Consider the following 95,690-nt stretch of genomic DNA (forward strand, 5'->3'; position numbering starts at 1 on the left):
AATTCGAGCCTGGTGAGCTGCTCGACATCGCGCAGCGCCAGCAGATCACGCACACACTCTGCGTTCCGTCTCTGGTGAGCGCGCTGCTGGAGCGGGAGCAGCCGCAGAACCTGCGATCGCTGAGCACCCTGATCGTTGCCGGTGAGGCCAGCCCCACCGAGCTGCTGGCCACCGTGCAGCGCGACCTGCCCGGCTGCACGGTCTACAACGAGTACGGCCCCACCGAAAACTGTGTCTGGAGCACGGTGTGGACCGGCGATCCGCCAGCGGACCGAACGCAGCTACCCATCGGCCGGCCGATTCCCGGCACAGGCGCCTATGTGCTCAGCTCGCATCTGAACCGGGTGCCGATTGGCGTGGCGGCCGAGCTTCACCTGGCCGGCGCGGGGGTGGCGCGCGGCTACCTCGGTGACCCGCGGCGTACCGCTGAGAAGTTTGTGCCGGACCCGTTCGCGGCCGCAGCGGGCCAGCGCATGTACCGCAGCGGCGACTTGGCCCGGCACGATAGCTTCGGCGAGCTGGAATTCCTGGGGCGCATGGACAACCAGGTCAAGATCCGTGGGTTCCGTGTGGAGCTGGGCGAAATCGAGGGCACCCTGGATACACACGCCGACGTTCACCGGTGTGTGGTCGTGGCCCGCGACCTTGGTGCCGACGAGAAGGGTCTCGTGGCATACGTGGTGCCCAGGGCCGGGGCAAGCGTGAATGGGCAGGCGCTGCAGCAGTACCTGCGGGAGCGGGTGCCCAAGTACATGGTGCCTTCGGCTGTCTGCGTGCTCGACGAGCTGCCGCTGACCCGCACCGGCAAAATCGATCACAGCGCCCTGCCAGACACCAAGATCGAAACGGACATGGCCCCGCCGGAGACCGAGACCGAACAGGTCGTCGCCGCGATTTGGTGCCAGGCTTTGGGCCGCGAGCTGATCGGCGTGCATGACGCCTTCTTCGACCTGGGCGGCGAGTCGCTGCGCGCGATGCAGGTGGTGACCAAAGCCAACAAGGTGTTCGGGCTCAACCTGTCGGTTCGGGCGCTGTTCGACACGCCAACGGTGGCCGAGTTCGCCCAACTGGTCGACGACGCGCGAACAGCGTCCACTATGGACCCCCCGGGTTGACGCCTATGGCCCTCGATCGGTTTCCGACCCTGGTGGAGCTGGTGCGGTGGCGCGCGCAGGCGCATCCCGACCGCATGGCCTACCGGTTCCTGCCCGATGGAGAACGCGAAACTGCAAGGTTCACCTACGCCGAGATCGACCGGCGGGCCCGAGCCATAGCGGCACGACTGCAAGGTGAAAGCGCGCCGGGCGACCGGGTGTTGATCACCTATCCGGCCGAGGCCGCAAACCATTACATGGAAGCGTTTCTCGGCTGCCTCTACGCCGGAGTTATCGCCGTTCCGTGCGACGCTCCGCGTTCGGCAGCAAGCGTGCAGCGTCTGGCATCGGTGCGCCGCGATGCCCAACCCGTGTTCGCCCTCGGCGAGGACATCGATGTCGCCGAGATCCCGGATGCGCTGGCGGAACAGTGGCGCGAGCCGCCGTTGCGGCCGGACTCGTTGGCGCTGCTGCAGTACACGTCGGGCTCGACACGTCAGCCGCGCGGCGTGATGGTCAGCCACGGCAACATCATGGCCAACGAACACGCCATCTCGGTGGCCTGCAGGAACGACGAGAATTCCAACTTCGTCGGCTGGCTTCCGCTGTTCCACGACATGGGCATGATCGCCAACGCGCTGCAGCCGTTGTATCTGGGCTCGACTTCGATTCTCATGCCCCCCGGCGCCTTCTTAGCCAGGCCGGCGCGCTGGCTTGAGGCGACCACCCGCTATCGCGGCGTCACCGGGGGAGGACCCAACTTCGCCTTCGATCTGTGTGTAGCCCGCGTGAGTCAGGCCGAAAGGGAGCACCTCGATCTGTCGTCGTGGAAGGCGGCCTTCAACGGCGCCGAGGTCGTGCGCGAAGCCACGATCCGCCGATTCACCAAGCAGTTCGCCTCGTGCGGTTTCGCGCCAGAGACGTTCTTCGCATGCTATGGGCTGGCCGAGGCGACGTTGATCGTCTCGGGTGCGCCACGCGGAGCGGTCCCTCGGATCGTGGCGGCCGATGCGGCGGCGTTGCGGCTCAATAAGATCGAGCCTGCTGGCGCGGCGGGTCAGGCATTGGTCAGCAGCGGCGTGCCGGTACCTGACACTGTGGTCACGATCCGGGATCCGTCGACGGGCGCGGTCCTGCCGCAAGCGGAGGTGGGCGAAATCTTCGTCCACGGCCCAGGTGTGGCCGGTGGCTATTGGGGTGACGCTGAGGCGACCGCGCACACGTTCCCGGGCGAGCGCACCCTGCGCACCGGTGACCTCGGCGCGCTGGTCGACGGCGAGCTGTTCGTGGTGGGGCGGTGCAAGGACCTCATTGTGGTTCGCGGGCAGAACCACCACCCGGCCGATCTCGAGTGGACGGTGGAACGCTGCCACCGTGCCCTACGCCCCTCCTGCGGGGCTGTGGTCACGCACGACGACGGGCAGGTCGAACGGATCGTCGTCATCCATGAGGCGGCGGGCGACGCGGACATCGACGAGGTTGCCGAGGCAGTCCGGCGTGCGGTCGCCCAATGGCACGGACTGCATGTCGACACTGTCGTACTCACCGCGAAGGGCTCGGTCCTCAAAACCACCAGTGGCAAAATAAGGCGCTCTGCGTGCCGGGACGCCTGGCTGGCAGGCGACCTGCCGATCATCGGGTTAAGCGACCACTCACGCCCGATCACAGCCGAAGAGATCCTGGAGATGGTCGCCCACCGGATCGGCGCCGACGGTGTCCTGGACTCGCTTACCGCTGTCGAGCTCCAGCACCTACTGCAAACCAAATACGGGATTCATCTTCCGCCGCTGGCATTGCTGGGAGACGCGTCCTTCGTCGAACGGGCCATTGCGGAAAGCCGGCCCATTACCGCATCGGCCGAGGATGGAAATACCGGCCCCATCGGTGCGACGGCTGCGGCGCTGTGGTTCGAAAGCGAGCTGGCACCGCACCGATCCGCGTATGCGCTCAAGCGGACGTTGCGTATTCACGGCCCCGTGGACGAAGCCGCGCTAGCCCAAGCGATCGCCACCGTTGTCGAGCGGCACCCGGCGCTGCGCACCTCATTCGGATGGCACGACGGCCAGCTGCGGCAGACGGTTTCCGGCGTCGAGGATCCCCTTGTCGAGATCACCCTGGCCGACCGGGAACTGGTCATCGAGGCGCACCATGCTGTCGCCGATCTGTGGTCGTTCGGGGTTCTCATCCGCGAGATCGCGGCGCTCTACCGAGGCGCGCCGCTGCCGCCGGTGTCGAGCACGCCGATCGCGCATGCGCACAAGGAGGCCGCGCTGCTGGCCTCACCCGAAGGCGAACGTCTGGGTGACTACTGGCGAGCCCGGCTGGCCGGCGCACCTGTGCTGCTCGACGTGCCCACCGACCGACCTCGCCCCACCTCGCGTAGCTTCCGCGGCCTGTCGCACCCGCTGGAGGTGAGCGCGCAGACCACCGCACGGCTGCGAGAGATCGCCCGGCAGCACCGCTGCACGATGTTCACGGTAGTCCTTGCCGCATACCAGGTGTGGCTGTCCCGCCTGTGCGGGCAACGAGAACTCGTCGTCGGCGTGCTCACCAGCGGGCGCGACGACGCGACCCTAGCCGACGCGATCGGGTGTTTCGTGAACACCGTTCCGGTCCGCGGCCGGGTCCACGGAACCTTTACCGAGCTGCTTGAGCGCACACGACCAGAGGTGCTGGGGGATCTAGCTCACTCGGCGATGCCTCTGTCCGAGATCGTGCGCAGACTCGGGCCGGCTCGGGAGCCGGGGCGGGCGGCCTTGGTACAGGCGATGCTGGTGTTTCAACAGGAACGTGACGAAGGGCTGCGCGCATTGGCCTTGGGCCGCGGCGGGCGCTTGCGCCTGGAGGGGCTTGACGCGGAGGTGCTTGCGGCCCACCAGGACTGGACACACCTCGACCTCACGCTCAACCTCGCCGAAATCGGCGATCAGCTGGTCGGCACCATCGAATGCGATGCGGCGCTGTTCGAGCCGGAAACCGCAGCGGCATTCGCCTCGCGCTTCGCATACCTGCTTGAACAGCTGTCGAGCCGGCCCGGCCTGCCGGTCAATGCGCATCCGATCCTCACTCCGGCCGAACGAAACGCGGCGATTGAAGCCGCACAGGGGAAGCGGCTCGACCGGTCAGCGGCCGGGCTGCACGAGCTGGCCGATGCCGTCTGCGTGTCGCAGCCGATGGACGACGGAACCAGTGCGCACTTGTCCGGACGCATGTTGCGGCGATGGGTAAATGCCGTGGCCGCCGAACTGAATGGCGAACCACGTGTCGGAATCGTGCTCGATCGATGCCTGGGTCTGCCCGTGGCGATGCTGGCCGCCCTCGAAAGCGGCGCGGCATACGTGCCCGCGGACCCCCACGATCCTCGCATCACTGCGATCCTGGCCGGCGCGGATGTGGTCATCACCGACGCGGCGCATCGGTGGCTGGTGCCCGAGGGCAAACGCGTCATCGACGTCGACGCCCACCGGCAGGGCCTGACAGCCGGGGGCAAGCCGCCGGTCCACCCGGAGCAGCCCGCGTATGTGATCCATACTTCGGGTTCGACCGGCGCGCCCAAGGGCGTGGTCGTGCCGCACCGCGGGATCGTCAACCGCCTGTTGTGGATGCAGCAGACCATGCCCATCGGTCCGACCGATCGCGTGCTGCACAAGACGCCGGCAACATTCGACGTGTCTGTGTGGGAGATCTTCTGGCCTCTCAGGCAGGGTGCCACCCTCGTCATCGGCCCGCCCGGCCTGCACCGCGATCCTCACCGGTTGGCCGAGTTGATGCGCCGCGAGCAGGTGACGGTCGCGCACATGGTGCCCTCGGTGATAGCCCCGATGGACGTCCCCTCGTTGCGGCACCTGGTGTTCAGCGGCGAAACCCTGCCCCCGCATACCGCCGCACAGACGCAAGCGGCGCTCGGCAGCAACACCACGATATGGAACCTCTACGGGCCCACAGAGGCGTCCGTGGATGTGACCGCGTGGCAGTACGACGGAACCGGCGAGGTGCCGATAGGCACACCGATCGCCAACGTCGACGTGCACGTGCTCGGGCCGGGACTTGAGCCGCAACCCGACGGGGTCAAAGGTGAGATCTACATCGGAGGAATTGGGCTTGCGCACGGCTATCTGAACCAGCCCGGTCGCACAGCTGAGGTGTTCGTCCCGGACCCGCTCAGCCCGGCGCCCGGCGCCCGCCTCTACCGCACCGGCGACATCGGCCTACGCAGGCCCGACAGTGCCATCGTGTATGTCGGACGCACGGACCACCAGATCAAGCTGGCAGGCAACCGCATCGAGCTTGGCGAGGTGGAGGAAGCGCTGCGGGCCGCGCCAGGCGTGAAAGCGGCCGCGGTCGCGCTGCATGGCATGCATCTGGTGGGCTACGTCGTCGGAGACGCCGAGATCGGCGCGGTCCGCGAACATCTGCGCGGCGTCCTGCCCCCGGCGCATATTCCCTCGCATCTCCACCAGTTGGAGCGATTGCCGACCACGCCCAATGGCAAGCTTGATCGTCGGAGCCTGCCCGCACCGGAGCCTGGTGGCGGTCCGGTCTGGACACCCGCCCGCACGCCCGCCGAGCTGCACCTCGCCGCATGCTGGGCGAAGGTGCTTGGCCGAAGCGATGTCGGCATCGACGACGACTTCTTCACCGCCGGTGGAGACTCGATCCTGGCCCTGCGCGCCGTCGCCGCCATGCGCGAGGCGGGCACGCAAGTCAGCATCGGCCAGCTGATGGCAGGCGCCACCATACGCACCCTCGGCGCGCTTAGCCCGATGGCGATCACGCAGTCCCTGACCTTGCCCGCATTTGCGTTGTGTCCACCGGAAGTGCGTGCGTCGCTGCCCGACGACGTGGTCGACGCCTATCCCGCTTCGATGGCGCAGCGCGCCGTGCTCTTTCATCAGATGGAGGGCGAGCGCCACGAGACCTACGTGACCACTGTCCAGGTGCGAGCTCGGTTCGACGAGCGCACCCTGCGCACGGCCATCGCCCGCCTCATCGAACGGCATGCGTACCTTCGCTCCACTTTGGACCTGATGTCCTATCGTGAACCGTTGCAGCTCGTCCGCGCCACGATGGAGGTCGGTCTCACGATCGGCGAGATCGTCGTGGCTGCCGAACGGAAAGCGCCGTTCGATGTTAGCTCCGGTCCGCTGATCCGGTTCCGGGCGAATCCGGGCGACAACGGTGAGTTTCAACTGGCCGTGATCAGTTTCGCGCTCGATGGGTGGTGTACGGCAACCGTGCTCACCGAACTGCTGAGCGACTACGGCGCCATGCTTTCCGGACGCGGGGCCACGCTGCTCGTGCCGCCGTGCGGCTACGCCGACTTCGTCGCGCTGGAGCGTGAGGCCATGGAATCAAGGCCCACACAGGACTTCTGGATGCGGGAGCTGGCTAATGTCCAGCCGGGCAGGCTACCGCGCACGGCACGGCACGACGACGGTCCCGAGGCCCGCCTCACCCGGCGAATCACCGTGCCGGTCGCGGCCGAGACCGTCGACGCGCTGCGGCGCATTGGCGTCCCGCTGAAAACCTCACTGCTGGCGGCTCATCTGCGGGTGGTCCGGCTGCTGACCGGTAGGCGGGAGGTCGTCACCGGGCTGGAGACCAACGGGCGACCCGAGATCGCCGGCGGTGACACCGTCGTCGGAGTGTTCAACAACATCATTCCTTTGCGGGTACCCGTCGAAGGCACCTGGGCGCAGCTGATCCGCGCGGTGGATGCGGCGCAGATCCGGGTGACCCCCCATCGCCGCTACCCTCTGGTCCTGCAGGACAGCAGCCTGTTCGACACGATGTTCGTCTACACCCACTTCCATCTCTATCGCGATCTGTCGCATGTAGACGGAATCGAACTCGTGGGTGGGGACGCACCGGACCGCACCTACGTGCCACTGACCGCCCACTTCAACACCGACGCCGCCACGGGAGCATTGAGCCTGCTGCTCGACTACGACCCTATGGACGTTGATGACGAGCAAGCACGGCTGTGGGCCTTTTGCTACGAGCGCGCCACGCAAAGCCTGGCCAATGGTCTGGATCGATCGTGCCTGCGCGATCCGTTGCTGCCCGCCAGCGAACTGCGACGGGTCGTCAATGCCGCCACAGGAACCAAGGCACCGGCCGCCGGTGCGGTGCACGCACTCATCGGCGCCCAAGCGCGCCGGACCCCCGAGGCGATCGCCGTGGCGACACCAGGGCTCCAGCTGACCTATCGCGAGCTCATGCGGCGCTCCGCGCTGCTGGCCACGGCATTGCGCGCCAATGGGGTCGGTACGGACGTCCTTGTCGCGTTGCCCGGCCGCCGTGAGGCGGGCTTCGTGATCGGACTGCTTGCTGTGCTGCGAGCCGGTGGGGCATACCTGCCGATCGATCCGGGCACCCCTGCCAAACGGGTGTCCGCGATGCTGGGCGAGGCCGGGGTACGCGTTCTCATCGGCTCGGGCGACGACGCCGACTTGGCCCCGCGCGGTTGCGTTGTGGTTAGGCCGGACGCCATAGGCGAAGGCGGTCTGCCGAGCACAACCGACTCAGCCGCACTGGCCTACGCGTTGCCGACATCGGGTTCGACCGGTGTGCCGAAGGTGGTCGGTGTCCCGCATAGCGCTGTGTCCACCTATCTGCGATGGTGCGCGGCCGAATACTCGCCAGGTATCGGGCGGACCCCGGTGCACTCGCCAGTGGCGTTCGACTTGACCGTGACCAGCCTGCTCGCCCCGCTGATCGCGGGCGGAACGGTCGACCTGATTCCGGACGAGGCCTTGGGGGAGGCGCTCACCGCCGGAGCGGCCGGGCCGTTGAAGATGACGCCGGGCCACTTCGCCGCTGTCGGTACCCAAATGAAAATCATGCAACGGCGTCCAGCGAGCTCCTGCATCGTCCTGGGCGGGGAAGCTCTGCGGCGTCAGCAACTGACGCCGTGGGCCGGGCTGCTGCCAGAAGCGCGGATCGTCAACGAATACGGGCCGACCGAGGCGACCGTCGGGTGCAGCGTGCACGATGTGGCACTCGACGCGGTCGAGGACCCGGTCCCCATCGGGCGGCCGATTATGGGTGCGTCGATATATGTGCTCGACGACGGCTTGCCCGTGCCGGACGGTGTCGTGGCCGAGCTGGCCATCGGCGGGGCTGGTCTGGCCAGAGGATATCTGGGCCGGCCGGGCGAGACCGCCGCCCGATTCGTGCCGGACCCGTTCGGCGTGGGCGCACGCATGTTCCGCTCGGGCGACCAGGGCTATCGCGACCGCGACGGCGTGTTGCACTACGCCGGGCGGGCCGATCGGCAGATCAAGGTACGAGGCTACCGGATCGAGCCGGGCGAGGTCGAACACGTGCTGTGCCAGCATCCCGCGGTGCGCCAGGCGGCGGTGGTGCTCAGCCGCACCAGCCGATTGGCCGGATACTGGGTCGGCGACGCCGACGCCGGCGACCTCAGCGACTGGCTGCGGGATCGGTTGCCGCCCTACATGATTCCGGATTTCCTTTTGCGGGTACCGATGCTGCCGTTGACCGCACGCGGCAAGGTCGACTATGCGGCGCTGCCGGATCCTCACGGCGGCCGCAGGGAAACACTCGTCGCACTCGCCGCCCGCATCCCCGACGAGACCGCACGCCAGCTGATCCGGGAGCGGCCATGACCGAGCTTTTCGAGCTCATCAGGGTGGCGCGCGGCGCGCCCGGCCGAAGGACGGTGGCGCTATGACCGATGAGGCGATGGCTCAGCTGACGCCGGCACAGCGCGAGCTCGTGCGGCTGTGGATGGAGTCGGCTATTGAGGATGAACCGACTTCGGCGGTCTACGCCGCACCAAGCACCGAACAGGAGTGGCTGCTCGCCGACATCTGGCAGGAAGTCCTTCAGCACGCCCCGATCGGCATCGACGACGACTACTTCCGGCTTGGCGGCGACTCCATTACGGCGATCGTGGTCATCGCCAAAGCACAGGCGGCGGGAATCGACCTGACCACGCAGGACCTGTTGGGCTTGCGCACGATACGGAAGATCGCCGAAGCGGTGACTGCTTTCGCGGCTCCAGCCGCTTCCACGATCGATGGACAGCTCACGCCGATGCAGAAGGGCATGCTGTTCGACATCCTCAGCGAGCCGGACCAGGCGTCGTACGTGGTCCAGGTCGGCGCACAGCTGGACGGAGACGTGGATCCCGCCGGCCTGATCGCGGCGTGGACCGAGGTCGTCCGCAGACACCCAGCGCTGCGGATGTCGATCCAACACGATGAGTCCGGGCCGCGAGCCGTGCTACACCCGGCCGTGACCGTGCCGGTGGAAACACACGACCTGCGTGCGCTTCCGGTCGGCGAGCAGGAGCGCTGGGTCGAGGCCTACCTGGCCCGCGATCGCGACGTTGCCTTCGATCTCCGCACACCGCCACTGTTGCGCTTGGGTCTGCTCATGCTCGGCGCGCGAAGGTGCCGGCTGGTGCTGACCCACCATCACTTGCTGCTCGACGGATGGTCGCAGCAGATCGTGCTGCGCGAGTTCATCTCGCTCTACGACGGCGCCACGCTGCCTCCCGCCGCGCCCACACGCATCACGCATCCCGAAGGCGATGCCGGCTTCTGGCGGGAGCATTTGGCTGGATTCACGCCCGCCAAGACGGTCCCTGGTCGCCAAGGCCCGCCCGCCTACACGACAACCGTGGAGACACTGCCAGATGTCCTTGCCCAAGGACTGGCTGCCCTTGCCCGGCGAGCCGGCGTTACCGTACCCACACTCGTGTATGGCGGATGGGCGCTGCTCATCGCAGAACTGACCGGTCGACGTGATATCGCCTTCGGTGTAACGGTTTCCGGCCGCAGCTCCGAAGCTGATGCCGTCGGCATGTTCATCAACACGCTGCCGCTGCGGATTCAGGTCGATCGGCAGGAGCTGGTCCTGCCCTGGCTGAGCCACGTCCTCGGGCTGCAGACGGATCTGCTGAGCGTGCAACACAGTTCGCTGCCGGATATCGCGAGATGCTTGGCTGAGCCCGCGCCGGCCAGGGATCTGTTCGACACGATCGTCGTGGTGGAGAACTTCCCGCAGCCGATCCGCGAGGGTCATCAATCTCGGCGGCTGCGGATCAGTGACGTCACCACCTACATCGTGGAGGGCTATCCGCTGGTCCTGGAGGTGAACACGGCGTCACCGATGCGGCTGGCGCTCCGAGTCGACACCGCGGCTTACTCCGAGGTGCTCGCCCGATACCTGGGCTATCTGCGCCGACTGTGCGCCGGAGTGGGCCAGGACACCACGGTCGGGGAGCTTGTCGACGCATTGGCCCGACGCGTGACCTCGGTGCCGCGTCAGCGAGTGGAGTCGCCATGAGCTGGCTGGCCGACTTCGGAGCGGGGTGCCGCGACTTCGGGCGGCTCCTGCGCGGACACTCGAAGCGCTACCGGACCGCGCGCCTTCAGGACATCGCGACTGCCGCTGTACGCCACCGGTCGCCGGCCCGCGCCTGGGTCGTACCCACGATCAACTTCACCATCCGCACGCGGCAGGCAATGACCCGCACACTGTGGCTGGAACCGCGCCAGATAGCTTCACGGTTCCGCCACCGGCCCACCGTAGACGTGCGACGTTGCGACATCTCGGTGCTGTGCCCGACGCGGGAACGGGTGAGCGGGCTGGCCCGGCTGATCGGAAGCATGCGGCGCACAGCGCATGACACCACGCGGATTCAGGTGCTGTGCTATGTGGACAGTGACGATCGTCTGCTCGAAAAGTACCGGGCATATGCGAGCCGCAATCCCTACGTCAAGCTCATCGTCGGCGACCCGGTTGGCGTTCCGGCCACCTGGAACGCACTTGCCAGAGAGGCCAAGGGCGATGTGCTGCTGATGGCCAACGACGACCAATTCTACGTCGACCACGGGTGGGACTTGGCGATCGATCGGACAGTCGCTGAGTACGACGAGCGCTATCCCGACGGCGTGTATTGCCTCTACTTCGACGGCGGTCAGTATTCGCAAGGCGGGGCGGACTTTCCCATCGTCAGCAGGGCCTGGTACGAGGCCCTGGGCTACTACTCGACCGAGCTGTTTCAGCAATGGCAGGCCGAGCGCTGGATCTTCGATATCGCCGAGCGGATCGAGCGCCTGCACCCGATCCCGGGGGTGTTCGTCGACCACCTCCACTACCAGGACTACAAGGCGCCGTTTGACGCCACGTATCAGCGACACCGGCTCACCCGGGAGAAGTCGCTGGCCGATCAGGCGCTGTTTCACCGGATGGCGCCCAAGCGTGAACAGGAAGCCGAACGGCTGCGCCGGTTCATCGCCGAATCTGTGCCGCAGCCGGCTGTCGCCGAGGAGAAGGACGTGCCCGGATATCTGATCCAGAGCCTGCGCCGGCACTACGCGAACCTCATCGACGCATGGCATTACGGCGCCCGCACCGACGACGCGCACGCCTGCGCCGAACTCGCCGTGGCCCAAGGGGTCTGGGACCTTCCCATGCAGCGGGCGAGGGAGCACGTACCCGGGCTGGAAGCCAGTGCTCTTCACGACCCGAAGAGCTTGTGGTTCATCGCGTATCTGGAGGAAAACTATCCGCAGATCCGTGCAGAGATCGAGCGGGTGCTCGACACCTCGATCGACCCGGTCCGGCCCACCACCGATGACGACGGGCTCATTCGCCACGGGCAGTGGAAGCAGGCTCACCTGTTCCGCGATGGACAGTGGCAGGAGCAGGTCTGCGCGCATTTCCCGGTCACCCGTGCCCTGCTTGAGCAGATCCCCGAGGTGACCACGTTCAGCCCCGGTGTCATCACGGTCTCGCGGGTGGAGCCTGGGACGCACATCATGCCGCACTGTGGTCCGACCAATGCCCTGGTACGGGTGCACCTTCCGATCAAGATCCCACCCGGTGTGTGGATCAAGGTGGGCGGGCAGCGGCTGGTGTGGGAGGAGGGGCGATGCCTGATCTTCGACGACTCCTTTGAACACGAGGTGGGCCACGACGGCACTGAGGATCGGGTGGTGCTGATCCTGGACACGCTGCACCCCGACCTCGCCGGCGACCACGAACAGCGGCTGCTGCAGCGTCGCCTCAACACCGAAGAGCAGATTGTGGCGTTCATGCGCGATGGCGACTTCGGCCGGGCGGAGGTACGCGACGGTGAGGTCGTGATCCGTCCGGGTTCGGGCATGTGCGACCGGCTGGTGCGTGACATGAACGACGCCGATATCGTTGGTGCCCGGCTAAGCGGCGATGACGTGACCTGGCAACGAGCCGGTGAGGCGCGATGACCGAGCAGCTGGAATCAGGCGGCCACCGTTACCTCGAACAGGTGGCGCGCGGCATTCTCTGCGACCTCATCGACACCTGGCACGCGGCCGGAGAGCCGGAAAGGGCGGCCGAGTGCGCGAAACTGGCGGTGGCACAAGGAGTCTGGCAGCACGCCGCGCAACGTCCCCGTGACCTGATCGCGGGCCTGTCCGCCAAGCCGTTGCACGATCCTGTCGGGTTCTGGTTTACCGCCTTGATCGAGGAGCGGTTCCCAGAGATCCGGGCCGAGATTCTCGCCGCCGTGGGCAGCGTGGAGGCCTGCCTGTTCGGTGAGGGGCGCTGGCGTGAGGATGAATGCGCTGGTTTGCTCGTGACCAGGGCGGTGCTTGCGCAGATTCCGGAGATCACCACATTCAACCCCGGCACTATTGCGATCTCCCGGTTCAGGCCGGGTACCCGTGTCGTGCCGCAATGCGGTGCGACCAACGCGATTTTGCGTGTATATCTGCCTATCAGCGGCATCGAGGGCGCGTGGATGCGGGTCGCGCAGGAAGTCGTCCGGTGGGAGGAAGGCCGCTGTGTCGTGCTCGACGACTCGTTCGAACGCGAGGTCAAACATGAGGGTACCGAAGACTTCGTGGCGTTGGTCTTGGAGTTGGTACATCCCGACCTGGATCCCGCGCATCGCGCGCGGCTGCTGAACCACCGCCTGACCCCCGAGGAACGCATCGCAGCGCTCATGCGCGAACGCGGCCTCGAGGCGGTATCCTATCACGACGGTGAGGTCACTTTGCACCCGGGCGAAGAGATGCGTCAGCTGGTATTCCAGTACATGCGGGCGGCCGGAGTGAGTGGCGTGGAAGTCGACGGCGACCGAGTGCGGTGGTGGCAAGCCACCACGGAATCGGCTTAGCGATGTGCGGCATCGTCGCGATTGTGTCAGCGGCCGGAGGCCAGGCGGAGGTCGATGTCGCCCCTGCAGTGCGGTGTCTGGCCCACCGCGGACCGGACGGTGCCGGTAGCTGGGTCAGCGCATGCGGTCGTGCCGCGCTCGGGCACACCCGGCTGGCTGTGGTCGACCTTGCCGGTGGCCACCAGCCGATGCACACCTTCGACGGGGCCTACCACCTGGTGGCCAACGGCGAGTTTTACGGATACGAGGCCATCCGGGCCGAGCTGCTGCGGCGGGGCCGCCGATTGCAGTCCGCGGCTGACAGCGAGATCGCTCTTCATCTTTACGCCGAGCAAGGTCATGAGGCGCTACATCGGTTGCGCGGCGAGTTCGCCTTCGTCATCTGGGATCAGCGGCGGGGCGAGCTGTTCGCCGCTCGCGACCGGTTCGGCATCAAGCCGCTCTACTACGCCCGTCACAATGGCCGGATCATCTTTGCTTCCGAGGTCAAGGCGCTGCTTGCGCTCGGCGTGCCGGCGCGATGGGATTCCGAGTCGTTGGCGGCACACCTGTTGGTCTGTCACGCCGCCGACCGGACATTGTTTGAAGGCATTTTCCAGGTACCGCCCGGATGCTGGCTTCGCACCGACGGCACCAGCGTGCGAGTGGAACCCTACTGGGATCTGGATTTCCCGACCGCGGCACAGCTTTCCGACGCCGGTGATCGCCGAGCGCACCTGGCCCGAGTCAGGGACGCGGTCGTCGACAGTGTCGAGGTACGGCTGCGTGCCGATGTGCCGGTCGCGGCGCACCTCAGCGGCGGCCTGGACTCGGGCACGATCGTCGGGGTCGCCGCGGCCCGATCACATCCGGCCACGTTCACTGTGCGCTTCGACGAGGAGCCGTTCGACGAGGGTGCGGTCGCCCAACTCGTGGCCAAGCACGCCGGGGTGGCGAACACTGAGATCGCGTTCCAGCGCGCAGAATTCGCCAGGCATATCCGGCACACCATCGACTGCGGACAGATGCTGCAGGAGAACTCGCACGGCATTGCCCGGCTTTTGCAGAGCCGGGCCATCCGCGAAAGCGGCTACAAGGTGGTGTTGGCCGGCGAAGGCGGTGACGAGGTGTTCGCCGGGTACCCGCAGTCGCTGCGGGATCTGGCCCTGTCGCTGTCACCGCAGGCGCGTGAACGCGCCGACGCGGCCTACGCGCGTCTGCTCGCCACAGACGCAGCACCCGATCACCTGCGCCGCATGCTCTCACGGCTTGGGTTCATTCCTTCGTGGATCGTCGACCGTCACCTCGCGGTCGCGGCACAGCTGGGGCCGCTGCTGCGCCCAGAGTTCGCACAGCAGATTGCCCGATCCGATCCGTGCGGCGGACTGCTCGATAGCGCCGAATCCCAGTTGACCGCACGCACGCCGTATCACCAGTCCACCTATCTGTTCTACAAGACGTGGCTGTGCAACTATCTGCTGGCGGCCGAACGGCTCGACATGGCGCATGCGGTCGAGGTGCGATTGCCCTATTTGGACCATAACCTCATCGAGACGGTGAAGACGACGCCGCTTCAGTGGTATGTGGGAGAGGGGTCCAAGCCGCTGTTGCGGGATGCCATGCGCGAGTTCCACGCCCCGGGTGTGTCCTATGCCGAGAAGCGGCCGTTCTTCGCGCCGCCAGCGGTAGTGGACGAGGCGGCGTTGGCCACCATGCGTGAAATCCTCCTGGACGGAACGCTGGACTACTTGCCGTTCTTTGATCCCGGTGCGGTACGTGCGCTCGTCGACCGAGTCGCTGCCTCACCGCCGCAACGACGCGCCGGGTACGAGCGCATCCTGCAGCTGCTGACCGGAGTCGTGTTGCTCACCCACACGCTGGGCGTGGTGGCATGACGCCTATGGATATGTGTATGCGCCCGCACTACCTTGATATCCGAGTGGGAGGGCGGTGATCATGGGCGCAGCGCGGCTGGGGATGCGGCTCGCTGAGACCGGCGCCTACGCGACAGGGCAGGTGCTGCGGCTGTTCTGGCCGGTGCGTGCTCCGTCCAGACCGGAACGCGGGTTCCTGTGTTTGAGCGACCGGATCGCGCTGTTGCGCGCCACGGTGTCGAATTGGCCCTTGCTGGCGGTGGACAGGATCGCCCCGCGCGGCACCGAGTTGACCTACCGGACGGTCAACGGCCGCCGGGTCCATTGCCGGGCACGCACATCTGACCTGCTCGAGACCGTCATCGTCAGTTCCGGATTCGAGTATCCGGTGGAGCACCTGCGCATCGATGACGACCACCCGGTGGTTGTCGATGTCGGCGCGCACATCGGGACCTTCGCGCTCCTCATGGATTCCCTGCTCGGCGACCGGCCGTACAGAGGAGTCGCGCTCGAACCGATGGCGGAGAATTTCGCGCTGTTACAGGAAAATCTGCGGGCCAACCGGGTGACTGGCTTCACCACCGTCCAGGCGGCGGCAGCGTGCGCGGCAGGTGAGGGTTTCCTGCGCACGCGCGGGCAACCCGACACCGCCTTTCTGGACCCACGTGCCGACGAGGGGGAGCGTGTCCGCACCGTCGAGCTCGGCGAGCTGTGCCACACCATGGGATTGGACTGCATATCCCTGCTGAAGATGGACATCGAGGGCGGTGAGCATGACGTGCTGGCAGCCTCGTGGCCGTTTGTCGCTGAGCGGGTGAAGGTCATCGTCCTTGAGTTCCACGAAGACGGCCCCGGCCGCGACCTGGAGTCCCTACACATGCTTCTCGAGCCAGCCTTCACGATCAAGGTGCTACATCGTGGACCCACCCAGGGCGTCCTGATCGCCCGCGCACACGAGGCAGGTGAACATGTTGGCGGCTAGGCGTTGGCTCACTCCGCTGATGGTGATCGCGGCGCTCCTAACCGCTTCGTGTGATTCGGCAGGGACAGAGGTTCAGCCGACACCGACCAGCAACAGCGTCGTCGCCGCATCCGGACCGCAGGGGGAGGCGTTCTATCAACCACCCGCGCCACCGGCCGGTGCCAAGCCCGGCGATCTCATCTGGGCGCGGCCATACAGCGGGCTGAAGAACACCACCGGGTATCAAATCCTGTATTGGTCGCAGACCATCAACGGCGAGCTGGTGGCGACCTCCGGCGTGGCGTTCTGGCCGGTTCGCCCCAGACCGGAGCCACGAGCCATCGTGGCATGGGCGCCCGGCACAGCCGGACTCGGTGACCAGTGTGCGCCATCCAAGTGGGAATACGACCAGGAAAGCATGGCCAAATCGGTGGCCGGTCTCGTGGTCAAAAGCGACGCGATCTTCGTGGCCACCGACTACCAGGGCCTCGGGACGCCGGGCGAACATCCCTACCTTGTGGGTCATGCGGAGGGCCGCGATGTCCTCAACGCGATTCGCGCCGCGGCGAAGCTGACGGAAACGGCCAACCCGACCGCGGTGGTGCTGGGCGAGTCGCAGGGGGGCGGCGCCTCACTTTTCGCCGCCGAGCTTGCGCCAACCTATGCCCCCGATGTCAAGCTGGCTGGCGTGGCGGCGGTCGCGCCGCCGTCGGATCTTGCCACTCTTGCCTCCGCCTTGAACGGCAGCAAGTACTTCGGCTACACGCTGATGACCATCAACGGGATCGGGACCGCATACCCGGCTGCGGTGGCACCACAAGACGCGTTGACGGCCGCAGGCAAACAGGCACTATCGGTGATCCGCGAGGAGTGCAGCGATGTGATCCTGACCCGATATGCCGGCAAGAAGCAGGACGAGTTCGGCGTCGGGCCGATTCTGAGCTCAGCCGAATTCCTGCGACGGCTCCAGGACAACGAACCGGGGCGCACCAAAACCTCGGTGCCCATCCTCATCGTGCAGGGCGAAGCCGACGACACCATTCCGGTTGCCGGGACCCGCAAGCTGGTACAGGCCTACTGCGCTGCGGGCGTCCCGCTGACCGCGATGTTCCTGCCCGGCAAAGGCCATGCGGACAGCATGCTGGCCGCGATGCAAGACATCGTCCCCTACCTCACCGCGCGCATCAACGGCGAACCCGCGTCGTCGACCTGCGGGTAGTGCTTGCCACCAACGAACTGGAGACGTGCCAGATGAGCCGCATTCCCAAGGTGATCCACCAGTTGTACTTTCCGGACGAGTCCGCCGCGCCGGCCAGCTACCGGCAGTTCCGGCACAACGTTCTGGAAAGCCACCCTGACTGGCAGCACATGTTCTGGACCGAGTCCTCTGCCCGCGCCATGCTCCAGGAGCACTATCCATCCTTTCTGCCTGTCTACGACGGCTACCAGTACCGAATCCAGCGCTGTGACGCGATCCGCTACTTCCTGCTTCACAAATATGGCGGCTTTTACATCGATATGGATATCGAGTTCGTACGCCCTCTCGACACCTTGCTCGAGGACAGCGAGTTGATCTTCTGCAACCGTTCCTTCATCGGCAACGCCATCATGGGCAGCGCTGCAGAACATCCGCTGTGGCCCGACGTGTTCGAGGCGATGCGGCAGCGCAAGGACCGGCCGCCGATCCGGCTCACGCAGCTGGTGGACTGGAGCCAGGTTTACTACGTCAGCCGCAGCACCGGCTCGGAACTGCTGGAGGACTGCGTCATCAATGGCGGATACGCGGACAAGGACACGGTCAAGATTCTGCCGGGTCATGTCCTGGAAGCCGATCCGCAGTATCAGGTCGACCGGAACAAGGATCCCCTGCCCGGCTTCGAGGACATGTACTCCATCCACCACAAGGGCATGCGCGGCGTTCCGCTGCACCTGCGCGTCTTCAGCCAGGTCTGCTGTTCGGTCGTGCGGTCCGCGGAGTCGGTCCGCGGCTGGATCACCCCCAGGCGTGCAAGTCGATGATCCCACGCCTGCTCGCCGGGATTCCGTCGATCGCCGACTATGAACAGCTGCTGAGATCCACCGGTTTCGCGGAGGTCGAGCGGTACTCCGACGGGTTTCTCGCCACGCATCGTTCCGCGCTTTCGCCGTACAGCCGTAAATGGGTATCCGACCCTTTGCACCAGTGGAGCCGGCAATGGGAGTACCCGTTCACGCTGAGCAGGATCTCCACCGAACTTGAGCACAAGAGCTCCGATCAGCCGGTGCGGATCTTGGATGCCGGATCCGGCGTGACGTTCCTGCCTTTCCTGCTCACCGAGACTTTCCCCAACGCCACGGTTTGCTGCTGCGATTGGGATTCGTCGCTGACCCCGATCTTCGACGCGATCAACAAGGTCGCGCCGTCGCGGGTTGAATTCGTCACCGCCGACCTGCACGAGCTGCCGTTTGAGCCGGCCGAGTTCGACCTGGTCTACAGCGTCTCCGTCCTCGAACACACCGATCGGCACCCGGTGATCGTGGACGAGTTCCATCGTGTGCTCAAGCCGAACGGACGGCTCGTGCTGACCGTCGACCTGCCGGCGGCCCCGGGGGAGGCCCACGACACCAACGATCTGTTGTCGGCGCTGGCCAAAAAGTTTCATGACGACAGCGTGGACGGCGACACCGATCCGCTTCGGGACTGGGCAACGCAGGACAGGCTGACCACCACCTATGCGGCCGGCCTGGACCGGAGGCTGCTGCCGTGGCGGCATCCGTTTCTGTATCGGCTGTCGTGCCTGCTGAGCGGGCACGGGTGGGTGCAGTGGCCCCCGGCCATGACCTTCACCTGCATGAGCATGATTCGGACGGGTTGAACCGGGCCGCGCCGCGCGGCATAGGCTGTGCTTGATATTCGGTTCCGCGGATGAAAGGATCGCCAGCGTGACGCCCGACAACGGCTACACACAACAGGGTCTCGGCGTCCCCTGTCTCGTCGTTGACGATCTCGCCACGGCAGTCAGCTACTACCGCGACATCGTCGGATTCGACGTGGTGTACAAGCTGGACACCGAGACCACCCCGATGGCGTTGATGCGGGGGCATGGCGCCGGGCTGTTGCTGCAGGAGTCGGCGACGCGCTCGCGCCGAACAGATCAACCGGTTCCCACGGCGGGTCCCTGGGACGCCGCGCTGCTGGTGTCAGACCTGGACGGTTTTGTGGCCCGCTTGCAGTCGCATGGTGTCGAGGTGCTCGCCGAACCGTTGTCGGCGTTCGGTTCGCGGTTCGTGGATTTCGTTGACTGTGCGGGCAACGTGATCTGTGTCGGCGAGGGATCGGGAGACCTGATCGGTCTGCCGACGTCAGGTGGTGGCCGGTGGTCATCCAAGCTGCGCGATTTCTCCTTGGACCGAGCGGCCCGGCTGCGTTCGGCGGCCCGCACCGGGCTGGGCGCCCTGCGCAGACGTGAAGACCTGCGCGACCTGCGGCGTTTTTACCGGTCGCTTCCCGACCAGCGCGATGTTTACTACATGTTCTTCACCTCCGGTCTGCTGCATTGGGTCGCGGCGGCCGAGGCGTATGTGCCAGCCGACACCAATCTGGTGCTGATCGGTTCCGCGTTGACCGACGCCGAGCGCGCCTGGATCGCGGCCAAACTCGACCGGCCCTTCCATCACGTGCGCAGCCGAATCGACGACATCGCCGCCTGGCAACTCCTGTTCGAGGTGAACCAGCACAACTTCGGCTGGCTGGACATCGACTGCTTCGTCCTGAACCCGGAGATCTTCGCCGAGATGGCGGCGGTCGCGCCGCAGGTCTCGATGAACTGCGGCTGGGCGATGGCCAGCGACTTCGGGTTCCCGGTCGCCGGTACCCACCTGCTGTTCATCAATCAGAAAGCAATACACGCGGTGCGCTCGGCCGGAGTGGCCGCAGACCCCGGCACCTACGACTGGACCGGCTGCGCCCGCCCGTTGCCCCAGCTTGGCTTCAACCGGGTTCCGAGTGGGCGCACCCGCCGTCTGCTGCGCCAGGTGCTGCCCGATGACGGCACCGGCCGGCCACGACTCGTCAGCGGCGCCTTCTACGACACGCTTATGGTGTACCAAATGCTGGCCCGTGCGGTCGGCTTCCCAGTGCGGCAGGTCCGGCCGCTGGCCCGGCGCTGCACACTTCCGGTTGACGTCAACAGCACCGACCCGGCGCACTGGCCCGAAGACGTCTCCGACGAGCTGTTTCACCTATGCGGTATCAGCTACTACACAAGGTTCGCCGACAATCCGGGCCTACTCGCGTTATACGTAGGGGCGGAACTGGTCATGCTCGACAACCTGTTGTCGTTCAGCACGACCGAGCCGCCCGAGCAGTACGCCAGCAAACGAAACAAGATCATGGCCGATCTGGCGCGTCGCGGGCTTACCGCAACCGACGCCAGGGACCGGTTCCGGCGCCACCTTGTGGAAGGCCGCGGACTGGCCGGCGCTGCGGCCGACCGTGTGCTGGAGTCGGGCAGGCAGCGCGCTCGGTCCGCCATCGATTTGGTGACCTGAGGGGATCGACATGCAAATTGAGCGGCACTTCGACCTGCCCATCCCGCCGACGCCCGCTGACCTGGCCGCGGAGTCGGACGCCCGAGCGGCCGCGGCCGACATCGCCACCGACGACGCCCGGCAGGCCGTCGCCGACGAATACGGCTACCCGGACTGGACGGCGCTGGAGTCCTCGGCGGCACAACCGGTGGAGATCCGGCCAATCTCGAGGCTCGGTATCGACCTGAACGGTTACGAAGAGAACGCGCAGCTCTATCTGACTGAACTCTCCGAGGGCAGCCCGGCGGCCGCCCTGCGGTTCCGGGCTTATGTGCCGCGGTTGGCCGACGTGCAGGATCTCGCCTCGAGGGCCACGCTGGAGGACGCCAAGCTGGTGGTGGCGCGCGAGGTGGGGTGCCTGACCTGGCCCGAGCTGGTCGACACCGTGCAGCAGATGGCGATGCGCAAGTGGAGCGGAACCCGTTGGTGTGACGCCGACGGCACCCAAGGCGAGGTAGTGAAGGCGGTCCTTCGTGGCGAAGCCACACGCGTGCGAGAGCTGCTGGCTGCCCGCCCGGATCTGGTGGATCTGCGGGACGCCGACGGCGCAACGCTGCTGGAAACGATCGCTCAGCCCCATGGACTCGGCACCCACGTCGACGACCTTGCGGTGGTCCAGGCGATCACCGACTCTGGCGCCGACACCGACCGTGCGGTCAACCTCGCCGCCGGGTTCAACCGGGTGAACCTCCTGGACGCATTGCTTGCCGCCGGTGCCGACGTGACCAACACGGTCGAGTGGGGAATCACCCCGCTGGAGGCCGCCCTCTACCACGGCTCGGCCGAAGCGACCCAAACACTGGCCGCGGTGGCGATCGTGCCGCGGGCGTACTGGGTTGCCGCCGGCTGCAACCGGATCGACCTGTTGGAGGACTTCCACGACGAGAAAGGTGCGCTTCGCCCCGAGGCCTACCGATGGCGGCCCAACCTAGCCGACGTCGGCTGGCCGGTCGGGCCGCCCCTGCAAGACGATCAGAAGACGGTGATGGCCGAGGCATTCGGCTTCGCCTGCCAGGTTGGAGCGACCGACGCGGTGCGGTGGCTCATCGATCACGGCGTTGACATCAACGCCCAACCGTGGCCAGGCCTGACCGGGCTGCATTTCGCGGTAAGCGCCGGACGAGGCGACACAGTTGATCTGCTGATGGCACACGGCCCCGATCTGTCGATTAAGGACTTTCAGCACGACGCCACGGCGGTGCAGTGGGCCGAACATCATGCCTCCGCCCACCCGGACTCGCCTCGGATTCTCCAGCTGCTGTCCGACGCCGCCCGGTAGCCGACGATGGAGAGCTGCGAACCCTGGTACATCCGGATCGGGCGGCCGCTGGTCTTCGGCGCGTTTCGGCTGGGTGCCTGGCGGTTGCTCGGCGGCTACTCCGGTGATGTGGCGTCGATGCGGCTGGTCGATCGGGTGTTCTGGGCTTTCAAACGGGAGACGCCGCTGGATGGAAGGCGCCGCCCGCGGCGGCTTCTGGCCGGCAGGCTGCGCGCCGGGCTGACCGAGCTGGTCGCCGATACCGCCGCCGCCCGTGACATCTCCCTGGTCTTCGTCGGGGACATCATGCCGTTGGACGCGTTCGCCGACACCGCATCGAAAGTGGAACTCGGCCCCGGTGTGGCCGAGCTCTTCCGAGCCGACGTGATGCTTGCCAACCTCGAAGGCCCGATCGGCGACCAGGACCCGGATGCACCGGCGGTGACGGGCCTGTTCGCCGACGCACCCCGACTGGCCATGACTCCGGCTGAGCTGCAGATGCATCGCGGCTACCTGGGCGCCGACACCGTGGTGATGTCCACCGCCAACAACCATGCGTGGGATCTGGGCGTGGAGGGGATCACGCGCACGGTCGACGAGCTGGAACAAGTGCGGGCAGTTCCCGTGGGCACTGGCCGCACGGCGGCGCAGACGGGTCACCGGGTCGTCACCGTGGCCGGCCTGACGATCGGTTTGGTGCCGTTTACCTTTGGCACCAACGGTCTTGGCGGCTCGCCAGACGAGGCGGGTCTGGTCAACGTCGTCCCACTCAATCAATGGCGCAACACCGATGTCGTCGACCAGGTCGCGAACGCGGTCCGCGCCTGCCGAGCGGCCGGCGGCGATCTGGTGATAGCCAGCCTGCATTGGGGGCTTGAGTTTGAATGGTTTCCCGTCGAGCAGCAGATCCGCACCGCTCGCCGGCTGGTTGAAGCCGGGGCGGACGTGGTGTGGGGTCACCACCCACATGTGATCCAGCCGGTCGAGCTGTATCCGGGCTCGCCGGAACGGACCGGATTAATCATGTACTCGGCCGGAAATTTGGTGACCCCGATGCTTTCCGCCCACAGCCGGCTCAGCCTGGCCGTGCGGGTCACCGCGAGCCGTGCGGGAATACGCGCCATCGATCTGGTCCCGATGGTGTTCTCGGAGGCGGACGGCCCTGGCGCCTACCGTCTCGATAGGCTGGACGTCCTTGCCGAGCAAGCCCCGGCCGACTCCGATGTAGCTGAGATCGTGCGGCATCTGCGGGTGACTGTGCCGCCGTCTTCGCCATGACCGGCGCGGAGGTGCTGCTGCTGGTCGGCACCCGGCCGGAGGCGGTCAAGGTCGCCCCAGTGGCGCTCGCGCTGGCCGCACACCCGAGCATCCGGCCGTTGCTCGTGCACAGCGGACAACATGGTTCCATCGTGCGCGATGCCTTGGCCCCCTTCGGCTTGTGGCCCGACGAATCGCTGGAGGTCAAGCGGTCCTCGGGCAGCCAGGCGGAATTGATGGCAGGTGTCCTTCCGCGGCTTGACGAATTGCTCGTGCGCCGCGCTCCGGATGCCGTCCTCGTCCAGGGAGACACCACCACGACCTTGGCGGGAGCGCTCGCCGCCTATTGGCGCCGGATCCCGGTGGTGCATTTGGAGGCCGGCCTGCGCACCGGCAACCGCGACTCACCTTTCCCCGAGGAGGGCAACCGGCAGCTGGTGGCCAGGATCGCCTCGCTGCACCTGGCCCCGACCGTTGGCGCGGCCCAGGCGTTGCAGGCCGAATCGGTGCCTGCGGCGGACATCGTGGTCACCGGAAACACTGTGGTCGATGCGATTCAGCACATGGCGCTGCTGGACCGCTCGCCGGTAAGCCCGCAGCTTGCCGCGGTCGAGAAGCTGCTGGACGGCTGCGGCGGCCGCATGGTTTTGATCACGTTGCATCGTCGAGAGTCATGGGGTGCGCCGATGGCGCGCATGCTGGCGGCCATCCGTCAGGTGGTCGACGAGCATCCTGACTTGCACGCGCTGCTTCCCATGCACCCCAACCCGGCGGTGCGTGAACAACTGGCCAGTGCCTCGGGCCATCCCCGGATACAGGTCATTGAGCCGCTGGACTATCCCGATCTGGTCAGGGCATTGCGGCGCAGCGCTTTGGTGCTCACCGACTCCGGCGGCATCCAGGAGGAGGCGCCGAGCTTCGGGGTACCGGTGCTGGTGTTGCGCGAGGTGACAGAGCGGCCCGAGGCAATCGACGCAGGTTGCGCGTGGCTGGTCGGGACAGATCCCGTCGCGATCGTGAAGTCGGCCCGCCGCCTGCTGGCCGCCCGGCGGCGGCTGCGGATCAAGCGAAACCCCTTCGGCGACGGCATGGCGGCCGCACGCGTGGTAAGCGCGCTTGAGCGGCTACTTGCGCGCCGGCTTGGTGACGATGAGGCCGGGGAAGACGAGGTAGTCGAGTTCTGTGTTCAGTAGCGTGTCGATGGCTTCGGCCGGAGTCTCGTCGATCGGCAGGCCCTTGGTGTTGAGGCTGGTGTTGAGCACCATCGGCACGCCGGTGCGCTGGTGGAAACGCTGGATGAGCGCGTGGAAGTTCGGGCTGTCACTCGCGCCGACCGTCTGAATGCGTGACGTTCCATCCACGTGCGTTATGGCAGGCACCGCGTCGGAAAGCACCGGGCTGGCCCGCAGCATGAACGGGCTGTCGGCCAAGCCGAACCACGCTGCGGCGTGTTCGTTGAGAACCGACGGTGCGAAGGGCCGGAACCCCTCGCGGTGCTTGACCTTCGCATTGAGACGGTCTCGCATCGTGGGGCTGCGTGGATCGGCCAGGATGCTGCGGTGTCCGAGGGCACGTGGGCCGACTTCGCTGGCCCCTTCGTACCACCCCACGGTGGCGCCCTCTTCGATGAGCTGAGCTGTCGCGTCAAGATAGTCGCCGGCCTCACGGACGATCAGGTCGCCAGCCCGGGCGGCGATGGCCGCCCCAACGGTTCGCCTTCCGTATTGGCGCACGGAATACATCAGGTCCGGGGTCGCGTGGGGCAGGCGTGGATTGCCCAGCACGTGATGCCAGTGCCAAAGCGCGGCCCCGATGGCGGTGCCGTCGTCGCCACATGCAGGGTGCAGGTGCAGCTGCAGGAAGTCCGATGCCAAAAAGCAGGCCTGGTTGGCCACGGCGTTGAGCGCAGTCCCGCCTGACATGCACAGGTTGCGTTCGACATTGTTGCGTGCGCACACCTGGGCCAAATCGTCGAGCACGGCGCTTAGCTGACGTTCGAGGCCGAGCTGGATGCAATAGGCAAGCGTGGCGTTGAGCTCCTTCTCGCCCACGCGCAACGTCACCGGGTTGGCCGACGCCAGCGCGATCAGCTCGGCGAAGTTGGACACGGCCTTCCAGTCGACGGCGTCGAAGTCGTCGGTGCGTCCGTAGGGCGCCAGACCCATCACCTTGCCCGCACCCACGATGCTGGATCCGAACAACGACTCGGCTACCGACGTATAGCCGACATTGGCGTTGAACCAATCGTCGTAGCCCCGTTTGAGCGGATATAGACGTTCGCCTCGGCCCAGGAACGCCCGGCATCCGAGCGGATCGATAGCCAGGACGGCGGCCGACTCGAACGGCGAGGTGTAGTAGGGCGCGGCCGCGTGCAATGTGTGATGGTCGGGGTTCACCGTGCAGGCGATGTCGTTGCCGCGTATGCGCACGGTGTCGTTGCGCTGGTTGACCCAGAACTCGAACCAGGTGTCCTTGAGGTCGCTGCCATGCAGCGCCGGAATGTCGGGTGAGTCCATGTTATGCAGGTTGCACAACATGGCGTGGTCCACGTCAGACAGCGCTACCCCGGCTTGATCGAGCAATTCATCTAGATCGTCTTCACGCAGACCCGGGTGCTTCTTGAGCCGTGAGCGCCGTTCTGTGCACACAAATCCCGCGATCCGCCCCTCACGCAGGATGACGGCGGCCCCATCGTGGTTGAAGTTGATGGCCAGGATTACTCGTACCGTGGGGCTGGTCATCGGTCCCTCCACAGTGGATTGTCACCCGAGTTGGAAGAGGATCCGCGCACGCGCGTACCCCGGCGATGATATCCGGCAATCCGAATGTAAGACTTAGCGCGGTCGCGGTCAATCCGCGCGCCAGACATGGCGGAAAGCGCGTGAGATCGACCATCGCCGGTCTATTTTCAAACAGGTTTTCCTGTCATATCGTGCTGCTATGCCATCGGCGCCCTCGGATTCCACGCAGTTAGATCAACTGCTGCGTGAGCTGGGAGGGCTGCGAGTCCGGTTGCATGCCGACGGCGGCCGGCTGCGCTGTGTCGGGCCGGCGGGCGTGCTTACCCCCGAGCTGCTGGGCAGGGTCCGCCGAAGGCGCGCTGAGCTCCTGCGCATGTTGTCCGCCAATCCGGATGAGCCCGAGACCGGGGAGCTTTCCTACGCGCAGGAGCGCATCTGGCTGCACCAGCGCCTCGATCCCGAAGGTTCGGCCTACAACATTCCACTCGATGTCGACCTGACGGGGTCGCTGTCGGCTGAAGCGTTGCGGCACGCCCTATCCGTGGTGATTGCCCGACACGAGCCTTTGCGCACGACCTTTCGCGCCACTGACGGTTTGGAACAGACGGTGCTGGCGCCCCGTCCCGCCACCTTTGCCTTGATAGACCTGACCGGTCTGCCACCGGCGGCTCGGGCCGAAGCGCAACGGCGGGTCAGTGAAGATTTCGCCAGGCGGGCCTTCGACCAATCCACGTCGCCCGGCATCCGGCAAGCCGTGCTGCGGCTGGGCACCGAGTCGCATCAGCTGATGTTGCCCCGCCACCACCTCACCAGCGACGGTTGGTCGTTCGGGGTGCTGGCCACCGACCTGGGCCGAGCCTATACCCATGCCGTCAGCGGGCACCCGGTTTCTCTGCCGCCGCTGCGCTGGCGATACCGCGACTTCGTCCGCTGGCAACGCACCACCGCCGAGACCGGCGGCTTCGCCGCGGGCCTGCAGCGATGGGAAGCGCATCTGGCGGGGTCCACGTTCCTGTCCGGAGGGCTGGGAAGGTGGGGTCCACCAGGAGGCGATCCGGCCGCGACCATCCGGCTGCGGCTGCGAGGCGCGATATCGACGGCCATCCACACAGCGGCACGTCACGCGGCCACCACCCCATTTACCGTGCTGGCCACCGCAGTCGGGCTGGCGATCGCGGCAGTCACCGGCGCACCCGACGCGGTCATCGGCGTCGCAGTCTCCGGCCGCACGCGGCCCGAGATTGAACCGTTGGTGGGCTCGTTCGCCACTGTCCTGCCGCTACGGGTCAATGCGCGTCGCGACGCGACCGTGCACGAGACGCTGCTGGAGACACACCGCACGGTCACCCAGGTTCTGAAGGACCAGGACGTGCCGCTGGAACACATCCTGCGGGCCGTGGCACCGGGGCGGCGCTGGTTCGGCAGGCCGCCGCCGTTCGCCGCGGTGCTGACCTACCAGAACACACCGGGCATCGAGGTGTCTTTGCCCCGGCTGGAAGCGTTGCTACGCGAGACGGCGCCTGTGGCGCCGAAATTCCCGCTCACCCTGACGGTCAACCACGTCGGGCCAGATTTGGAATTGTTCGCGGAGTACGATGCCCGCGCACTCGACGACGCGGCCGTCAGGCAGATCCTGCTTAAGATCATATCCATTTTGGAGGGTACCGAGAACCCGATCGCGCAGCCGCAGACATCAGCTGACACGATGCCAGACGTCGCTGATGACAGCACACTTGCCGAGCGATTCGAAGCAGTCGCCGCTCGACAACCGCACGCGATCGCGGTGACCGACTCCTCCGGGCAGGTCAGTTTTCGTGAGCTGAGGCGGCGGGCACGCCGGATCGCGTCGGCCTTGCTGGCGTGTGGCGTCGAGCCCGGTGGCAGGGTCGCGATCTGCATGCCGCATAACGCGCATCTTGCCGCTGCGATTGTCGGTGCCGGCCTGGCGGGAGCGGCCTATGTGCCGCTTGATCCCGACGATCCAGCCGCGCGGCACGAGTCGGTGATGGCCGACGCGGGAGTCGGCGCACTCTTGACCACCGAGCGGTGGGGCGACCGGTTCGCCTGGCTGGACCGGCCTGTCGTGACTGCGGACCGCCCACCGCGCCGGGTCCGCGCGCTGCCGAGCAGGCGTAGCGCCGATCAGATCGCGTACGTCGTGTACACCTCAGGTTCGACAGGAACGCCCAAGGGCGTGCTAGTCAGCCACAGAAACGTGCTGGGGTTGTTGAGTTCGGCGCTGCAGCGCTTCGACTTCACCGAAGCGGACACGTGGAGCATGACCCATTCGGCGGCATTCGACTTCTCGGTGTGGGAGCTGTGGATGCCGCTGCTGACCGGGGGCCGGCTGGTGATCGTGCCACGGGAAGGCGTACGTGACACCGATTCTCTGCGGTCGGCTTTGGAACGTGAACAGGTCACCGTGCACAGCAGCACGCCGAGCGCCTTCGACGCGCTTGTGCAATCGACGAGCCTGTCGGCCCGCACGGTGGTACTGGGTGGGGAACGGTGTGATCCAGCACGGTTAGGCAACTGGCTAGACCGGGTAGGCCCGGCCACGCAACTGGTGAACATGTATGGCATCACCGAAACCACCGTACACGTGACACACCGGGTGCTCACCCGGATGGATGCAGGCGGCACGGTCAGCCCCATCGGCAAGGCGTTGCCAGGCGTGCGGGCAGCCGTCACCGAGGCGGGCGAAATCGTGGTGGGCGGCTGGGGTGTCGCCAACGGCTATCTACACAGGCCCGCGCTGACCGCCGAAAGGTTCGTGCCCGACGAGCTCGGCCCAGCCGGCGCACGCGCCTACCGCTCCGGAGACCTGGCGGCAGCCACGGCCGATGGGGAGCTGCGCTATCTGGGACGCCTTGACGCACAGGTGAAAGTGCGAGGTTACCGAGTCGAGCCGGGCGAGGTGGCTGCAGCGTTGCGGACTCATCCGCGGGTGGGCGAGGCGGTCGTGGTACCCACAAAAAGGGCATTGGTGGCCTATTTTGTCGCTAAGCCGGGGCAAAGCGCGCCCACCACTCAGGATCTGCGGCATTTCCTTTCACAAAGGCTGCCGAGCTACCTGGTTCCGGCCCGCTACCTTCAGGTGGACGCTTTTCCGCTCAACCGCAACGGCAAGCTCGACCTCGCGGCGCTACCGGCGGTGCCGGTCGAGGTCGGCCATGAGCAGCCGCGCACGCCAACCGAGCAGCAGGTCGCAAAGCTGTGGTGCGAGCTGCTCGGACTTGCCACCGTTGGAGTGCACGACGACTTCTTCACCCTAGGCGGCGATTCCCTTCTGGTGACCCGCCTGCATGCCCGGTTGCAAGAAGCCTTCGGTGTCGACGTGCCCATGCGGCAGGTGTATGACGTGCCGGACATGGCGGCGCTGGCCGGGCTCATCGACGCACTGCTTGCGGGCCAGGGTGAGGAATCGCCATGACGAGCGTTGCCACGGCACCGCTTTCGTTCGGCCAGCACCGAATGTGGTCGATGGGCCAGCTCGTCGACGGCTTGGTCACTAACCTGGTCATGGCGGTGCGACTGACCGGACCGCTGAACCTCCCCGCGCTCGCCCAGGCGTTCACCGACGTCGTGGCCCGCCACCACGTGCTGCGCAGCGTGATCGAGGTACACCAAGAGGAACCGGTGCAGGTGGTAATGCCCGCGATGCGGGTGCCGCTGATCCTGGTCGACCTGCCGGAAGCTGGCCTCGACGCAGTCTTACACGCCGAAGGGTTGCGGCCACTGGATTTGGCTCGGCCGCCGCTGGTGCGCGTGACCGTGTTGCGGTTGGGGATGCGGGACCACATCGTCGTGGTGGCCATGCATCACGCCGTCACCGACGGCTGGTCTCTCGATCAGCTCGCGTCGGAGATTTCACAGCTTTATCAGGCCTACCGGAGTGGGCAACCGGCACCGCTGCGGGATAGCCCGGTCATCCAATTCGGACAGTATGCGGAGCAGGAGCGATCGCGGGCATGGGCGGCTGAACCGGCTTCGTGGCTTGAGGGTATCGATGATCCCGCCGCCGGTCCACTACCGGTCGCAAGGCCACGCATGCCGGGCCGGGAACGCGAAGCCAAAGTGTGGACCGCCAGCCTTCCGCCGAGCCTTACCAACGCTTTGGCGGATCTGCGTCGACGGGACGGCGGCACGCTGTTTCAGCTCGTGCTGGCCGCGTGGGTCTGTCTGACACACCGGCTCGACGGTCGCGAGAGCGTCCTGGCCGCGACGCTGGCCTCGGGCCGGACCCGATCCACATTGGAGTCTTCGATCGGGTATTTCGCCAATTTACTGCCGGTGGGTGCCCAGGTGCGGACCAACATGCCCTTTAGCGAGCTGTTGCGGCAAGTATGGGATCGATGCGCGGTCGCCTTCGAGCACCAGGACACGCCCTTCGAGGTGATCGCGCGCCGGTGGCGTGGCGCCAGCCCGATCTCCGTGCTGTGCGTGCCCCAGCTCGCGGCGCCGACGCTGTCACTTCCCGGCCTCGAGGTCGAACCCGTTGGCGTGCCGCATGCTATCCCGCACTTTGATCTGACCATCGAGTTCCGGGAGCAGGCGGGGGCGCTGAGGTTCGGTCTGCAGTACGACACCTCGGTGCTCGACGGCGAGACGGTGGCGCTGCTCGGCGGGTATCTGCGCGCGATCCTGCAAGCTGTCTCGGCCGATCCCGATGTCTGTTGCGGGCAGATTCGGCTGGCGGAGACGGCCCCGCTCACCTCCGCTGCTACCGACGACGTGACTACGCTGCACGAGGCCTTCGAACGGCAGTGCAAGCGCACACCTGACGCGGTCGCGCTGAGGCACGGCGAACAATCGTGGACCTATCGCACCCTCAACGCCGAAGCGAACCGGTTGGCCCGCGACTTGGTCGATCGCGGAGTCGGCGTCGAGGACCGGGTGGCGGTATGTCTGCCTCGCGGCCACGATGCGGTGGTCGCGATCCTGGCGACGCTCAAAGCGGGCGCGGCGTATGTACCGATCGACCCGTCCTACCCGCAGGCTCGGATCACCTACATGCTGGACGACGCCGATGTCAAAGTCGTCCTGGACGACCTGTCCCTTGCCGGCAGCGGTTACGCCGCAACCAATCTTTGCCTGTCGGTGTCGCCGCAGAGCCTCGCCTACGTCATGTACACCTCGGGGACGACCGGTCGACCTAAAGGGGTGCTCGGACTGCACGCGGCCACGATGCAGCGGCTGGCCTGGATGTGGCGGGAGTACCCGTTCAGCCCGGGCGAGCAAGCCTGCCATCGCACGCCACTGTCGTTTGTGGACTCCGTATGGGAGATCTTCGGCCCGCTGCTGGCGGGTGTGCCTGCGGAGGTCCTGGACCCTGACGACATAGCCGAGCCGGGCCGGATGGTGGCGGTACTTCGGCGCTCAGGCAGCACACGCGTCGTCCTGGTGCCGTCGCTGTTGCGCGCGTTACTCGACACCGTGCCGGGCGTCGCCGCCGAGTTACCTGCCCTGGCCATCTGGGCCACTAGCGGCGAGCGGCTCGCACCCGACCTGGCTCAGCGTTTCCACGCGCTCCTGCCCGGCCGCCACCTGCTCAACCTATACGGCTGCACCGAGGTCTCCGCCGACGCGACCGCAGGTGAGGTGCGGCCAGATGCGGCGGTCGTGACAATCGGCAGGCCCATCGCAGGCGCATCAATCACCCTGGTTGACACGGCCGGGAGGCTCGTGCCACCTCTAGTGTCCGGCGAGATGGTCGTCGGCGGGCCGCTGGTCGCGCGTGGCTACCACAACGATCCTGCCGCGACCGCCGCCCGGTTCAGGCCCGGTCCGGCCGGGGGACGCGTCTACCACACCGGTGACCTGGCGCGCGTTTGCGCGGATGGCGGCATCGAGTATCTCGGGCGTATCGACAGCCAGCTAAAGGTCCGCGGTGTGCGCATCGAGCCGGCCGAGATCGAGGACGTGCTGCTGGGCTTTCCCTCCGTACACCAGGCCGCGGTCACCGCACACATTGACTCGCTGGTGGCGTTGGTGCGCCTGGACAACGATTGCGAGGTCGCTCAGCTGCGGGAGCACGCGCGCGTGTTTCTCCCCTCCGCACTCGTGCCGTCGATGTTCGTGCGTGTTGACGAGTTGCCGCTAAGCCCGAGCGGAAAGGTCGACCGGCGCCGACTCGGCGCCCTAGTGCGGTCCTCTACCGATGCCCTTTCCGGGCGGCCGCCCACGAGCCCCAGCGAGTTGCTGGTGGCGCAAGCGTTCGCCGAGTTGCTTCCGGTCACCCCCGGCTCGGTCCACGACGACTTCTTCGCGCTCGGTGGGCACTCCATGACGGCCACGGCACTGCTGCACAGGTTGGGACAGCGCACCGGGATGTCGGTAGGGCTGCGCGACCTGTTCGCCGCGCCGAGTATCCAGGCGCTGGCCGGCCTGCTGGATGGAAGGCTGCACGGCGCAAGTGAGCTTTCCACGGCGGACGTCGTCCTGACGCCACGCCCGCATGAGTGGCACGACCCGTTTCCTCTAACCGAGGTGCAGCAGGCGTACTGGATCGGGCGCAACGCCGACCTTGTGCTCGGCAACGTGGCAACCCACGCCTACTTCGAAATCGACACCACCGGGCTGGATGTGGTGCGGCTGGAATCGGCGATCCGCGTGCTCGTCGATCGTCATGGCGCTCTTCGCACCGTGATCCTGGAGTCGGGGCAGCAACAGGTGCTGCGCGAAGTACCGCCCTACCAGCTGGCCACCCTCGATTTGACTGACACGCCCGACGACCAGGCCGCGCTGCGCGACGTTCGTGACTCTATGTCGCACCAGGTGCTTGCCGCCGATCGGTGGCCGCTGTTCGACATTCGCGCCAGCCTGCGCACCGGTGACCGGCAGCGGTTGCACGTGAGCATCGACGCGCTCGTGGCCGATGCCTACAGCGTGCAACTGCTCACCTCCGAGCTCGCCCTGCTCTACCATCGCCCACAGACCGAGCTGGCCCCGCTGCAGTTGACATTCCGCGACGCCGTGGTGGCCCAAGCCGAGACTTTGGGGCAGCCCGGCTACGAAGGTTCCCTGGCCTACTGGCGGGAACGGCTGGCCGACCTGCCGAGCGGTCCGGAGCTGCCGTTGAGCCGGTCCCCGGAATCGGTCTCCCAGCCGCGATTCCAGCGCTGGGCACACAAACTCGACGCGGACCTGTGGCAGGCGCTGGTGGCCCGTGCCGCCACCGCAGGCGTGACGCCGTCAGTGGCCGTGCTGGCCGCATTCACCGAGATCCTCACGACGTGGAGCCGGCATCCGCACTACGCGGTCATGCTGACCCTGTTCAACCGGCGCGGGGACCACCCGGATCTGTACCGGATAGTCGGTGACTTCACCTCGGTGACACCACTTGAAGTCGATCACCGTGAGCAGGAGTCCTTCATCGCACAGGCCCGAGCGATCCAGGGTCGCATGTGGACGGACTTGGACCACCGCGCAGTCGGCGGGATCACGGTGTTGCGGGAGTGGGCACGCTCGCGCGGCGGGCGCCCGGGCTTGCTCGCACCGGTCGTGTTCACCAGCAATCTCGGGCTGCCCGACGACTCGGCCGCCACAGAACTGCCGCCGCTGGGTCAGATCGAGTACGGCGTTACCCAAACCCCGCAGGCCTACCTCGACCACCAGGTAGCGGAGGCGCCCGACGGTCTGATCCTGCATTGGGACGCGATCGCCGAACTGTTCCCGCCGGCCCTCATCGACGACATGTTCAACGCCTACGTCCACCTGCTCACCGCGTTGGCCGACGGCACCCGGGCGTGGGACGAACCGGTGCGTGGATTGCTGCCGCCCGAGCAGTCCGCTCGCCGCGCGCAGGTGAACGCGACCGCATGCGCGGTGACCAAGGCGACGCTGCCGACATTGTTCGCCGCTTCGCTTGCGCGGCACCCAGAGGCCCCAGCGGTCATCACCTCGTTCGGGCAGTTGAGCTTCCGTGAGCTCGCCGACCGGGCTGGCGGGGTCGCGCGAATGGTGGAGGAGCGTGGCGTCAAACCCGGCGACCTCGTGGGCGTTTCCGGGCCAAAAGGCTGGGCCCAGGCCGCGGCCGTGCTCGGCGTGACAGCGGCCGGAGCCGCCTACGTGCCGCTGGAACCCGACCTGCCCGACAGCCGGCGGCGGCTTCTGGTGGAACAGACCGGCGTACGCATCGTGCTCGACGCCTCGGACGTCGAAAACGCTGGCGCTGCTCCGCTTCGCGGCAACCCGGCGGCTACCGACCTCGCCTACGTCATCTTCACGTCAGGCTCCACCGGTACCCCCAAAGGGGTCATGATCGACCACCGGGGCGCGGTCAACACCATCGAGGACATCAATCGGCGCTTCGGAATCGGCCCGGCCGACCGGGTGCTCGGGTTGTCCTCATTGAGCTTTGACCTGTCCGTCTACGACTTGTTCGGGATCTGGGCGGCCGGCGGCGCTGTCGTGCTGCCCGACCCGGACCGGCTACGCGACCCCAGACACTGGCTGCAGTTGCTGCGCACCGGGCAGGTGACGGTGTGGAACACCGTTCCCGCACTGCTCGACCTGGCCCTGGAGTACGCCGAAACCGCACACGCGCCGGAGCTTTCGCAGCTGCGCGTGGTCATGCTCAGCGGCGACTGGATTCCCGTCGGCCTGCCAGACCGCCTGCGGCGCAAGGCACCGAGCGCGCAGGTGATCAGCCTTGGCGGCGCTACCGAGGCGTCGATCTGGTCGGTCTTCCACCGTATTGGCGAGGTGGATCCGGCCTGGCCGTCGATTCCCTACGGCCGACCGCTGGCCAACCAGCGAGTCTATGTGCTTGACCACCGATTCGAGCCCCGGCCCGAATGGGTTCCAGGTGAGCTTTACCTTGCCGGTACCGGTCTAGCGCTGGGCTATCTCGATGACCCGGTCCGAACGGACGCGCAATTCATCAACCATCCACGCACCGGCGAGAGGCTCTACCTCACCGGTGACATCGCCCGCGCACGACCCGAAGGTGAGCTTGAATTCCTGGGCCGCGAGGACGCCCAGGTCAAGATCAGCGGGTTCCGGATAGAGCTTGGCGAAGTCGAGGCCGCCATGCGCGCCGTGGACGGCATCACAGCGTGCGCGGCCACGGCCGTAGGCCCCCGCACGGGCGATCGCCGCCTGGCCGCGTTCTTCGTGGGGCAGGCAACGGAGCAGGACGTACGAGCCGCGTTGCGACAGGCTCTACCCGGTTACCTTGTGCCGACAACGGTGCGGCGCGTTGACGCCCTGCCGCTGACCGCTCAGGGCAAGGTAGATCGCTCCGCGCTCGCCACGTTGAGTGAAGCCACGCCTGCGGCCGCGCCGGCGATGCCCCCACCGGATGAACTCGTGTCGAAGTTGGCGGCCACCTGGGCTGTCGTGCTCGGCGTCGAATCGGTGGACCTCGACGACAATTTCTTCAACCTCGGCGGCACGTCACTGGTGGCAATACGCCTGCTGCTTCGGCTGGAGGCCGAAATCGGCCGCAAGGTGTCACTCGGCCGGCTCTACGAAGCTCCGACGCTGCGCGAGCTGGCGCTGGCCATTAGCCAGGCACAGACGACAGTTGACGGCAGGGTGTCGCTGCCAGCCGATCCCGCACGGCGCTATGAGCCGTTCCCGCTGACGTCGGTGCAGGAGGCCTACTGGATGGGCAGGCGGTCGACGATGACGCTGGGCGGCGTGTCGACCCACAGCTACGTCGAGCTGGATGTCGCCGGACTGGATGCGGACGCGCTGGAGAGTGCGGTCAACAGGCTCGTCGGACGGCACGACGCTCTGCGCACCATCGTGCAGCCGGATGGAACCCAACGCGTGCTGCGGGAGGTGCCACGATTCCAGGTGCACCGAACCGATGTGGGTGCCGATCTTGAAAGCATCCGCGAGCGCATGTCACACCGCGTATACGACACCAGTCAATGGCCGCTCTTCGACATCGCGGTGTCGCGTTTGGACGACGACACTTCACGTATGCATGTCAGTGTGGATCTGATCATTGCCGACGCGCTCAGTTTCAACATCATGCAACAAGAACTGCTGGCGTATTACGACAACGATTCTGCGCCGCTGCCGGAACTTGGGTGTACTTTCCGCGACTATCAGAGCGCGATCAACGCTGGCCGCAACGCTCCCGGACGCCGTGCCGCCGAGCAGTATTGGCGTTCCCGGGTGCCCGCTCTGCCCGCAGCGCCACCGCTGCCCATGGCGCGCAGGCTTTCTGAGCTTTCCAGTCCGCGCTTCGCGCGGCTGGAGACCCGCCTGTCCCGCGCCGACCTGGCACGGCTGCGTGAGCACGGCTCTGCCCGTAATCTCACCCCCTCTGGTCTGCTGTGCGCCGGATACGCCGACGTGCTGGCGATGTGGAGCCAGACCAGCCGGTTCATCATCAACCTGACCACGTTCAACCGGCTGCCATTGCACCCGGACATCGATGCAGTGGTGGGCGACTTCACCTCGACGACACTGCTTGCGGTCGACGCGACCGGTGCGACGTTTACCAAGCGGGCCCAGGCGATGCAGCAGCAGATCTTCCGCGACCTGGAGCATCGCGAGTTCAGCGGGGTCGATGTGCTGCGCCTGATCCGCCGGGACCCGAGTCGCCGCGACAACGCCTTCGCGCCGGTGGTCTTCACCAGCATGCTCCTGCCGGCCGTGAGTCCGGACCGCCAACGCGTGCCAACGGGCCGTGCCTGGCCGGCGCAGGTCGCCTACAGCGTGAGTCAAACCCCGCAGGTCCTTCTGGACTTCCAGGTCTACGAGCACGACGGCGGCCTGGTGCTCACCTGGGACTACGTGGCTGAAGCCTTCCCGGACGGGATGGTCACGGACATGTTCGACGCCTACGGGCGGATCCTGCGCTCATTGGTCACCGACAGCGAATATTGGGAAGTAGGTCCGGGATGGACACGATGAACTCGGCAGTTGCGGCCATGGTCTCGCCCAGCCAGGCCAACCTGTGGCAGCGAGTCAACCAAACGCCCGAGGTCCCCGCCACTACACCCGCCGCGCTCCTGCTCGACATCGCCAGCCGCCGTGCGGACAGGCCCGCCGTGATCACCGGCCAGCGCGAGCTGACATACGCCGAATTGCTTGGCCTGGCTCAAACCGTTGCGGCGCATGCGCCCGGACCAGTGGTGATCTGCGTCGAGCCGGGCTGGGAGCAGGTTGTCGCGGTCGTGGCCGCTCTGGTCGGTGGACAGCGCTTTGTCGTGGCGAGCCCGGACGCGTCACAGTCGGCCAGGTGGGGGCAGCTTGCGTCAATGCCAGGCGGCCTGGTGCTTACGCAGAGCTGGTTGGAGAACCGGCTGCGCTGGCCGGAGGGGACCCAGCGGATCTGCCTGGACAGCGTCCAGCCTGAGCGCAGCGAGGCCAGGCAACAGCTCGTCGATCCGGCCAGCGTCGCCTGCCTGGCACCACATCCGATTACGCACGATGGACTGGCCACGCCGATCACCGACCTGATTGAACGGTTCGGTCTCGGCCACGACGACCGGCTGCTCGCGGTATGTCCGCTGGGCGACGAAGTTTCGATCGCGGCCATCCTGATGATGTTGCTCTCCGGCGGTGCGGTGGTCGTGCCTGACGACATCGACCTGCGTACCCCTGCGGTATGGGTGGATCTGATGCTTGAGCATCGGGTCACCGTCTGGCATTCGCCGCCGGCCCTCGCCGGTCTGCTTGCCGAGCATCTGCACCAGCGCGGCGACGACCGTCCCGAACAGCTGCGAATCGTGATGCTGGGCGGGGAACCGTTCCCGCTGTCGCTGGCAGGCTGGCTGCGCCGGGCGCTCGGCGACCAGCCGCGCCTGGTCAACTTGGGACCGGGTGCCGGAGCCGGGATCTGGTCGACCTGCTATGAACTCGACGAGCCGGATGCGCGCAGGGGCCATCTTCCGATTGGAGCGCCACTTGCGGCGACCTCAACCTACATCCTCAGCGACGCACAATTGCCGTGCCCGGCCTGGGTCAACGGACGGCTGCACCTAGGTGGCCGGCTTCTGGCACCGAGCGATCAGGACCCGACGGAGGCAATGGGCGAGACCGTAGTCCGCACCGTGCACAGCGGACGCTTGCTGCCCAACGGTGTGCTCGAGCTCGGCGGCGAAGACGACACGCGCATCACCGTTTCCGGGCACACCTTCAACCTGCGTGACATCGAGGCGGCGCTTGCCACCCATGAGGACGTTTTGCATGCGGCGGCCGTCGCGGCTGGCGAAAGTTCGGTAGCGTTCGTCAAAGTCGCACCGGGCAGGCAGGCCACCGGTCCGCAACTGCTGGACTACCTGCGCACCAAGATGTCTCCGTACCTGCTGCCCGAGCGGATCGAGACCGTGGGGTCGTTCCCGCTCACCCCCTCCGGCCGCATCGACCGCGCTGCGCTTGCCGCACGAGTCGAGACCCACCCAGCGACCACCACGACGCCGGCACCTATCGCTCTTGGCGTCACGAACAGTGACTTGATCGAGCGCGCCTGCGCGCTGGCCGCTCAGATTCTGGACGTGGCTGACGTGGCACCGGACATGAACCTGTTCGACGTCGGCGCCACGTCCGTGCAGCTGGTCCGGATCGCGGTGCGGGCCGAGGTCGAGCTGAAGATCAAGGTCGATGTGGAGGAGCTGCTGCGCTTCCCGTCTATCGGTGTGCTGGTGAGCTCCGGGCGTCCAGAAGGCGACGCTATCGATGCGAGCCAATGGATTGACGAAGGCGTCATCTTCGACCCGCTGGAGCGCATCGCGTTCAAAGAGCGCCGGCCAGGCGTGCGGCACCAGCTCACCGAGGTGGCAGGAATCCCGCTGGCGGATGGCGAAACCGGCGATCTGGCCCGCAGGCGCACACACCGGCGTTTCCAAATCGAGCAACCGGTGCCGCAGCAGGCACTGGCGCACCTTCTGGGCCACCTGCGCCGCCTGGACGATGCGGATGAACCCAAGTACGCCTACCCGTCAGCGGGCAGCCTCTATCCCGTGCAGGCCTACCTCACCGTCAACGCCGGCCGTGTCGAGGGCATCGACGAGGGTTCCTACTACTACCACCCCGAGCTGCACCGGATCATCCCGCTTGCGCCGGGCGCCCAGGTGGACGCCAAGGCACACGCCTGGGTCAACCAGGCCGCTGCCCGCGATGCTGCCTTCTCGCTTTATCTGGTGGCGGACCAAGACGCGATCGCGCCCATGTATGGCACGCGGTCGCGCGACTACGCACTGATCGAAGCGGGCGCTATGTGTCAGCTCCTGATGGGCGCTGCGGCCGGATGCGGGCTGGGGCTGTGCCCGGTCGGCGAGATGGACGATACCGTGCTGCGTGAACCGTTGCGGCTCAAAGAGAGCCATGCTCTGCTGCACACCCTGCTGGGCGGCCTGCCGGCCGAGCTCGACACCGCCGAGGCCGAAATGCTGGCCCGGATGGGTTCACGATGAGCACAAATCCGCTGGGCATCGCCCGCCGTCAGCCGGTTGCCACCTCGGCGGCCGATCAGGTCGTGCCTACCGGAACACACAGGCTGCCCTACGAAGTCCACCCGTCGGCCGGCGTCGACCTGGCCGAGTGGGCGCGCGGCAACTCTTCCACGGTGGACAACTGGCTGCACCGCTATGGCGCGGTGCTGTTCCGCGGCTTCGACGTCGGCCTCGACCGGTTCGCGGCAACCGCGGCGGCGCTGGCCGGTCCGCCGCTTCCGTATAGGGAGCGCTCCACGCCGCGCACCGAGTTGGCCGAAGGCGTGTACACCTCGACCGAGTACCCGGCCGACCAGCCGATCGCGCTGCACAACGAGAACGCCTATCAGCGCAGCTTTCCAGCCCGGCTGGTGTTCGGCTGCGTCACACCATCGGCATCCGGTGGTGCGACACCGCTGGCCGACTGTCGAAAAGTATTGGGCCGCATCGACCGAGCGGTCGTGGACACCTTCCAGCGCAGGCAGGTGCGCTACACACGCCACTTCCACGAGAGTGTTGGCCTGTCCTGGCGCGAGGTGTTCGGCGAGTCCGATCCCGGCCGCGTCGACGAATACTGTGCCGCACAGGACATCGCCACCGACTGGCGTGACGGTCAGCTGAGCACCGTGCAGGTGCGGCCCGCGACGGCGCGGCATCCGGCCACCGGTGAGCTGACGTGGTTCAACCACGTCAACCTCTTCCACCCCTCGGCGCTGGCTGAACCGGTACGCGAGGCGCTCGTCGCCCAATACGGACAAGACCGGCTGCCCCTCGACGTCTGCTACGGCGACGGTTCAGCCATCGAAAACGATGCCCTGGCAAGCATTCGCGCTGCCTATGCCGCCGAGACGGTCGCCGTGCCGTGGCGCGAAGGCGACGTCCTGCTGGTGGACAACGTGCTCGTCGCACATGGCCGTGAACCATATCAAGGGCCGCGCCGGATCGTGGTCAGTATGGGCGGCACCCTGTGGCATGGCGGTGCCCCATGATTGTACGTGCGCTCAGGCTCACCGGTGTGGTTGACGACGCTCGCCTGCTGGCGGCCGTGCGGGAGGCGACCACTTCGCTGGAGTTGTTGACCGCGCCCTCCATCGGTGCCGACACAGCGGCCGACGACACGCATTGCCTGAAGATGCTTGCTGCACAACGCGAGCGGTGTTTGGTGCAGCTGTACCGCCTGCCCAACAGCGACACCGAGGACCATGTCGTGCTCGCTGTCGCCGCTGATCCGATGGTGCTAGACCTGCGTTCGGCCTACCTGCTGCTGGGAGCGGTGATGCAGGCCTACTTCGGGCGGTTCCGAGCGATTGAGTATCCGTCGTACACCGAGGCCGTGGGCGGCATCGACAACCGTGTGGCACCGTCGCGGGCTGCCTTGTGGGCCCGCCGCGTCGGCGCATGGCCACGGCGGTGGCCAACGGCGGACGTTGACAACGACCTTCACGTCCCGTTCCCCACCTGGGCCAAGCTGTGCGGGATCGGGGACTACATGGGCAACCACAGCTCGATCACGGTGATAGCCCTGCTGGCGTGGTGGCTGCGATTCCAGGCCGGCCGCGTGGAGCCTGCGACGTTCCTGGCAGAGCTCGACCTGCGCGAGTACCACGGCCTCGGCTCGGTCATCGGACCGCTGACCGACCGGATCGCCTTCCAAGTCGACGTCACGCCGGAGATGTCGTTTCGGGAGCTGGTGCGTCGATGCCATGCCGGTGTGCTCGACGCGGTGGTGCATTACGTGCCGTTCCAGGTGGTGCGCGAGCTGCCATGCTGGCCCGGCTGTGATGTCGCCGTCCACTACTGCCGGACGCCGCCGCTGAGCTCGGCCACCCGCGGTGAGGAAACACTGGAGCGTCTTGGCCTGTCCATTGAGCTGTTCCACGAAGGGGCACTGGCACGGCTGACCGGTCACACCCCCGACGCGGCCTTGTCTGTCGACGTCGCCGAGTCCGGCGATGGGGTAGAGCTCATCGGTATCCCTCTCGAAATTTCGGTCATCGACAAGGTGATCGCCGATCCTGATATCCCGCTGGCACGACTGTGAGGAACGCATGACCGACGAAGAATTCGACGATACGACCGTCTACCGCGTCGTGATGAATCACGAGGAGCAGTACTCGATCTGGCCCTCCGATCGTGACCTTCCCGCCGGTTGGCGAGATGAAGGCACGAGCGGCCCAAAGGCTGCCTGCCTCGCTCACATCGAAGAGGTCTGGACCGACATGCGCCCGCTGAGCCTGCGCAAGTTCATGGAGGAAGTCGCTTCGACGCCTCCGCCACCGGAGCAGGACGAGCCGGAGGACGACGGCGAATCGCTGGTGTCGCGCCTTTCCACGGGCGAACATCCGGTCGAGGTGACGATCCGGCCCGAGCGCACAGCCGCCGCGCTGCGCGAGGCCATCGAGCGAGGTTACGTCTTCATCCGCTTCACGCAGACCGAGGGCGGCACCGAACTCGGGGTGCGCCTCGACCTGTCCGCGTGCGACCTGGGCGGCGCTGACTTCGACACGGCCACAGGGCATGTCGCCCTGGCGGGAGACCTCACGCTCGACTTCGAACCTGTCCGGTGCATCGCTGACATCGATCTGGCCACGATGACCGGCTTCGGCCATCTGACGGCCAGCGAGCACGCGGCATGACCAGCGCCCCGGCCCCGCCGCAGCCGCCACCGAAGCGGGTGGGGGTGTTCGCGCGCCTCCGGGAGCCGGGGCTGGGGGATCTGGTCCAGCGCAACATCTTCTTGGCATTGACCCGGAGCGCGTTTCCCGATGCGGAGATCACCCATGTGTTGCCGCGCACCACGGTGGAGCGCTTCGGCGAATTCCTGGCCCGGCACTCCCGGGCAACAGAGGTGCTGTGCTGCCCCGATTATGGCAATGACGACACCGCGGCGTGGACTGCCTTCGCGGAGCAGGCCGCCCAGTTCGATCTGTGCATTGTGGACCCCGACAGCCACGACCTTGGCGGCGTGCAGGCAGCCTCATTCGGGATTGCCCGTCGGATAGGTTTCGCGTTGGGCCGCACTGGCCCGCAGGGATTGACCACGGCTATCCGCATCCCCCGACCGCTGTTCGGGGCGCCGGATCTGTTCGATTTCGCCACCGGATTGGCGGCAGCGCTAGGCGTGCCTGCGTCCGGATACGCCGACACCGTGCCACCGTTTCCCTTCACGCCCGAGCCGCTGCCCGGCCTAGCCCGGCCCACGATTGTGTTCCACCCCGGCGGCGCTCCACATTGGAACCGCCGCTGGCCACTGGCGCACTACATCGAGCTCGGCCAGCGGCTTCGCGACGTCGCAGGCACCGTCGTGTGGGTCGGCTCCCCGCAGGAGGCGAGCGAGCTGCAACGCGCCGGCACACACGTGATCGCCGGAGCGGATCTCAACAGCCTGGCCAATCTGCTGGCCCAGGCAGATCTGCTCGTAGGCAGCGACTCGGCGCCTGCTCACATCGCCGCCGCGGTCGGCACGCCGACGATCGTCCTCTACGGGCCGACATTCACCGAATTCATGTGGGCCCGCGTCTACCCAAATCACCAGGGCATCAACCGGCGCTACCGCTGCCAGCAGATCCGCAACCTGCAGCTCGGTGCCGGACCAGGGGTGATGCCGTGCGAGCACCAATGCCACTACGCCTACTCCGGGGCCGACGGGCCATATCCGAAGTGCCTTACCGACATCACCGTCGATGAGGTCTACCACGCGGTGCTGAAACGGATCCCAGTGGAGGTGCCACGTGATTAACGTCTTTCAGCCGACACTCGGCGAACAGGAACTGGCCGCCGTCACCGACGTCTTCGCGAGCGGCTGGCTCGGGCGCGGGGCGCGCACGACGGCATTTGTGCAGGAATTCGCCGACCACCTGGGGGTGGCTGCCGAGCACCTGGTGCCGGTGAACTCGTGCACGGAGGCGCTGTTCACCACCATCGAGCTGCTCGGCATCGGAGCCAGCGATGAAGTCGTCATGCCGAGCATCAGCTTTGTCGGCGCCGCCAACGCGGTAGCCGCGGCCGGTGCCAGGCCGGTGTTCTGCGACGTCGATCCGCACACGCTCAACCTGACAGTGGACCACCTGGCTGCCAAGATTAACTCCCGCACCTCCGCGGTCATGCTTTTACATTATGGCGGGTACCCGGGGCAGCTCGCCGAGATCGCCGCGCTCTGCGATGAGCGGGGCATCCCGCTCATCGAGGATGCGGCATGTGCGGTGGCCTCCCGCGCGGACGGCCGTGCGTGCGGCACAGTGGGTGCATTCGGGGCGTGGAGCTTCGACGCGATGAAGATCCTCGTGATGGGCGACGGCGGCATGCTCTATTGCCGCGAGCCGAATCAGGCGCGCCGGGCCGCCCAGCTGACCTACCTCGGTCTGGGCAAGACCAGCGGCATATCGCAGGCGGTCACCTCAACGCAACGGTGGTGGGAAATCGACATCGAGTGTTTCGGCCGCCGCTCAAGCATCAACGACATCGACGCAGCCATCGGTTCGGTGCAGCTGCGCCGGTTGCCGCAATTCGTCGCGCGCCGCCGCGAGATCGTCGAACGATACGAGACCGGCCTTGCCGGGCTCGAAGGCCTGCGCCAGCCGCCAGCCCTTCCGGCTGGACACACGTCGTCGTACTACTTCTATTGGGTGGGCCTGACCGGCGGCATACGCGACGAGGTCGCGCGGCACCTCTACGAGCGCGGCATCTACACGACCTTCCGGTACCACCCTCTGCACCTTGTCGCGGCCTACGGCAGCGACGCGCGTCTTCCCGGCGCCGAGCGGGCCGCGGAGGAGACGCTGTGCCTGCCATTGCACCAAGGCATGGACGACGCCATGGTCGAGAAGGTCATCGACGAGACGCGTGCGGCCGTGCTCGCCTGCCGCGAGGCCGGTCGACTGTCGGCCCAGGAGGTGTGAGCTGTGGGCATCGTCGACACGGAGTTGCGGCGCACATATTCGGCGCTCATTGAGGTCATGCTGCGTGAGGGCCTGACCAGTCTGGCTCGTGAGACCGCCGAAACTGCGGTGCGCCAAGGGCTGTGGGCCGACGCCAGCCAACGGCCGATCGACTATTGGCCCGAAGGCGGCCATCAGCCGGTCTACGAGCCCAGCGACTACTGGTTCGTCGGGCATCTCGAAAACAGCTATTCAGCCATACGCTCGGAGATCGACGCGCTGCTCGCCGATGACCGTCCCGGGTTCGCACCAGTCGACGAACCTTTGCTGGGCAAAGGAAAATGGGATCAGGTCGTGCTTTACGAGGCGGGCCGGCGGCAGGAGCGGGCCTGTGAGTTGTTCCCGGTGACCGCTTCGGTGATCGAGCAGATCCCGGAGGCCACCACGCTCGGCCCGGGCGTGGTCACACTGTCCTGGCTGGAACCGGGCAGCCACATCGTGCCGCACTGCGGGCGCACGAATGCCCAGATGCGGGTCCACCTCGGCCTGCGGGTGCCGGGCGGCGCCTCGATACGGGTCGGTGACCAGACCCTCACCTGGGAGGAGGGCCGCTGCATCGTCTTCGACGACTCTTACGAGCACGAGGTGTGGCACCGCGGTGACCAGCCGCGCCTGGTGCTCCTGCTTGACGTGCTCAACCCGTGCCTGGACGCGGCCCTGCGCACACGTCTGCTTGCCCGGCGCCAGTCGTCGTCCGATCAGATCGCCCGCTACCTGGCCGAGCACGACATCGACAGGGTGGAGACCGACGACCACGGCGTCGTGCTGCGCCCGTCGGCGGGCGTATCAGCGCTCGTGCGGCGATACATGACCGAGACGGGAGCGACCGCGGTGCAACGGCATGGACGGGAACTGCGCTTCGAATACGGCGATGGGCGGCAGTCATGACAGAGCTGGCAGAGATCGCGGCGGTGGTAAGCGCGGCATGGCAGGAAGTGCTGCGGCGCGACGACTTCGGCGCAGACGATGACTTCATCGAGATGGGCGCGACCTCGCTGGACGCAGTGCGAATCGTCGCCCGGGTGTCCGAAGACCTGGATCTGGACCTGTCCGTGCGGGTGCTGCTGGAGCCGCGAACGCTCACCGGCATGGTCGACCGCGTGCGCCAGGAAGCGGCAGCTCAGGCAGGAGCGTCCACATGAGATTCATGACGCACGACGCGACGAAGGCGGAGCTTCTCGCCGCTTGCATGCACAACAATGTGATGTGGATGCGCCGCCTCGTCGAGGCGGGTGGCGGCACACTGTTCCAGGAGGACGGGCTGGAGTGGGCGGCCACGTGGCATCCAGGCCGGGAGATCACGGCATTGGTGACTCAACACCCCGATCCCTCGCTACGCGGCCGCATCGACGCCATCGGCGAATACGGGCGAGCCAACAGCGTCGACGTCGTCAGCTACTGGGCGATGGACGCGACCTGGGCCGGGCAGCTGGATATCTGGCTGTGCGCTCGCGGGTTCCGTTCCGGTGGCCGCCCACATTGGATGGCTGTGGATCGTGCGACCTATCCCGAGAGCTCTTCCTCCGGCGAGTCCCCGATGACGTTTCCGGACACATTCGACGACCACACCGTGCCGGAGCTGTTGTGCTACAACCCGATGTCGCGCGAGATACGGCAAGCTCTGGTCAGCCGGCAACCGCAACGGGTCTGGCAGGCCGTATGGTGGCGCAACGGCTCGCCGGTCGGCACGTTGTCGATCAACCTCACCGAAGGTGATCTGGGTGTGGGCGGCATCCACGACCTGTTCTTCCTGCCCGAAGCACGCACCGCGGGCATCGGCTTGGAGCGATTCGACGCCATCAGAGAGTTCGGGCGCAAGTTCGACGTGCGCTACGGCATCGCCAACGCGGTCGACGAGGCAGCACCGCTGTATCGGGTCATGGGATTCCAGTCGCTCGGGTTTGGACAGACGTGGTGGCTTCCCCGGCACGCTGCCCAGCGCGCGCCCGATCCGAAGCAGGTGGCCTTCGCCGAGGCGCTTGGGGAAAGTGATATCAGCGCAATCGAGGCACACGCCCATCCGTCCGTGTTGGACCAACCGCTTGCCAATGGCATGACACCACTGCGCCTTGCCGCTTACTACAAGCGACCCGAGGTGGCGCGATGGTTGATCGATCGCGGCGCCACGCCCGATTTGCTGGTGGCGTGGGAACTGGGCTGGAAGGACGAGGCGACGCAACTCCTGCAGGCCGACCCTTCGTTGGCCACCAAGCGCCAGCCGAACAGCGGCAAAACACTGCTTCACGTCGCGGTGGAACGTGACCATCCCGACCTGGCGGCCCTGCTGCTCGATTCCGGTGCCGATCCGCAGGTGCGCGATGAACGCCACCACGGTACGCCGTTGGACTGGGCTGTGGAATTGCGGCGCAGGCGGGTCGGGGCCGTGTTGCGAGGCAGGACCAGATGAACGTGGACCTGGCCCGGCTGCTCGACGATGTCGTGGACATCAAAGTGGCGGTCATCGGCGACGCGTTGCTGGACGTCTTCGTGGCCGGAGCTATGCGCGGACTGTGCCGGGAGGCGCCCGCTCCGGTGGTCGCGGTGCTGGGTCACACCGAAGCGCCGGGTGCGGCCGCGAATGCGGCGGCCAACGTGGTCGCGTTGGGTGGGCAGGTCCGGCTGGTGTCGGTGGCCGGGCATCAGCTGCGGAATCTGCTTGAGGCCCATCGGGTACCCACAGCAAATGTTTTGGAAGGTCCTACGGTCGTCAAGAAGCGGGTCGTAGCGGGCGGGCACATCCTGATGCGCCTCGACGAGGGCCACGGCGTGGGCGTGATGCCCGCCCTCGACGCGAATCTGGCCGACGCTGTCGCACAGGCCCATGCGCTGGTGATCAGCGACTACGAATATGGCGTGCTCGGTCCGCACAGAATGCCGGCGCTGCATCAGGCATCCGATCGCGTGGACGTGACCGTGGTGGACGCCAAACATCCGGCGCGCTACCGCGACTTGCGCCCGACCGCGTCGACGCCAAATTACGCCGAGGCCGTGCAGATGCTCGGCCTGCCGTTGCTGGACAACGACGGCGAGCGCCTGGCACAGATCCTCGGGCACGGCGACGATCTGCTCGCCGCGACGGGTGCCAGGCTGGTCGCGGTGACGTTGAGCGGCAACGGTTCCGTGCTGTTTGAACAAGGTAGGCCGCCGTATCGCGCGGTTGCCACTGGCGCGGCCCCCCATGATGTTGTCGGCGCAGGCGACGTCTTCGCCGCCGCGTTGGCCCTGGCGCTGGGCGCTCACGCACCGGCGCCGATCGCGGTGGAGTTCGCCACCCAGGCGGCCACATGCGCATCGCTCGGCTCGGCCGGCATCACGGCCCGCTGCGCCCGGCAGCAACTGGCCGCACGGCTGCACTCCGGTGACAAGACGCTCGCAGTGCAGGACCTGGCACAGTGGGCGCGAACCATGCACACCGCCGGCATGCGGATCGTGTTCACCAACGGCTGCTTTGACATCCTGCACGAAGGGCACGTCGCCGTGCTGAGCCAGGCCAAGGCGCTGGGCGACCGGCTGATCGTGGCGATCAATGACGACAGCAGCGTGCGCGCTCTCAAAGGTCCAGGCCGCCCGGTGATCGACCTGTCTGGACGGATGCGCACACTGGCAGCGCTGGGCTGCGTCGACCACGTGGTCGCCTTCTCCGGGCCAACGCCGATCGAACTCATCGAGGCGGTGCATCCGGATCTCTATGTCAAGGGTGGCGACTACGCGTCGATGGCGCTGCCGGAGCTTCCTGTATTGCGCCGGCTCGGAGTGGAAGTAAGGCTACTGGAGTATGTCGAGGACCGATCGACCAGCCGCATTATCGAACAGGTTCGATCATTTAGCTGATAGGGGAGGATCGATGTCTAGTCAGGATGCGCCTATCGCCGACCAGGCCGTGTATGAGGCAGTCGTGGACGCGGTCGATCTGGTGTGCGGGCTTTCGCGGTCCGAGCTCGATCCCAATCTGACGATCGACGAACTGGGCATCGACTCGCTGAGCGCCGCGGAGATCGTGCAAGAGGTGGAGAAGACACTCGAGATCACGGTGGATATGACGACGATAACCTCCTCATGGTCGTCATTCACCTTGGCCGGCCTGGCGAAGATGTTTGTGGACACGCGAGAGGCCGGCCATGGCTCCTGATTCGCAGTCGACCATCCATGGGATGTTCGAGCGCCAGGCGGTGTTGCGACCCGACGTGGTCGCGGTTCGGCATCGCGGCCACGCCGTAACCTATGGCGCGCTTGCCACCAGGGCCCGGGGCTGGGCGGGCCATCTGCGCGACACTGGTGTCAGGCCCGGTGACTTGGTGGGCATACAGCTCGACCGGTCGGTGGACATGGTGGCTGCGATGCTCGGTGTGCTGATGGCGGGCGCCGGATACGTGCCACTGGATCCCGCGTACCCGCCAGAGCACGTCGCCTTCATGGCTGCGGATGCCGGGCTGGCGACGATCATCTGTGAACCGGCCGCGGTGGCGAGCAGTCGGTTCGTTCCGGTGCCGGCGTCGGCGGCCCAGGTCGCATATGTTCTCTACACCTCAGGGTCCACGGGCCAGCCCAAGGGTGTGCCGATGACGCACGCCAACGCGGTAGACATGCTCACCTGGGCGACCGGTGTGTTCGGCGACGACCTCCTGGTGGTGCTCGCCTCGACCTCGATCTGCTTCGACTGCTCGATCCTGGAGATCTTCGGCCCGCTGACCTACGGCGGCACAACGGTTCTCGTCGACAGCGTGATGGATCTGAGCGCGGAGCCCAGCGGGTTGGGTGTGCGGCTGGTCCACAGCGTGCCATCGGTGATCACGGAGCTGCTTCGCACCGACCGGCTCCCACAGACGGTGCGCACCGCGATCGTCGGGGGAGAAGCACTGTGGGCCGGGCTCGTGGAGCAGATCTACGCGCGCAGCTCGATCGAACGATTGGTGAATCTGTACGGGCCGACGGAATTCACCAGCTACGCCACCATGGCCATCGTCGAGGCTCAATCAGTAGGCGACCGAGGTTCACCGCCGATCGGGCTGCCCGTGGCAAACACCCGGATCCACCTGCTTGACTCTGCGGGAAATGCCGTGGCACATGATGAGCCAGGGGAGATGTTCATCGCCGGGGCCGGGTTGGCGCACGGATATCTCGGCAGACCCGGCCTTACCGCCGAGCGGTTCGTGCCCGAGCCCGGTGGCGGCAGCCCGGGCGAGCGGATGTATTGCACCGGGGACCTCGGCGCCTGGGGAGCCGACGGCAACCTCTACTTCTTCGGGCGCATCGACGATCAGGTGAAGGTGCGAGGTGTGCGCATCGAGCCGACCGAAGTCGAACACGCTCTGCTCGGCCATCCGGCCGTGCGCGAAGCCGTGGTGGGCACCGTTGGCAGCCAACCCGGTTCGATCGAGCTGGTTGCCTACATTGTGTCCGATGTGGACGAAATCGTCGCTGTTGACGCGCTGCGCATCTTCTTGCGTGAGCGGGTGCCTTCGCCGCTTGTCCCAGCCCACTACGTGTTCCTGCGCCAGCTGCCGCGGCTGCCCAACGGGAAGATCGATCGGCGCCGCCTGCCCGCGCCGGGCCCCGCGGAGGTGGCGTGCGCCTCCGGGACGCCGCCCCGGTCGCAGTTGGAGGGTCTGCTGGCGCAGCTATGGGCGGAGGCGGCTGGGATCGAAGAGGTCGACGTACACGCCGACCTCTTCGCACTCGGTGGGCATTCGCTTCCGGCGCTGCGCGTGCGAGTCCGGGCCTCCGAGGTGCTCGGCGTGGATCTGCCGCTTCGGATTTTCTTCGAGCAGCACACGGTCGCCGATCTTGCTGCGGAGATCGACCGTCTAACGGCCGGCCAGGTGGCACAGGTGACGCCTCACTTGGATCCGGTGAAGCGCGGCGAGCTCAGTGCCACTCAACTGGAAATCCTCAAACGGGCGGAGCGGGACGACGGCGGGTTGGTCCTGCCGCTGGTCGTCCGCCTTACCGGAAACCTGAGTCTGGCTGCGCTACGGTGGGCCACTGCGATGGTGGTGCAGCGCCACGAGATCTTGCGTTCGGTCGTGAGCACGCCACCACGCTTGGCCGTCGCCACACCCCCGGAACTGATCCTCATCGACGGTCAGGCGGATTTCGTCGACCTCATCGCCCGTCCCTGGGATGTGCGCCTCGAACCGCCTGTGCGGCTATTCGTCGCCCGTCTCGGCGAGGACGACCATGTGTTCGGCGTTGTGCTGCACGCGATCGCCGCAGACGCATGGACCGTGGAGACGGTCAGCCTTCAGATCCTTGAGCTTTATGCGGCCGCGATTGGCGGCAGGCCGGTGCCGACAGTGCGGACCGTCCAATACGCTGAGTGGGCCGCCGAACGCGCGGCTCGGCGGGACTCGCCAGCAGGCAAGGAACAGCGGCGACATTGGGAAGAAATGCTTGCCGAAGCGCCAGTGCTCACGCTGCCCGGCGATGTGCGCCGCGCAGCGCCCGGTCCGGCTCACCTGCATATCTTCTGGCTCGGTGAGGCAACGGTCCGAGGGCTGATCGGCCTGGCCCGCGAGGAATCCGCCACGCCCTACATGGCCGCGGTCACCGCGTTCGCGGCCGCCCTGCACGCGACCACCGGTCAACCCGAGACGATGATCGGCTGCCCGACCTCGGGGCGGCTGCGTCCCGAGCTGACCACCGTCGTCGGCCCGTGCATGGACGCGTTGGCGCTGCGCTGCGACGCGTCCGGCGAACCAACATTCCGTGAGCTGCTGCGCCGCGTCCGTTCGACGTCACTGGCCGCATACGCCAACGATGCCGTCCCGTTTGTGGAGATGGCCTCGGGCTTCCCGCAGCATCCGAACCGCCATCCGGTCTTCCAGACCAGCGTTGTCCTGCAGCAGCGTCCTTCGCTGCTCGATCCTTCTTACAGCGCTGAACTCATGGGACGCCAAGACATCGGCGGCATTCAGCTTTCCGGTGTCCTTGACGAGCCACCGATGACCGCCCTGGACATCGAGCTTGCCTTCTTCGAGCGCGACGGCGACTGGGAGGGCGTGCTGACCTGCCGCAGCGACGTTCTCGCCGCTGAAGAGGTACAGGCGTTCGCCCAAACGCTGAGCGATCTGGCATCGGCAGCCGCCGACGCGCCGGACAGTCCGATCAAACGAGCTTGAGGAGAACGCCCGTGTGGCTATTGCGTCGCCGCGTCCCCATGCGGATGCAACTCAACACGGTCGAATGCGGAGCAGCCTGCCTGGCGATGGTGCTGTCGTACTTCCGGCGCAACACCTCCATCGCCGAATGCAGACCACTTTGTGGCGGTGGCAGGGGCGGGGTCAGCGCCGCCGCGATCGCCTCCGCTGCGCGCGAGTTCGGCATGACGGCCCGCGGCTACCGTCCCGCACCGGAGTTGTTCGGCAACATTCCGCTGCCTGCCATCGCGCACTGGGAACGCAATCACTACGTCGTCATAGAGCGCTGGTCGCCCCGCTCCGTGGACATCGTCGACCCGGCTTGGGGCCGGCGAACCCTGAGCCGCCGTGAATTTGACAACAGTGTCTCGGAAGCCGTGCTCGTCATGCAGCCCGGCGATGCTTTCGAACGCCGAGGGAAGACCGCCGAGCCGTCCACCGGCCGCAGACTGTTCGCCACCATGACGAGCCTGCCCGGCATCCGCCGCGTCATGGCGCAAATCCTGATCGTGACCGTGCTGCTGCAGCTATTCGGCCTGGCGCTGCCCATCGCCACCAAGCTGATCGTCGACAACGCCTTCGGCGCGCAGCAGAACACGGTCGTCGTGGTGATCGGGCTTGCGCTGGCGGTGACCGTTCTGGCCCAGGTGGTGGCCACCTATCTGAGATACATGCTGCTGATCTATCTGCAGGGAAGGCTGGACTGGCATCTTCTCACCGGTTTCGCCGAACACATCTTCCGCCTGCGGCTGCGCTTCTTCCACCAGCGCACCACCGGCGACATCGCGGTGCGCCTGGGAAGCATTGGCACGCTGAGGGACATGCTGGCCAACCAGACCATGACCGCGATCCTGGACGCGACACTTCTGCTCATCTACGTAGGGCTGATGTTCGTCTTCGACGCTCTCCTGGCCGCGGTGGTCGTGGGTGTGCTGGCCACTCAGATGGTGGTCGTGGCGATGTTGCGGGGCCGAGTCCGGGATCTGATGGCGCGTAGCGTCATCGCGCAGTCCCGGGTGCAGGAATACATGGTGCAGACGCTGTCGGGCATCGCGACGGTCAAGGCCACCGGAGCCGAGGCACACACCGCGGCCGAGACTTCCGAACGGCTGACCGCGTGGACAATGGCGACACTGCGCCGTGGCCATCTTGTCGCAGGCATGGAGACCTATTCCGGCGCCGTGCGGTCGTTGACTCCACTTCTGGTGTTGTGGCTGGGAATATGGCGGGTCATGGACGGCCAGCTCAGCCTGGGCACACTGGTGGGATTCATCTGGCTGGCCGGCGCTGTGCTCGGGCCGGTTGCCACGCTTGCGGGAAACTGGCAACGGCTGCAGATGGCCGGCATCTTGCTGGAGCGGCTCGGCGACGTGCTGCGTGAGCCCGGCGAGCCGACCGGTGCGCTTGCGCCACCGCCGTCGAAGCTCAAAGGATCGACCATCGAATTGCGCAACGTGTCCTATCGGTACGACGAGCACGGCCGGTCCGCGCTCGACGACGTGTCATTCACCGTCGAGCCCGGCGCGCGGGTCGCGATCGTGGGGCGCAGCGGTGCCGGCAAGAGCACGTTGGCCATGCTGCTGCTCGGTCTGTATCAGCCGACGGGCGGGCAGCTTATGTACGAAGGCGTTCCCTACTCGCAGTTGGACGTGCGGGCGCTTCGGCGTCGCTTCGGTGCAGTGGTTCAGGAACATTTCACCATTCGCGGCACCGTGCTGGAGAACATCGCGTTCGCCCATCCGGACGCATCGACGGATGACATCCTTTGGGCCGCACGGATCGCCGAGGTCGATGACGAGGTGAGCGAGCTGCCGCTCAAGTACGACACTCCGCTGGCCGAACGCGGCGTGGGCCTCTCCGGTGGGCAGCTGCAGCGTCTGGCCATCGCGCGTGCGCTGGTCGGCCGGCCATCGCTGCTCATCCTCGACGAGGCGACCAGCCATCTCGACGGCGAGACCGAACAGCGCATCGTGGCCAATCTGCGCGAAGTCGCCTGTACTCAGATCGTGATTGCGCATCGGTTGAGTACCATCCGCAACGCGGATCTGATCATCGTGCTTCACGACGGGCAGGTCATCGAGTCGGGTAGCCACAGCGAGCTGGTGGAGGCCGGCGGCCCCTATTCGGCATTGGTGGCCGCACAGATCGGCCTTGCCGCCGCGGACGACGGGACTGCCTCGGAGGAGGATTGCAGCCCGCTTTCGTCATTGCTGAGCATGTTCGAAGTCGAGCCCTGACCCAACGAAATACCCGGCACCGATCGCTCGGTGCCGGGTGGATGGCTCAGTCCTTGCCAGGCTCGGCCGTGCGCTGCCAGGCACTCGCGAACTCGTCGCGCAGCGCGCCGTCGCCCTCGAAGTTGAATACAGTCTTGGCTTCGAAGGCGCACACCGGCATCCGGTTCACCATGCACGTGACCTGCAGCTCTGCCACGAGAGACCGGTCGTCGGCGGACATGGTGCCTATACCGCTGGCGGACGCCTCCATGCCCCCGCAGGCCGCGAACTTGGGCGACTCCGCCTGTATCCTGTAGGCCTTCTGATCGGGGCTATGCACGAGGGTCATCGTCTGCGGAACGCCTTCGCGGTCCACCGACTGCCAGGTGCCCGAGATGTCTGGACCTGCCGTGGCACCGGTCGGCACGGCAACTGAAGCAACCGAAGCGGCGATGACCACCACTGTCGCCATGACGATCCTGCGTAGCATCACGCCTGAACGTGCCATGGAATCTCCCTTCTCAGAGCTATCCGCGAATCCAGATGTGTCGACATCATAAGCCCGCTTCGAGGCGAGTAACCAGTGGTCAACTTCGATTAATGAGTTGTGCTTCTACTACGTTCGCGAAACCGCCACCGGTTTGCCCGTGATTCGCGACTCGGTGGCCGCCTCGGCGATCAGCATCGCCGCGAGTGAATCGTGGGCCGTGCATTCGGCTTGCGCTTGTCCGGCGGCGACGCGCAGAAAGGCCCGCAGCTCAGCCTCGTATGCCAGGGCGAATCGTTCCAAGAATCCTGGATATGGCTCGCCAGTCGGCTGGCTCGACGCCGGTGCGGCGATCAACGGCGCGCGATCGTCGAGCCCCGCCACGAGAGTGTTCTTCGAGCCGCACACCTCCAGGCGCACGTCGTAACCAGCGCCGTTGTAACGCGTGGCCGTGCACACAGCCAGGGTCCCGTCATCGAGGGTGAGCAAAGCCATGCCCGTATCCACGTCGGACGCCTCGGTGAAGAACGCGTCACCGCGGTTGGCGCCCGTGGCGTACACCTCGACGACCTCCCGTCCTGTGACGAACCGGATCGCGTCGAAGTCGTGCACCGAACAGTCCCGAAAGATCCCTCCGGAAGTCGGTACGTATGACGCATGCGGCGGTGCGGCATCGCTGGTGCAGGCGCGCAGAGTGTGTAGCCAGCCAAGCTCGCCCGCGCGCACGGCGTCTCTGATCGCGAGGTATCCGGGGTCGAACCTTCGTTGGAAACCGACCTGGACGGGGACGTCGGTCGCAGCCAGATCTGCTACGAGTGCGCGGCTGGACGCCAGATCCGCCGCGAGCGGCTTTTCGCAGAAAACCGGTACCCGATGTCCCACCGCCCGCCGGACAAGCCCGTCATGGGCGGGGGTGACCGCAGCGACCACGATCGCGTCGAGCCCGCTGGCGAACAGATCATCAACGGTGGCCACCGCTTTGGCGCCTATCTCGTCGGCCACGGCCTGCGCCCGCGCGGGATCAAGGTCGGCGATGAGGATCTGTTCGGCCTCCGGCAACCTCCCGAGCATCCGCGCGTGCACCATGCCCATCCGACCTACGCCGATCAGACCGACCTTCATCCCGTCCCACCTCACCATGCCTATTGCGCCTCGATGCCCGACATCATAGATTCGAAAATCCGGATATTCATCGGCGCGTTGGTGGCGGAAGGTCGATCGATGGGCGAGGCGGACAGCCTAGGTGGCCGGACGGAGCTCCTGTCGAGCAACCAGCTGCGAATGTGGCTGTATTGCCAGGCATTGCCCAAGACGCCGACCTTTCACGGCCCGGTCGCCGTGCGCCTGGACGGCCCACTACACGCTGCCGGTTTGTCGGCTGCGGTGGACCGCCTCGCCGCTCGCCATGAGATCTTGCGAACCCGTTTCCCTATCGTCGGCCACGCGCCGGTTCAGCTCATTGAGGGCAGCGCACGCGTGCGTGTCTCGTGGGTGGACCTCACACACTTGCCACCGTCCACTCGGGACGGAACCGTACTGGGGCTGATGGACCGAATTGCGGACCACGGCTTCGACTATGCCTCGGCTCCCGCATGGAGTGTCGTGATTGTCCGCTTGACCCCAGTGCAACATGTCTTGGCGCTCACGGCCCATCACATGATCGTCGATCTATGGTCGATCGGCCTCATGATCGACGAGTTGTGCGACCTTTACCGCACAGCGTCTACGGGCTTGCCATCGGACCTGCCGCCGGCGCCACTGCAGCAGGCGGCGCTGGCGGCCCAGCAACGCGATCGTCTGTCGCGCGCGCGGACAATCGCCCGGCAGCAGTGGTGGCGTCAGCACCTCAACGGAATACCAGCGGCGCGGCTGGTACCTGACCGTCCATCACCCAGCGTTCCACGCCTGACCAGCGACGTCTACCAGACCCAGCTCGACCCAGGTCTGAGCGAGGACATCCGTGCCCTGTCGAAAGACTTGGGCGCGACCGTCTATGCCACGACATTCAGCGCGCTGGCGGTGCTTCTCGCCAGATGGTGCGACCAGACCGAGTTCTCGGTCGTCTCCAACACCTCCGGCCGGCTCGGAAGAGACGCAGAGCAGGTCGTCGGCACGCCGGTCGAATACCTGATCGTGCGCCTGGACACCGCAGGCGACCCCACGTATCGCGACCTGGTCACGCGCATCGGGGAGGCCGCGCTGGAGGCGTTCGACCATATGCTTCCGCTGGACGACATGGTGCAAGCCATCGATCCCGGCCGGCAGTTGTGGCCCAGTCCGTTGCGTCAGCTGGGTTTCGCGGTACTCAACACGCCACGCGCGACACCGTCGTTGCCCGACGTCGATCTCAGCCCGCTGACGTCGATCGCCCCGTTCACCGAGGTGGGCATCTCGGAAGGCGAGCTGTGGGTGGAGATCTTCGAGGCGGGCTCAGGCCCGCTGGGCATCCGCTGGCAGTTTGGCACGGGTCTTTTCGAGCCCTCGTCAGCACAAGCGGCAGTGCAGGCGCTGACGGATGTGCTCGCCGAGGCGATGACGGGTCCCGACCGGCGGCTTTCGGAGTTTGCTGTTTCCTATCGGCCGCAGCCTGTCGCCGCTGCAGTCGCTCCATCCTCGACACCGGACGACATTGTGGTCGAGTCGGTCAAGGCCGCTGTCGCGCATGTGCTAGGCGTTGACCCTGTTGCCGAGCGCGACAATTTCTTCTTGCTTGGTGGGGGTACCGCCGACGCCGTCGCGATGGCGGGAATCCTGTCCACCCAATGGAATGTCGAGCTGGGGGCGCTGGAGGTGGAACTGGCGCCCACGATCAGGGGGATTGCCGTTGCCGTGGCGCGCAGAATGTCCTAAGTAGACGTTGGTGGAGCTGGCGTAATTGGTGGGCTCGGCGTTATGTTACCTAATATCCGCTTAACCGAATGCAGGAGCGGCCCCATGACAACATCCCCTCTTGCCGTCCATGGCGGCGAACCGGTGCGCACCAAGCCTTGGCCGGCATGGCCGCAAAGCACTCCAGCCACGCTATCCATGCTCGGCGAGGTGCTGGAGTCGGGTCGGTGGGCGATCAGCGCACCCTATGCCGGCGCGCGCAGCTTCGAGCGGCGGTTCAGTGACGCGTTCTGCCTGTTCAACGCCTGCCGCTTCTGCGTACCGACCTCAAGCGGCACCACGAGTCTGATGGTGGCATTGGAGGCGTGCGGCGTAGGTGCGGGTGACGAGGTCATTATTCCGGGTCTGACATGGGTGGCCAACGCCTCGGCGGTGGCCGCGGTCAACGCTAAGCCGGTGCTGGCCGACATCCATCCCGAGACACTGTGCATGGACCCCGAGTCCGTGCGCGCGCGTATAGGCCCGCGCACCAAGGCAATCACGGTGGTCCACCTCTACAGCGCCGTCGCCGATCTGGATGCGCTCGCCTCAATCGCCCGACAGCACGGCCTTGTCCTCATCGAGGACTGCGCACAGGTGCATGGCGCCCGATATCGTGATCGCACCGTCGGCACGTTCGGCGCAATGGGAACATTCAGCATGCAGGCGACCAAGGTGCTCACCAGCGGCGAGGGCGGAGCAGTGATCACCAACGACGCCGATCTTGCGCGGCGCGCCGAGCACTTGCGTGCTGACGGCCGCTGTTACGGCCGCGATACACCGGCTGTTGGCACCATGGAACTGGTCGAGACCGCTGACGTGATGGGGCACAACTACTCCCTGTCGGAGTTCCAGTCCGCCGTGCTACTCGCCCAGCTGCAAATGCTGCCGCAGCAGAACGAGATCCGAGCCCGCAACGCGGCCCTGCTTGATCGCCTGCTCACGAATTGCGGTCTGACTCCACAACTGACCTCTCCGGGGACGACGAGCCGGACCTACTACCAATACGCGGCACTGCTGCCGCCCGACATGGTGGCGCAGGCCGATCTCGGCACGATTGCCGCCGCGCTGCGCGCGGAGTTGGGGCTATCCATAGCCGGCGGCTACAGCCCGCTCAACACGAACCGGCTCTACGACCCCCACACGCGCCGCCGCTTCACCGAGCTGGCTGGCCAGGACCTGTCGATACAGGGCCATTCCCTACCGGTAACCGAAGACATCATCGGACGTCTGCTGACCTTCCATCACGCGGGTCTGCTCGGCGACGAGACCGACATGAACGACATCGCAGAAGCCGTGATCAAGGTGGCTGACAATCTTGCCGCGCTGGCAAAGACCGAGCTCAGGGTGTGAGGGTGCTGCCTGCTGCGGGTGTGCGACGATCGGCCGGTGAACATACAGAAGGTGTCCACGGTCGCGGAGACCGGTCCGCGGGGAAATATGTTCGTCCCAGTACCTTTCGATCCGGACCGGGTGTGGACGGCAAAGGCCAGGCACCACGTCAGAGGAACGATCAACGGTCTGAGCTTCCGGGCGGTGCTGGAAGACCACGATGGCAGGTGGGGGTTCGTGCTGGGGCCCTCTGCGCTGGGAGGCTTCAGGTTTCCTTCCGGGGACAAGGTGGTGCTCGTTATCGAGCCCGAAGGCCCACAGCGTGATGACCTCGACGAGGACGTCGCGGCCGCGCTCGACGCCAACCCCGAGGCGGGAGCCTTCTTCGACTCGCTGGCGCAGTTCTACCGAAAGGCATATCTGCGCTGGATCGACGGCACCAAACGCCGACCCGACGTTCGCGTCGAGCGCATCGATGAGTTGATCCGTCTACTCAAGACCGGGCACAAGGAGCGGCCCAAGTGATGAAACATGAACCGCGGCACCACAAGGCGAGCTGGCGTCGTGCCAGCTCGCCGATGCCTAGATCGTTTGCCTAAGCTTGTGCGGCCGCAGCGTCGAGCGCGGCGACCTCTGCCTTGCGCTGGTTGTAATACTGCGCCATCTCGTTGTTCGCGGCGACCGTCACGCGAAGTGACTCGACGAACCCGTCGATGCCACCGCCCGGAATGACGGCAAGCATGCTGTCATCGGGAACCTCGGTGAACGTGCGCATGCCCTTGCAGCCCAACGACAGCACCGCCCGGCCGTCGTTCATCGCCGAGGGGATGGCCGCACACGCCGGCCGGCCCGTGGTGCGTACGGGCTCTGACGCCCAGCTTGCTGAGCCGGCGGCCTCGTGGTAGATCATCGCCTGGGCGGGCGTGAGCCACATCAGCACCGCGTCGGGCTGTTGCGGAAACTCCGCGAGCGGCCCGTAGACGATGCCGGACTTGCTGCCTGGTACACCCGGGATCTTGTCGCCTTCGTCGGGGGAGAGATAGCTGCAGCCGCACATGGCGTTGACCAGCCCGCCGATTTGTTCCATCACGGGATCGGGAAGCTCGAATCCCATCACCATCGCGCCGATCTGGCACTGGTGGTGCTGCTCGGCCGAGGCGTAGAAGACCGAGCTCTCCGCGAGCGGCCAGAATCCGCAGCTTGACGGCGACACGCGGGACACCTGCGGCACGAGACTGGGTGCTTCCTGTACAAACGCCAATGCCACCGGCGGCCTGCCGAGGCCGAGTGTTGTGGTGATTTCGTTTGCTTGCTGTGCAAATTCGGCCATGACAACCCCTGATCCACAGATCCATTTGGATAGCCGACTGGATAGCCGAATACGTTAGGGGGATCGATATTTGATGTCAATGTGCGAAGTCGTGTCAAGAGCCCAGATCGGCGATCCAATTGTCCAGATGGATATTTGTTCCCATCTACGAACGGATCAATTAGGCTAGCCAACACGCGCGACAGGAGCATGCCCATGACCGTGATCGACCCCGGTGACCCGCGCGCGGTCAGCGCCACCGACGCCATCCAAAAGGGCGATCTTGAGGCCCTGCGGACATTGCTGACTGAACACCCTGAGCTGGCCGTCGCATCGCTGGGCAGCACCGACGAAGGCGGGATGTCGCGCACCCTGCTGCATGTGGCCACCGATTGGCCGGGGAATTTCCCCAACGGCGCCGCCACCGTGGTACTGCTGATCGAAGCCGGCGCGGACGTCAACGCCCGATTCACCGGGCCTCACACCGAGACTCCTCTGCATTGGGCCGCCTCCAGCGACGACGTCGCTGTTCTCGACGTGCTCCTCGATGGCGGTGCGGACATCGAGGCTGCGGGCGCTGTAATCGGCGGGGGTACCGCTCTGGACGATGCTGTCGCGTTCGCCCAATGGAACGCCGCTCGCCGTCTAGTCGAGCGGGGAGCCAACGTGAGCCTGTTCAACGCGGCCGCTCTCGGCCTCGACGGCATCGTTAACCAGCAGCTTGCGGCGGCCGGCGAAGCCGACATAACCAGAGCCTTCTGGGGTGCCTGTCACGGAGGGCAAAGGCAGACCGCTGAACACCTTCTGGGTTTGGACGCCGATCGCAACTGGATCGCGGAGTGGGACGGCCACACGCCATTGGATGCCGCGCGACGCAACGGCTTCGACGAATTGGCGCAATGGCTGGTGACCCAGGACTGCCAAGGCGTCAAGACGCGTAAATAGCGAGCCTTTGTTGGGGGAGCGATGGATGGGTTTGATCTCGACATCGACGCGGTCGAGCGGGTCGGCGACTGCGCTTCGGCCTTGGTTCCCGTCAATGGAATCAATATCATGACCGGAGCAGTCCCAGACAACGGCGCGTCAAGCCGACTTGATCCGCCGACGGCCCACGCGATTGGACAGGAACTTTCCCGCGCCTCGGCCGATGACGCCTACCCGGCACAACTCGCCGTTGGGGTGACAAGCCAGCGCCTCGTCCGGATATCAGTGGCAGGACGCGCGGTGCACAGGGCTATCCTGCGGTCTTTTGCCAGCAGGGGCTGTCGCCCCGACCGTGACGGCCTCGCGGCCGCGGCCGGCCAGCATGATCTGAACACATTGCTGGCTGAGCTACACGATCACGACGTGATCAGGCTCGACGATCGCTGCAAGATCCGTGCTGCATACCCCTTCTCTGCTGTGCCGACCGCTCACGTGGTCGCCATACGGCAAGGCCCCACGGTCTACGCGATGTGTGCGATTGACGCTCTTGGCATGGCCACGATGCTCAACGAAGACATCGCGATCAGCTCCCGAGACCCGCAAACAGGTACACCCATCAAGATAGACATTAGAGGCGGGCAGCCAGTTTGGGAGCCGTCGGAGACGGTCGTGTTTGTCGGGGCCTACCAAACCGCTTCTGCCGTAACGGAATCGGAAGGCGGCGACCAACCCGACAAAGCATGTGCGGTGGCCGCAGCAGATCGCTGTTGCGGGGTGATGAACTTTTTCGCCAGCGCCGACAGCGCCGATGCTTGGCAGCGTGCGAACCGGGACGTGCGTGGGCAAATTCTCAGTCAGCGGCAGGCTTTGCGGCTCGGCGATGACATCTTCGGAAATCTCCTGCGCACCTAGGCCCGCATCGTGCGTCCCTACGACTTGCAGGCGTCTTCGGCGCAGGCTGGCCGCGACCCAGGCTGGATCATGAAATATGTACATCTGGCGGTGTAGACGGCTGCGCGTGCGATACTCATGCCGTGGCGGAGAGCACTGCGAGTCCCTCGGGTGGCGCGGGAGCGCCGACGAAGCACACGAAGCCGCGCCTGGCTGTCGTCGTAGTTACCTATCAGAGTTCCAGCGTTCTCAAGGATCTGCTCGTGTCATTGCCAGAAGGGCTAAGCGGCACGGACTGGCAGCTTGTCGTCGCGGACAACGCCTCGACTGACGACACCGTGGCGATAACGCGCGAACTCGTGCCGGCGGCTCGGCTGGTCGAGATGGGACACAACACCGGATGGTCGGCTGCGCTTAACGCGGGCATATCCGCCGCGGATGAGTTCGACGCTGTCATGGTGCTCAACCCAGACATCCGGCTTGTTCCTGGCAGTGGCCTGGCTATGTACGATGTTTTTGGCCGCGAGGGCGACATCGAACGGGTCGGCATCGTGGCGCCGCGGATGTACGACGGCGGCGGCAACCTATCGCCTTCGCTGCGGCGCGAGCCTACCGTCACCCGCGCGCTTGGCGAAGCGGTGTTCGGTACCTGCGCCGGCCAATATCATCGGGTCCTCGGCGAAACCGTGTACGACGAGACCGCGTACGCGCAGAACACCACCGCAGACTGGGCGACCGGCGCGTGCTTGCTCATCTCGGCGGAATGCCTGGCCGCCACCGGTCCCTGGGACGAATCCTTCTTCCTGTACTCAGAGGAAACCGAGTACGCCCTGCGGGCGAGGGACCGTGGATTCAGGACGATGCTCGCACCGGACGCTCAGGTGATCCACTTGGGTGGGGGATCGTGTGGAGATATCGGCAACTCGGAGACCTCGCCGCGCCTATGGAGCATCCTCACCCTCAGCAAGGTGAGAATGTATCGAAAGCGCCATTCATTGCTTGCATACGCCGTGTACTGGAGCGTGGTGTTCCTGGGGCAGTCAGTGGCGGCCGCAATTGGGCGGCCCTGGGGCAGGCGTGCGGTGGCGGTACTCCTACGGCCATCCAAGGTGGAGCTCGGGTAGATCCGCGACGCACCCCTGATCTAAGGACTTAGGCCCGCGGTGCATGGCACGGATCAAGGAGCTGGCTCCGTCGCGCTTTTGGGTGAACCCAGCAGCCAGATGCCCGAACCGGGTCTATCGTGCGGCCATGGACGAAGCTATATCTGTCGGTTCCGCACTGGCGTGGACCGGTGACATTGGGAAGCGCTGGGGACGCTGGGTCCGTGCTCATCTAGGGATGACCATCCTGCTCAGTCTATTGGCGTTCGTTGTTGGCTGGGTGTGGAACACCTATGTGCTGGCAGTCGATCTTGACGGTTCCAATCCCGGGCCGGGCGTGGAAACGATCGCGACCGCAGACGGTCGGCCGTTGAACAACCTGTTCTGGCTGCTGTCGTTCAGCCTGGTAAGTGGACTGATTGCCTATGGTTGGCAGCGAGGCTGGCGCAGCATGTTCGGCGATCTTGCCGTGCTGCCGCGAAGGTTTGGCCAGACTATGTCGCACAATACCCGCGGCGCGTTTGCGATGTTGCTCTTGGGTCTGTCGATAAGCCTCATCATCTCCATATTCGTCCCGTCGGCGGTGTCCTTGGCATTGGGCCTGGTCCTGTTGATACTTGCCGCCACTCCGCTCGGTACCATCATCAACTTCGCTTTCATCAAGATCTGGAAGGCCCTGACGGGCAACGAAGCACCGTCGGGCGGCATGGTCGCGGTGCTGGTGGCTGGACCGTTTTTGGTCATGCTCGGCGAGGCTGCCGGGCTGCTCCTGGATTGGCTGTTCGCCAGCCTGCTCGTAGGCCTGATCCTCGGCGTTGTCGCGGCTGTGGCTTCGGTCCTGCTGGGCCGCGGCACCAGCCCTTCACCCGGCGCGACGGCTGGCATCCTGATTGGACTGATCCTCGCGCTGTCGGAACTGTCGGCGGGGCGCGCCTGGGCCGATGACGGCGGCTGGAAGGAATGCAACACCCCCGATGGCGTGCCGTGTTCGGACTTGGGGATCGGCGGCCTGTACGCCTGGTGCAGCTCCGAGGGCGCTGACGCCTTGATCGCCAGCGGAGCGATGGGCGGCGGATTCGCAGGGCTCGGCGCGGCGATCGGAATCGGATTGGGGAGTGTTGCCGCGAGCCTCGCTATGGGCGCTCAGGGATGAGGCTGCCCACGCTGGCGCGCCCATTGGGGTTGTTCATCCTTGCAGGCGGTTCCATCGCGGCGCTCCTGGCCGACATCTTTGGCCTCGCGCCGATGCACCTGGTGTTCTGGTTCGCCTCGGTCCCATCCATGGCGCTGCTGGTAGTGCTGGGGTCGGTGTCCATATTGGGCGACGAGTGGCGCGACCGCATCCGGGTGGGAGCGCTGGCCGGTCTGGTGGGCACCTTTGGGTACGACATCGTCCGAGTGCCTTTTGTCATTGCGGGACAACGGGTTTTGGCCCCCATCGATTCCTACGGCCTGCTGATCGCCGACGCCTCGGCCTCCTCAGCTCTCACCTCGACTCTGGGCTGGACGTACCACTTCTCCAATGGCATCACATTTGGGATCGCCTATGCGATGCTGGCCGCCCGCCGGCACTGGGCCTGGGCGATATTGTGGGCGATGGTCCTGGAGAGCGTGGCCTTGTTCAGCCCGTTCGGGGTGCGATACGGCATCGCGGGTCAAGTCGTGCCAATAGCGATCGCCTATGGCGCGCACCTCGCTTATGGGTACCCCTTAGGAAAGATCGTGCAAAACTTCGACGCCGTTCGATCCCGGCTTGGCCGCTTCACCGTCGCAATCGTGCTGAGCGTGTCGGCGATCATTCTGCTCGGCTGGCTGCGCCCGTGGACCGCGCCGGCTGGGCAGGGTCCCATCGCGACCGTGACACGCGACAGGTTCGAGCCAGAGTGGTTGCGCATCAACGCAGGCGAGTGCGCGACGATTGAAAATCGTTCCGGAACGAGCTTCTCCACCTCACACGGCGAGGTAGCAGCCGCAGGTGCCAGCCGTCTGTGCTTCCCGAAAGCCGGGGTCTATCGCGTCAAACTGGGACCACGCGCCTACTCCGGTGGATTCGTCTACGTGAACGGCTGAAGGGGTTATCCACAGCGCACGGCGCTGGCCGCGAGTTGCCCATCGTGTGGCGCAGGCTGGGCTCACGCCTTAGCCGGTCTGGCACAGACCTTAGGGCTCGCTTATACGGCCGCGTTGGATGATCCTGCGATAGAAGACCTCGCTACTGTGGTAGCCGGGCCGCTAACAGGTCATTCCGGCAATCGACGGGCGCGGACCGCGAGCGTCGGGCTGTTTCACCGCCAGAGTCTGGCCATGCGGTGCCCAGGCACCGTGCACGGGCGGGCTTTGGATCTAGTGCGATTCAGTCATCTGTTGCCATTCTGCACCCGAATGATCGAATCTGGGTCGTCCAGTTACTATCGATCGTGCTACACATGGCAGAGCCAAGCACGAAGGAGGCTGCGATGACACCCTCACCGCAGACTGCCCCGCTGTTGCCGGCGACAGCGGATGGGGTCGACACCATGGCCAAATTCTTCCGCGCGCTCGGTGACCCATCCAGGCTGAGGTTACTCGAGTTTGTTCTGAGCGAGGAACACTCGGTCAACGAGTGTGTCGACTACATCGGACTCTCCCAGGGCCGGATTTCCGCCCATCTGGCCTGTCTCGCAGACTGCGGCTTTGTTCAGGTACGCCGCTCAGGCCGGCATGCGTTCTACCGAGTCATAGACGCACGAGTGGCTGAGCTTGTCACCCTCGGGCGCGCTTTTGCCCAAGACAACTGCGACGCGCTCGACGCCTGCCACCGCATCCCCGGGGGCAGCTGACCCGGCCCTCATACCGCCGATATCCGGACCCGGTCGTAAGCGCTCGGCCGCTGTCCACAGCCAATTCTGGCAAACGCCACAAGCTGAAGATCGCCGGGTGGTCACGCCATACAGCGTCCGACTGACTTTTGCCGGCGGGCTGGCGAGGTCACCACAGCCGCCAAACACATGCCACGTGCCGTCGTGAACCGGGCACCAGTGGCATTTTGATCCCTATCCGCGATTCGATCGGCGTTGACAACCAGGGTCTCGCCAAGCTCAGGCATCGATCACGCCTAGCCGCATCGATGTCTCGTTCAGTGCTGCGATCACCAACTCTCCGCCGAACCGGGTCCAACCTGGGCGCACGATCGAGGGCGTCGCCACGGGTTGCACAAGCCCGGGCGTCCAGAATGGTGTCACGAAGTGGATGTCCATGCGAGGAGCGACGTCTCCGCATCGATCGGCGGCGACTGCGAGGAAGTCGTGCTCGACGTCCTCCCGCAGGATGCCATCGCCCACCATGGTGAGCGAGCGCATCCGACCAGAGGCCGTGATCACTTGACGTCCATTGTCGTGCACGTACTCATCGACCCGCAGGGAGTACATCAACACGGCGAACGGGCCGCTCATGCCACATTCATCGAACGAGCCTATGGCGAAAGTGACCAACGACGGGTGGACACTGAACGCCGCCATCTGCCAGGCGACCGAGGCATCCCGGCATACGCCTATGGATGCGCGCATGATGTCAGCCTCCACACCTCATCAACCTCAACCGCCCCGCCACCGTATGTGCGGCGGCGTCGCAGACGCGTGGTGGCAGCGTCGCGGTCGCGTCATCGAGGCAGCTCCGACCACGTGTCTGACACGTGGTGGCGCCATCTACCCACCGAGGTCCGCACGATGACGAGGCTCAGCCACATCAGCACGATGTAGACCGGGATCCCGAACCCAAGCTGCAACGCCATCGATACAGGCACCTCAATAGACTGGGTTGGCGGCAGCGCCCGTCCGTCTCCGAATAGCTTGGTGACCTGATCCGCTAGCCACGTGCCGCGACCGACGAAGGTGTCGTGCATCACCGGCCCAGGCGTGGTTGCCAACGCGAACAGGAGCCCGCCCGCCAACGCGAACCGACCGGCACCCGGCTCTCCGGACGGCAACAGGCAAAAGCGTGCCGCCACGGGCATTATCAAGGCCAGCACTGGTGTCAGAGCGACCAGCCCGACCGAGGAGTCGATAAACCAGTGCAAGGCTGGGCTGATAGCCGGGCCTCCTTCGCCCAGAAGGATGGAGTGGTACCAAAACATCACGGCCCCGCCGCCATAAATGAGCACGAGCGACGATATGGCCAACGCTGCCCAAGCGATCCGGTGGCGATAGAAGCTGCGGATGTGCTGGGCGAGCTCGGTGGGCCTCCATCCTGGGCGTTGTGCCACGGGGGCGATCGGACTGACATATGTGGGGTCGAAAACTGCGTCAGGCATCATCTCTTCACCTCTTCCAGTAATGACCTCAAATTTTCGGCGCAGGTCCGTTGCCCCGACGCAATGTCAACGTGGCGGGCCGGTCGCGCCGCCGTCACAAGGTCATCCGGTCGGGCGACGTGCACCCGGCATCCTTACATCCGGCTTTCCGGATACGATTCGCCTCGTTTAATATCTGGATAACCAAATACGTCGGAGGTAATCATGGGCCAAGCCAAGAGCGAGCATTCAGCTCCCACAGCGGCTGCTGTTGGCGGTGTGGGAGCGATGGTGGCGTGCTGCACCGTGCACATACTGGTGTTCGCGGGGATCGTTGGCGGCATCGGCGCTGGCGCGATCGGCGGGCTTGCCGTGGGCGCCGGCGTCGTGACTGCTGCGGCCACCTGGCTTGTGCTGGTGCTTGTTCGCCGTCGGCTCAATGGGAGAACACGCACCGCGGAGGCCTCCTGCGGCTCCCGTTAGCAGCGCTGATGAGGCGTAAGGGCAAGCCGTTGTTCCGTGCGCCGCTGGCACTCTTTTGGCCGCTGCCCTTGTCGCCGGTGTCGTTTTCGTCGGGTACCAAACGGACGCTCGCGACGGCGCCATCGCACCCGTGTCACGGTTGGTGCGGATTGCCCAAATCGCTCTGTGGCCACAATGGACGGTAGGCTTTTCGCATCCACCCAGGCAGGGCAACGGTCGTCTACTTCCTCGCCACCAGTTGCAGCACCCGCCTGCCTTCAGTTCGCGCCCCGATGCCGAGGTGATCGCCGCATGCTTGCCATGGCGCTTGTCACGGGAATGTTGAGCCGTCAGCCTCTTGCGGATTTGCCTCGCTTCCCGCCTTTCACTTCGCGGCGGGGCGAACCGGCGTGGTATGCACCTTGGCGGGCGGCCAGCGTTGATCCGGTTATCAATCGCCTCGACATTGCCAGAGGCCCACTCACTGCCCTTACCCGACGACTGTGTTTGCCGGCGCCCTGCGCTGCCTGGCGATCACGGTGACCGCGTCTACCTGTCGTGTACCGGGCACTAGGGGCTCTCCGGCGCCATGCCAGACTCTTATCGGCTAGCCGCGTGGATCGAATATGTGGCGAGCCTTATCCTCGGATGGACTATAGTCAGCCAAGGCAATGTAGTCGACATCGCGGCAGGGATTTGTGGTGCTCGCTCTGGTCGCCTCAGTGCTGGCACCAAGGCAGCGAGCAACGCCGTCGACCACGCTGCTGGGAGGAAGAAGCACGATGATCAGCCCTGCATTGGCGCGTTGATGGCGTGCACGACTACCTGACATTCGCAGTGGTTGCGCAGCTCGGGTCATATCCGCGGACTGGGCGGGGTCTCGCCTTCTCCGCGCCACCAAGTTTGGGATCTATGGATGGACGGTAAATAGTCGCCGTGGCCGGGCCCGATGCCCGGCACCCGGTGCGTCACATCCGGAGATGCGGATATCATCATAGGCAGGACTGCCTTGGCCAACTGCGATGAGGGAGGTGGCGGCAAATGCCGGTTTCGCACGTCGCGCCGCTGTTACCAGCAACACCGGACGGCGTGGACACGATGGCGAAGTTCTTCCGCGCCCTGGGCGACCCAACCCGGCTGCGGCTGCTGGAGTTTCTGCTGTACGAAGAGCACTCCGTCACGGAGTGCGTTGAATATATAGGGTTGTCCCAAGGCCGCATCTCCACCCATCTGGCATGCCTCGCCGACTGCGGCTATATCCAGGTGCGCCGCACCGGGCGACATGCGTTCTACCGAGTCACCGACGCCCGGGTGGCGGAGCTTGTGACCCTTGCCCAAGCGTTCGCCCAAGACAACTGCGATGCTTTGGCGGCATGCCAGCGCATCTCAGCGACCAATCATAAGGAACCCGCCTAGCATCTAAGCCCGGTCGGGAAGCGGCATTCGACGTCAGACGGGTCGGTCGGCGGCTTCCGGATCGGGCTCGGGCGTGTGGGCCTGCCCAACATCCTCGAGTCGGGTGCGGTGGCGACCCGACGACGATGCAGGCTCCTGCGGACACATTGGCAGGACAAGAGGGTTGTGCAAGCGTTCTTTGCTATAACTACCGCCTCCAACGCGGCGTCCTAACGACTGTCGACGTCAGGTTCGCGGTTGCCCTGGATGGGTTCGTCCAAGCGCCTCCGAGGCGAACAAGCGGCCCGCCAGCGTGCCAGACAGCGTCGTCCCAATCAGCGCTCGACGTCAACGGCCGCAAGCTGCTCCTTTTGTTGCTGGTAGTAGCGGGTCATCGCGTGGTTGGCCTTCTGCGTGCCTTCCACCGCTGCGGTGAAGCGCTCCAGCCGCTGCCCTGGCACCACTGAGAGCATATGGTCGTCGGCGACCTCGGTGAAGGTGCGCATTCCTGTGCAGCCAAAAGACATCGTGGGCACCGCATCCGCCGATGCCAGCGGCAGGGCAGCACACGCGGGCCGTCCGGTGACCGCCGTTGAGCCGGCTGCCCAACTTGCCGTACCTGCAGCCTCGTTGAACAGCATGGCCTGCTTAGGTGACAGCCACATCAGCACCAGATCGGGCGGGAGGGGATGCTGCGCGAGCGGACCATAAACGATGCCGTTGCTTGGACCGGCCATGGACGGCACTTTGTCAGCCTCGATCGGGTCCAAATAGGAGCACTCACACATCATGGTGACGATGTCGCCCAGCGTGCGATAGGTCTCCGCCGGAAGGTCGAAGCCCATCACCATCGCCCCTAGTGCGCAGTTCAGGTGCGCGACGGCGGAGGCGAAGAAGGTTCCGTGTTCGGCGTCGCGCCAGAAGCTGCATGCGGATGGGCGCGGTTGGGCTGCTGCAGGGAGACCGTCTGGTGCGCTGTCGACAAAGGTCAGCGCGATCGGGGCGGACCCCAGATCTAGTGCAGAGATCAGGCGTTGGGCGATGACGTGGTGTCTCATCTGACCTTCTAGGGAGACGATCACACCGGCTCGCTGCCGGGGACCTTAGGGTTGTATCGAAGCACCGTTGCCGAGTTGAGCACGACTGAGATGAAGCTGGCAGCGTGGAAGAGTACTGCGGTCCCGGGCGAGATGAGCCCGAACAGCGCCAGGATCAGGCCGCCGATGTTGTAGGCGGTCGCAAACAGAATGTTGAGCCGGATGGTGGAGATACCCCTACGCGCGAGCTTCATCGCAGCAAGGACTCGGTTGAGGTTGTCGCCGTGCACCACCACGTCGGCTGCCAGCGCGCTCACTTCGGCGCCCGCCGTCACCATGGCTATGCCGACATCAGCGGCGGCAAGCGCGGTGGCATCGTTGATGCCGTCGCCGACCATGGCGACGGTGTGACCTTCGCGTTGCCGCATCTGCACCTGATCGAGCTTGGCCTGAGGTGTGGCCTGTGCGCGGTAGGCGATGCCCAGTTGCTGTGCAACGGCGCGGGCTGGGTCGTCGCGGTCGCCGGTGATCATGACGATCTGTTTCACCCCAAGGCGTTTCAGCCCGGCGATGACCTCGCTCGCCTCGCGGCGCGGCTCGGCGAGGAAGCCGAGCAGGCCGATGATGACACCGTCCCTGATCAGATAGGCGATGGTGCGGCCCTCGGCTTCACGCCGCAGCGCAATCTCACGCACAATGCCGGTGATGGTGACACCGATCTGATCCAGATAACGTTCGTTGCCGACGACGAGAGAGTGCTGCTGGAACGTGGCTTTGACACCGTGCCCCGCGGCCAGTTCGAACGCGTCCGGGTCAGGCACCACCATGCCCTGCGCCTCAGCGGTTGTGACCACCGCACGCGCTAGCGGATGGCTGGACTGCTTTTCGGCGATTGCCGCCAGCTGCAAGACCTCCGCGTCGGTATAGCCGAACCCGTCGATGGCATTGAGTGCCGGGGTAGATGAGGTCAGGGTCCCGGTTTTGTCGAGCAGCACGATGCTCGCGCGACTGGCGGCCTCGAGACTGGCCGCCCCCTTGACCACGATGCCGCGCCGGGCGGCGTTGCCGACCGTGGCGATGATGGCCAGTGGGGTGGAAGCCGCGAACGCGCAAGGCGTGATGACGAGCAGGATGGTCGCCACCCGCTCCAGGGAGCCGGTCAGCAGTCCAGCGACCGCGGCCACGAGCAGGACCAGCGGCAGGAACCACAGCAGGAACAGATCCACCGTGCGCTTGGCCGGGATGTGCTCGCGTTGTGCCTTACGCATGAGCGCGACTATGCGTGCCACAGTGTTCTGGTCGGCGGTTTTGGCCGTGCGGATCTGGATGGCGCCTTGCAGGTTGTAGGTTCCGGCAAACACTTCCTCGCCTATGCCGCGCTCGGCAGGCACAGCTTCGCCGGTGAGCATCGACTCGTCGATGGTGGTGGCGCCGGTGAGGATCACGCCGTCGACGGGCATGCGCTCACCAGGATGCACGATGACCGTCTGTCCGATCTGGACATGTTCGACCGGAACAAGTTGCGTCTTGTCGCCGGGGATGGCCACGCGGGCCTGGCGGGGTACCAATTTGAGAAGCGCCTCCACGGCGGATCGCGCGTGCCGGCCAGTCCAGGCCATCAGAGTCTCGCCGACCCAAAGGATGAACACCACCCACGATGCGTACCAATATTCGCCCTCATAGACGACGGCGACGAGCGCGATCGTGATGAACACTTCGGTGTTCAGCTTGTTGCGTAGCTTGACTTCCGTGCTGACCAGAGTCTTGAGCGCGATCCAGAACATCGGGTAACCCAGCGTCAGCCCGACTACCCCGATGACGACCGCGACATCTGTCCAGGGTGGACGGTCGATGAAGAGGTTGATGATCGCGCCAGAGATCATGCATGCGGCTGAGGCGACCAGGAAGCGGAGGTTGCGCTTGAGCAAGCGTTCCTGGCTCAGATCAGCCTCGCCGAAGAGTCCTGCGGTCGAGGGTTCTGTCGCGACAGGTGTAGCGGTGGCGGACATGGCTTGACCGAACCTTCCTTAGGAGATTGCATCCACCGGGCACTGCTGAACACACGCGTAACAACTCAGGCAGCCCTGCGGGTCGAAGAGTGTTGCTTTGTGGTTGTCTTTGAGGCTCATCGCGCCTTTGGGGCAAACCTTGACGCAGATGTCGCAGCCATCGATGCACTTCGGCTCATCAACCACTGGCAGGAATCCTGCTGGGGCGAGCGTGGCGGGGTACAGGAAACATAGCAATTGCTGCTTGCACACATCGGTCGGCGACCAGCTCGGGAAGTCGATCGCGACGAGGACGCCCATGGCGGCAATGGTGACCGTCCAAAAAATAACGCCCCACAGGTTCACGTCGGCAAGCCGCGCCAGAGCGCCGGACGCCGCGCCAAGCATCACTGCGAGCGGAATTCCTTGCGGCAGGCCAGGTTGAGCCGGCATACGTGGGTACACCAAAGCGAAAAGCACCGACAGCACATACGACAGGCCAGCGATAGCCAGACCGGCCCGCCATCCCATGATGAGCCCGGCCGGGACTCCCAATATGACGGCTGGCCACAGGCCCGCTCCGACACCCATCTCGACACGACGGCGCCACGGGAAGCTCACCACGTCGGCAACAAGCCGCGGGAAGCTCTGTTCCAACCACTGCGGCAGATCGTCGATCTCGATGGGCCCGAACACGACTCGCCAACCGGTGCGGTGGCGGACTTCTTTGACATTGACGCCGGGAGCCGCCAGCCGGGGCAGAACGAGCCGGTGGTGGTCCACGAGCTTGTCTATTCCCGATAGTTTGATCGCTGCCTCGACCTCGTCGGTACCGAAGTGACCGCCCGCCGATGCACACCACACGTTGACTCCACCGGTCGGTGCGATGAGCAGATAGCAGTCGTAGTTGGCAAGGACCCGGGATACCAGCCGCACGGTGTGATCGAAGTTCGCGGTGACGAACACCGGTGAGTTGCGGTCCGGGTTGCCGAATGTGCGGAGTCCTGGCTCGACCGGGAACGGGAACGACCGGAATATCAGCTGCGCGGCGGACCGCAGCCCGCCGGTGATCAGGCTGCTGCTTGCTGCAGGCATTTGCTGCCCCTCACGATGTGAAACGAGCCGCCATGAAACGACTCGACCCCAACGTGTTCCAGCCCGCGCTGGCCGAGCTTCTCGGCGAGGTCCTCCGTGTGATGGGTGGTGGTCTGGGTGACCGCATACGTGAGCGCCATCAGGGGTAGGCGCTGTAGCTGATACCACAACCGGCTCAGCCTTGCGGCCGGGGCGACCTCGTCTGCGACTATGAGCGTGCCGCCGGGGCGAAGGAGCCGGTACGCCTCATCGAGAGCGAACCGCTCCTCGGCCTTGCTGAGCTCGCTGAGGACCAGGCAGCACACCACGAAATCGAAGCTGCGGCCGGCGAGTACCCGATCCAGACCGGTGATGTTCAGCTCATGCAGCTCCAACCGGCCCGTGCCCAGCTCGGGAGCAAGCTTGCGTCGGGCAACGTCAAGCATCTGCTTGGAGCGATCGACACCGGTGACGGTGCACCGGCGGGCGAGCAGCAAACTGGTGACAGCCCCTGTTCCACAACCGATTTCAAGGACCTCGCTACCTTCGTTGACGCGGTCTGCAACCTGGCGGTAGAGCCGGCCGATCCGCCCGAGACTGATCATCCTCATACCGAGGTCATAACGTCCTGCGCTGGTCTCCAGCAGCTTCATAAATACGAACGAGGACACAAGAAATCACCCGGCTCGGCTTGTTGAGGCAGCATCTACGCTCTCTGGTGTCGGTGCGGCACAGCAGTCTTGGGTGCATCCTTCGAGGCACTGCTGGCCCGGCGGGGCTGGCGGTGGGCCAAACGCCCGCAGGCAGAGCGTGACCGCGACTGCCGTCGCCGGGAGGATCGGATATCCCAACGCACCCACCATCAACAAGACTGCGCCGGCTACCAGCTGCCATGGCACCCTGCGGGTCGCAAGCAGCTGGCGGGCATATCCCAGCAACATGGGGGCGCCGAACAGGACAGCGATCCAAAGAACTCGAAGCGCGGCCAGCCTGGCGGTGGTGGACTGCGTGATAACAGGTGCCAGGAGCCCGGCGAGGGTCAACAACGCACTCGCCAGCGCGCTGAATTTGACCAACGTTCGCCGCCTTCGATTGCCGAGCTCGACGCTTTCCGCAAAGGTGCGCGGCACCTCATCGGGACCGCAGCACCCCGGGTCGTATCTCCTGCCCATCATTGGCCCTCTCGATACAGGCGTCGCACAAATCGACTTACATCACCAGTCTCTGTGCACAACTTGTCCCATGTCAATAGGATGTATCTTAAAAAGCAGATACGTTTTTTGGAACGTCCTGACCTGCGAGATGTCCTGCTTGTCGGTGGTTGCAACGCCCGTAGGCCCGCCTGCCACGGGGGATGACAGACGGGCCGACGAGCGGCGCTTTCAGCGCGCGAACGCGCCTGGGCGCAGCAACCGAAACAACACAATGCCGGTGATGATCAAGGTGACTATCTTGAATTCCAGCCCGTACAGCGGCAGCGAGGCGGCGAAAAACGTGGTGCCCAATGTCGCCAGCAGCGGCAGCGGGCAGCCGGGGCAGGCGAAGGCGCTAAAGCCCAGCAGCAGCCCGCCGCCGACCGTGCAAACACCGGATCTTGCGGCCGCGCGGCGGGCCTTGAGAAGCCGGAAGCTCTGCACCATGAGAACCGCCGCGGTGACCGCCAGCAAGACGTTGAGCACGATCATCCCGGTTAAGTACGGGAGCCCGAAGTACTCGGTGTACCCACTGAACGTGCCCAGTTTCGTGGTGGTCAGGTCTGCTTCGCGCCCACCCTCGCGCATATCGAACCACATGTAGAGGCCGAATATCACGACGCTGAGTGTGAGAACGCTCCGCGTACGAAGGATCGGCAAGAGCCGGGACCACCGGCCGCCAGGCGTCATCGTGCCAACCTCCTTTCTCATTGCCGCTCCGTGTCGCGGTGTCCGCTCAACCCAGCCCGAGGAAGTACAGCTGACACTTGAGCCACACCTGTGTGGCCACCAGCCGGCCCAAGGACGCGCCAGTGGTGATGTCGTCGCGGTAGTGAACTCCACCCCAGAGGCGCGACAGCCCGGTGTCGTCGGCCATGGCGGAGTACGTTGCATAGTTGAGTAGGACATCATTTGCTGGTGCGAAGCCAGGTTCGGCCACCGATGACAAGGCTGGGACCGTGACAGTGAAGCCGAAGTAGTCGCTTCCCTTGAACAACTTCATGGTTTCGGCCCAGGCCGCAGAGAAGGTGGTGTGCCCCGAGTTGAAGGCCGGGAACGGTGGGGTCGGGAAATGCCGTGGTTTGTAGGGGTGCCATGTGCCACCATCGATGAGCTGGGTGCCCAGGCCGGGGCCTGCCCAGGCGCTCACTTGCTGGCCGTTGAACAGCCTGCGGATCCCGCTGATGGGCCGGACAGAGGTGAAAGCGCGCTTGTTGTCCCAGACGGCGATGCTTGAGTCGAACATCGCGTTGGTCACAGCGAAGAACAGCTTGACGTCCTGGTCCAGGGTGTGCTGGTCGCGTGCCGACACGAACTGCACGAACTCGCATAGATGCGAGGGTGGCGGCGGTTGAACCGTGTTCGGGCCGTCGGGCCAGTACGAGACAACGGCCTTTTGGCGATCGGTGAGGTTGGCGCTCAGCGACAGGATGTCGAGAGCCTGGTCGATGTAAGCCTGCGTGCCGAACTGGGCCGGGGGAACCAGGGACCGGTTTATCGAACCGGACGCCATCGCGAACGGCACCACCTGCCCCCAGTACGGCCCTCGATACGACTGCGTCACCGTCTGGCCGAACAGGTCCACGTAAGTCAGCGGCTGCCAATGGCTTGGGTCGGACAGCGCCGCCGGGTTGAACGGGGCATTGACCACCATCGGCTGGTTGAGAGGTAGGTAGCCGGTGTAATCCTCGTAGGCGCCGGCGGCCAGGTTGCCCAGCTGGTTGGATCCATCGTTGTGGCGGTATGCCAGCAGCCCTGCGGCCGCGGTGACGCCCACGCCTGCGGGTGAGGTGGTGTCGGTGGGGTTGAGTGCAGGGTTATAGCCGAGGGACTGCATGAAGGCGTCGAATATCGGCTTCCGAGCCGGGTAGAGGTCGACGCAGGTTCGGTAGGCCGCGTAACTCATCGCCTGGGTTCTGTTAGCGGCGGTCCGCTCCAGCAACGGGCGACGGAGCGCTCCGCCATACCGCGTGCCCGCGGCCAGCGTGTCGTAAGCCGCCCACGCGTCGTACATGGCGGTGTGCACGATGGCTAACGAGCGGGCCCACGGTCCAGGGCCAGCAGGATCCTGGCGGACGGCGTCGTTCACCTGCTTGTTCCAGCGCACAACTATGGTCTCGCCCGCCGCTGCCGCCGGTCGGGGGGTGGCAATCGCCCCGCCGACGGCTCCCACGCCGAGCGCCGCTAGGGCAGCGCCGGAACCCTTTAACAGGTTCCGGCGGCTGACCGAGTCAGGGGTTGACATTGATGCCGCCCAGGTAGACCCGTGGACCGAGCAGGCCCTGCGTGCCCGAGAGCAGCGCTCCGCCGAACATCTTCCAGTCCGAGCGGAAGGTCGATTGTGTGGAGATCGCGGTGAGCAGGCCGCCGTTCCACAGCGGCGTGGTGTAGTGCATCTCGAACCGGTCGGCCGTTACTCCCCGGTTATCGATGCCGATCGCGGCGAAGTCATGCTCGATGTCTTCCAGAATGATGCCTGTGAGCAGCATCGTGATGGATCGCATCCGGCCCTGGGCGGTGATCGTCCGCGCCGAGCGGTTGACGACGTAGGACAGGGATCCCACCGAGAACATCTCCATCGCGAACGAGCCGATCACTCCCGGGATCGAGCCCGTCGTTCCGACCGCACATGTGGTCAGCACCGGATTCAGGTTGAACGGCGACGGGTGAAATGCTGTCGACATGTCCGCGTACATCCCGGCGCCGTAGTCGCCGAAGTTGGGTTCACTGGCGGCCGCAGCTTGCCCGGTCGCGGCCAGCACGGTGGGGACTGCGGCGGCGAGCGCCGCCCCGAGCGTGACGTTCTTTAGCACGTCTCGACGTTCCATTGTGGACACCTTTCTGAGCCGATCGGAACTTGACTCGGTCACTGTGCATGGGCGCCCATCACGGCCACGCCGCGCTGGCGTGACAACGCCGTCGCGTGCGCGTTACGACAGTCCTGAAAAGCGCCCGCGGCGCTGCTCATTGCGCCCGACAACCACCGAGCGAATGCCTACGAAACTTTGACGGTCGCTATAGGACGCCTCGCAGCCGGTGGGTCATTCTGTTGTGGTACCGATGGTCCACTCCGCTGACCGGCCGGATTGCTCGGCGTCATAGTCCGCTGGATGCAGGCCCGATCATGGCGCACCGGTGCCTGCGTCAAAGAAGGAGGGATTTCGCTCAACCCGCAAGCTACGGCTCGGTAAAGTGCGATCCAAAAGTCCGGTAGGTGCATGAGATGGGCGGGAGGGCGCGGTGTGCGGGTGAACATCGCCGTCAGCCGGGAGCTGGGCATCCCTCTCGGCACCCAGGTGCGCGATCAGATCGTCGTGGCGATCTCCAAGGGCGATCTCGTTCCTGGTGACAGGCTTCCGACGATCCGGCAGCTTGCCGACTTTCTCGATCTCAACCGTAATACGATCGCCCAGGTCTACCGAACCTTGGAGCAGGAGGGTTATCTGTCCACCCGTGGCGGCGGGGGGACCAGCGTCGCGGACACCTCGGCGACCCGCACGGCTGTGCGCATGCAGGAGCTGCATCAGCTATTGCGGGAGGCACTTCACGCTGCTGAACGCAAGGGATTCACCGCCCGCGAATTTAGCGAGGTCGCTCTTTACGAGGCAGCGCAATGGCAAGCTCTGCGGCATAAGGCATTCCTCGTTGTGGACGAATATCAAGGCGAATTAGAGTATCTTTCCCACGCAATTCGCCGCCTTATGCCCGGTGCCATCGTGCATAGTATTCTCCTAAGCGACCTCGTCAAGCAAGGAACACCGAACGTCGGATCGATGCCGGAAGCAGACTTCGCGCTCGTCCCGTTCTACTGCTTGGAACGAGCTCGCGCAGCATTGCTGGCCTCGGGAATTCCGGTCATGGCCGCCGGCATAGGGCCTTCGGTCGCCACGATTCGGCACATCGCAGAGCAAGCGCGCGGAAAAGACGTGGCGATCGTTTGCACTGAACCAGCCGGGCCGCCCTACATGGAGCGTGCAATGCGCCACGCTCGAATCAAATTCCGACGCACCCGACATGCCTTTCTGGGCCAGCCAGACTTCGACGAGGTGGTTGAGGCGAGCGACGTCATCGTTGCCTCGGAAGGATCGGCGGAGTCAGTCGGCAGGCGTGCAGGGACCAAGCCGGTGCTCGTGTTCTCGGCCCTGCTGGACGAGGAGACTTTGGTCGCCATCCACCAGTACACGGAGACGCTGGCCAATGCAGACAACGAGGGTTGAAGGCTAGCGCCCGCCTGCGCCAGGTGTACCACCTTGGCGACTCTTGAGGCCACCCGTCCGGTATACGGTGCGCTGGCCATGCCGCCGCAACTCCTCGCCGTCGGGTGAGAGCGCTGGGCGGGACACACCGATCTCTAACCCGTATACATCCGGATAACCGGATGTATCCTTGGGCTGAAGATATCCGGATACCGGACACAGCCGGCGTTCACTAGGGATCGGTGCCATGGATTACGACCTGGCGATCGTTGGATCGGGCGGGGCGGCGTTCGCCGCCGCAATAGCCGCCAGGCGCGCCAACGCCTCCGTGGTGATGGTGGAACGTGCTGACATAGGCGGCACGTGTGTCAACACGGGCTGCGTGCCGTCGAAGGCGTTGCTAGGGGCGGCCGAGGCGCGGCATGTCGCTTTGTCCGCGGACCGGTTTGCCGGCCTACACAGCGCGACCCTGGGCTTGGCCCTGCCTGAGCTCATCGCAGGTAAGGACAAGCTGGTCGAGTCCATGCGCAACGCGAAGTACGCTGATCTTGCAGACGAGTACGGTTGGCGGATCATCGGGGGCACTGCCCGTTTCGTCGACGGACCTGCCCTTGAAGTGACCACTCACGACGGCGCGACCGCCGAATTGACCGCGGCGCACTACGTGGTGGCCACCGGAGCCGCAGCGTGGGCGCCACCCATCCCTGGTCTTTCCGCAGCTGGCTACCTCACCTCCACCACGGCTATGCAGCTGCCTACCTTGCCGAAATCGATGATTGTGATGGGCGGCAATGCCATCGGTTTGGAGCAAGCACAGTTGTTCTCGCGGCTCGGCGTCGCCGTGACCCTGGTGGAGGTGCTAGACCGGTTGGCGCCCTTCGGCGAACCCGAGGCGTCACAGGCGATCGCCGGTGTCTTCGCCGACGAAGGGATCAAAGTGCACACTGGTGCCGAGGTGATCCAGGTGACACGAGAGGGCACCGTGGTGGCGGTGCACATGTCGCCCGGCCACACCCTTCGCGCCGATCATCTGCTGGTCGCGACCGGTCGCCGCCCCGTCACCGATGGCCTCGGGCTCGACTGCGTCGGGGTGAAACTGGGGGCAAAAGGCGAGGTCATGGTCGACGACCAGCTCCGCACCGACAATCCTCGCATCTTCGCCGCCGGTGACGTCACCGGCCATCCGCAGTTCGTTTACGTCGCGGCCAACCACGGCACTATCGCAGCGGCAAACGCGTTGTCGCAAGCGGGCCAAAGCGTCGACTATCGATACCTGCCCCAAGTGACATTCACGAGTCCGGCAATGGCCTCGGTGGGCCTGACTCACGCTCAGGCCAAGCAGCAGGGGTTTCGGGCCGACAGCCGGGTACTGACGCTGCAGCACGTGCCTCGTGCCGTGATCAACCGCGACACTCGCGGGATGGTCAAGCTGGTTATCGATTCGGCTACCGGGCGCCTGTTGGGCGTGCACGCGGTCGCTGAGGGGGCTGGCGAGCTTGCCGCTGCCGCCGTCTACGCACTGGCAGCGGCGATGACAGTCGACCAGGTGGCCGGCATGTGGTGCCCATACCTGACCATGGCTGAGGCGATCAAACTCACGGCACAAACCTTCACGCGGGACGTGTCCAAGTTGTCATGCTGCGCCGCCTGACAAATGACCGTCGCTATTGGTTCTGCATCAATCAAACGGGAGTCCGATGACGACGATTCGCGTGGGGGTCGCGGCCGAGTGCATCGCCGCGCTTAGCCCACTGGCACGGCGGCTGCACCAAACGATTCTGCACCATTTCGCCATCAGTGGGCGCCCGCCGCTGATGGCAGCTCTCAACACCGATAAGCCACTGCGCGAGCTGCACGACCGTGACGTCATACAGCTCGACGACACTGGCGAGATCCTTGCCGCCTATCCGTTCTCAGCCATCCCGACACCGCACACCGTCGCGATCGCGGATGGCCCCACCGTTTATGCGATGTGCGCGATCGACGCACTTGGCATTGCCGCGATGCTCGGCCGTGACATCACCGTCCACTCAGTGGACCCGCAGTCCGGCGACAGCATCACGGTCATCATTCGCGGAGGACAAGCGGAATGGATACCCGAGGACGCGGTTGTCTTAGTGGGATCAACGGCACCAGCGGACGAGGATTGTTGTCATGTCCCCGCAGCACAGATCTGCTGTGGTGTCATCAATTTTTTCGCAGGTACCCGCACCGCCTCGGCCTGGCTGAAACGCCACGTCAGCGTGCGCGCCGTGATCGTAGACCCGGTGAAGGCCCTCCAGATGGGCAAAGACCTCTTCGGCCCGCTGCTGAGCGACTCTGAGTCAGGGGCGCCCATCAGGCACCGTCCCGCCGTCGCTCGCTGACAGCGCCAATGGACGCCCCGAACTCATACGCTGCGCCCGTATACGCAACCGTATGTGGACTCCGAAGCCGACAACGACGCCTTCCTCGATCGCAGCGAGCGATGGTGACAATACGATTGTCGGCATGGAGATATGCGAGCCAATTCTTCCGAGACCACCTCCTCTATGCTTGTCCAGCTTGGCGAAGCGTGCACCCGAAGCCGAGCGCACACCGTCTCCGAAACATCCGATGCCGGTGCAGAGCCACGTCACATGGGCGAACTCGCGCCGCCCGCGGGGGATACGCAGCACAAGCAGTCACGCAGCGGAGGGTGTGCTAATCCAAGCGCGAGTCCCGATCATCGGGCTGTCTCCATCGCGGCCATGTCGGCTTTGCGCTTGGTGTAATACGCTTCCATATTTTCGTTGGCCGAGACCGTGGTGCGCAGCGAGGCAACGAAGTCATCGAGGCTCGCCCCTGGTACCACGGCAAGCAGCCGATCGTCTGCGACCTCGGTAAAGGTCCGCATGCCCTTGCATCCCAGAGATAGAACTGGTCTACCGTCGCTTATGGACAGCGGAATCGCCGCGCATGCGGGCCGGCCGGTGGTCCGCGCCGGCGCTGAGGCCCAGCTGGCCGAGCCGATCGCCTCTTGATAGAGCATTGCCTGAGCGGGCGTGAGCCAAAGCAGTACCGCGGCCGGAGTCTGCGGGAACACAGATAGCTGTCCGTAGAGGATACCGGATGCGGCGGCCTCGACCTTCGGGATCTTCTCGCCCTCTTCCGGCGAGAGATATTGGCAGCCGCACATCGCTTCCACCAATCCTCCGATTTGCTGCACGACGACATCCGGCAAGGCGAAACCCATCACCATGGCACCGATCTGGCAATGGTGATGTTGTTCTGCCGAGGCGTAGAAAACCGAGGACTCGGCTCGCGGCCAGAAGGCACAACTCGACGGCGAGATCCGGTCGGCCTGTGGCACATCGACGGGTGCCTCACGCATGAATGCCAACGCTACTGGCTGCCTGTCCAGGCTCAACAACGAGATGATTTCGGAAGCATGCTCATGATATCTGGCCATCATCAAGGTTCACTCACATTCAGTCTATATGCCCGTTAGCGCGATCCGCGCGCATCGTCAGACGTAGCGTCAAATAGTGTTCACACGTATGTGGTTGACGGCAAAGCCCAAGTTGGACTCATACGGCACTCGATGGACGAGCTATTCCGGGTGGTTTTGGCCCTACGCCGCCGCGAGCAGCTGGGTGAGGCGATCGGTGGGCTGTAGGCCCATCTCTCGGTGCAGGATGTCGCGATAAGACTGGTACTGCCGTTGGGCGGCGAGCTGATTGCCCTCGGCCAAGTACGCCTGAATCAGTGTTTGATGTGCCGACTCGCGGAAGGGATCCACCCGCACGGCACGCATCGCGACGTCAACGGCCGCTCCGAACCAACCCGCATGAGTCAGGCGTTCGGACAAACTCTCCAATGCATGCAGGCGCAGCTGACGAAACCACTCTGCCTCGTTGCACAACCAGTCTTCGTCGGCTAGTTCGGGAAGCAGATCGTCATGAAAGTTGGAAGCAAGCGCATGACCGAGCTCCTCGGCGTCCATGACTATCGATCGATTGATGAGGCGTCGCGCCATCATTACCACGTGTTGCCAGTCAACTACCACGCCGGCGCACAGGCGAAGGTCATTGGCGTTGCTGTCGATCACACCGAGGCAACATCGTTGCAAACGCCAAAGCACAGAACGCAGGTTGGCCGCTGCGCGAACCGTGGTCACATCAGGCCACAGCAGCTCTGCGACCTCCCGCCGGCCGGCGTGCCCGTCACGAATGGCCAACACCGCCAACAGTCGACGGCAGCCCACGCCAAGGGCTTCATGCCGTCCGCGAACGACCAGAGCGAACCGGCCCAGTAGTTGCAAACGGGTGCCCGCACACCCAAAGTCCCGCGACGGTGTGACGGCCCCCATCGGCTGGGCGGATTCGTCTGGCACACCGCCGCCCGGTAAGACGACTTCGGTATCTGGGGCGGATAACTGGATCATGCCCACGCCTCCCCCTGGATGACTTATTCGGCTAGCCGGATACATTAAGGCCAGCGATCTCTGTCTGTCAATGTCTTGTTCAATCAAACCCACGAATGGCGTACGCAAAGAGTCTCCTTGGCGGGCGTGATCCTGGGGTCAGGCAGCGGTTACATGGAGAAAATGATCGGTTAGCTCCAACACTGAATTGCGTAGACGATTTTCTCTGCAGTGGCGGAGAGCCGATACTCCGACTTGCTAGGCGAATTCAGCAACCCCCCGCGTGACGCAGCCGTAACGCTCGCGTCCACGGCACCGCGACGCCCGTCAAACGCCGCTGTCAACAGACTGGGACCATGAGGAGTGCGTCCGTTTGGTCCCGCCTACATCGCGCTGCCGATGCACAGACATCGTGGGGGGACCAGCCTCCCCGACAGCGTCACGGCTCAGCGGTGACGCTGCCCCTTGACGGCTGGACTGTGAGCGGCACAGCGAGATCGGCGGTGGAAGCGCTGGTCGTGCGACATCTTACCTATCTCGGGGCGCAATCGAAGCCTGGAGAGAGTCTTCGGATCGCTCGAGACGGTCACGGGCTGGAGATCGCTGCGGAGTGGGCAGGGCTTGATGAGCCGACGGCGCAGGCGGCCTACGGCCTGATGGCCATTCACGGCAGGGCTCAGGCATCTGGCCCGCAACGTCTGGCCGTGGATTATGTCACGACGGCAACCGGGGTGATAGCGACCCAAGGCGTACTGGCAGCGCTGCTGTCGGGGATGCGGGGGCGTCCTATTGCGGCTGTCGGAACCGGCGTGGCAAACGCGGCGCTGCTGACTATTTCGCAGTACCTGGCGGCTGCTAGCGCATCTGACCCAGACTATCTAGAACCGTTGGCCTCAAACGGGACACCGCCACCGTTCGAATCCGCGGATGGCACATTGTTGGAGCTTGAGACGCTCGACCCGCAGCCGTGGGCCGACTTTTGGACCTTCTTAGGACTCACTCCCGCGGTGATCGCGCGCGCATGGAAAGCGTTCGTCTTGCGTTATGCCACCGCGACCGCTTCGCTTCCCGCTGAGCTTCACCAGGCCACGAGGATGCTGGCCTTTGAACAGCTGCGGCAAGCCGCCGAGCGTGCGGGCGTGACGATCCAGCCGGTGCGGACGTTCGGTCAGCGCTTGGCCGACGTAGAGGGGCAGTGCCAACAGCTCGGTCGGCCCTGGACAATCAGCCCTAGACCTGGTCGGCGCACATCACCTAGCCAAGCGATGGACTCTGCTGAACCGCTGTCGGGACTGCTGGTTGTGGAGACAGGGCGCCGAATCCAAGGCCCGATGGCCGGTCACATTCTCCAGCTTCTCGGCGCGGAGGTCGTCCGGATCGAGCCATTGGGCGGCGATCCGCTGCGAGGAATGCCACCTATGGTCGGTGACTGTTCGGCGCGTTTCCTGGCACTCAACCGTAACAAGCGGGTCGTCGAGGCCGATCTACGAGCCGCTTCCGGGCGCGCCACAGTTCGCGAGCTGGCTAGGGATGCAGCCGTGTTCCTCCACAACCTGGCACCTGGCAAGGCCGCGCAGATGAGCCTTGACGCGCCGGATCTGTGGAAGATCAACCCGGGTCTCGTGTACGCCTACGCGTCGGGATGGGGCGAAGAACGAGGCGGCAGCCCGCCGCCTGGCACCGACTTCATCGCGCAGGCATACAGCGGCCTGGCACACAACGTGCGACCGGCGGGTCAGAGACCGGCTGGCTCGCTGATGACGATTCTGGATGTGCTCGGTGGTCTCATCGCGGCTGAGGGAGTCGTCGCCGCCTTGGTCAACCGCTACCGGACCGGCCGTGGGCAACAGGTGGACTCATCGTTGCTGTCGGCGGCCGGGGTGCTGCAGGCACCCATCGCCGAGTCCGCTGCCGCGCATCAACCCGTCTGGGGGATGTGGGACGCACCCGTGCCTACCGCCGATGGCCATGTGATGATCGCCGCAGGGTCGCGACCACCGCAGTCGCTGAGTCCCACAGACCTGGCCTCACAGCGCACCGTTGACGCGCTGGCAAGCCTTCGCAGCGCTGGCATGTGCGCGGTAGCCGTTTGCCAAGACCCCGCAGCGCTCGTTACAGACCCCGCCGTGTCACCGTTGGTGGAGTTCGACGGCTGCGCATTCGTCCGTCCACCTTGGAGGTTCGTGCGATGACTGCTCTGGCCGTCCACGATTTGGTACCTGACACGCTGCGCAGCTGGTGGTCGTACGCCGGCTACTATCCCGGCAAGGACATATATTCGCTTTTTTGCGAGCATGTCGTGGAGCATCCAGGTCGAGTCGCGGTCATCGACGACGACCGCGAACTCACCTATCGTGATCTCGCAATTTACGTGTCACGGCTAGCGGGCGCCTTTGTCGAAGCCGGAATTCAGCCAGGCGAGGTGATTGCAGTTCAGCTGCCAAGCGGCTGGCACGCGGTAGCCTTGGACCTGGCGGCCGCGGCTATCGGTGCGGTCGTCCTGCCGTACCCGCTCGGCCGTGGTCGCCGCGATACACTCACTCTTCTCGGACGCTCCTGTGCTGCCGCGGTTGTTATCCCTTGCAAGGTCGGGGGCACAGCCTACGACCAAATACTCGAGGAGATACGACCACAACTGCCCTATCTGAGGGTCGTCGTCATCGCTGGGATAAGGGGAGCGAACAGCCTCGAGGACTGGTTGACCAATGGGCCACCACTGCGTGGTCAACGCCACGTCGCTTCCTCAGCACCTGCCCGGATATTGGTTTCGTCGGGCTCCGAAGCCGACCCCAAAATGATTATTTACTCACACGACGCATTGGCCGGTGGCCGTGGCGCCTTCATCGGCGGGCTGCATGACGTCCATGCGCCGATGCGCAATCTATTCTTGGTGCCCTTGGCTTCTTCGTTCGGCTCCTCGGGGACGGCCGTCACCATCGCCCGTCACGGCGGCACATTGATCGTGCAGTCGAGATTCGACGCTGGGCTGGCCTTGGAGCTCATCGAGGCTCACCGTCCGTACCTGGTATTTGGTGTGCCTACCATGTATCAGATGATGCTCGACCATCCGCGCATGAACCAGGTGGACACCTCCTCGCTCAGGGCGGTCGTGGCCGGCGGGTCGCGGGTGGATCCAGCCACAGTGGCCGCCTGTCGGGAGAGGTTCCGGACCGAGTTTATCAACTGCTACGGCTCGGCCGACGGCGTTAACTGCACGACAGATCTGCGAAGCGCGCCGGCCGCGGTGCACAGCGCGGTTGGCGTCCCCAACCCGCAAGTCGCCGCGATTCGCATCGTCGGCGACGACGGTCGAGATATGGCTGAAGGAGAGGTTGGCGAAATCTGGGGCCTGGGACCCATGAGTCCGATGTGCTACGTCGACCCCGAGTTCGATCAGAAATATCGGGCCCAGGACGGCTGGGTTCGCACTGGTGACCTCGGCTACCTTGACAAGCAAGGCTTTCTGCATGTAGTCGGACGCCGTAATGAAATCATCATTCGTGGCGGACGCAACCTCAGCCCCGTGGAAGTGGAGCTGCTCTTGGCCCAGCATCCGGCGGTAAAGCAGGTTGCTTGCGTGGGCATAGCCGATCCTCGTATGGGCGAACGCATGTGCGCCTGTGTGTCACTGCGCGACGGCCAAGCGCCACCCACACTTTCGCAACTGACCCAATACCTGGTCGACACACACGGCCTCGAACCTGTCAAACTGCCTGAACTCCTGCAGATATTCGACACGCTGCCGCTGTCAGCGGCCGGGAAAATCGACAAACGATGGCTGCGCGACCAAGTTTCCAGCACTCCGCAATCACCTGCAAGCAATGCACCTACCGAGCCCGAGCCCACAGGAGAACGCCGATGAAGGCCACGGTATACACGGTCTCCGGGATGCACTGTACCCACTGCATCGAGAAGGTCAGCTCCAACATCGGCAAGATCACCGGTGTGACCGACGTCAACGTCGACCTCGACAGCGGTGCTGTCACGGTCACTAGCGAAGGCTCTCTCGACGATGCGGCGGTTGCGGCCGCTGTGGGCGAAGCCGGGTACACGCTCGTGGTGGCCTAGTGCCACAGATATCGATCATGTCCGGTTGGACGAGTCTCGTGGCGACTGTCTCGTCCTATCTTGTTGCGAGCTCGGGTGGTGCCTGGCGGTGCCGGTTGCGTTGGTCTCGCTGATGAGTTCCAATCTGCCAACGCGGCGCTGCAGGGTGGTGGTATGCCGGGGCTGTTGTTGCGGCAACGTCTCGAAGCATCCGGACATCGACCACAACATCCAGCTTAGCCAGCTGGCCGAGCTACCGAGCGATCAAGCAGAGATGATGGTCTCAGGCTGCCTTGGCAATTGCCAAGACAGCAACACCATCGTGGTAGTCGCATCTCGGGTCGGCCGAGCCGCAGGCGGAGCAACGATGTGGTTTGGGCGGATGCTCACGTCCGAGCTGACCGAATTGGTGGCTCGCTGGGTTCAAGCCGGAGGACCGGGCGTCGCTGCGTTGCCGCAGCAACTGTTGCGCCATCAAGTTAAACGACCTAAGCGCGACAGGCCGGTCCAGGCTAAATCGCCGTCACGGCCTCCACCGGCGTCGCTTGCTTTCCCAGACGCGCCGCAGGTCGACACCGACTGGTTGGGAGAACGGCCAATGTCTGACATTGCCGAGAAGGTCCGGGCATTTATTGACGAGCAGGTGCTGCCTCACGAGCGCACTCTAGTCGCAGGCGGAGGGCCGGCCCGGGAAGTTCTCACGCGACTTCGGCGCAAGGCGCAGGAGTCGAAACTCTGGGCGCCTGCGCTCTCGGTGGAGCTGGGTGGTCTGGGCATGTCGTTAAACGATTACGCATCGGTCGCGGAGCTGGAAGGCAAGTCAGAATACGGCCCAGCAGCGTTGGGTTCCGATCTGCTGCTGGACGCCACCATGTTGGATCGCCATGCCACGTCAGCAGTGCGAGACCAATTTCTGATGCCGATGGTGAGCGGACGGGCCCGGCCGTGCTTTGCGATGACAGAGCCCGGCCTCCCCGGTTCAGACCCGACCCGCTTGCAGACCAAGGCGGTGACTGACGGCGACTCATGGGTAATCAATGGCGGCAAGTGGTTTACCTCTCGCGCGGCCGAAGCCGATTTCGCCACGGTCGCGTGCCGTGCCTCCACCGGAATCTCCTTGATCGTGGTGCCCACGTCGAGCCCCGGCTTCAGGGTCGTGCGGTCTTTGCCGTTGTTGGGCGGGTCAGATGACCAGTATGAAATTGCCCTGAATGATGTTCGCGTGCCCCGTTGCTATTTGCTGGGATCTGAAGGCCACGGTCTGGCCATCGTAGGCGAACGTCTGCTCCTGGGCCGCACCTTGCGATGTCTGCGGTGGCTTGGGCAGGCGCGCCGCACGTTCGACCTGATGTGTGCTCGCCTGACTACCCGCCGCGTGGGCGAAGGAACCCTGGCTGACAAGCAACTGTTGCACCGCTTTGTGTTTGACAGCTATGCGGAGCTTACCAGCGCCAGGGCGCTGGTGTACGCGGCGGTGGAGGCGCTCGCCACTGGCACTGACGCGCGAATCGCTGTCGGCATCGCGAAAGTGGTGACGGCGCGCACCTTCGACACGCTCGTCGACCGGGCGATACAGATCTTCGGGGCAGAAGGCCTCACCGATGACACTCCGCTTCCGATGCTGCATCGCACAGCTCGGGCGGCACGGATCATGGATGGTCCCGATGAGTTGCTAGTGACGAGGGTGGCAAGGCGCATTCTGGCCGATCACCAGGGCAGCGTGGCCACAGACCCCGTGGCGACCGCGAGAACGCAGCCGGCGAAATAGGTACCCCAGATGACTTCGGCGCTGTTCAGGTCGGCGTAGTGGCCACCTGCGAGAACACCATTGACATCGATTCGGCCGGCTAGCCTGTCCGCCAGGGCAAGGCCAGCGGATCGGTAGCGATCGTGAGGCAACGTCAGCAGCGCCGCGGCGGCAATGGCGGCTGCGGAGGTGTCGTCCGGCAACGGCCGGTGGGTGAGCCACCACTCCGCAGTCTTGGTCGCAACCCCAAGATGTGCTTCCCCGAGGTGGTTGGCCGCCACTGCGAACCCAAGCATTGCCCACGCGTGGCCTCGATCCCATGCCCTGACGTCCGACGGTGCGCCGGCCAGTGACACTTCAGCGCACACCTTCCCAGCTTGGTCTACGCACAGGGCGGCCAACCGAGCGGTGTGTCGGTCGGCCAGTTCAGTCTGACCCGCCCAGGAAAGCAATGTCACTACGCCCGCGAGCGCGTCCACTCCTGCCCGCGGAATACGGTCTTGGGTAAACGCTGTACCGACTGGAATGAGACCCCACCTCGGGTCGAAGGATGTGGCGACAGCTCGGGCGCCCGCAGTGGCGATCTTCGCGGCGGTGGCATCGCCACAGAGGCGATGGGGTACTGCGGCGCCGTAGCCAAATGTCATGGCACGGGTCACCGTGTCGTCCTCCGCTCGTGGGAGCAGACGTTGCGTCCAGTTCGCCGCCACTGCTTTGTGCGTGTCCTGCCCCCACACCACTGCCCGTAGCCACAGCAGGCCGACCCAAAAGCCACCTGCCCACGATCCGCGTGCCGTGGTGGTCCACGACGGCCGCTGCGTGTCCCGATACAGCGGAAAGCGTGCGCCGGACTCTCGCTCTATGTGTTCCACACGGCGAAGTATGGCGTCCAATGCGTGCTTGAGGGCGTTCATGATGTGCGCGGTGGCAGCCGCCTGCCCTCTGGGATACCGATTGAGACCAACGCCGACAGACCGAACAGGACAGCCACCGCGATCCATGCTGGACCGTAGTCCAGCGCATCGGCAAGAGCACCGAAGCTGGCTGGCCCCAGGACGAAGCCGGTGAAGAAGCCGAGGGAAACCATCGCCGAGGCGTGGCCCGCGGCCTCGCCGCGGCGCACGACGGCAAGCATGGAGACGGCGTTTCCTGCCGTTGCGGTGGCGCCGATGCCCACGGCGCCCAGCCAAATTACGGCCGGCCATGTCCACGCCGCGATCCACACAAGCAGCGTGCAGCCGGCCGCGCCTGCTGAAAGATATGACAGCACAGCAGTGACCTTGGCCTGATGATCGGCAATCCGAGTCCACCACAGGCGGGCCACCAGGCCCGATACACCGAACGCCGCCAGCACGGCGCCGGCTGCGGTGGTGGCCATGGCCAGTCGCTGCGTGGCGTACAGCGGCAGGTAAGTGTTGACTGCCGCCAAAGCTGTCCCTAGAAGCAGGGAGTAGCCCATGAGCCACCTCAGCCAATGTGAGGGTGCTGACCAGCGCCGCCATGCACCTGATGGGTCAGAGGCGGTCGTGGGCGGTACCCAAAGGACAAGGACAATCAGCATGACAACTGGCAGCAAGACGGCAAATCGCAGTCCGGCTCGCCATCCCCATGCGGTGGCCAGCGCGGGCATCGCCACTCCACAGGCAAAAGCCGCAAGCTGAACCCCCGACTGCTTGATGCCGATCGCGGAAGCTCTTTGCGACTGGTCCACCTGCTTGGCAATTAGGACGTTGGTGGCAGGATTAGCCAGCGCCTGCGCGATGCCGGCGACCGCTATTGCGGAGAGCAGCCACACGTACTTGGGGGCGAAGGACGCCGTCAGCAAGGCGGCGCTGACAACCGCAAACAGCAGTGCCAAGCCGGTGCGTGCACCGAGGGCGTCGACTGCCCGTCCGACGATCACCGAGGCGATGGCGGCGACCGCGAATGCCGCAGTCACCATGGCGCCGAGCGCCGCACGCGACAGGCCCAGATCAGCCACCAGATAGGGCCCTAGGGCGCTGATGGTGTACAGCGGGAGCATCGATGCGGCCATGCCGCCTGTCGCCACAGTCACGATCGTTGTGCGGGATTGCCTCATGTCGTTTACCCCGCCGCCTTACCGGACCCGACCAGGCCGGGTTCCTCCGCGCCTACCCCCGCGGTCTGATTGATCCAGTCGGTGCACATGTCACCTTTCCGAGCCTGTCATGCGATCAGCGCAGCTGAGAGTCGTTCTGTATTTGTACGAAACACAAACATCAAGTCAAGGTCGCTGCGGGGAAAATTCATGAGGTCAACCCTCTTAGCGCCGGCGACCTCGGGCGTGCCGGGAAGGTGAGCGTTGGCCAGGATGAGCTCTGGCTTCTTGGCGGTCAAGTCGGCGAGCTGACTCGGAGTGACCAGCTCCGGACCGAAGGTTCCCACGATCGTTAGCCCGGCGAAGGTGCCCCAGTAAGCCATGAACAGGTGGGAGATAGCCGCGCGTGGCTTGCTACCGTATTTGGACTTGACGCTGGCGGCCAGTGCGGCGTGATCTCGTTCGAATGTGGCCAGCCAACTGCTTGCGACAGAAGTGGTGCCGAATATCTGTGCCAGCCGCGTTACCTCGGCTTTGATTACCTCCACGGTATTTTCCAGCTTGACTGGAACCAGCTTCGCATGGCCGCCCGTTGCGTCCTTAATCTTTGCGGCGAAGCCGTCGAATTCCGAGAACAGAACATAGTCGGCTTTGGCTACGGCTGCCAGATCGCTGGGTTTCGGGTCGTAGTCCGGCGGGTGTTGCAGATCGGCCGATGCGATTATAGTGATGTTGGTCGCTCCGGCGGCCTTCGCGAAGCCGCCAACCCAGCTCGTGGACGCGACGACTTTCGGGCCGCTCGAGGTACCCCCTGATGATGCTGGACCAGCCTGGGTCTCATTGCCGCAGGCTGTCAGCAGGGACAGCGCCACGCAGATCGCGGTCATCATCTTGACGGGCCGCAGTACTCGCATTGAAGGCTCCTTCGGGAAGCAGATAAGTGACCAGGGTGAACGCTCCCGCCACCAGTACCAGCACCGGTCCTGGCGGCTGATCCAGCGCCAGGGCCAGAGCGAATCCGCAGACGTTGCCGGCGAACCCGAAACTCACCGCTAGTAGCACCATGGAGCGCAGCGAATGGCCGAGATTGCGGGCGGCAAGCGCTGGCAGGATCGTTACCGCGTCCACTAGCAACGCCCCAGTGAGCCGGATCGAAGCGCCAATTGCCACCGCAACCACGATGAGGAGCACCAGCATCAGCAGACGGGCTGGAACCCCTGAGCACAAGGCCAATTCGCGGTCGAACATCAGCAACGCCAACGGACGTCGATAGCGCCAAAACAACAGGTGAATGACCGCCGCCAAGACGGCCAGCACGACAAGGTCTACGGGACGGGTGGCCAGAATAGACCCCCACAGCAGTTCAAAAGCGCTGGTGGCATTGACGCCAGACACAGACAGGACCAGCAGCGCACCAGCGATCGCGAAGGTCATCAGAAGGCCCATGGCCCCCGGAAGCCCAGACGGCCGCTGAGCCAGCGGGGCGACACCAGCGCCGGCTATGGCGCAGGCGGCCAGGCCACACAGCATCGGGTCAAGGCCGGTAAGAAATCCAACAGCAATGCCAAGAAGCGCGACATGCATGACGGCGAAGCGAACCGCAACGATGTCCAAACCAACGATGAACACGCCTACTATCGGCAGAGCGATCGCTGCGAGCAGAAGGGCGACGCCCGACCGCTGTACCGGCGGCAGGGTCAGTAAGTCGAGAAACTGTTGCATGTCAGGCGATCCGCAGCCGGCCGGCGGCCATCTCGGCGATCCGATCACACGTGCGAGACATCGCGCGGTCATGACTGACCACGATCACGGTAGCCGGAAGCGCAGCTAGCATGGCCGCAACCTGCTCCTGTCCGGCAAAGTCCAACGCGGCCGTCGGCTCGTCGGCCAGGAGCACACCCGCGCCGCCGGCAATGCATCCCAACGCGCGAGCGAGAAAAACGCGTTGAAGCTGACCTCCAGACAGCGTATGCAACGGCCGACGGAGCAGCCCGGCCACCCCCAGGTCGCCGGCGCTGTCTCTTGCCACATCGCAGTCGATAGCACTGCCAAGCAGCTCGTCGACCAGGAGCGGGAACCGGCCCGGGGTGAGACGCTGGGGAACCCAAGCTACATTGCGGCGACGAGCCATCCAGCCCGACGTTCCGTTGGCCGACTCACCGCCAACAAGGATGTCGCCGGCGGCAAGAGGATGCAGCCCAAGCACGGCGCGCAGCAAGGTGCTTTTGCCGGAGCCGTTGGCCCCCGTGACGGCCACATGCTCACCGGCGCTGACCGTCAGATCGACCCTCTTTACGGCGATGCTGCGCCCGTACCGGCACACGACGCGCCGGAACACGACCGGCTGAGGTGATCCGGTCATGATGCGGCCGTGGGCTCGTGGCCAGGCAGCGGGCTTCTTGTGGTTTGACACGCTGCTCCGACCACGGAGGCCACGCTCAGAACGGCTTCACAACAGACCCCGGTTTTGTTCACGTTGCCCTCCTTTGCCACGTCGTCCAGCTTTGACCGCGCTATATCCGACTGGCAGTGCCAGAGTTGCATCGATCATGAGGTCGGTCGGCAGCGTAGCGTGACACGCCATCTTGCTAACTCGCTAATGTCGACAGTCTGATCCTCGTAGCATCACCTGCTCGTCGTGCCGGCGTCGCGCGGCGCGCAGCTGAACCTCTGCGTGGGTTTGGTGAGCAGCGGCAACACGGACGATGAGATTGCCGAGGTGCAGTGGATTGGAGCTGTCGATCGGCCGCAAGGTCATCACCGCCGGGTATCCCCGCGAACGCAGATGGGTGTCGGGTGTAGACCTCGAAATGCCATCGGCGAAACAAGGCGACTGCCTGCTGGCCGACCTAAAGCACTGCGCCGAAACCAAGCAGGCCATCGTTACTCACGCAGGCCCGCACCCCTGATCTGTCGATCCGCTCCCAGCCGGCCGCCCGGGGCCTTGGCGCGACCTGCTACCGGGGCGAAATGCTTTCGCATCAACTCAGGCGAGTGCGTCACGATTGAAACTCGTTCCGAAACGAACTTTTCCACCTCACACGGCCAGGTGCAGCCCGCAGGCGCCATCCGCCTGTGCTTCCCGCAAGCCTGGGCTAACGCCCTACATTGAGGCCATCCGTCTACTCCGGTGGACTCGTCTACGGAAATGGCTGAGCCGCGCAATCATCGGAGAGGAGTCGGCATCTTCCCCGGGGCAGCCGTTGCGCTGGCGGCCGAAAATGCACTGCCACGGGCGAGGACGACGTCGAACAGCACCAGAATCGCGTCCTAACCGCCAACTGGCATGCGGATATCCATCCGGCTTTAGACGGGTTTCCTAGGCGTCTGTGCCCCCGCCGCCGCCGTCTCCCAGGGCGAGGCCGCCCAACCCGAACACGAGCACGAGTGCGGCCAGCGCTGGCGCCATTCCGCCGCCACCACCCAGACCTCCCAGGGCCAACGCCAGCCCTCCTCCCGGAAAGAGGAGGAACAGCGCCATCGCCACGAACATGATCGCAAGAATGCAAAGCGCCGTTGAGCTGCCTAACGCGTCCAGGATGTGCGTGGGGGAGAACACCGGTCCGTGCGGACCGTCGCCTACTAGCGCAATGAACAGAGCGATCGCGCCTGCCGCAAAGGCTCCGCAGCCGTTGATGATCCGCAGGTCACCGCGCGCGATCGGGTCAGCGATGGGGACGGAGCGCTGTTGCGGCAGCGACCGCACGGTGAGCACGACCTGCCACGCCAGCCACACCAGGCTAACCAAGCTCAGAACCAGGACGATCGGAGCCATCAGAGGCGAGACCAGAATGTCCACGATAAAGGAGGGGAGGCGGATGCTGCCGACGGCAAAGATGAATAGACCGGGCACCAACAAGATCAAAGATACCAGAACCGGCCAGTGGGCGCGTATCCCGCCTGCGCCAGGCGGATTTGTCAGAGGCAGCTTGGCGCAACGCCATGCTTCCGTGGAGTTCCACGTGTCGATCTGTGTGCGGCTGCTACGTACCATCTCGTTCAGTTCCGCGGTGTCCGCGCCGGCGGCCTTGGCGAAGTAAAGGTTGCGCCGCACAAGGGCGAACCGCCAGGCGACCATTGCTGTCCAGGGCAGCCCCTTGGTCGCGAAGCTGGTCAATGGAACGCTGGTCGCAACATCGGCAGTGGCAAGCTTGCCTGCCTTGAGTCGTTGGTAATCCAAATAGGATGCTATGCCCAGGGCAATCAATGGATATAGCCAGTCGGCCTTGTTGAGGAACTCAAAAGGCCCCGACAGCAGGCCGACGAGCCCAGCACCTTCCGGCTTAAAGACGCGGTAGTTGAAGGTGGCGTGGTCGGCCCAGACATAGGCCATGAGCCCGACTCCCGCGAGAATCCACTTCCCGCCGCGGAACATCAATCCCACGGCGAGCCCGCCCAGCGCACTCAATACCAGGTGCGGATTGGTGGCGACCGCTGCGGATCCGCTGAATATATCGCCAAATGCCACCGGTGCTGGCACCCACGAGGTGAGTATGGTTGGCAGTCCGGGGAAATATGTCAGCGAAAATCCGGATGCCTCTGTCCAGCCGGAGAACGGACCGCCGGTCACGTTGTACGCTTCGTCGCTGTAGCGCAGGATTGCCTCCGCGAGGGTGAACCCCGCACCTGTGGCGGCGCCGACGAGCACATAGTCGGTCAGTCCCCATTGCGCGCGGATCCTTTTGTGCAGCAACACCAGTAGCGCCAGCGGGGCGACCTTGACGATCTCTTCGATGAGCGGATCCATCGTGTACGACGCCGTGCGCACCACCTCTGACAGCGGTGTATCCGTAACAGCCGCAACGCCATTCGTATACAGCAACTGCAAAAACACCGTCAGCACACCGGCTCCGTACAACCCCACCGCTACGGTGAGGAACAGCGCGCTTAGGCGGACGGTCCGTGTCCACGAACTCAACACAGCCAGCTGCCATACGCCATAACAGGCACCGATCAGCATAAACAGCGTCATGCGGCGGAGATTAGCAGCCGAACGTCTCGACGAGTGTCTATTATCGACTAGCCGACTGGATATTGCCCGTGAGCTCGTAAACGCTCAAGACATTGGCGGATATGGTGCGGTCCGTTGGGCGCGTTCGGTGGCGAATGCGCCGTAGCCGAAACGCGCCGTTGTCGGCCTTGCTAACAAAGTTGACCAGCGTGTTGAGGGAGTTCCAACCTCAGCCGGTCCACCGACCTGCTTTGGCGGATATTGCTTGACTAAGTTTCGTTCGACCGGCTGCGTAGCACGGGATTCGTCCGGGTTGAGCCCGCTGGCGGATGGCAGGCCGACACACTATTGGCCGACAGCAATGAATCCCCACCGATGGACAAGCCACTCCTCACCGGCCATCGTCGCCAAGCATGACTTC

The 95,690-nt window shown here is 65.3% G+C and carries 68 protein-coding genes and 1 pseudogene (1 of these 69 only partly in view); 48 read left to right on the forward strand and 21 right to left on the reverse strand.

What is annotated here, in order from left to right:
• The 14 genes from Rhe02_RS07410 to wecB form a co-directional block, all read left to right on the forward strand.
• A protein-coding gene (locus tag Rhe02_RS07410; protein ID WP_203907336.1) for a non-ribosomal peptide synthetase crosses the window boundary here: on the forward strand, positions 1-1,115 show its 3' end. It extends 5,050 nt beyond the left edge of the window; only the last 1,115 of its 6,165 coding nucleotides appear in the window; its start codon lies off the left edge, out of view; it ends in the stop codon at positions 1,113-1,115.
• 5 nt (positions 1,116-1,120) lie between these two features.
• Complete coding sequence (locus Rhe02_RS07415) at positions 1,121-8,725, forward strand: non-ribosomal peptide synthetase (protein WP_203907337.1); 7,605 nt, start codon at positions 1,121-1,123, stop codon at positions 8,723-8,725.
• A gap of 61 nt (positions 8,726-8,786) precedes the next feature.
• Positions 8,787-10,412 carry a condensation domain-containing protein gene (locus Rhe02_RS07420; protein WP_203907338.1) on the forward strand — a complete coding sequence of 542 codons (1,626 nt, stop codon included), beginning with the start codon at positions 8,787-8,789 and terminating at the stop codon, positions 10,410-10,412.
• Positions 10,409-12,337, forward strand: a complete 1,929-nt coding sequence (locus Rhe02_RS07425; protein ID WP_203907339.1) for an aspartyl/asparaginyl beta-hydroxylase domain-containing protein — start codon at positions 10,409-10,411, stop codon at positions 12,335-12,337. The genes Rhe02_RS07420 and Rhe02_RS07425 overlap by 4 nt, the downstream gene beginning before the upstream one ends.
• Positions 12,334-13,230: an aspartyl/asparaginyl beta-hydroxylase domain-containing protein gene (locus Rhe02_RS07430; protein ID WP_203907340.1), complete on the forward strand. Its 897-nt coding sequence runs from the start codon at positions 12,334-12,336 to the stop codon at positions 13,228-13,230. The genes Rhe02_RS07425 and Rhe02_RS07430 overlap by 4 nt, the downstream gene beginning before the upstream one ends.
• Before the next feature lie 2 nt (positions 13,231-13,232).
• Positions 13,233-15,104: an asparagine synthase (glutamine-hydrolyzing) gene (gene asnB, locus Rhe02_RS07435; RefSeq protein ID WP_275412598.1), complete on the forward strand. Its 1,872-nt coding sequence runs from the start codon at positions 13,233-13,235 to the stop codon at positions 15,102-15,104.
• Between the two features lie 61 nt (positions 15,105-15,165).
• Entirely contained in the window at positions 15,166-16,065 is a 900-nt protein-coding gene (locus tag Rhe02_RS07440; protein WP_203907342.1) for an FkbM family methyltransferase, read from the forward strand.
• Complete coding sequence (locus Rhe02_RS07445) at positions 16,052-17,263, forward strand: lipase family protein (protein ID WP_203907343.1); 1,212 nt, start codon at positions 16,052-16,054, stop codon at positions 17,261-17,263. The genes Rhe02_RS07440 and Rhe02_RS07445 overlap by 14 nt, the downstream gene beginning before the upstream one ends.
• On the forward strand, positions 17,263-18,063 hold the full coding sequence (locus Rhe02_RS07450; protein WP_203907344.1) for a glycosyltransferase family 32 protein: 801 nt from the start codon (positions 17,263-17,265) through the stop codon (positions 18,061-18,063). The genes Rhe02_RS07445 and Rhe02_RS07450 overlap by 1 nt, the downstream gene beginning before the upstream one ends.
• Positions 18,060-18,899 carry a class I SAM-dependent methyltransferase gene (locus tag Rhe02_RS07455; RefSeq protein ID WP_203907345.1) on the forward strand — a complete coding sequence of 280 codons (840 nt, stop codon included), beginning with the start codon at positions 18,060-18,062 and terminating at the stop codon, positions 18,897-18,899. The genes Rhe02_RS07450 and Rhe02_RS07455 overlap by 4 nt, the downstream gene beginning before the upstream one ends.
• 67 nt (positions 18,900-18,966) lie before the next feature.
• Positions 18,967-20,574 (forward strand): VOC family protein, encoded by a 1,608-nt coding sequence (locus Rhe02_RS07460; RefSeq protein WP_203907346.1) that lies wholly within the window; start codon positions 18,967-18,969, stop codon positions 20,572-20,574.
• Positions 20,575-20,584: 10 nt separating this feature from the next.
• Positions 20,585-21,892: an ankyrin repeat domain-containing protein gene (locus Rhe02_RS07465; protein ID WP_203907347.1), complete on the forward strand. Its 1,308-nt coding sequence runs from the start codon at positions 20,585-20,587 to the stop codon at positions 21,890-21,892.
• Positions 21,893-21,898: 6 nt separating this feature from the next.
• Positions 21,899-23,149, forward strand: coding sequence for a CapA family protein (locus tag Rhe02_RS07470; protein WP_203907348.1), 1,251 nt, complete (start codon positions 21,899-21,901; stop codon positions 23,147-23,149).
• Positions 23,146-24,321, forward strand: a complete 1,176-nt coding sequence (wecB, locus tag Rhe02_RS07475) for a non-hydrolyzing UDP-N-acetylglucosamine 2-epimerase (RefSeq protein WP_203907349.1) — start codon at positions 23,146-23,148, stop codon at positions 24,319-24,321. The genes Rhe02_RS07470 and wecB overlap by 4 nt, the downstream gene beginning before the upstream one ends.
• Here the strand turns inward: wecB and Rhe02_RS07480 are convergent.
• Positions 24,253-25,869 carry a carbamoyltransferase C-terminal domain-containing protein gene (locus tag Rhe02_RS07480; protein ID WP_203907350.1) on the reverse strand — a complete coding sequence of 539 codons (1,617 nt, stop codon included), beginning with the start codon at positions 25,867-25,869 and terminating at the stop codon, positions 24,253-24,255. The genes wecB and Rhe02_RS07480 overlap by 69 nt on opposite strands.
• Positions 25,870-26,068: 199 nt before the next feature.
• Between Rhe02_RS07480 and Rhe02_RS07485 the strand changes: the two genes are divergently transcribed.
• From Rhe02_RS07485 to Rhe02_RS07555, 15 genes and pseudogenes are all read left to right on the forward strand, one after another.
• On the forward strand, positions 26,069-29,302 hold the full coding sequence (locus tag Rhe02_RS07485) for a non-ribosomal peptide synthetase (protein WP_203907351.1): 3,234 nt from the start codon (positions 26,069-26,071) through the stop codon (positions 29,300-29,302).
• Positions 29,299-36,744 (forward strand): non-ribosomal peptide synthetase, encoded by a 7,446-nt coding sequence (locus Rhe02_RS07490; protein WP_203907352.1) that lies wholly within the window; start codon positions 29,299-29,301, stop codon positions 36,742-36,744. Before Rhe02_RS07485 ends, Rhe02_RS07490 begins: the two co-directional genes overlap by 4 nt.
• On the forward strand, positions 36,741-39,248 hold the full coding sequence (locus tag Rhe02_RS07495) for an AMP-binding protein (protein ID WP_203907353.1): 2,508 nt from the start codon (positions 36,741-36,743) through the stop codon (positions 39,246-39,248). The genes Rhe02_RS07490 and Rhe02_RS07495 overlap by 4 nt, the downstream gene beginning before the upstream one ends.
• Positions 39,245-40,255: a TauD/TfdA family dioxygenase gene (locus tag Rhe02_RS07500; protein ID WP_203907354.1), complete on the forward strand. Its 1,011-nt coding sequence runs from the start codon at positions 39,245-39,247 to the stop codon at positions 40,253-40,255. Before Rhe02_RS07495 ends, Rhe02_RS07500 begins: the two co-directional genes overlap by 4 nt.
• Positions 40,252-41,307, forward strand: coding sequence for a condensation domain-containing protein (locus Rhe02_RS07505; protein WP_203907355.1), 1,056 nt, complete (start codon positions 40,252-40,254; stop codon positions 41,305-41,307). Before Rhe02_RS07500 ends, Rhe02_RS07505 begins: the two co-directional genes overlap by 4 nt.
• 7 nt (positions 41,308-41,314) lie before the next feature.
• Positions 41,315-41,515 (forward strand): annotated as a pseudogene (locus Rhe02_RS49700) (MbtH family protein); the annotation flags it as partial.
• A 383-nt stretch (positions 41,516-41,898) separates the two neighbouring features.
• Complete coding sequence (locus tag Rhe02_RS07515) at positions 41,899-43,005, forward strand: glycosyltransferase family 9 protein (RefSeq protein ID WP_203907357.1); 1,107 nt, start codon at positions 41,899-41,901, stop codon at positions 43,003-43,005.
• Positions 42,998-44,164 carry a DegT/DnrJ/EryC1/StrS family aminotransferase gene (locus Rhe02_RS07520; protein ID WP_203907358.1) on the forward strand — a complete coding sequence of 389 codons (1,167 nt, stop codon included), beginning with the start codon at positions 42,998-43,000 and terminating at the stop codon, positions 44,162-44,164. The genes Rhe02_RS07515 and Rhe02_RS07520 overlap by 8 nt, the downstream gene beginning before the upstream one ends.
• A gap of 3 nt (positions 44,165-44,167) precedes the next feature.
• Positions 44,168-45,091, forward strand: a complete 924-nt coding sequence (locus Rhe02_RS07525; RefSeq protein WP_203907359.1) for an aspartyl/asparaginyl beta-hydroxylase domain-containing protein — start codon at positions 44,168-44,170, stop codon at positions 45,089-45,091.
• Positions 45,088-45,345: a phosphopantetheine-binding protein gene (locus tag Rhe02_RS07530; protein WP_203907360.1), complete on the forward strand. Its 258-nt coding sequence runs from the start codon at positions 45,088-45,090 to the stop codon at positions 45,343-45,345. Before Rhe02_RS07525 ends, Rhe02_RS07530 begins: the two co-directional genes overlap by 4 nt.
• Positions 45,342-46,610, forward strand: coding sequence for a GNAT family N-acetyltransferase (locus Rhe02_RS07535; protein ID WP_203907361.1), 1,269 nt, complete (start codon positions 45,342-45,344; stop codon positions 46,608-46,610). Before Rhe02_RS07530 ends, Rhe02_RS07535 begins: the two co-directional genes overlap by 4 nt.
• A complete protein-coding gene (locus Rhe02_RS07540; RefSeq protein ID WP_203907362.1) occupies positions 46,607-48,034 on the forward strand; it encodes a PfkB family carbohydrate kinase in 1,428 nt (475 codons plus the stop codon). The genes Rhe02_RS07535 and Rhe02_RS07540 overlap by 4 nt, the downstream gene beginning before the upstream one ends.
• Positions 48,035-48,047: 13 nt before the next feature.
• The gene (locus tag Rhe02_RS07545; protein WP_203907363.1) at positions 48,048-48,332 is read left to right on the forward strand and encodes an acyl carrier protein; all 285 of its coding nucleotides are present in this window, start codon (positions 48,048-48,050) and stop codon (positions 48,330-48,332) included.
• Between the two features lie 22 nt (positions 48,333-48,354).
• Positions 48,355-51,321: a non-ribosomal peptide synthetase gene (locus Rhe02_RS07550; protein ID WP_203907364.1), complete on the forward strand. Its 2,967-nt coding sequence runs from the start codon at positions 48,355-48,357 to the stop codon at positions 51,319-51,321.
• Positions 51,322-51,332: 11 nt separating this feature from the next.
• On the forward strand, positions 51,333-53,576 hold the full coding sequence (locus tag Rhe02_RS07555; RefSeq protein WP_203907365.1) for a peptidase domain-containing ABC transporter: 2,244 nt from the start codon (positions 51,333-51,335) through the stop codon (positions 53,574-53,576).
• Between the two features lie 46 nt (positions 53,577-53,622).
• Here Rhe02_RS07555 and Rhe02_RS07560 read toward each other — a convergent pair whose 3' ends face one another.
• A complete protein-coding gene (locus Rhe02_RS07560) occupies positions 53,623-54,063 on the reverse strand; it encodes a hypothetical protein (RefSeq protein ID WP_203907366.1) in 441 nt (146 codons plus the stop codon).
• 108 nt (positions 54,064-54,171) lie between these two features.
• Positions 54,172-55,164: a Gfo/Idh/MocA family protein gene (locus tag Rhe02_RS07565; protein WP_203907367.1), complete on the reverse strand. Its 993-nt coding sequence runs from the start codon at positions 55,162-55,164 to the stop codon at positions 54,172-54,174.
• A 99-nt stretch (positions 55,165-55,263) separates the two neighbouring features.
• Between Rhe02_RS07565 and Rhe02_RS07570 the strand changes: the two genes are divergently transcribed.
• The 3 genes from Rhe02_RS07570 to Rhe02_RS07580 all read left to right on the forward strand — a co-directional run bounded on the left by Rhe02_RS07570 (position 55,264) and on the right by Rhe02_RS07580 (position 58,767).
• The gene (locus tag Rhe02_RS07570) at positions 55,264-56,892 is read left to right on the forward strand and encodes a condensation domain-containing protein (protein WP_275412601.1); all 1,629 of its coding nucleotides are present in this window, start codon (positions 55,264-55,266) and stop codon (positions 56,890-56,892) included.
• Between the two features lie 84 nt (positions 56,893-56,976).
• Entirely contained in the window at positions 56,977-58,263 is a 1,287-nt protein-coding gene (locus Rhe02_RS07575; RefSeq protein ID WP_203907369.1) for a DegT/DnrJ/EryC1/StrS family aminotransferase, read from the forward strand.
• A gap of 36 nt (positions 58,264-58,299) precedes the next feature.
• Entirely contained in the window at positions 58,300-58,767 is a 468-nt protein-coding gene (locus tag Rhe02_RS07580; RefSeq protein ID WP_239123505.1) for a YdeI/OmpD-associated family protein, read from the forward strand.
• Positions 58,768-58,837: 70 nt separating this feature from the next.
• On the opposite strand, the gene Rhe02_RS07585 is transcribed toward Rhe02_RS07580, so the two are convergent.
• Positions 58,838-59,572 (reverse strand): DUF169 domain-containing protein, encoded by a 735-nt coding sequence (locus tag Rhe02_RS07585; RefSeq protein ID WP_203907370.1) that lies wholly within the window; start codon positions 59,570-59,572, stop codon positions 58,838-58,840.
• Positions 59,573-59,767: 195 nt separating this feature from the next.
• Between Rhe02_RS07585 and Rhe02_RS07590 the strand changes: the two genes are divergently transcribed.
• The 6 genes from Rhe02_RS07590 (at position 59,768) to Rhe02_RS07615 (ending at position 65,288) form a co-directional block, all read left to right on the forward strand.
• A complete protein-coding gene (locus tag Rhe02_RS07590) occupies positions 59,768-60,496 on the forward strand; it encodes an ankyrin repeat domain-containing protein (protein ID WP_239123507.1) in 729 nt (242 codons plus the stop codon).
• Positions 60,497-60,517: 21 nt separating this feature from the next.
• Positions 60,518-61,387 (forward strand): alkylmercury lyase family protein, encoded by an 870-nt coding sequence (locus Rhe02_RS07595; protein ID WP_203907372.1) that lies wholly within the window; start codon positions 60,518-60,520, stop codon positions 61,385-61,387.
• A gap of 122 nt (positions 61,388-61,509) precedes the next feature.
• Positions 61,510-62,490 (forward strand): glycosyltransferase family 2 protein, encoded by a 981-nt coding sequence (locus Rhe02_RS07600; RefSeq protein ID WP_203907373.1) that lies wholly within the window; start codon positions 61,510-61,512, stop codon positions 62,488-62,490.
• 217 nt (positions 62,491-62,707) lie between these two features.
• Positions 62,708-63,622 carry a hypothetical protein gene (locus Rhe02_RS07605; protein ID WP_203907374.1) on the forward strand — a complete coding sequence of 305 codons (915 nt, stop codon included), beginning with the start codon at positions 62,708-62,710 and terminating at the stop codon, positions 63,620-63,622.
• Positions 63,619-64,539, forward strand: a complete 921-nt coding sequence (locus Rhe02_RS07610) for a hypothetical protein (RefSeq protein ID WP_203907375.1) — start codon at positions 63,619-63,621, stop codon at positions 64,537-64,539. Before Rhe02_RS07605 ends, Rhe02_RS07610 begins: the two co-directional genes overlap by 4 nt.
• A gap of 386 nt (positions 64,540-64,925) precedes the next feature.
• Complete coding sequence (locus tag Rhe02_RS07615; RefSeq protein ID WP_239123509.1) at positions 64,926-65,288, forward strand: ArsR/SmtB family transcription factor; 363 nt, start codon at positions 64,926-64,928, stop codon at positions 65,286-65,288.
• A 258-nt stretch (positions 65,289-65,546) separates the two neighbouring features.
• On the opposite strand, the gene Rhe02_RS07620 is transcribed toward Rhe02_RS07615, so the two are convergent.
• Both Rhe02_RS07620 and Rhe02_RS07625 read right to left on the reverse strand, forming a co-directional pair.
• Entirely contained in the window at positions 65,547-66,029 is a 483-nt protein-coding gene (locus Rhe02_RS07620) for a hypothetical protein (protein ID WP_203907377.1), read from the reverse strand.
• Positions 66,030-66,106: 77 nt separating this feature from the next.
• Positions 66,107-66,760, reverse strand: coding sequence for a hypothetical protein (locus Rhe02_RS07625; RefSeq protein ID WP_203907378.1), 654 nt, complete (start codon positions 66,758-66,760; stop codon positions 66,107-66,109).
• Positions 66,761-66,961: 201 nt separating this feature from the next.
• Between Rhe02_RS07625 and Rhe02_RS07630 the strand changes: the two genes are divergently transcribed.
• Positions 66,962-67,219: a hypothetical protein gene (locus tag Rhe02_RS07630; protein ID WP_203907379.1), complete on the forward strand. Its 258-nt coding sequence runs from the start codon at positions 66,962-66,964 to the stop codon at positions 67,217-67,219.
• Positions 67,220-68,239: 1,020 nt separating this feature from the next.
• Positions 68,240-68,614: an ArsR/SmtB family transcription factor gene (locus Rhe02_RS07635; protein ID WP_203907380.1), complete on the forward strand. Its 375-nt coding sequence runs from the start codon at positions 68,240-68,242 to the stop codon at positions 68,612-68,614.
• 314 nt (positions 68,615-68,928) lie between these two features.
• Here the strand turns inward: Rhe02_RS07635 and Rhe02_RS07640 are convergent, their stop codons facing one another.
• The 7 genes from Rhe02_RS07640 to Rhe02_RS07670 form a co-directional block, all read right to left on the reverse strand.
• Positions 68,929-69,651, reverse strand: a complete 723-nt coding sequence (locus Rhe02_RS07640) for a DUF169 domain-containing protein (protein ID WP_203907381.1) — start codon at positions 69,649-69,651, stop codon at positions 68,929-68,931.
• Between the two features lie 20 nt (positions 69,652-69,671).
• Positions 69,672-71,639, reverse strand: coding sequence for a heavy metal translocating P-type ATPase (locus Rhe02_RS07645; protein ID WP_203907382.1), 1,968 nt, complete (start codon positions 71,637-71,639; stop codon positions 69,672-69,674).
• A gap of 18 nt (positions 71,640-71,657) precedes the next feature.
• Complete coding sequence (locus Rhe02_RS07650) at positions 71,658-72,713, reverse strand: HgcAB-like fusion protein (protein WP_203907383.1); 1,056 nt, start codon at positions 72,711-72,713, stop codon at positions 71,658-71,660.
• Positions 72,689-73,345 carry a corrinoid protein-associated methyltransferase CpaM gene (gene cpaM, locus Rhe02_RS07655; protein WP_275412599.1) on the reverse strand — a complete coding sequence of 219 codons (657 nt, stop codon included), beginning with the start codon at positions 73,343-73,345 and terminating at the stop codon, positions 72,689-72,691. The genes Rhe02_RS07650 and cpaM overlap by 25 nt, the downstream gene beginning before the upstream one ends.
• 729 nt (positions 73,346-74,074) lie before the next feature.
• Positions 74,075-74,503, reverse strand: coding sequence for a hypothetical protein (locus tag Rhe02_RS07660; protein ID WP_203907385.1), 429 nt, complete (start codon positions 74,501-74,503; stop codon positions 74,075-74,077).
• A 118-nt stretch (positions 74,504-74,621) separates the two neighbouring features.
• Positions 74,622-76,130 (reverse strand): vanadium-dependent haloperoxidase, encoded by a 1,509-nt coding sequence (locus Rhe02_RS07665; RefSeq protein ID WP_203907415.1) that lies wholly within the window; start codon positions 76,128-76,130, stop codon positions 74,622-74,624.
• Positions 76,117-76,713: a hypothetical protein gene (locus Rhe02_RS07670; RefSeq protein ID WP_203907386.1), complete on the reverse strand. Its 597-nt coding sequence runs from the start codon at positions 76,711-76,713 to the stop codon at positions 76,117-76,119. The genes Rhe02_RS07665 and Rhe02_RS07670 overlap by 14 nt, the downstream gene beginning before the upstream one ends.
• A gap of 420 nt (positions 76,714-77,133) precedes the next feature.
• On the opposite strand from Rhe02_RS07670, the gene Rhe02_RS07675 reads away from it, so the two are divergent.
• The 3 genes from Rhe02_RS07675 (at position 77,134) to Rhe02_RS07685 (ending at position 80,447) form a co-directional block, all read left to right on the forward strand.
• Positions 77,134-78,102 carry a GntR family transcriptional regulator gene (locus tag Rhe02_RS07675; RefSeq protein ID WP_203907387.1) on the forward strand — a complete coding sequence of 323 codons (969 nt, stop codon included), beginning with the start codon at positions 77,134-77,136 and terminating at the stop codon, positions 78,100-78,102.
• A 226-nt stretch (positions 78,103-78,328) separates the two neighbouring features.
• Positions 78,329-79,732, forward strand: coding sequence for a mercury(II) reductase (merA, locus tag Rhe02_RS07680; RefSeq protein ID WP_203907388.1), 1,404 nt, complete (start codon positions 78,329-78,331; stop codon positions 79,730-79,732).
• Between the two features lie 46 nt (positions 79,733-79,778).
• The gene (locus Rhe02_RS07685; protein WP_203907389.1) at positions 79,779-80,447 is read left to right on the forward strand and encodes an alkylmercury lyase family protein; all 669 of its coding nucleotides are present in this window, start codon (positions 79,779-79,781) and stop codon (positions 80,445-80,447) included.
• 338 nt (positions 80,448-80,785) lie between these two features.
• Here the strand turns inward: Rhe02_RS07685 and Rhe02_RS07690 are convergent, their stop codons facing one another.
• Positions 80,786-81,514, reverse strand: a complete 729-nt coding sequence (locus Rhe02_RS07690; protein WP_308441985.1) for a DUF169 domain-containing protein — start codon at positions 81,512-81,514, stop codon at positions 80,786-80,788.
• A gap of 159 nt (positions 81,515-81,673) precedes the next feature.
• The gene (locus Rhe02_RS07695) at positions 81,674-82,486 is read right to left on the reverse strand and encodes an AfsR/SARP family transcriptional regulator (protein ID WP_239123523.1); all 813 of its coding nucleotides are present in this window, start codon (positions 82,484-82,486) and stop codon (positions 81,674-81,676) included.
• 335 nt (positions 82,487-82,821) lie between these two features.
• Between Rhe02_RS07695 and Rhe02_RS07700 the strand changes: the two genes are divergently transcribed.
• From Rhe02_RS07700 to Rhe02_RS07715, 4 genes are all read left to right on the forward strand, one after another.
• Entirely contained in the window at positions 82,822-84,657 is a 1,836-nt protein-coding gene (locus Rhe02_RS07700) for a CoA transferase (RefSeq protein ID WP_275412600.1), read from the forward strand.
• Entirely contained in the window at positions 84,654-86,327 is a 1,674-nt protein-coding gene (locus Rhe02_RS07705) for a class I adenylate-forming enzyme family protein (protein WP_203907393.1), read from the forward strand. The genes Rhe02_RS07700 and Rhe02_RS07705 overlap by 4 nt, the downstream gene beginning before the upstream one ends.
• Positions 86,324-86,533 carry a heavy-metal-associated domain-containing protein gene (locus tag Rhe02_RS07710; RefSeq protein WP_203907394.1) on the forward strand — a complete coding sequence of 70 codons (210 nt, stop codon included), beginning with the start codon at positions 86,324-86,326 and terminating at the stop codon, positions 86,531-86,533. The genes Rhe02_RS07705 and Rhe02_RS07710 overlap by 4 nt, the downstream gene beginning before the upstream one ends.
• Positions 86,534-86,621: 88 nt before the next feature.
• Positions 86,622-88,280: an acyl-CoA dehydrogenase family protein gene (locus tag Rhe02_RS07715; RefSeq protein ID WP_203907395.1), complete on the forward strand. Its 1,659-nt coding sequence runs from the start codon at positions 86,622-86,624 to the stop codon at positions 88,278-88,280.
• On the opposite strand, the gene Rhe02_RS07720 is transcribed toward Rhe02_RS07715, so the two are convergent.
• The 5 genes from Rhe02_RS07720 to Rhe02_RS07740 form a co-directional block, all read right to left on the reverse strand.
• Positions 88,220-89,131, reverse strand: coding sequence for a hypothetical protein (locus Rhe02_RS07720; protein ID WP_203907396.1), 912 nt, complete (start codon positions 89,129-89,131; stop codon positions 88,220-88,222). The genes Rhe02_RS07715 and Rhe02_RS07720 overlap by 61 nt on opposite strands.
• 38 nt (positions 89,132-89,169) lie before the next feature.
• Positions 89,170-90,339 (reverse strand): MFS transporter, encoded by a 1,170-nt coding sequence (locus Rhe02_RS07725; protein ID WP_203907397.1) that lies wholly within the window; start codon positions 90,337-90,339, stop codon positions 89,170-89,172.
• Positions 90,340-90,446: 107 nt separating this feature from the next.
• Positions 90,447-91,232: a metal ABC transporter substrate-binding protein gene (locus Rhe02_RS07730; protein WP_203907398.1), complete on the reverse strand. Its 786-nt coding sequence runs from the start codon at positions 91,230-91,232 to the stop codon at positions 90,447-90,449.
• Entirely contained in the window at positions 91,156-92,040 is an 885-nt protein-coding gene (locus Rhe02_RS07735) for a metal ABC transporter permease (protein WP_203907399.1), read from the reverse strand. Before Rhe02_RS07735 ends, Rhe02_RS07730 begins: the two co-directional genes overlap by 77 nt.
• Position 92,041: 1 nt before the next feature.
• Entirely contained in the window at positions 92,042-92,680 is a 639-nt protein-coding gene (locus Rhe02_RS07740) for a metal ABC transporter ATP-binding protein (protein WP_203907400.1), read from the reverse strand.
• A 367-nt stretch (positions 92,681-93,047) separates the two neighbouring features.
• On the opposite strand from Rhe02_RS07740, the gene Rhe02_RS07745 reads away from it, so the two are divergent.
• Positions 93,048-93,227, forward strand: coding sequence for a hypothetical protein (locus Rhe02_RS07745; protein ID WP_203907401.1), 180 nt, complete (start codon positions 93,048-93,050; stop codon positions 93,225-93,227).
• 410 nt (positions 93,228-93,637) lie between these two features.
• On the opposite strand, the gene Rhe02_RS07750 is transcribed toward Rhe02_RS07745, so the two are convergent.
• Complete coding sequence (locus tag Rhe02_RS07750) at positions 93,638-95,290, reverse strand: PrsW family glutamic-type intramembrane protease (RefSeq protein WP_203907402.1); 1,653 nt, start codon at positions 95,288-95,290, stop codon at positions 93,638-93,640.
• Positions 95,291-95,690: the final 400 nt, after the last annotated feature.

Source organism: Rhizocola hellebori, from assembly GCF_016862955.1.
In the GTDB taxonomy this organism is placed as follows: Bacteria; Actinomycetota; Actinomycetes; order Mycobacteriales; family Micromonosporaceae; genus Rhizocola; species Rhizocola hellebori.

What these genes read in the sequence shown, in the direction of transcription:
- Rhe02_RS07570 (WP_275412601.1), top strand. Translation starts at nt 55,264, where the DNA reads ATGGGCGAGGCGGACAGCCTAGGTGGCCGGACGGAGCTCCTGTCGAGC.
- cpaM (WP_275412599.1), bottom strand. Translation starts at nt 73,345, where the DNA reads ATGAAGCTGCTGGAGACCAGCGCAGGACGTTATGACCTCGGTATGAGG.
- Rhe02_RS07560 (WP_203907366.1), bottom strand. Translation starts at nt 54,063, where the DNA reads ATGGCACGTTCAGGCGTGATGCTACGCAGGATCGTCATGGCGACAGTG.
- Rhe02_RS07640 (WP_203907381.1), bottom strand. Translation starts at nt 69,651, where the DNA reads ATGAGACACCACGTCATCGCCCAACGCCTGATCTCTGCACTAGATCTG.
- Rhe02_RS07515 (WP_203907357.1), top strand. Translation starts at nt 41,899, where the DNA reads ATGACCAGCGCCCCGGCCCCGCCGCAGCCGCCACCGAAGCGGGTGGGG.
- Rhe02_RS07540 (WP_203907362.1), top strand. Translation starts at nt 46,607, where the DNA reads ATGAACGTGGACCTGGCCCGGCTGCTCGACGATGTCGTGGACATCAAA.
- Rhe02_RS07705 (WP_203907393.1), top strand. Translation starts at nt 84,654, where the DNA reads ATGACTGCTCTGGCCGTCCACGATTTGGTACCTGACACGCTGCGCAGC.
- Rhe02_RS07690 (WP_308441985.1), bottom strand. Translation starts at nt 81,514, where the DNA reads ATGATGGCCAGATATCATGAGCATGCTTCCGAAATCATCTCGTTGTTG.
- Rhe02_RS07740 (WP_203907400.1), bottom strand. Translation starts at nt 92,680, where the DNA reads ATGACCGGATCACCTCAGCCGGTCGTGTTCCGGCGCGTCGTGTGCCGG.
- Rhe02_RS07530 (WP_203907360.1), top strand. Translation starts at nt 45,088, where the DNA reads ATGACAGAGCTGGCAGAGATCGCGGCGGTGGTAAGCGCGGCATGGCAG.
- Rhe02_RS07615 (WP_239123509.1), top strand. Translation starts at nt 64,926, where the DNA reads ATGACACCCTCACCGCAGACTGCCCCGCTGTTGCCGGCGACAGCGGAT.
- Rhe02_RS07415 (WP_203907337.1), top strand. Translation starts at nt 1,121, where the DNA reads ATGGCCCTCGATCGGTTTCCGACCCTGGTGGAGCTGGTGCGGTGGCGC.
- Rhe02_RS07670 (WP_203907386.1), bottom strand. Translation starts at nt 76,713, where the DNA reads ATGGAACGTCGAGACGTGCTAAAGAACGTCACGCTCGGGGCGGCGCTC.
- Rhe02_RS07550 (WP_203907364.1), top strand. Translation starts at nt 48,355, where the DNA reads ATGTTCGAGCGCCAGGCGGTGTTGCGACCCGACGTGGTCGCGGTTCGG.
- Rhe02_RS07710 (WP_203907394.1), top strand. Translation starts at nt 86,324, where the DNA reads ATGAAGGCCACGGTATACACGGTCTCCGGGATGCACTGTACCCACTGC.
- Rhe02_RS07495 (WP_203907353.1), top strand. Translation starts at nt 36,741, where the DNA reads ATGAACTCGGCAGTTGCGGCCATGGTCTCGCCCAGCCAGGCCAACCTG.
- asnB (WP_275412598.1), top strand. Translation starts at nt 13,233, where the DNA reads ATGTGCGGCATCGTCGCGATTGTGTCAGCGGCCGGAGGCCAGGCGGAG.
- Rhe02_RS07485 (WP_203907351.1), top strand. Translation starts at nt 26,069, where the DNA reads ATGCCATCGGCGCCCTCGGATTCCACGCAGTTAGATCAACTGCTGCGT.
- Rhe02_RS07625 (WP_203907378.1), bottom strand. Translation starts at nt 66,760, where the DNA reads ATGATGCCTGACGCAGTTTTCGACCCCACATATGTCAGTCCGATCGCC.
- Rhe02_RS07700 (WP_275412600.1), top strand. Translation starts at nt 82,822, where the DNA reads ATGAGGAGTGCGTCCGTTTGGTCCCGCCTACATCGCGCTGCCGATGCA.
- Rhe02_RS07575 (WP_203907369.1), top strand. Translation starts at nt 56,977, where the DNA reads ATGACAACATCCCCTCTTGCCGTCCATGGCGGCGAACCGGTGCGCACC.
- Rhe02_RS07445 (WP_203907343.1), top strand. Translation starts at nt 16,052, where the DNA reads ATGTTGGCGGCTAGGCGTTGGCTCACTCCGCTGATGGTGATCGCGGCG.
- Rhe02_RS07535 (WP_203907361.1), top strand. Translation starts at nt 45,342, where the DNA reads ATGAGATTCATGACGCACGACGCGACGAAGGCGGAGCTTCTCGCCGCT.
- Rhe02_RS07725 (WP_203907397.1), bottom strand. Translation starts at nt 90,339, where the DNA reads ATGAGGCAATCCCGCACAACGATCGTGACTGTGGCGACAGGCGGCATG.
- Rhe02_RS07545 (WP_203907363.1), top strand. Translation starts at nt 48,048, where the DNA reads ATGTCTAGTCAGGATGCGCCTATCGCCGACCAGGCCGTGTATGAGGCA.
- Rhe02_RS07565 (WP_203907367.1), bottom strand. Translation starts at nt 55,164, where the DNA reads ATGAAGGTCGGTCTGATCGGCGTAGGTCGGATGGGCATGGTGCACGCG.
- wecB (WP_203907349.1), top strand. Translation starts at nt 23,146, where the DNA reads ATGACCGGCGCGGAGGTGCTGCTGCTGGTCGGCACCCGGCCGGAGGCG.
- Rhe02_RS07590 (WP_239123507.1), top strand. Translation starts at nt 59,768, where the DNA reads ATGACCGTGATCGACCCCGGTGACCCGCGCGCGGTCAGCGCCACCGAC.
- Rhe02_RS07695 (WP_239123523.1), bottom strand. Translation starts at nt 82,486, where the DNA reads ATGATCCAGTTATCCGCCCCAGATACCGAAGTCGTCTTACCGGGCGGC.
- Rhe02_RS07465 (WP_203907347.1), top strand. Translation starts at nt 20,585, where the DNA reads ATGCAAATTGAGCGGCACTTCGACCTGCCCATCCCGCCGACGCCCGCT.
- Rhe02_RS07635 (WP_203907380.1), top strand. Translation starts at nt 68,240, where the DNA reads ATGCCGGTTTCGCACGTCGCGCCGCTGTTACCAGCAACACCGGACGGC.
- Rhe02_RS07730 (WP_203907398.1), bottom strand. Translation starts at nt 91,232, where the DNA reads ATGCGAGTACTGCGGCCCGTCAAGATGATGACCGCGATCTGCGTGGCG.
- Rhe02_RS07605 (WP_203907374.1), top strand. Translation starts at nt 62,708, where the DNA reads ATGACCATCCTGCTCAGTCTATTGGCGTTCGTTGTTGGCTGGGTGTGG.
- Rhe02_RS07610 (WP_203907375.1), top strand. Translation starts at nt 63,619, where the DNA reads ATGAGGCTGCCCACGCTGGCGCGCCCATTGGGGTTGTTCATCCTTGCA.
- Rhe02_RS07420 (WP_203907338.1), top strand. Translation starts at nt 8,787, where the DNA reads ATGACCGATGAGGCGATGGCTCAGCTGACGCCGGCACAGCGCGAGCTC.
- Rhe02_RS07645 (WP_203907382.1), bottom strand. Translation starts at nt 71,639, where the DNA reads ATGTCCGCCACCGCTACACCTGTCGCGACAGAACCCTCGACCGCAGGA.
- Rhe02_RS07665 (WP_203907415.1), bottom strand. Translation starts at nt 76,130, where the DNA reads ATGTCAACCCCTGACTCGGTCAGCCGCCGGAACCTGTTAAAGGGTTCC.
- Rhe02_RS07470 (WP_203907348.1), top strand. Translation starts at nt 21,899, where the DNA reads ATGGAGAGCTGCGAACCCTGGTACATCCGGATCGGGCGGCCGCTGGTC.
- Rhe02_RS07735 (WP_203907399.1), bottom strand. Translation starts at nt 92,040, where the DNA reads ATGCAACAGTTTCTCGACTTACTGACCCTGCCGCCGGTACAGCGGTCG.
- Rhe02_RS07425 (WP_203907339.1), top strand. Translation starts at nt 10,409, where the DNA reads ATGAGCTGGCTGGCCGACTTCGGAGCGGGGTGCCGCGACTTCGGGCGG.
- Rhe02_RS07630 (WP_203907379.1), top strand. Translation starts at nt 66,962, where the DNA reads ATGGGCCAAGCCAAGAGCGAGCATTCAGCTCCCACAGCGGCTGCTGTT.
- Rhe02_RS07685 (WP_203907389.1), top strand. Translation starts at nt 79,779, where the DNA reads ATGACGACGATTCGCGTGGGGGTCGCGGCCGAGTGCATCGCCGCGCTT.
- Rhe02_RS07595 (WP_203907372.1), top strand. Translation starts at nt 60,518, where the DNA reads ATGGATGGGTTTGATCTCGACATCGACGCGGTCGAGCGGGTCGGCGAC.
- Rhe02_RS07650 (WP_203907383.1), bottom strand. Translation starts at nt 72,713, where the DNA reads ATGCCTGCAGCAAGCAGCAGCCTGATCACCGGCGGGCTGCGGTCCGCC.
- Rhe02_RS07585 (WP_203907370.1), bottom strand. Translation starts at nt 59,572, where the DNA reads ATGGCCGAATTTGCACAGCAAGCAAACGAAATCACCACAACACTCGGC.
- merA (WP_203907388.1), top strand. Translation starts at nt 78,329, where the DNA reads ATGGATTACGACCTGGCGATCGTTGGATCGGGCGGGGCGGCGTTCGCC.
- Rhe02_RS07750 (WP_203907402.1), bottom strand. Translation starts at nt 95,290, where the DNA reads ATGACGCTGTTTATGCTGATCGGTGCCTGTTATGGCGTATGGCAGCTG.
- Rhe02_RS07455 (WP_203907345.1), top strand. Translation starts at nt 18,060, where the DNA reads ATGATCCCACGCCTGCTCGCCGGGATTCCGTCGATCGCCGACTATGAA.
- Rhe02_RS07440 (WP_203907342.1), top strand. Translation starts at nt 15,166, where the DNA reads ATGGGCGCAGCGCGGCTGGGGATGCGGCTCGCTGAGACCGGCGCCTAC.
- Rhe02_RS07500 (WP_203907354.1), top strand. Translation starts at nt 39,245, where the DNA reads ATGAGCACAAATCCGCTGGGCATCGCCCGCCGTCAGCCGGTTGCCACC.
- Rhe02_RS07430 (WP_203907340.1), top strand. Translation starts at nt 12,334, where the DNA reads ATGACCGAGCAGCTGGAATCAGGCGGCCACCGTTACCTCGAACAGGTG.
- Rhe02_RS07505 (WP_203907355.1), top strand. Translation starts at nt 40,252, where the DNA reads ATGATTGTACGTGCGCTCAGGCTCACCGGTGTGGTTGACGACGCTCGC.
- Rhe02_RS07490 (WP_203907352.1), top strand. Translation starts at nt 29,299, where the DNA reads ATGACGAGCGTTGCCACGGCACCGCTTTCGTTCGGCCAGCACCGAATG.
- Rhe02_RS07480 (WP_203907350.1), bottom strand. Translation starts at nt 25,869, where the DNA reads ATGACCAGCCCCACGGTACGAGTAATCCTGGCCATCAACTTCAACCAC.